General features: G+C 71.7%; 97 protein-coding genes, 3 tRNA genes, 4 pseudogenes and 1 riboswitch. Of the genes and pseudogenes, 47 read left to right on the forward strand and 57 right to left on the reverse strand.

Going from position 1 to position 115,343, the window contains the following annotated elements:
* Positions 1-269: 269 nt before the first annotated feature.
* Both ABD901_RS42060 and ABD901_RS42065 read right to left on the reverse strand, forming a co-directional pair.
* Positions 270-342: transfer RNA gene (locus ABD901_RS42060), tRNA-Arg, on the reverse strand.
* Positions 343-389: 47 nt separating this feature from the next.
* A tRNA-Ser gene (locus ABD901_RS42065) sits at positions 390-480 on the reverse strand.
* A 140-nt stretch (positions 481-620) separates the two neighbouring features.
* Between ABD901_RS42065 and ABD901_RS42070 the strand changes: the two genes are divergently transcribed.
* Positions 621-2,087, forward strand: a complete 1,467-nt coding sequence (locus tag ABD901_RS42070) for a hypothetical protein (protein WP_345136366.1) — start codon at positions 621-623, stop codon at positions 2,085-2,087.
* Between the two features lie 171 nt (positions 2,088-2,258).
* On the opposite strand, the gene ABD901_RS42075 is transcribed toward ABD901_RS42070, so the two are convergent.
* Together ABD901_RS42075 and ABD901_RS42080 are read right to left on the reverse strand one after the other, a co-directional pair.
* The gene (locus ABD901_RS42075) at positions 2,259-3,005 is read right to left on the reverse strand and encodes a CPBP family intramembrane glutamic endopeptidase (protein ID WP_345136368.1); all 747 of its coding nucleotides are present in this window, start codon (positions 3,003-3,005) and stop codon (positions 2,259-2,261) included.
* Positions 3,006-3,054: 49 nt separating this feature from the next.
* Complete coding sequence (locus ABD901_RS42080; protein ID WP_345136370.1) at positions 3,055-4,167, reverse strand: globin domain-containing protein; 1,113 nt, start codon at positions 4,165-4,167, stop codon at positions 3,055-3,057.
* A 204-nt stretch (positions 4,168-4,371) separates the two neighbouring features.
* Between ABD901_RS42080 and ABD901_RS42085 the strand changes: the two genes are divergently transcribed.
* Together ABD901_RS42085 and ABD901_RS42090 are read left to right on the forward strand one after the other, a co-directional pair.
* A complete protein-coding gene (locus ABD901_RS42085) occupies positions 4,372-4,815 on the forward strand; it encodes a pyridoxamine 5'-phosphate oxidase family protein (protein WP_345136372.1) in 444 nt (147 codons plus the stop codon).
* Between the two features lie 244 nt (positions 4,816-5,059).
* Positions 5,060-5,650: a peptide deformylase gene (locus ABD901_RS42090; protein WP_345136374.1), complete on the forward strand. Its 591-nt coding sequence runs from the start codon at positions 5,060-5,062 to the stop codon at positions 5,648-5,650.
* Here the strand turns inward: ABD901_RS42090 and ABD901_RS42095 are convergent.
* Positions 5,570-6,283 (reverse strand): HAD family hydrolase, encoded by a 714-nt coding sequence (locus ABD901_RS42095; RefSeq protein ID WP_345136378.1) that lies wholly within the window; start codon positions 6,281-6,283, stop codon positions 5,570-5,572. The genes ABD901_RS42090 and ABD901_RS42095 overlap by 81 nt on opposite strands.
* 70 nt (positions 6,284-6,353) lie before the next feature.
* Positions 6,354-7,346: pseudogene (locus tag ABD901_RS42100) on the reverse strand (helix-turn-helix domain-containing protein); the annotation flags it as partial.
* A 359-nt stretch (positions 7,347-7,705) separates the two neighbouring features.
* Here ABD901_RS42100 and ABD901_RS42105 point away from each other — a divergent pair.
* The 4 genes from ABD901_RS42105 (at position 7,706) to ABD901_RS42120 (ending at position 11,064) form a co-directional block, all read left to right on the forward strand.
* Positions 7,706-8,491 (forward strand): hypothetical protein, encoded by a 786-nt coding sequence (locus tag ABD901_RS42105; protein WP_345136380.1) that lies wholly within the window; start codon positions 7,706-7,708, stop codon positions 8,489-8,491.
* A 46-nt stretch (positions 8,492-8,537) separates the two neighbouring features.
* The gene (locus ABD901_RS42110) at positions 8,538-9,416 is read left to right on the forward strand and encodes an MEDS domain-containing protein (protein WP_345136382.1); all 879 of its coding nucleotides are present in this window, start codon (positions 8,538-8,540) and stop codon (positions 9,414-9,416) included.
* Positions 9,407-10,330, forward strand: coding sequence for an anti-sigma factor RsbA family regulatory protein (locus ABD901_RS42115; protein WP_345136384.1), 924 nt, complete (start codon positions 9,407-9,409; stop codon positions 10,328-10,330). Before ABD901_RS42110 ends, ABD901_RS42115 begins: the two co-directional genes overlap by 10 nt.
* Before the next feature lie 209 nt (positions 10,331-10,539).
* The gene (locus ABD901_RS42120; protein WP_345136386.1) at positions 10,540-11,064 is read left to right on the forward strand and encodes an NUDIX domain-containing protein; all 525 of its coding nucleotides are present in this window, start codon (positions 10,540-10,542) and stop codon (positions 11,062-11,064) included.
* 242 nt (positions 11,065-11,306) lie between these two features.
* Here ABD901_RS42120 and ABD901_RS42125 read toward each other — a convergent pair whose 3' ends face one another.
* Positions 11,307-13,343, reverse strand: coding sequence for a carboxypeptidase regulatory-like domain-containing protein (locus tag ABD901_RS42125; RefSeq protein WP_345136388.1), 2,037 nt, complete (start codon positions 13,341-13,343; stop codon positions 11,307-11,309).
* A gap of 419 nt (positions 13,344-13,762) precedes the next feature.
* On the opposite strand from ABD901_RS42125, the gene ABD901_RS42130 reads away from it, so the two are divergent.
* From ABD901_RS42130 to amcA, 5 genes and pseudogenes are all read left to right on the forward strand, one after another.
* Positions 13,763-14,116 (forward strand): sterol carrier family protein, encoded by a 354-nt coding sequence (locus tag ABD901_RS42130; protein ID WP_345136390.1) that lies wholly within the window; start codon positions 13,763-13,765, stop codon positions 14,114-14,116.
* A 220-nt stretch (positions 14,117-14,336) separates the two neighbouring features.
* Complete coding sequence (purF, locus tag ABD901_RS42135) at positions 14,337-15,902, forward strand: amidophosphoribosyltransferase (protein WP_345136392.1); 1,566 nt, start codon at positions 14,337-14,339, stop codon at positions 15,900-15,902.
* Positions 15,903-15,960: 58 nt separating this feature from the next.
* Positions 15,961-17,115 carry a phosphoribosylformylglycinamidine cyclo-ligase gene (gene purM, locus ABD901_RS42140; protein ID WP_345136394.1) on the forward strand — a complete coding sequence of 385 codons (1,155 nt, stop codon included), beginning with the start codon at positions 15,961-15,963 and terminating at the stop codon, positions 17,113-17,115.
* A gap of 219 nt (positions 17,116-17,334) precedes the next feature.
* A pseudogene (amcB, locus tag ABD901_RS42145) lies at positions 17,335-18,436 on the forward strand (cyclophane-forming radical SAM peptide maturase AmcB); the annotation flags it as partial.
* A gap of 6 nt (positions 18,437-18,442) precedes the next feature.
* Positions 18,443-18,607, forward strand: a complete 165-nt coding sequence (amcA, locus tag ABD901_RS42150) for a multiple cyclophane-containing RiPP AmcA (protein WP_380139898.1) — start codon at positions 18,443-18,445, stop codon at positions 18,605-18,607.
* A gap of 259 nt (positions 18,608-18,866) precedes the next feature.
* Here amcA and ABD901_RS42155 read toward each other — a convergent pair whose 3' ends face one another.
* Positions 18,867-19,094, reverse strand: coding sequence for a DUF3073 domain-containing protein (locus ABD901_RS42155; protein ID WP_345136397.1), 228 nt, complete (start codon positions 19,092-19,094; stop codon positions 18,867-18,869).
* Positions 19,095-19,313: 219 nt separating this feature from the next.
* Positions 19,314-20,372, reverse strand: a complete 1,059-nt coding sequence (locus tag ABD901_RS42160; RefSeq protein WP_345136398.1) for a Glu/Leu/Phe/Val dehydrogenase dimerization domain-containing protein — start codon at positions 20,370-20,372, stop codon at positions 19,314-19,316.
* Between the two features lie 145 nt (positions 20,373-20,517).
* Here ABD901_RS42160 and ABD901_RS42165 point away from each other — a divergent pair, with 145 nt between their 5' ends.
* Positions 20,518-21,357 (forward strand): DUF8083 family protein, encoded by an 840-nt coding sequence (locus tag ABD901_RS42165; RefSeq protein WP_345136399.1) that lies wholly within the window; start codon positions 20,518-20,520, stop codon positions 21,355-21,357.
* An 892-nt stretch (positions 21,358-22,249) separates the two neighbouring features.
* A complete protein-coding gene (locus ABD901_RS42170) occupies positions 22,250-22,459 on the forward strand; it encodes a BldC family transcriptional regulator (protein WP_033365012.1) in 210 nt (69 codons plus the stop codon).
* A 164-nt stretch (positions 22,460-22,623) separates the two neighbouring features.
* Here the strand turns inward: ABD901_RS42170 and ABD901_RS42175 are convergent, their stop codons facing one another.
* Entirely contained in the window at positions 22,624-23,013 is a 390-nt protein-coding gene (locus ABD901_RS42175) for a PPOX class F420-dependent oxidoreductase (protein WP_345136401.1), read from the reverse strand.
* A 101-nt stretch (positions 23,014-23,114) separates the two neighbouring features.
* Here ABD901_RS42175 and ABD901_RS42180 point away from each other — a divergent pair, with 101 nt between their 5' ends.
* The gene (locus ABD901_RS42180; RefSeq protein WP_345136582.1) at positions 23,115-23,813 is read left to right on the forward strand and encodes a glycosyltransferase family 2 protein; all 699 of its coding nucleotides are present in this window, start codon (positions 23,115-23,117) and stop codon (positions 23,811-23,813) included.
* The gene (soxR, locus tag ABD901_RS42185) at positions 23,765-24,235 is read left to right on the forward strand and encodes a redox-sensitive transcriptional activator SoxR (protein ID WP_345136403.1); all 471 of its coding nucleotides are present in this window, start codon (positions 23,765-23,767) and stop codon (positions 24,233-24,235) included. The genes ABD901_RS42180 and soxR overlap by 49 nt, the downstream gene beginning before the upstream one ends.
* Here the strand turns inward: soxR and ABD901_RS42190 are convergent.
* Positions 24,222-25,184, reverse strand: coding sequence for an NAD(P)H-quinone oxidoreductase (locus tag ABD901_RS42190; protein WP_345136405.1), 963 nt, complete (start codon positions 25,182-25,184; stop codon positions 24,222-24,224). The two genes, soxR and ABD901_RS42190, sit on opposite strands and share 14 nt — an antisense overlap.
* A 148-nt stretch (positions 25,185-25,332) precedes the next feature.
* Between ABD901_RS42190 and ABD901_RS42195 the strand changes: the two genes are divergently transcribed.
* Positions 25,333-25,423, forward strand: a tRNA-Ser gene (locus ABD901_RS42195).
* A gap of 146 nt (positions 25,424-25,569) precedes the next feature.
* Here the strand turns inward: ABD901_RS42195 and ABD901_RS42200 are convergent.
* Entirely contained in the window at positions 25,570-25,914 is a 345-nt protein-coding gene (locus tag ABD901_RS42200) for a hypothetical protein (RefSeq protein WP_345136406.1), read from the reverse strand.
* 51 nt (positions 25,915-25,965) lie between these two features.
* Here ABD901_RS42200 and ABD901_RS42205 point away from each other — a divergent pair, with 51 nt between their 5' ends.
* Positions 25,966-26,769, forward strand: a complete 804-nt coding sequence (locus tag ABD901_RS42205) for a hypothetical protein (RefSeq protein WP_345136408.1) — start codon at positions 25,966-25,968, stop codon at positions 26,767-26,769.
* Here ABD901_RS42205 and ABD901_RS42210 read toward each other — a convergent pair.
* The 7 genes from ABD901_RS42210 to ABD901_RS42240 all read right to left on the reverse strand — a co-directional run bounded on the left by ABD901_RS42210 (position 26,756) and on the right by ABD901_RS42240 (position 35,373).
* Positions 26,756-27,514, reverse strand: coding sequence for a 2-phosphosulfolactate phosphatase (locus ABD901_RS42210; RefSeq protein ID WP_345136409.1), 759 nt, complete (start codon positions 27,512-27,514; stop codon positions 26,756-26,758). The two genes, ABD901_RS42205 and ABD901_RS42210, sit on opposite strands and share 14 nt — an antisense overlap.
* Positions 27,515-27,520: 6 nt before the next feature.
* A complete protein-coding gene (gene purL, locus ABD901_RS42215; RefSeq protein WP_345136410.1) occupies positions 27,521-29,938 on the reverse strand; it encodes a phosphoribosylformylglycinamidine synthase subunit PurL in 2,418 nt (805 codons plus the stop codon).
* On the reverse strand, positions 29,935-30,615 hold the full coding sequence (gene purQ / locus ABD901_RS42220; RefSeq protein ID WP_345136412.1) for a phosphoribosylformylglycinamidine synthase subunit PurQ: 681 nt from the start codon (positions 30,613-30,615) through the stop codon (positions 29,935-29,937). Before purQ ends, purL begins: the two co-directional genes overlap by 4 nt.
* On the reverse strand, positions 30,612-30,869 hold the full coding sequence (gene purS / locus ABD901_RS42225; RefSeq protein WP_345136414.1) for a phosphoribosylformylglycinamidine synthase subunit PurS: 258 nt from the start codon (positions 30,867-30,869) through the stop codon (positions 30,612-30,614). The genes purQ and purS overlap by 4 nt, the downstream gene beginning before the upstream one ends.
* Before the next feature lie 143 nt (positions 30,870-31,012).
* A complete protein-coding gene (purB, locus tag ABD901_RS42230; RefSeq protein ID WP_345136416.1) occupies positions 31,013-32,443 on the reverse strand; it encodes an adenylosuccinate lyase in 1,431 nt (476 codons plus the stop codon).
* A gap of 13 nt (positions 32,444-32,456) precedes the next feature.
* The gene (locus ABD901_RS42235; protein WP_345136417.1) at positions 32,457-34,046 is read right to left on the reverse strand and encodes a hypothetical protein; all 1,590 of its coding nucleotides are present in this window, start codon (positions 34,044-34,046) and stop codon (positions 32,457-32,459) included.
* A gap of 28 nt (positions 34,047-34,074) precedes the next feature.
* Positions 34,075-35,373, reverse strand: coding sequence for an acetyl-CoA C-acetyltransferase (locus ABD901_RS42240; protein WP_345136418.1), 1,299 nt, complete (start codon positions 35,371-35,373; stop codon positions 34,075-34,077).
* 91 nt (positions 35,374-35,464) lie between these two features.
* Here ABD901_RS42240 and ABD901_RS42245 point away from each other — a divergent pair, with 91 nt between their 5' ends.
* Positions 35,465-36,784 (forward strand): 3-oxoacyl-ACP reductase, encoded by a 1,320-nt coding sequence (locus ABD901_RS42245; RefSeq protein ID WP_345136427.1) that lies wholly within the window; start codon positions 35,465-35,467, stop codon positions 36,782-36,784.
* Positions 36,784-37,620, forward strand: coding sequence for a MaoC/PaaZ C-terminal domain-containing protein (locus tag ABD901_RS42250; protein ID WP_345136429.1), 837 nt, complete (start codon positions 36,784-36,786; stop codon positions 37,618-37,620). Before ABD901_RS42245 ends, ABD901_RS42250 begins: the two co-directional genes overlap by 1 nt.
* Positions 37,621-37,780: 160 nt before the next feature.
* Here ABD901_RS42250 and ABD901_RS42255 read toward each other — a convergent pair whose 3' ends face one another.
* On the reverse strand, positions 37,781-39,007 hold the full coding sequence (locus ABD901_RS42255; RefSeq protein ID WP_345136431.1) for an FAD-binding oxidoreductase: 1,227 nt from the start codon (positions 39,005-39,007) through the stop codon (positions 37,781-37,783).
* A gap of 182 nt (positions 39,008-39,189) precedes the next feature.
* Complete coding sequence (locus ABD901_RS42260; protein WP_345136437.1) at positions 39,190-40,182, reverse strand: dienelactone hydrolase family protein; 993 nt, start codon at positions 40,180-40,182, stop codon at positions 39,190-39,192.
* Positions 40,183-40,308: 126 nt separating this feature from the next.
* Between ABD901_RS42260 and ABD901_RS42265 the strand changes: the two genes are divergently transcribed.
* Positions 40,309-42,387: a S9 family peptidase gene (locus ABD901_RS42265; RefSeq protein ID WP_345136442.1), complete on the forward strand. Its 2,079-nt coding sequence runs from the start codon at positions 40,309-40,311 to the stop codon at positions 42,385-42,387.
* Positions 42,388-42,503: 116 nt separating this feature from the next.
* Here ABD901_RS42265 and ABD901_RS42270 read toward each other — a convergent pair whose 3' ends face one another.
* The 7 genes from ABD901_RS42270 to ABD901_RS42300 form a co-directional block, all read right to left on the reverse strand.
* Positions 42,504-43,460 (reverse strand): threonine ammonia-lyase, encoded by a 957-nt coding sequence (locus tag ABD901_RS42270; RefSeq protein ID WP_345136443.1) that lies wholly within the window; start codon positions 43,458-43,460, stop codon positions 42,504-42,506.
* An 86-nt stretch (positions 43,461-43,546) separates the two neighbouring features.
* Positions 43,547-44,533, reverse strand: a complete 987-nt coding sequence (locus ABD901_RS42275; RefSeq protein WP_345136455.1) for a TAXI family TRAP transporter solute-binding subunit — start codon at positions 44,531-44,533, stop codon at positions 43,547-43,549.
* A 23-nt stretch (positions 44,534-44,556) separates the two neighbouring features.
* The gene (locus ABD901_RS42280) at positions 44,557-44,967 is read right to left on the reverse strand and encodes a roadblock/LC7 domain-containing protein (RefSeq protein ID WP_345136457.1); all 411 of its coding nucleotides are present in this window, start codon (positions 44,965-44,967) and stop codon (positions 44,557-44,559) included.
* The gene (locus ABD901_RS42285; protein ID WP_345136460.1) at positions 44,967-47,609 is read right to left on the reverse strand and encodes a sensor histidine kinase; all 2,643 of its coding nucleotides are present in this window, start codon (positions 47,607-47,609) and stop codon (positions 44,967-44,969) included. Before ABD901_RS42285 ends, ABD901_RS42280 begins: the two co-directional genes overlap by 1 nt.
* A 625-nt stretch (positions 47,610-48,234) precedes the next feature.
* Positions 48,235-48,465 (reverse strand): hypothetical protein, encoded by a 231-nt coding sequence (locus tag ABD901_RS42290; protein ID WP_345136462.1) that lies wholly within the window; start codon positions 48,463-48,465, stop codon positions 48,235-48,237.
* Positions 48,466-48,495: 30 nt separating this feature from the next.
* Complete coding sequence (gene pulA, locus ABD901_RS42295; protein WP_345136464.1) at positions 48,496-54,243, reverse strand: pullulanase-type alpha-1,6-glucosidase; 5,748 nt, start codon at positions 54,241-54,243, stop codon at positions 48,496-48,498.
* A 104-nt stretch (positions 54,244-54,347) separates the two neighbouring features.
* The gene (locus ABD901_RS42300; RefSeq protein ID WP_345136467.1) at positions 54,348-54,797 is read right to left on the reverse strand and encodes a MarR family winged helix-turn-helix transcriptional regulator; all 450 of its coding nucleotides are present in this window, start codon (positions 54,795-54,797) and stop codon (positions 54,348-54,350) included.
* A gap of 102 nt (positions 54,798-54,899) precedes the next feature.
* On the opposite strand from ABD901_RS42300, the gene ABD901_RS42305 reads away from it, so the two are divergent.
* Together ABD901_RS42305 and ABD901_RS42310 are read left to right on the forward strand one after the other, a co-directional pair.
* Positions 54,900-55,241 (forward strand): PadR family transcriptional regulator, encoded by a 342-nt coding sequence (locus ABD901_RS42305; protein WP_345136470.1) that lies wholly within the window; start codon positions 54,900-54,902, stop codon positions 55,239-55,241.
* The gene (locus ABD901_RS42310) at positions 55,238-55,633 is read left to right on the forward strand and encodes an HAAS signaling domain-containing protein (protein ID WP_345136473.1); all 396 of its coding nucleotides are present in this window, start codon (positions 55,238-55,240) and stop codon (positions 55,631-55,633) included. The genes ABD901_RS42305 and ABD901_RS42310 overlap by 4 nt, the downstream gene beginning before the upstream one ends.
* Positions 55,634-55,986: 353 nt before the next feature.
* Here the strand turns inward: ABD901_RS42310 and ABD901_RS42315 are convergent, their stop codons facing one another.
* From ABD901_RS42315 to ABD901_RS42335, 5 genes are all read right to left on the reverse strand, one after another.
* Positions 55,987-57,543, reverse strand: coding sequence for an aldehyde dehydrogenase family protein (locus ABD901_RS42315; protein ID WP_345136479.1), 1,557 nt, complete (start codon positions 57,541-57,543; stop codon positions 55,987-55,989).
* A 60-nt stretch (positions 57,544-57,603) separates the two neighbouring features.
* Positions 57,604-58,035, reverse strand: a complete 432-nt coding sequence (locus tag ABD901_RS42320; RefSeq protein WP_345136481.1) for a T3SS (YopN, CesT) and YbjN peptide-binding chaperone 1 — start codon at positions 58,033-58,035, stop codon at positions 57,604-57,606.
* Between the two features lie 33 nt (positions 58,036-58,068).
* Positions 58,069-58,614 carry a hypothetical protein gene (locus ABD901_RS42325; protein WP_345136483.1) on the reverse strand — a complete coding sequence of 182 codons (546 nt, stop codon included), beginning with the start codon at positions 58,612-58,614 and terminating at the stop codon, positions 58,069-58,071.
* A gap of 418 nt (positions 58,615-59,032) precedes the next feature.
* A complete protein-coding gene (gene ggt / locus ABD901_RS42330) occupies positions 59,033-60,793 on the reverse strand; it encodes a gamma-glutamyltransferase (protein ID WP_380139893.1) in 1,761 nt (586 codons plus the stop codon).
* Positions 60,794-60,862: 69 nt separating this feature from the next.
* Positions 60,863-61,849 carry a GlxA family transcriptional regulator gene (locus tag ABD901_RS42335; protein WP_345136484.1) on the reverse strand — a complete coding sequence of 329 codons (987 nt, stop codon included), beginning with the start codon at positions 61,847-61,849 and terminating at the stop codon, positions 60,863-60,865.
* A 62-nt stretch (positions 61,850-61,911) separates the two neighbouring features.
* On the opposite strand from ABD901_RS42335, the gene ABD901_RS42340 reads away from it, so the two are divergent.
* Positions 61,912-63,195 (forward strand): MFS transporter, encoded by a 1,284-nt coding sequence (locus tag ABD901_RS42340; RefSeq protein ID WP_345136486.1) that lies wholly within the window; start codon positions 61,912-61,914, stop codon positions 63,193-63,195.
* Positions 63,196-63,353: 158 nt separating this feature from the next.
* Here the strand turns inward: ABD901_RS42340 and ABD901_RS42345 are convergent, their stop codons facing one another.
* The 3 genes from ABD901_RS42345 to ABD901_RS42355 form a co-directional block, all read right to left on the reverse strand.
* Complete coding sequence (locus ABD901_RS42345; RefSeq protein ID WP_345136488.1) at positions 63,354-65,381, reverse strand: glycosyl hydrolase family 28-related protein; 2,028 nt, start codon at positions 65,379-65,381, stop codon at positions 63,354-63,356.
* Between the two features lie 358 nt (positions 65,382-65,739).
* Entirely contained in the window at positions 65,740-67,854 is a 2,115-nt protein-coding gene (locus ABD901_RS42350) for a copper-translocating P-type ATPase (RefSeq protein WP_380137686.1), read from the reverse strand.
* 104 nt (positions 67,855-67,958) lie between these two features.
* On the reverse strand, positions 67,959-69,392 hold the full coding sequence (locus ABD901_RS42355) for an MFS transporter (protein WP_345136490.1): 1,434 nt from the start codon (positions 69,390-69,392) through the stop codon (positions 67,959-67,961).
* Between the two features lie 225 nt (positions 69,393-69,617).
* On the opposite strand from ABD901_RS42355, the gene ABD901_RS42360 reads away from it, so the two are divergent.
* The 3 genes from ABD901_RS42360 (at position 69,618) to ABD901_RS42370 (ending at position 72,290) form a co-directional block, all read left to right on the forward strand.
* Positions 69,618-69,989 carry a BlaI/MecI/CopY family transcriptional regulator gene (locus ABD901_RS42360; protein WP_345136492.1) on the forward strand — a complete coding sequence of 124 codons (372 nt, stop codon included), beginning with the start codon at positions 69,618-69,620 and terminating at the stop codon, positions 69,987-69,989.
* A complete protein-coding gene (locus tag ABD901_RS42365) occupies positions 69,986-70,945 on the forward strand; it encodes a M56 family metallopeptidase (protein ID WP_345136494.1) in 960 nt (319 codons plus the stop codon). Before ABD901_RS42360 ends, ABD901_RS42365 begins: the two co-directional genes overlap by 4 nt.
* A gap of 201 nt (positions 70,946-71,146) precedes the next feature.
* A riboswitch (cyclic di-AMP (ydaO/yuaA leader) is annotated at positions 71,147-71,279 on the forward strand.
* A gap of 12 nt (positions 71,280-71,291) precedes the next feature.
* On the forward strand, positions 71,292-72,290 hold the full coding sequence (locus tag ABD901_RS42370) for a C40 family peptidase (protein WP_345136496.1): 999 nt from the start codon (positions 71,292-71,294) through the stop codon (positions 72,288-72,290).
* Positions 72,291-72,298: 8 nt separating this feature from the next.
* On the opposite strand, the gene ABD901_RS42375 is transcribed toward ABD901_RS42370, so the two are convergent.
* From ABD901_RS42375 to ABD901_RS42385, 3 genes are all read right to left on the reverse strand, one after another.
* The gene (locus tag ABD901_RS42375; RefSeq protein ID WP_345136498.1) at positions 72,299-73,567 is read right to left on the reverse strand and encodes an adenosylmethionine--8-amino-7-oxononanoate transaminase; all 1,269 of its coding nucleotides are present in this window, start codon (positions 73,565-73,567) and stop codon (positions 72,299-72,301) included.
* Between the two features lie 31 nt (positions 73,568-73,598).
* The gene (locus ABD901_RS42380) at positions 73,599-74,006 is read right to left on the reverse strand and encodes a VOC family protein (RefSeq protein WP_345136500.1); all 408 of its coding nucleotides are present in this window, start codon (positions 74,004-74,006) and stop codon (positions 73,599-73,601) included.
* A gap of 74 nt (positions 74,007-74,080) precedes the next feature.
* Positions 74,081-75,058 (reverse strand): DUF5937 family protein, encoded by a 978-nt coding sequence (locus tag ABD901_RS42385; RefSeq protein ID WP_345136502.1) that lies wholly within the window; start codon positions 75,056-75,058, stop codon positions 74,081-74,083.
* Between the two features lie 67 nt (positions 75,059-75,125).
* Here ABD901_RS42385 and ABD901_RS42390 point away from each other — a divergent pair, with 67 nt between their 5' ends.
* The 4 genes from ABD901_RS42390 (at position 75,126) to ABD901_RS42405 (ending at position 79,180) form a co-directional block, all read left to right on the forward strand.
* The gene (locus ABD901_RS42390; protein ID WP_345136504.1) at positions 75,126-76,385 is read left to right on the forward strand and encodes an MFS transporter; all 1,260 of its coding nucleotides are present in this window, start codon (positions 75,126-75,128) and stop codon (positions 76,383-76,385) included.
* Between the two features lie 417 nt (positions 76,386-76,802).
* Positions 76,803-77,246 carry a GNAT family N-acetyltransferase gene (locus ABD901_RS42395; protein WP_345136506.1) on the forward strand — a complete coding sequence of 148 codons (444 nt, stop codon included), beginning with the start codon at positions 76,803-76,805 and terminating at the stop codon, positions 77,244-77,246.
* A gap of 49 nt (positions 77,247-77,295) precedes the next feature.
* On the forward strand, positions 77,296-77,940 hold the full coding sequence (locus tag ABD901_RS42400) for a LysE family translocator (protein ID WP_345136508.1): 645 nt from the start codon (positions 77,296-77,298) through the stop codon (positions 77,938-77,940).
* Positions 77,941-77,956: 16 nt separating this feature from the next.
* Entirely contained in the window at positions 77,957-79,180 is a 1,224-nt protein-coding gene (locus ABD901_RS42405; protein WP_345136510.1) for an RNA polymerase sigma factor, read from the forward strand.
* Between the two features lie 130 nt (positions 79,181-79,310).
* On the opposite strand, the gene ABD901_RS42410 is transcribed toward ABD901_RS42405, so the two are convergent.
* Positions 79,311-79,814 carry a winged helix-turn-helix transcriptional regulator gene (locus tag ABD901_RS42410; RefSeq protein WP_345136512.1) on the reverse strand — a complete coding sequence of 168 codons (504 nt, stop codon included), beginning with the start codon at positions 79,812-79,814 and terminating at the stop codon, positions 79,311-79,313.
* Between the two features lie 95 nt (positions 79,815-79,909).
* Between ABD901_RS42410 and ABD901_RS42415 the strand changes: the two genes are divergently transcribed.
* Positions 79,910-80,485, forward strand: coding sequence for a dihydrofolate reductase family protein (locus ABD901_RS42415; protein ID WP_345136514.1), 576 nt, complete (start codon positions 79,910-79,912; stop codon positions 80,483-80,485).
* Complete coding sequence (locus ABD901_RS42420) at positions 80,479-81,267, forward strand: MBL fold metallo-hydrolase (RefSeq protein WP_345136516.1); 789 nt, start codon at positions 80,479-80,481, stop codon at positions 81,265-81,267. The genes ABD901_RS42415 and ABD901_RS42420 overlap by 7 nt, the downstream gene beginning before the upstream one ends.
* 37 nt (positions 81,268-81,304) lie before the next feature.
* On the opposite strand, the gene ABD901_RS42425 is transcribed toward ABD901_RS42420, so the two are convergent.
* From ABD901_RS42425 to ABD901_RS42455, 7 genes are all read right to left on the reverse strand, one after another.
* Positions 81,305-81,805, reverse strand: coding sequence for a GNAT family N-acetyltransferase (locus ABD901_RS42425; protein WP_345136518.1), 501 nt, complete (start codon positions 81,803-81,805; stop codon positions 81,305-81,307).
* Between the two features lie 70 nt (positions 81,806-81,875).
* A complete protein-coding gene (locus ABD901_RS42430; RefSeq protein ID WP_345136520.1) occupies positions 81,876-82,745 on the reverse strand; it encodes a hypothetical protein in 870 nt (289 codons plus the stop codon).
* A 311-nt stretch (positions 82,746-83,056) separates the two neighbouring features.
* Positions 83,057-83,992 (reverse strand): DUF4142 domain-containing protein, encoded by a 936-nt coding sequence (locus tag ABD901_RS42435; RefSeq protein WP_345136522.1) that lies wholly within the window; start codon positions 83,990-83,992, stop codon positions 83,057-83,059.
* The gene (locus ABD901_RS42440; RefSeq protein WP_345136524.1) at positions 83,992-84,666 is read right to left on the reverse strand and encodes a hypothetical protein; all 675 of its coding nucleotides are present in this window, start codon (positions 84,664-84,666) and stop codon (positions 83,992-83,994) included. The genes ABD901_RS42435 and ABD901_RS42440 overlap by 1 nt, the downstream gene beginning before the upstream one ends.
* A gap of 141 nt (positions 84,667-84,807) precedes the next feature.
* Positions 84,808-85,392: a sigma-70 family RNA polymerase sigma factor gene (locus ABD901_RS42445; protein ID WP_345136526.1), complete on the reverse strand. Its 585-nt coding sequence runs from the start codon at positions 85,390-85,392 to the stop codon at positions 84,808-84,810.
* 5 nt (positions 85,393-85,397) lie between these two features.
* Positions 85,398-86,906 carry a ferredoxin gene (locus ABD901_RS42450; RefSeq protein ID WP_345136528.1) on the reverse strand — a complete coding sequence of 503 codons (1,509 nt, stop codon included), beginning with the start codon at positions 86,904-86,906 and terminating at the stop codon, positions 85,398-85,400.
* A complete protein-coding gene (locus ABD901_RS42455) occupies positions 86,903-88,345 on the reverse strand; it encodes a ferric reductase-like transmembrane domain-containing protein (RefSeq protein ID WP_345136530.1) in 1,443 nt (480 codons plus the stop codon). The genes ABD901_RS42450 and ABD901_RS42455 overlap by 4 nt, the downstream gene beginning before the upstream one ends.
* A gap of 564 nt (positions 88,346-88,909) precedes the next feature.
* Between ABD901_RS42455 and ABD901_RS42460 the strand changes: the two genes are divergently transcribed.
* The gene (locus tag ABD901_RS42460; RefSeq protein ID WP_345136588.1) at positions 88,910-89,530 is read left to right on the forward strand and encodes a 4-hydroxy-tetrahydrodipicolinate reductase; all 621 of its coding nucleotides are present in this window, start codon (positions 88,910-88,912) and stop codon (positions 89,528-89,530) included.
* Between the two features lie 443 nt (positions 89,531-89,973).
* Positions 89,974-91,614, forward strand: a complete 1,641-nt coding sequence (locus tag ABD901_RS42465) for a purple acid phosphatase family protein (protein WP_345136531.1) — start codon at positions 89,974-89,976, stop codon at positions 91,612-91,614.
* A gap of 16 nt (positions 91,615-91,630) precedes the next feature.
* Here the strand turns inward: ABD901_RS42465 and ABD901_RS42470 are convergent, their stop codons facing one another.
* Both ABD901_RS42470 and ABD901_RS42475 read right to left on the reverse strand, forming a co-directional pair.
* A complete protein-coding gene (locus ABD901_RS42470) occupies positions 91,631-92,092 on the reverse strand; it encodes a MarR family winged helix-turn-helix transcriptional regulator (protein WP_345136534.1) in 462 nt (153 codons plus the stop codon).
* Positions 92,093-92,112: 20 nt separating this feature from the next.
* Positions 92,113-93,312, reverse strand: a complete 1,200-nt coding sequence (locus ABD901_RS42475) for an FAD-dependent monooxygenase (RefSeq protein ID WP_345136536.1) — start codon at positions 93,310-93,312, stop codon at positions 92,113-92,115.
* Positions 93,313-93,393: 81 nt separating this feature from the next.
* Between ABD901_RS42475 and ABD901_RS42480 the strand changes: the two genes are divergently transcribed.
* Genes ABD901_RS42480 through ABD901_RS42490 form a run of 3 tightly spaced genes read left to right on the forward strand, consistent with a single transcriptional unit; the run spans position 93,394 to position 97,206 of the window.
* Positions 93,394-93,933 (forward strand): TetR/AcrR family transcriptional regulator, encoded by a 540-nt coding sequence (locus tag ABD901_RS42480; RefSeq protein WP_345136538.1) that lies wholly within the window; start codon positions 93,394-93,396, stop codon positions 93,931-93,933.
* A 36-nt stretch (positions 93,934-93,969) separates the two neighbouring features.
* Complete coding sequence (gene gad / locus ABD901_RS42485) at positions 93,970-95,340, forward strand: glutamate decarboxylase (protein WP_345136540.1); 1,371 nt, start codon at positions 93,970-93,972, stop codon at positions 95,338-95,340.
* A gap of 15 nt (positions 95,341-95,355) precedes the next feature.
* Positions 95,356-97,206: a glycoside hydrolase family 15 protein gene (locus ABD901_RS42490; protein ID WP_345136542.1), complete on the forward strand. Its 1,851-nt coding sequence runs from the start codon at positions 95,356-95,358 to the stop codon at positions 97,204-97,206.
* A gap of 13 nt (positions 97,207-97,219) precedes the next feature.
* Here ABD901_RS42490 and ABD901_RS42495 read toward each other — a convergent pair whose 3' ends face one another.
* Positions 97,220-98,113, reverse strand: coding sequence for an expansin EXLX1 family cellulose-binding protein (locus tag ABD901_RS42495; protein ID WP_345136544.1), 894 nt, complete (start codon positions 98,111-98,113; stop codon positions 97,220-97,222).
* A 123-nt stretch (positions 98,114-98,236) separates the two neighbouring features.
* Between ABD901_RS42495 and ABD901_RS42500 the strand changes: the two are divergent.
* A pseudogene (locus ABD901_RS42500) lies at positions 98,237-99,046 on the forward strand (EI24 domain-containing protein); the annotation flags it as partial.
* A gap of 169 nt (positions 99,047-99,215) precedes the next feature.
* On the opposite strand, the gene ABD901_RS42505 reads toward ABD901_RS42500, so the two are convergent.
* The 5 genes from ABD901_RS42505 to ABD901_RS42525 form a co-directional block, all read right to left on the reverse strand.
* Complete coding sequence (locus ABD901_RS42505; RefSeq protein WP_345136546.1) at positions 99,216-101,120, reverse strand: acyltransferase family protein; 1,905 nt, start codon at positions 101,118-101,120, stop codon at positions 99,216-99,218.
* Positions 101,121-101,185: 65 nt separating this feature from the next.
* Positions 101,186-102,271 carry a calcium/proton exchanger gene (cax, locus tag ABD901_RS42510; protein ID WP_345136548.1) on the reverse strand — a complete coding sequence of 362 codons (1,086 nt, stop codon included), beginning with the start codon at positions 102,269-102,271 and terminating at the stop codon, positions 101,186-101,188.
* Between the two features lie 21 nt (positions 102,272-102,292).
* Positions 102,293-103,615 (reverse strand): reverse transcriptase family protein, encoded by a 1,323-nt coding sequence (locus tag ABD901_RS42515; protein ID WP_345136550.1) that lies wholly within the window; start codon positions 103,613-103,615, stop codon positions 102,293-102,295.
* 77 nt (positions 103,616-103,692) lie between these two features.
* Positions 103,693-105,018, reverse strand: a complete 1,326-nt coding sequence (locus tag ABD901_RS42520; RefSeq protein WP_345136552.1) for an NAD(P)/FAD-dependent oxidoreductase — start codon at positions 105,016-105,018, stop codon at positions 103,693-103,695.
* An 84-nt stretch (positions 105,019-105,102) separates the two neighbouring features.
* Positions 105,103-105,609 (reverse strand): mycothiol transferase, encoded by a 507-nt coding sequence (locus ABD901_RS42525; protein WP_345136554.1) that lies wholly within the window; start codon positions 105,607-105,609, stop codon positions 105,103-105,105.
* A 116-nt stretch (positions 105,610-105,725) separates the two neighbouring features.
* Here ABD901_RS42525 and ABD901_RS42530 point away from each other — a divergent pair, with 116 nt between their 5' ends.
* The 3 genes from ABD901_RS42530 to ABD901_RS42540 all read left to right on the forward strand — a co-directional run bounded on the left by ABD901_RS42530 (position 105,726) and on the right by ABD901_RS42540 (position 107,800).
* The gene (locus ABD901_RS42530; RefSeq protein WP_345136556.1) at positions 105,726-106,013 is read left to right on the forward strand and encodes an antibiotic biosynthesis monooxygenase family protein; all 288 of its coding nucleotides are present in this window, start codon (positions 105,726-105,728) and stop codon (positions 106,011-106,013) included.
* A 29-nt stretch (positions 106,014-106,042) separates the two neighbouring features.
* Positions 106,043-106,285, forward strand: a complete 243-nt coding sequence (locus ABD901_RS42535; RefSeq protein WP_345136559.1) for a GyrI-like domain-containing protein — start codon at positions 106,043-106,045, stop codon at positions 106,283-106,285.
* Positions 106,286-106,456: 171 nt separating this feature from the next.
* Positions 106,457-107,800, forward strand: coding sequence for a S53 family peptidase (locus tag ABD901_RS42540; protein ID WP_345136562.1), 1,344 nt, complete (start codon positions 106,457-106,459; stop codon positions 107,798-107,800).
* A 59-nt stretch (positions 107,801-107,859) separates the two neighbouring features.
* Here ABD901_RS42540 and ABD901_RS42545 read toward each other — a convergent pair whose 3' ends face one another.
* Positions 107,860-108,636, reverse strand: a complete 777-nt coding sequence (locus ABD901_RS42545; protein WP_345136565.1) for an LPXTG cell wall anchor domain-containing protein — start codon at positions 108,634-108,636, stop codon at positions 107,860-107,862.
* A 424-nt stretch (positions 108,637-109,060) separates the two neighbouring features.
* Between ABD901_RS42545 and ABD901_RS42550 the strand changes: the two are divergent.
* The 5 genes and pseudogenes from ABD901_RS42550 to ABD901_RS42570 all read left to right on the forward strand — a co-directional run.
* Positions 109,061-109,273, forward strand: a pseudogene (locus ABD901_RS42550) (SDR family oxidoreductase); the annotation flags it as partial.
* 26 nt (positions 109,274-109,299) lie between these two features.
* Positions 109,300-110,154, forward strand: coding sequence for a DUF427 domain-containing protein (locus ABD901_RS42555; protein WP_345136567.1), 855 nt, complete (start codon positions 109,300-109,302; stop codon positions 110,152-110,154).
* Positions 110,154-111,836: an MOSC domain-containing protein gene (locus ABD901_RS42560; RefSeq protein WP_345136569.1), complete on the forward strand. Its 1,683-nt coding sequence runs from the start codon at positions 110,154-110,156 to the stop codon at positions 111,834-111,836. Before ABD901_RS42555 ends, ABD901_RS42560 begins: the two co-directional genes overlap by 1 nt.
* Before the next feature lie 36 nt (positions 111,837-111,872).
* Entirely contained in the window at positions 111,873-112,616 is a 744-nt protein-coding gene (locus ABD901_RS42565) for a TIGR03619 family F420-dependent LLM class oxidoreductase (protein ID WP_345136572.1), read from the forward strand.
* A gap of 61 nt (positions 112,617-112,677) precedes the next feature.
* Entirely contained in the window at positions 112,678-112,836 is a 159-nt protein-coding gene (locus tag ABD901_RS42570) for a hypothetical protein (RefSeq protein WP_345136574.1), read from the forward strand.
* Positions 112,837-113,035: 199 nt separating this feature from the next.
* On the opposite strand, the gene ABD901_RS42575 is transcribed toward ABD901_RS42570, so the two are convergent.
* On the reverse strand, positions 113,036-115,063 hold the full coding sequence (locus ABD901_RS42575; protein WP_345136576.1) for a choice-of-anchor D domain-containing protein: 2,028 nt from the start codon (positions 115,061-115,063) through the stop codon (positions 113,036-113,038).
* Between the last annotated feature and the right edge of the window lie 280 nt (positions 115,064-115,343).

Genomic DNA, 115,343 nt, shown 5'->3' on the forward strand with positions numbered 1-115,343 from the left:
CAGAAGCGGGTCCCGGACTGCACCAAGGCCCGCGAGGTGCTCGGCTTCGAGGCGACCACGTCGCTGGAGGAGATGCTCGACGAGGTCATCCCGTGGGTGACCGAGGCGGTCAAGGAAGGCCGGCTCTAACCCGAACGGTTGCCGAGCGCCCCGCCTCACGGTGGGGCGCTCGATGGTCGAGGCCACTTCGTGGAAATCGCGGCATGGTGCGGCAGAAGCAATCAAGGCCGTGACCCGCATATCTGCTGGTCACGGCCTTGATTTTGAAGCGCGCCCGAAGGGACTCGAACCCCTAACCTTCTGATCCGTAGTCAGATGCTCTATCCGTTGAGCTACGGGCGCTCGGTTTGCTCGGCCTAGTGTACACACCAGGTTTCGCAGGTCTTGCGCGGAGGCTCCGGGATTCGAACCCGGGATGGGCTTTAAGACCCAAACCGCATTAGCAGTGCGGCGCCATAGACCGAACTAGGCGAAGCCTCCAGCAGTCCCCGTCACCGAAGACCGCCGTACGAGGATACAGTCAGCCCGCGCCGGCCAGCAAAGCGGGTGCGTTGTCCGGGGCTGGCCTGCAAGAGTGCGGCGCGGGGCGCGTTCGGCCGCGGACCATTACGCTCGTGCAGATGGGAGAGGACGCGACCCCGGCGGGGCGTCGGAAAGAGACAAAAAGCACAAAGCCGGATACGGTACCGCCAGAGGCGCCCGCCCGGGCCAAAGCTCTCGGCGACACGGCGCTTCGGTTCGAGCCGCCGCCGCAGGAAGCTTCCGGCGATGAGACGAGCGTCACTCCGCCACGGCCGTGGGTGCCCGCGCCCATCACGCCCTTTGGGCCGGCACAGCCCACTGTCGCGTCGACGCCCTTCCGGGCGAGGGCGCCCGAGCAGCGTCCTTCCGTGAACGACCAGCCACCCGCTGTCGCGTCAGCCCCGGTGGAGCCCGAACCGCCTCGGGAGGTGCCCGCCGAGAAGGCGGCTCCGGTGAAGAAGGCGGCCGCCGCCAAGAAGGCCGCGCCGGCCAAGAAGACCGCGGCCGCGAAGAAGGTCGCACCGGCCGCCGCTGCACTCCCGCCGCAGCCGGAGCCGGAGCCCGTGGTCGCGGCGCCCGTCAAGGTCGAGGCCGAGGCTGAGGCCAAGCCGGCGAAGAAGGCGGCCGCGAAGAAGGTCGCCGCGAAGAAGGCCACCAAGGCGACGAAAGCCACGAAAGCGACGCCGGCGAGCGAGCCCGCACCCAAGCCCGAACCGGAGCCGGTCGCAGCGCCCGAGGCGGTCGCCGAAACCCAGCCGGAACCGGAGCCGACCCCGGCGTCCGAGCCCGAGCCGGTCGTCGCATCCGAGGAAAACACCGAACCCGAAGGGACCATCGAGCCCAAGGCGCACGACGAAGCCGAGGAGCGGGTCGACAGCGCGAATGTTTCAGATGGCGCGGAAGCGCCTGAAACCGACGAAGCTGAGCAAAGTGCCGCTGTCGGGGTAGTCCGCCTTAGGTCGGGTGCGTTCGATCCGGCCTATTTGCCCGAGATGCTGGCGTTGGCGGCAGTTGAGAAGCTTGGGGCGGCGGCGCGGCGGCGTGTTTCGTGGTACCAGGTCACCTATCCGGAGGCGGACGGTGACGCCGTGTCGCGGGCCATCACCCGCGAGTTCGTGCGGCGGGCGCGCCGGCAAGGGTTCGCGGCCGGGCTGGCCGGGACCGCGGGGATCATCGTCGAGGCCGCCGGGGTCGCCTGGCTGCAGGCCCAGCTCGTGCTGCACCTGGCCGCCGCGTACGGGCACAATCCCGAGGACGGCCGGCGCGCCGCCGAACTGCTCGTGTTGCAGCGCGTCCACGGCACCGTCGAGACGGCCGAGGCCGCCGTGCGAGCCGCCGACCGCGCCGGAGCCGGGCGGCGGGCCAACTCGCGGATGGGGGCCTCGCGCATGACGGCGCCGCTGGCCCGGGTGGTCGGCGCGGGCATCGTGCGGGCCGCCGCGGCGCGGGCCGCGCGGCGCGTCGTGCCCGGGGCAGGCGCGCTCATCGGGTCCGTCAGCGCGGGCCGCAGCACCGAGCTGCTCGCCGCTCGGGCCGTGCGCTACTACCGCGGCGCGCGACGCTGATAACGAGACTCCGTCGCCTGCTCAACTTCCAGTTCATGGCATAGCCGGTCATTTGACGCCCGTCGGGGGATAAATCCGACAAGTCGTGGCGCGCCAGCGCCCGACTTGTCGAAAAAACCCGAAGCCGCTGAGGTTGCAGAAGCACGGTTAGGGCGATTGCTCCGAATTGTTCTAATTTAAGAAACTGAGATGATCCTTGAGCAGGGCGTATCCGACGAAGGAGACGATGTCGAGGATCGAGTGCGCGACGATGAGCGGCATGACGCGGCGGGTGCGCTGGAAGAAGTAGCCGAACACCACGCCCATCACGAAGTTGCCGATGAACCCGCCGAAGCCCTGGTACAGGTGGTAGGACCCGCGGATGACGGCGCTGGTGGCGATCGCCGGCCACATGCCCCAGTTGAGGTCGCGCAGCCGGGTCAGCAGGTAGCCGATCATGACGACTTCCTCGAGCACACCGTTCTCGATGGCCGCGAGGATCAGCACCGGCACCGACCACCAGTGCTCGCCGAGCGCCTCGGGCACGATCTTCGCGCTGATGCCGAGGTGCTGGGCCGCCCAGACGAGGCCGAGGCCGGGCAGGCCGATGAGCGCGGCGAGGGCGCCGCCCCGCCACAGGTCGCCAACGGGGCGCCGGAAGTCCACACCGATGTCGTGCGGCTCGGGATCACGGCGCAGCAGGTGTACCGCAAGGAGCGCGGGGATGAGCGGGCTCAGGATGTAGTACAGCTGGTACAGCAGGTCGAGCCAGGGCCGGTCGGCTACCACGGTCGGGTTGAGCGTCGCGGTCTGCTGCGACAACGGCGCAATGTAGGTGAGCCGGTCGACGATCCTGATGATCGAGTAGACCGCCGAGGCGCCCAACGAGACGCCGAGCACGAGCAGAACCTCGGAACGCACGGCCCGCCTGTCGATCACGGCGCCAGAGTACTGGGGAAAACTGCGTGCGCGGGTGGGCCGCCCGCGCTCAGCTGTCACCGAAGGCGTCGTACTTGATCCGGATGGCCGGAACCTGGAGCTCGACGAGGGTGCGCAGCGTCGAGCGGACCATCGTCGGGGAGCCGGAGACGAAGAAGTCGTGGTCGCGCCACGGGCCGTAGCGGGCCACGATGTCCGAGATGTTGCCGTGTTCGCCGGGGAAGTCGGGGTCCTCGCTGGTGGCCGCGACCACCGACAGCCACGGGTAGCGCGCGGCCAGCCGGTCGAGGCAGGCCAGGTCGTAGAGGTCGTCGCGGTCCCGCGCACCGAAGAAGACGTGCACCCAGCGGGTGCGGTTGGCCAGCGTCATCTCCTCGATGAGCGCCTTGATCGGGGCGAGGCCCGTGCCGCCGGCGACGCACACGATGTCACGCGTCGAGCGGCGGTCCAGCGTCATCTGGCCCATCGGGGAGCCGATGCGGATCATGTCGCCCGGCCGCACGCGGCGGACCAGGGCCGAGGAGACCCAGCCCGCGCCGACCGCGCGGACGTGGAAGTCGAGGGAGCCGTCCTTGCGGGGCGCGTTGGCGACCGAGTAGGCGCGCCACAGCCGCGGCTGGTACCTGGTCTCCACGCTGACGTACTGGCCGGCGCGGTACTCCAGCGGATGCATCGGCCGGCAGGTGATCACGGCGATGTCCCGGCTGCGCCGCTCGTGGTAGAGCACCTCGGCGTGCCAGTAGGGCGGGTTGGACGAGTCGGCGTCGGCGCCGGCGATCATCCGCTCGGCGATCACCCGGTAGGCGTCGCGCCAGGCCTGGTCGAACTCGAGCGTCCACTGGTCCGCGGCGAACACGCGCAGCGCCTCCAGCAGCGCGCCGCCGACGACGTCGTAATGCTCGGGCTGCACGTGGAACTTGCGGTGGTCGCGGCCGAGCGACTGCAGGTACTCCGCGAACCGGTCCGGGTCGTCGACCGTCTGCACGGCCGTGACGATGGCGCCGAGCAGGCGGGATCGCTGGACGTCCATCTGCACCGGAAACAGCTCCCGAAGCTGCGGGTTGTTGAGGAACACGCGCGCGTAGAAGTACTTGGCGAGCTTGTCCTGCTGTTCCTCGACGAGCGTCCAACTCTCCTTCAGTAATCGCGACAGATTGCTCATCGGTGCCCTTCGCGCTCAACGTAGGTGCCGTCCGCGAATCAGGGTCGCGACCTGCGAAGACCACGCATCGCACCGACTGTGCGACGAGACGTGTGCGGCGGCCACCGAACGGTGGATGTCGCACCGGCTGTCCGGCCACCCCCGCCGCCGGGATGCCACCGTGAGCACAGGATTCGCAGCATCCGGAGGTGGACGGTGCCAACCGTGTCGGAACGCGAGGTTCTCGCCGCGCTGGACGAACGCATGCAGACCCTCGTCCGCCGCCAGGAGATGATGTTCGTCGCCACCGGCGAGCCGGACGACGGACACGACTGCACGTTCGTCACCGGCGGGCCGGGCTTCGTCCGCGTGCTCGGCGCCGACCGGCTGGCCTGGCCGGAGTTCGACGACGCGAGCCTGTCCGACGCCATCAACGAGATTCGCCACGACCCGCGCATCAGCCTGCTGTTCGTCGACTTCGCGCGCGCCGCGGTCGGCCTGCACGTGGGCGGCCGGGCGATGGTGCTCGACGACGACGCGATGCGCCGGGCGTGCCACCGGCTCAACCTCGACCCGGCGCTCGACCTCGTCGCCGAGCGCCGCCCGGATCGCTGGATCACCGTTTACGTCGAGCAGGCGTACCTGTCCGCGGCGGGCGAGCTCGACTGACCTAAACGCACCATAAGACGTAAAGAATCGAACGCATTCATTCACGTTCAACGAGACCTAAAGGGGTTCACACCCGGCTCACCGCCACTCACACTGGGTGGATGGCGCAGAGCCGGGCCGACGCATTTCCATCCTCGCACCGTACGATTCTTCGCGCCGCGGCCCCGCCAGGCCGCGGCCTTTTGCGCGTTCGGCTCGCGCCCATTCACGTGGCGAATCAGCAACCCGCCCTGGAGGAGCAGCGATGACCAGCGACGTGGCCAACGAGAGCAAGACGGTGCCCGAGCGGGGCCTGCGCGCCCGCCGGGCGAGCGAGGTGATGGCGGCGCTCGGCATCGTGCAGTTGGGCGACCCGATCCTCACCGCCGCCGCCCGCCCCTTCGTCCTGCCGCAGGAGCGCGACGAGGCCCTGCGCATCCTGGACCGGCTCAGCGCGATCGCGGATCGGGTCGAGCGGGTGCACAACTTCGCCGGCGGCGTCATGGGCCTGGCCGCGCCGCAGATCGGCGAGCCGCGCTCGATCGCGATCTTCCGGGAGGGCGGCTCGCCCCAGCTCGTGCTCATCAACCCGCAGGTGATCGAGGTCGGGCCGGTCGGCCGGCAGGACTGGGAGGAGCGGACCGAGGGCTGCCTGAGCTTCTTCGACTTCCGCTGCGCGCTGCGCCGGCCGCGCACCGCGGTGATCAGCTACCACACCCCGGCCGGCGACGAGGCGATCGTGACGGTCGACCGCGGGCGGCTGGCGGGCGACGTCCTACACGAGGTGGACCACCTCGGTGGCGTGCTGTGCGTCGACCACGTCGAGCCGGGCGCGCCCTCCGTTTCGCGCGCCTAGCGCGCGGCGGATCTCGCCGACGCCGACCACCGCCAGAGACGGCGCCCAGCGGTGCGCGAGGTCGGAGCGCACGATCGGCGCGACGTTGAGCACCGCGCAGCCGGCGGCGTGCGCGCTCGCAACGCCGAGCGCCGAGTCCTCGACGGCCACGCAGTCGGCCGGGCGCAGACGCAGGGCCGCGACCGCGGCGCTGTAGGGCGCCGGGTGGGGCTTGGGCCGGTGCCCGTCGTCGCCGCAGATCACCGCGTCGAACGCGCCCGGTCCGGCCTCGGCCAGCACGTATCCGACGAGCTCGCGGTAGGTCGAGGTGACCAGCGCCGTGCGCAGCCCGGCGGCGCGGACCTCGGCCAGCAGCTCCCGGGCGCCCGGCAGCCAGTGCACGCCGCGGGCGTAGGCCCGCCGGACCCGGCGCTGCACGGACGCCACGTCGGCGGCGACGTCGTGGCCGGTCCAGCCGAAGTGCCGGTGGATGCGATGCATCGCGAGCGTCGCATCGAGGCCGCTCAGGGAGCGCAGCAGCTCGTCGGTGACCTCGCGGCGGCGCGAGCGCACGAGGGCGGCGTTGGCCGCGCCCCAGATGGGCTCGCTGTCGATCAGCGTGCCGTCAAGGTCGAACAGGACCGCAACCGCCACGCGGGCCATCGTAGCGACGGCCCGCGGGCGGTTCTCACGCGGACAGTTGGTGCCCGACGCCGGGTGCGTACGAGGGTCCGGCCCAGTCGTCCTCCGGCTCCTCGACGGCGCCTTCCGGCCGGCTGCCGCGGAAGCGCCACTCCAGCCGGTAGTAGTCGTGCAGCGTTGCCGCCTCGGTGTGCCAGGAGAAGACCGCGCGGCCGTCCTCCGACAGCTCCTGCGTGATCGGGGTGCGCAGCGGCACCTCCTCCGCCGAGAGCGACGTCTGCACGCCCCAGACCACCGGGCGCATCCGGGCCGGGAACTCGACCTCGACGGTGAGGTGCCGGGTGGGCAGGCGGATCGCCCGCTCGAACCAGTTGCCCCACTTGTCGATGCCGATGTGCCAGGAGTACGCGATGGTGGTCCGCTGCCCCGGGTAGAGCGGGAACCGGCCCTGCGCGTTCTCGAAGAGCAGCCAGAGCTCCTTGAGCGTGTCCCGGTCGGTCTTGGCCCGCCACTCCATCGGCTCGCCGGCGCACGAGGCCACCAGCGACAGCTCGTCGAGCGAGAGCGGGTGGTCGTGGTGGTGGCGGTTGGAGCGCGCCGGGTCGTCCGGGTAGCGGTCGACCGAGATCCGCACGAGGTACCGCGTGATCGGCTCCGTGCCGGCGTTGTAGAGCGCACGGCGGACCGTGCACCGGTACTTGCCGTCGACGTACGACAGCCGGGCGGTCTCCCGCTCGACCACCAGCCCCGTTCCGGGCGGCAGCCACTGGTCCGGCACCGGCGGGTCGCGACCCGGCACGCCGACCCGGCTACGTGCGGTCGCGCGCAGCTCGTCGTACTCCTTGTACCGCTGCCAGACCGCGCCGCCACTCTGCAGGATCGCCTCGGCGCGGCGCGCGAAGTCCTCGGTCGGGCGGTGCCGCCCGGCCTCGACGTGGCTGACGTAGGAGGCGTCGAAACCCATGGCCGCGGCCAGCTGCTTCTTGGACATGCCGCGCTCAACGCGCCACCGCGCGAACTCTGCGACGAACGTCTCCGACGCCCGCTGCACGGGAGAAGGGTCGCTCGTGGTCATGTCCGGTCCAGCCCTACAGGGAGACGGCCCCTGTCCGGTTAGTGTCCACGAGTCCGGCTGTCGACCAGGTCTGCCGGACAGATTCCTGACAAAATGGTTGACAACACCGCCCCATCGGTCTTGATCAACCTCTTTTGGTCACCACCCGCCTCCGACGCGGTGACACTACGTTACGACACCGGGGCCGCCGATGCCCGACAGCAGTAGGGTGGTTAGCCTTACCTAATAGCTGTATCGTGGGCGCTTGGCATGCACATCTGGGGGTACGCAACGGTGGTGAGCACCAGTCGCGCGCACACGACGGGCACCGCGCCGCGGTGCCGTCGAGCCGTGCCTCCGGCCCGCATCGGCGACCCAACGTGACCGCCCTGATCAGCCGAGAGGGCGTCGAGCCCCTCGCGCCGGTGGTCAAGACGCTCGACGCGCTGCAGAACCGGCACGGTAAGGATGCACTCCAGGGACTGGTGCCCGGTCTCGTCGGCCCGGCGGGCGCCGCCGGCTGGCGGCCCGCCGCCGACCTGGACGTCGACGACCTGCTCGAGACCGCAGCCCGGCGCTGGAGCGCGCAGCCGCACGCCGCGGCCGCGCTCGCGTGGAAGTGCTACTCCTACTGGCTCGCCCTGCCGGCGGTGCTCGGCTTCGCCGCGTCCCGTCGTGTACCGCTGATGACGCCCGACCACGTGCTGGTGCGCTACGGCGACCGGCAGCCGTTCCTCACCCTGGGCCTGCGCGCCCCGGTCACGGCGGTGCTGGCCACCGACCCGATCGTCGCCACCGACGCGCCGGGCCTGCTCATCGTCGAGGACGAGGCCGAGCTGCTCGGCGTGCTGCGCCGCTCGCTCGTCGACGCCCACCTGGACCCGCTGCTGGAGGAGTTCCGCAAGCGGGCCCGCATCGGCCGGCGCACGCTGTGGGGCTCGGTCGCCTCCGGCGTGGCCTACGGCCTGTCCCGCGCCGCCGACTCGCTGCCCGGCCCGACGATCCAGATCGCCGAACGGCTGCTGGCCGCGCTCCGCGCCGAGGACCTGGTCGACCTGACGGAGCGCCCGGGCGGCGGCGTGGACATCCAGCGCCGCACCTGCTGCCTGGCCTTCACGCTGCCGACGCCGAAGGTCTGCACGACCTGCTGCATCCGGTCGCACTGACGGGGTCGTGTTTCGCGCCCTGCGCGTTGTGGGTACACGACGTAGGTTGAAGCACATCAGTGATCCAATCTCCACGACGCACGCCGGTCGCATCCGCGCGGGCGACCATCTCTGCCTGCCGTTCGCCAGCGAGGCCGAGCAGCGGGAGGTCGTCTCGGCCTACATCGCCGACGGGCTGCGCCGTGGCGAGCGCGTGCTGTACTTCGCCGATCGGACCCGCCCGGACGCCATCGACGCCTGGCTCGGCCCGCGCGGCGTCGACGGCGCGCTCGCGATCGCCCGCGGCCAGCTCGACGTGCGCCCGGCCGGCGACGGCGCGTTCGACCCGGCCGATGTCGTCGTGGGCATCCGCGACGCCGTGCGCGACGCGCGGGCGGCCGGCTTTCAGGGCCTGCGGCTGACCGGGGAGATGAGCTGGGCGCTGCGCGGCGAGCCCGGCACCGTGCGGCTGCACCAATACGAGTCCGGTGTCGCCTCGACCGTCGTGGACTCGGGCGACCTGGCCGCCGTGTGCCAGTACGACGAGCGACTCTTCGCCCGCGCCGAGCTGCCCGCCCTGCTGGCCCGCCACGCCGGCGTGGTGCGCATCGACCCGCTGCACGACGACCGGCGGCTGCGCATCGTGCCTACCTACTCCCCGCGCGGCCTGCGCATCGGCGGGGTGGTCGACGACGCGACCTCCGCACCGCTCGCCGCCGCGCTCGCGCAGGCCGCCGGCTGGCCGGCCGCGGATCCGCGCCTCGTGCTCGACCTCGCCGAGCTCGACTTCATCGACGTGGCCGGCATCCGGGCGCTCGTGCGCTTCGCCGAGTCCCTCGCGCCCGGGCGCCGCGTCGTGGTCCATCGCATGCCCGCCACGATGCGGCGGGTCCTGACGCTCGTGGACTGGCCGCTCGAGGCATCGGACGAGCCGCCGTGTCCCTGACTCACCAGGCCCTGCTGTTCGACTCGCCGGCGGCGTTCCTCTCGGCCGCGGTGCCGTTCGTGCGCGAGGGGCTGGACCGCGGCGACAGCGTCCTCGCCGTCACCTCCGCCGAGAACGAGGAGCTGCTGCGGGCAAGCCTGGACGGCGAGGTCGAGCGGGTCACGTTCCTGCCCGCCGCCCGCTGGTTCGAATCCCCCGGCCGCACGCTCGACGCGCACCACCGCCGCATCGACTCGCTGCCGGGCTCGACCGGCATCCTGCGCGTACTCGGCGAGCCGGTCTGGGCCGGGCTCGACCCGCTGGAGACCACCGAGTGGGGCCGCTACGAGTCGGTGATGAACGTCGCGCTCGCCGACGCCCCGGCGTGGCTCATGTGCGGGTACGACCGGCGCGCCCTGCCCGAGGCCATCGTCGACGACGCCCTGCGCACCCACCCCACGCTCGCGGTCGGCGCCGGCAGCGAGACCAGCGGCGCGTACGCCGACCCGGTCCACTACTACGCCGAGCGCAACGTCGCGCTGCTGCCGCGCCCCGGTGCCGGCGTCGAGTGGCTCCCCGATTTCGTGGACATGGCGCCGGTACGCCAGTTCGTCGCCGACCACGCCGTGCGCCTCGGCGTGCCGCCCGGCCGCCTCGACGACTTCACGCTGGCGGTCAACGAGATCGCCACCAACGCGGTGCGCCACGGCGCCGGGCGCGGCGAGGTCCGGATGTGGGCCACCGACCGGCGCGTGATCTGCGAGGTCTCCGACACGGGCACCGCCACGGACGGTTTCCTGGGATTCCTGCGCTCCGATCCGAGCGCCGGACAGGGCCACGGGCTGTGGATCGCCCGACAGATCTGCGACCTGCTGGAAATGCACACCGGCGGGCCGGGCACCACGGTTCGGCTGCACATCCGCCGGTACGCCTGAATTGCTGCCGCGAATTGGCGGTCGACGGCGACACCGCGCCTGACCCGTCGCCCCGCCTTTCGCTCGTGGCCATCCACGGCACACGGGGATGAATTCGCTTTTGCATCCCCCCGTTCACTTCTTCATTTCACCTTTGCACCGCGCATTGTGCGGACAGCATCAGCGGACGGATGGACGGGGCGGCGGCCCGGGTAGTTGGATCCGTTGCGATGAGCGACTTCAGCGCGGACTTCGAACTGGACGGCGAGCCGGAGCGCGAGTTCCACCCCGGCGTGGCCAAGCGGATGGCGCACAAGACGGTGGCGGCGGGCGCGTTGATCCGCGACCCGGACGGCCGGTTCCTCTTCGTGGTGCCGAACTACAAGCCGTTCCTGGACATCCCGGGCGGCATCGTCGAGCCCGGCGAGCCACCGTCGGCCGCCTGCGCGCGGGAGGTCGGCGAGGAGATCGGCCTGGACCGCCCGGTCGGCAGGCTGCTGCTGGTGGACTGGACCCCCGGCCGCGGGCCGTGGAGCGACCAGGTGCAGTTCGTCTTCGACGGCGGCGTGCTCGAGCCCGCCGCCGTCATCCGCCCGGCCGCCGACGAGCTGACCGGCTTCCGCTGGGCGACGCTCGAGGAGGCGCGGGCAGATCTGCGGGCCTCGGTCTTCCGCCGGCTCTCCCTTGCCTCGACGGCGATCGCCACCGGCCGGCTGTTGCACGCCGAATACGGGCACCTACTCAGCGGCGCATGATCCTTCCGAGGACCACGGAGGTTCGGCTCTGCACGAAGACTGAAGCCGAGAGAGGGGCGGCCCAGGCGGGCCGCCCCTCTCTTCGTCTTTCTTGGCTTCGCCGTGTCAGTCGTCGAGCCGGTTGAACGGGCGACGGTTGCCGCCGCGCTGGCGGCGACCGTCGGCTGCCGCCAGCTGGCGGGCGTCGTCATAGCCGCCGCCGGCGGCGGCCGGGCAGTAGGCCGTGGCCGCCGCGCGCCGGATCAGTCGTCGAGCCAGTCCAGCGAGCGACGGTTGCCGCCGCCGCGCTGGCGGGCGTCGTCGTAGTCGGCACCACCGCCGCCGCCGGACGGGCCGTAGCCGCCGCGCTGGTCGTAGTCGCCGCCGGCGCCGTTGTAGCCGTTGCCGGCCCGCGGGGGCTCGGGGGCCCGCTCGTAACCGTCGCGCTCGTAGCCGGCGGCCGGCTCGTAACCGCCGCGGGGCTCGTAGCCGCCTCGGCCGGCGTAAGGGCCGTCGTAGTCGCCGCCGCCGCCGTTGTAGGCGCCCTGGCCGCCGCCACCGCCGGCCTGGCCGTAGCCGCTGCCGGCGCTGGGGCCCTGGCCGTAGTCGTCGCCGTAGCCGCCGCCGGCCTGCGCGCTCGGGCCGTAGCCGCCGCGCTGGTCGTAGCCGCCGCCCGCCGGCGGGCCGTCGTTGTAACCGCCGCCGGGGCCGTAGCCGCCGCCCGCGGACGGGCCGTCGCCGTAACCGCCGCCCGCTGAGGGGCCGTCGTAGCCGTTGCCGCCGCCGTAACCGCCACCGCCCTGGCCGCCGGGGCCGTAACCGCCGCCCGCCGAAGGACCGTCATAGCCGTTCGCGCCGTAGCCGCCGCCCGAGGACGGGCCGTTGCCGCCGTAGCCGCCGCGCTCGCCGTAGCCGGCGCCGCCGGGGCCGGCCTGGCCGCCGTAACCGCCGCCTGCCGAAGGGCCGTCGTAGCCGTTGCCGCCGCCGCCGTAACCGCCACCGCCGCCGGGGGCGCCGCCCTGGCCGCCGGGGCCGTAGCCGCCGCCCGCCGAAGGGCCGTCGTAGCCGTTGCCGCCGCCGTAGCCGTTTGCGCCGCCGCCGTAGTTGCCGCCGCCGGTGCCGGGCTCGTAACGCTGGGTCGAGTCGGCGTAGCCGCCGCCACCGCCCCCGCCGTTGTTGTAGTCCGGGCCGTACGGGTCGACCGCGGGGCGCGACGACGGGCCGTAACCCGCACCGCCCGCGCCGCCGGCCGGGCCGCCGGCGCCGCCGTAGCCGCCGCTGGCCATGCCGGCGCGGTCGTTGTAGCCGCCGGCCGACGGGTAGCCGCCCTGGCCGGGCAGGGGCGCGCCATACGGGTCCGGCGGCACGTCGTCGAACCCGCGGCCGGGCCGCACGATCGCGGTCGCGTCGTTGGCGTTGCCGCGGCTGACCATCGTCGGTGCGGGGCCCATGGCGCCGACCATCGTCGGGTCGGCCTGCGGGCGGTAGCCCGGGCGCGCCTGGTTGGGGCCGCCACGGCGCGGCGCCGGGTCGTCGTCGTCGTCGTCATCGTCGTCGCCGCGACGGCGCAGCAGCAGGACGATCGCCACGATGCCGAAGCCGACCAGCAGCACGCCGAGCGCGATCAGGATCCAGGAGACCCCGCCGCCACCGCTGTCGTTCGCGGCGTTGGTGGTCTGGCCGGCGTTGGGGTCGACGCCGCCGGTGGACGGGTTACCGCTCGTGAGGTCACCGACGCTGGGCACCGGCGGTGCCGACTGCGACTCCTCGAGGAGGGGCAGGCCGACCTTGTTGACGTTCACGGACCTGCCGGCGACGCCGGTCACTTCCTTGGACGAGTTCTGGTAGCCGGTCGCGCCGGCGGTGATCGTCAGGGTGCCCGGCGCGATCGGCGCCGACTCGCTGCCGGTGAACTTGAAGTTGCCGGTGTCGCCGGTCGTCAGCTGCCGGCCCTTGCCTGCGCCGTCCTCGAGCACGACGGTCGCGCCCTTGATGCCCTTGCCGGTCGTCGAGTCGGTGATCTGGCCGGTGACCTCGGTGACGGTCGTCGCCGCCTGGGTCGTCGGCGCCGCGTTCGGGCCCTTGAGGTTGACGAAGAACTTGGTGGTGCCCGCGCCGGTGGCCTGGACGGAGCCCTCGAGGTTGGAGAGGTTCTGCCCGGGCTGCAGGCCGCTGGGGCTCTTCGCCACGATCTGGAATGTGATCTTGACCGGGTCGGTCAGCACGTCCGCGGTGCAGTCCACCTGGGTGCCGCCGCCGTTGCCGCAGTTGACGCCATTCGGAATGCCAGATGGCGTCACCGTGATATTGCCATTCGCGGACGGCACTGTCACAGTGACTTTTACGTTTGGTGCGGGTCCGTTGCTCAGCGTGACCGTCAGCGCCTTGGTGTCGCCCGCCGACATGTCGAACTGCGTGCTGGACAACGACATATCGGCGGCGAACGCCGGCGTGGATATGCCGAGCAGAGCGCCCAAGGCCACAACGGCAACGGTCCCTGCCCTGAGCAGCAGGGCTCGTCGGTGCGCAGTCACGTCCACACCCCTCCGGATCTTGACTTTCACCCGAGCGTCGCTGCCGAGCATGTCCGTCTATGGTCCAACATACGAGCGAGACTCGCCTTGCATGGTGCGCCGCAGCAAACTATGCCCTGTCACGAGGGGTCGGCGAAACCCGCGATGTGTTGCGAGGGGGCCGAGGGCGGTCGTATCGTCCCGATATGTCCACTCCGCACCGATATTCCGACACGGTGCAAACCGTCCTTGATGCACTGGATGGCGGAGCCGATCCGGACCGTCCCGCGCTGCGCGACGCCGTCCGGGAACTCCTCGCCGACCTGCGGACACGCGCACCCGGACGTTCGGTGGAGGTGCGAGTTCCCCCGTACGGCGCGATTCAGTGCATCGAAGGACCGAGGCATACGAGAGGTACGCCACCAAACGTGGTCGAGACCGACCCGACCACCTGGATCGAGATCGCCACGGGTCGGAAATCGTGGCATGAAGCCGTCACCGCCGGGAAGATCAGAGCGAGCGGGGTTCGGGCGGATTTATCGGCCTATCTACCCTTGTGACCATGCAGCGCGTGCGGCAGACTGCTCACGAATCGCACGCGAAATGTGGCTCTGCGTTATGCCCGAAACCTCGCGTACACTGTTTCCGCGACGGCGACCCTGCATGACGAGGCGTCGAACGCCAGCCGGCCGAAACCACCTCTCCGGCCCGCGTCCACGTTGAAGCCATCTTCCAGCCACCTCACAAGCCATCCGGCAACTGCGACGACAGGAGCGGCACGTGCCCCGAGGCGATGGCCGGTTGAGCCACGAGCTCGACCCCCAACGTCCAGGTCCACAGGACAAGTGCGGAGTGTTCGGCGTCTGGGCGCCGGGCGAAGAGGTCGCGAAGATGACCTACTACGGGCTGTATGCACTGCAGCACCGTGGTCAGGAAGCGGCCGGCATCGCAGTGTCCGACGGATCCGGTGTGGTGGTCTACAAGGACCTCGGCCTGGTGTCGCAGGTCTTCGACGAGCCGACGCTCGCGAGCCTGCGCGGCCACATCGCGATCGGCCACGCGCGCTACTCGACCACCGGCGGCTCCACCTGGGAGAACGCGCAGCCGACGCTGCGCTCGACCCGGGCCGGGGACGACCGGGCGGGCACCACGATCGCTCTCGCGCACAACGGCAACCTGGTCAACACCGCTGAGCTGGCCCGCCGCGTCGCCGAGCTGCCCGAGATGGAGCCCGCCGCGATCAACTCCACGAACGACACCGCGCTGGTGACGGCCCTGCTCGCCGCGCGCCCCGACCTCTCGGTCGAGGCCGCCGCGCTCGAGGTGCTGCCGACCCTGCGCGGCGCGTTCAGCTTCGTCTTCATGGACGAGGACACCCTCTACGCGGCGCGCGACGTCAACGGCGTGCGCCCGCTCGTGCTCGGCCGCCTCGAGCGCGGCTGGGTCGTGGCGAGCGAGACCGCGGCGCTGGACATCGTCGGCGCCAGCGTGGTCCGGGAGATCGAGCCCGGCGAGCTCATTGCGATCGACGAGCACGGGCTGCGCTCCAGCCGGTTCGGCACGCCCGAGCCGAAGGGGTGCCTGTTCGAGTACGTCTACCTGGCCCGCCCCGACACCACCATCTCGGGGCGCAACGTCCACGCCGCCCGCGTCGCCATCGGGCGCACCCTGGCCCGCGAGCACCCGGTCGACGCCGACCTGGTCATCCCGGTGCCGGAGTCGGGCACCCCGGCCGCGATCGGCTACGCGACCGAGTCCGGCATCCCGTTCGGGCACGGCCTGATCAAGAACGCCTACGTCGGGCGCACCTTCATCCAGCCGTCCCAGACCATCCGTCAGCTGGGCATCCGGCTCAAGCTCAACCCGCTGCGCGACAACGTGCGCGGCAAGCGGCTCATCGTCGTCGACGACTCCATCGTGCGCGGCAACACCCAGCGCGCGATCGTGCGCATGCTGCGCGAGGCCGGCGCGATCGAGGTGCACGTGCGGATCTCCTCGCCGCCGGTGAAGTGGCCGTGCTTCTACGGCATCGACTTCGCCACGCGCGCGGAGCTGCTGGCCAACGGGCTCGACCTGGAGGGCATCCGGCGCTCGATCGGCGCCGACTCCCTCGGGTACGTCTCGCTGGCCGGCCTGGTCGCGGCGACCGAGCAGCCCGCGTCGCGGCTGTGCAGCGCGTGCTTCGACGGGCAGTACCCGATCGAGCTACCGGCCGACAATGTGATCGGCAAGCACGTTCTGGAAGGTGTCGCGCGCGCCGCGGGGGCCGCGCCGAACACGGCCGAGGGTGGCGCGCTCAACGTCGCCCCCAGCCCCGGCGGTTCCGGCGCACTGCTGCGCCCGTGACCGACCACCCGAGACATACAGCGGTGCCCGCCGCCGCGAGGCAATCAAAGGGGAGAAAGTGACGCACGTGGATGAGCGCGCCGAGAAGGCCGGCGAGACCGGCCAGGGCAGCACCCCCGAGCGGCAGCTGTGGACCGCCGGCAACGGCCGGGGTCGCCGCAAGACCGTGACCTACGCGGACGCGGGTGTTTCGATCCACGCCGGCGAGCAGGCCGTCGAACTGCTGCGCAAGAAGGTGCACCGGACCCACCGGCCTGAGGTCATGGGCGACATCGGCGGGTTCGCCGGGCTGTTCCGGCTCGACCTCAAGAAGTACAAGAGCCCGATCCTCGCCTCCTCGACCGACGGCGTGGGCACGAAGCTCGCCATCGCGCAGGCCATGGGCATCCACGACACGGTCGGCATCGACCTGGTCGCCATGGTCGTCGACGACCTGGTCGCGTGCGGCGCCGAGCCGCTGTTCCTGCTCGACTACATCGCCTGCGGCGAGGTCGTGCCGGACCGGGTCGCCGAGATCGGCGCCGGCATCGCCGACGGGTGCCGCTACGCCGGCTGCGCGCTGCTGGGCGGCGAGACCGCCGAGCACCCGGGCGTGATGCGCCCCGACGAGTACGACATCTCCGGCACCGGCGTCGGCGTCGTGGAGGAGGACGCGATCCTCGGCCGCGACAAGGTCGAGGTCGGTGACGTGGTCATCGCGCTGCGCTCCACCGGCCTGCACTCCAACGGCTACTCGCTCGTCCGCCACGTGCTGCTCGGCGCCGGGCGGATGCGCCTGGACAGCGTCATCGACGAGTTCGGCAAGCAGCGCACGCTCGGCGAGGAGCTGCTCACCCCGACCCGGATCTACGCGAAGGACTGCCTCGACCTGCTCAAGGAGGCCGACATCCACGCGTTCGCCCACGTCACCGGCGGCGGCATCCCGGGCAACCTGGTCCGCGTGCTGCCCGAGCACGTCGACGCGGTCGTCGACCGCGCGACCTGGCGCCCGCAGCCGATCTTCGAGCTCGTGCACACCAAGGGGCGCATCGAGGACTCGGAGATGGAGAGCACCTTCAACATGGGCATCGGCATGCTGACCGTGGTCTCCGCCGAGGACGCCGACCGCACGCTGGCCTTCCTGGCCGGCCGCGGCCTGGACGCCTGGCAGGTGGGCGAGATCATCGAGGGCACCGGCACGGTGCAGATGGTCGGCTCGCACACCCGCGGCTGAGGTCGGCGGCGCAACGACGTTGACGGGGGCGGCGACCGGTGGCAACCGGTGCCGCCCCCGAACGCGTCTGTACTCAGAGCACGCTGTCGGAATACGCGGGTACGGAGAAAAGCCCGCGTATCCCATCAACCGGGGCTTACCGCGACGCAGGGTTGGACCTAGGCTGAAGCGACACGTCCCTACACCCAAAAGGAGGATGGGGCGGTGTCGTGGAGCGGCATGCGGGGCATCTCGCCCAACCCCGGCTATGTCGTGCTGCAGCCCACGACGTTGTGCAACCTTGACTGCACGTATTGTTACCTTCCCTTTCGGGCGCGCAACGACCGCATGAGCCCCGCCGTGGCCGCGGCCGTCGCCGCCTCGGTCAACCCCTGGGCGGCGGCCGACGAGCGCTTCTCGGTCGTCTGGCACGGCGGTGAGCCCCTCGCGGCCGGCCGGGCCGCCCTCGCCGAGCTGATGGCGCCGTTCGAGGGCGTCGAGCACCATGTGCAGACCAACGCCACCCTGATCGACGACGCCTGGTGCGAGTTCTTCGCCGAGCGCGCAGTCCGGGTGAGCGTGAGCGTCGACGGCCCGGAGGACCTCAACGGGGAGCGGGTGAACCGGGCGGGGGCTTCGGCGTACAGCCAGATCATGCACGGCATCGAAGCGCTACAGCGCCACGGCGTGCCCTTCTCGGCACTCTGCGTGGTGTCCCAGCCCCGGCCGGGGCTGGCGGCCCGGCTGTACGAGTACTTCCTCGGCCTCGGCTGCGACGTCCTCGGGATCAACATCGAGGAGCAGGAGGGCGTCAACGCCCGCGCCAACGACTTCGCCGACGACGCCGTGCGGACGTTCTGGGCGGAACTGGTGGCCGCGTGGCGGCTCGACCCGCGCATCCACGTGCGCGAGATCGAGTGGACGCTGCGGTACGTCGGGGCGGTGCTCGCCGGCACGGCCGACGGCATCCTCCCGGCCGCGCTCGACCCGATCCCGACCATCGCCGCGGACGGGCGGGTGTTCCTGCTCTCCCCGGAGCTCGCCGGGTTCACCGACGCGCGCTACGGCGACTTCTCCTCCGGCAACGTCCTGCACACCCCGCTCTCGACGATCCTGGCCGGCGCGGCCGGCTCGGCCGCCTGGGTGCCGGAGTACCTGCGGGGCGTCGAGGCGTGCCGCACCAGCTGCCCGTACTTCGGGTTCTGCGGCGGCGCGCACGCGGCAAACCGCTACTTCGAGCACGGCAGGTTCGACGGCACCGAGACGAACCACTGCCGGAACAGCAAGATTCGCCTTCTGGAGGGAGTACTGGACCATGCCGGAGCACGCTGACCCGGTCACGGAGCGGGTGCACGAGACCGCGCAAGGTCTTCGTGTATTGCTCGAGGAGGCTGCCGCGGCAAGGGCCGCCCGCGCGGAGGCGAGCGGACAGGACGGCACGAGCGCCGTCTGCGCCTGGAACCACTTCGAGAACATCCCGACGTTCTACAACTGGAACAACCGTCCCCGTTGAGGGTTGCTCCGCCCGTTGTAGCGGCCGCCCGGTCCGCGTCGGTTCGTCAGTAGCGAACCGTCTCGGATCGGGCCACGGCCATTGCCCGTTGTTCAGGCAGGCCTCAATCGCCCCGGGACGTGTGGGAACGTCCCGGGGCGATGGCTACGCCGAGACACCCGCATGGCCCGCCGTCGAGAGAACGGCATCCGTGCGGGTGCTGTGGACACGACTCGGGCACGTGGATGTCCACGTGCCCGTGAGCCGGGTTGACCGATGGTCAACGACCCCGTGAGCGCCAATCACTGTCGCTAGAGGGGTCGTCGTTATCGTCGTCCTCGTCGTCAGCCTCGTCGTCGACTCCGTCATACTCGGCGTAGTCGTCGCGTGACTTAGGGCTGCCCGCCGCGAGCTCTCGTTGCAACGCTTCGAGGTCGGTGTTAGGCGAGTGATATTTCAACTCCCTGGCCACCCTAGTCTGCTTGGCCTTCGCACGGCCGCGCCCCATGGCTCGACCCCCTCGCACAGAATTACGGGGCAGCCATTACCGGCAGGCCCCGACAACGTCAGGCATCTCTCGTGGCTCTTACGGTACATGTCGCGGGCACCTTTCGGCATCTCGCCCCTACCGACCATTTCGGTGGCGTTGCTTACCCGACCGGACCGGTCGGGTAAGCACCACCGTCGTCAGCAGGTCGTCACGCCCGCGTGGAGCCCCCGTGCATGTCTACACCAAGATGGTACGTAGCCGACCCACCTCGGCCATCCGCCGTTCGGCGAGGCGATCCGCGGCGAGCGCCGGCGGGACGCCCTCGGCGTCCGCGACCTGCAGAATCTGCTTGGTGGTGTCGTAGATCCGCCCCGCACGGTCCTTCGCGCGGGCGAAGTTGAAGCCCTCGATCTCGTCGGCCACCTGGATGACCCCGCCCGAGTTGACCACGTAGTCGGGCGCATAGAGCACATCGCGCTCGGCCAGGAGCTTCTCGATGCCGGGGTGAGCCAGCTGGTTGTTGGCCGCGCCCGCGACGATCTTGGCCTGCAGGACCGGGACCGTCTCGTCGTTGAGCGCACCGCCCAGCGCGCAGGGTGCGTAGACGTCGATCGCCGCGGCGACGAGCTCCTCGTTGCTGTCGACGAGGTCGACCTGGGGGTAGTTCATGCTGGCCCAGTCACGGGCGCGCTCGGAGACGTCGGTGGCGACCACGGACGCGCCGTCCTCGAGCAGGTGGCGGGTCAGGTGCTTGCCGACCTTGCCGAGGCCCGCGATGCCGACCCGGCGCCCGGCGAGCGACGGGGTGCCCCAGCGGTGCTCGGCCGCGGCCCGCATGCCCTGGAAAACGCCGTAGGCGGTCAGCACCGACGAGTCGCCGGCGCCGCCGTGCGACTCGGAGCGGCCGGTGACGTACCGCGTCTCCTTGGCCACGATGTCCATGTCCTGCACGTAGGTGCCGACGTCGCAGGCGGTGTAGTAACGACCGCCGAGCGACTGCACGAAGCGGCCGTAGGCGCGCAGGAGCGGCTCGCTCTTGTCCTTGTCCGGGTCGCCCCAGATGACCGCCTTGCCGCCGCCGAGGTCGAGGCCGGCGAGCGCGTTCTTGTAGGCCATGCCGCGCGACAGCTCGAGCACGTCGTGCAGCGCCTCCTCCTCGGAGGCATAGGGGTAGAAGCGCGTGCCGCCGAGCGAGGGCCCGAGGGCCGTCGAGTACACGGCGATGATGGCCCGCAGGCCGGACTGCGGATCGTGACAGAACACGACCTGTTCGTGATTGGTGCTGAAGACACCCATCGATGCTCCCGGAGGCGTAAGCCGGCCCGTCCTCGTGAGACGGCGCCGTACGTGGAGTGCGGTGATCTGACCCTAACGCCGACACGTCGCAAGAGGGTCGACGCCGCCTTCGCGTCGCGCGCCGGTTTCGTGCGACGATCGGGCCGTGCCGTCGCTCTTCGCGTCATACCTTCGGGTGTACGAGCCGCTGGCCGCCTTCGACCGGGACGACCAGTTGTACTGGCGCCGCTACGTCAAGGAGGGCCGCGCGGTGGCGCTCTCGGACGGCCCCGGCCGCCAGCGCACCGCCGTGCTCGAGGCCCTCGGCGCGGGCTGGACCCGCCTGCCGGCCCTGCCCGACGAGGCCTATGTCCTGGAGGCCGACGACACGCTGCTCGTCTGCCCGTGGAACCTGCGCATCCGGGTCGCCGAGGCGGCACTGACGGCGCGCGACGGCGTTCCCAGCGTGATTGCCGACGCGTTTGTACCCCCGGTGCTCGCCGGCCTGGCCCAGACCATCGTCGACGACTGGCGCAGCGGCGACCACGTGCTGGAAAGAGGCCTGCCGCGCGTGCACGAGCAGGTGGCAACCTGGGGTGTGCCGCTTCGCTGGTTCGTCTTCGTCGATCTGGAGGAGCGCGAGCTGTCGCTCCGGGCCGGCCGCCGGGTCCTGCGCTACCGCACGGAGATCTCGAAGGCCCGCCGGCGGGCGCACCGCGCCTATGCGGTCCTGCGGCGGGCGATAGGGGACGCGCCGATCACGGTGGCCGTGGAGGAGACGGCGCGGTGGCTGGAGGAGTTCCACTCGCGGTCGATCGTGGAGCTCGACTACGGCGGGCTGGTCAACCTCATGTCGGACGATGCGCTCGCCACCGACGACTCGCCCGGGTTGGTCGCGACGGGGCTGTCGAACGTCGCCCGCGGGGATGCGGACGCGGCTACCGAGGTCTACGAGCGGCTCGTCGACCGGTGGCGGGATGTGCAGTTGCTGGAGCGGTGCAACTGAGCCCGTCGGGTGGTTCGGTCGGATAAGTCGGGCGCTGGCGCGCCACGACTTATCCGACATTTCGTATTTTTGTGGGTTGCGCGGGGATCGTGCGAGTTCGCAGTATGTGCGTTCGCCGCGGGGTTGGTGCTACGCACTGGGGCCGGCGTCGGCACGAGTAGGCAGGGGTCGCGCGCGATTTGCCGCCCAGGACGAGGCCCGCATTCGACACTCCCCCGGAGGGGCGAGGCCCGTATTGACATGCCCCCCGAGGGCGAGGGGCACAAAGTCGCGCCCGCGGACCGACAAAACGCGTCCGGAAAGACGGCCGTGCTCGAGAGATAGGAGTCGGCGCCGTCGAACGGGGTCGCCATTGAGGGCGTACCCGAAAGAGCCGGAATCGGCGATACCCGAGGCGAAAGTTTCTCGACGTTCGGGTTGATCGCGGCCGGAGGCCGTGTGCCCTTGGCACCGCGGAGGTGGCAGGGAGGCGCGCCAGCGCCGACCGGTGTCTGGTGGGAACAACGGTCGCAAGTTGAACGGACCCGAGCCATGAAAATGATGAAGCTAAATGCCCGGTTCGTCACCCACCCGATCGGGCGTCACCCTCCGCAACCGACTCACACCCGAAGGGTGTCCGTTATGCCTAAATGGGCTAGGTTTGTGATCTACCCGTCACCCCGGAGGGTGAGCTAGATTCGTGGTTGACCACTCACCCTCCGTCGTTATCGGTCACCTTTTATCCCATTTTGCACCGTCAAAATGGGAAAATTCACTTATTCATCATCCGTCCATACAGGGACCTTCAGCCGTTCGGCCCATGTCGGACATCGGGGACTAGCCGGACCATAGGAAACGCGTCGGCCGGCGGGACCCCGTCCGACGTTCCTGGGTACCTGTGGAGGAGTGACCGATGCCATCTCGCACGCATGAGCCTGAGCCGTTGCTAACGCCGGCTGAGGTCGCGTCGATGTTCCGCGTCGACCCGAAGACCGTCACCCGTTGGGCGAAGGCGGGCAAGCTGAGCGCTATTCGCACGCTCGGCGGTCACCGACGCTACCGTGAGTCCGAGGTGCGGGCCCTGCTCCAGGGCCAAATTCCCCAGCAACGACAGGGCGACTGACGCCGACAGTACCCCGCGTCACCCTCCTGCGCCAAACGACAAGCTTCTTTCCGCAACGCGCTCGGATCGTCACCCCCCGGTGATCCGAGCGCGTTGCTTTGTTTGGGGTTTGGGGAATCCGTAGCTTTGTTTGTGGATCCGTAGCTTTGTTTGGGGGAAACTGTTCACACCAACGTGATGCGAATGCCGATCGTGGCGTCGGCGCCGCGGCGACGGACGCTCGCCCAGACGAACAGGCGGCCCCTCAGGCCGTACTTCTTCTTGATCAGCTCGCGGGCCTCAACGCCGCCCTCCGGGCCGAGCAGGGTCGCGATTGCGGGGACCGGATCGGCCTTCGGGCGGCCGCGAACCGTGCAGGGCGCGACGGTGATCGCGCCGTCGCGGCGGATCCGCTTGACCTTGCCGGAATCACCCACGGTCCACACCATCAACGCCTCGCCGTCGCGCGCGGCCCAAACAGGCGTGGGTACGGGCGTTCCGTCCCGGCGAAATGTGGTCACCAGGAGATACTGTTCGTCGCCCAGTTGTTCCAGCGTTGCGGGAGTGTTCGTCATACGACACACCGTACGAGCAGCACAACCCCCGACGGGGCCATCACACGCCCGGGATACGGGGAGCTAATCTGATGGTCCAGCCGAAACCCCCGGAGATCATGATGAAGCTGTCGATCCTGATGCCGGTCTACAACGAGGAAGAACGCGTCGCCGACGCCGTGAAGCAGGCGCTCGACGTGAACTACCCGACGGAGATCGAGCTCGTGATCGTCGACGACGGCAGCCGTGACCGCACGGCCGAGATTCTCGGCGGGCTGCACGACGACCGGCTTCGCGTGGTCATCCACCCGCGCAACAAGGGCAAGGGTGCGGCGATCCGCACGGCGGTCGAGCACGCGACCGGGGACTACATGGTCATCCTGGACGCCGACCTCGAGTACGACCCGCAGGACATCCCGACGCTGCTCGAGCCGGTGCTGGACGGCCGAGCCACGGTGGTCTACGGCAACCGCACGTTCGGCAGCCACAGCTCGTTCTCGTTCTGGTACGTCATGGGCAACAAGGCCGTCACGACCGCGGCCAACATGCTGTTCAACTGCTACCTGGGCGACCTCGAGACCTGCTTCAAGCTCATGCCGATCTCGCTGTACCGTTCGCTGCAGGTGCGCTCGGCGGGCTTCGGCATGGAGGCCGAGGTGACCGGCAAGCTGCTGCGCAACCGCCACCGGCCGTACGAGGTGCCGATCTCCTACCGGGCACGGACCCGCGAAGAGGGCAAGAAGATCACGTGGAAGGACGGCGTCGAGGCGCTGTGGATTCTGTCCCGCGAACGCGTCCGCAAGCCGAGACGTCCCGTCTGACCATCGGCGAGCTTTCGGCGCGCAGCGGGGTCGCCCCTTCGGCGCTGCGTTTCTACGAGAAGCTCGGCCTGATCCGATCCACGCGTACCGGCGGCAATCAGCGCCGCTACGACCGCACCGAGCTGCGCCGGGTCGCCTTCATCCGCATCTCCGCGCAGGTCGGCGTACCGCTGGAAACCATCAAGGAGGCACTCGCCTCCCTGCCGGCCAACCGCACGCCCACCAAGGCGGACTGGGCCCGGCTCTCCGCCGGCTGGCGCAGCCACCTCGACGAGCAGATCGAGCTGCTCGAGCGCCTCCGCGACACCCTCACGGGATGCATCGGCTGCGGCTGCCTGTCGCTCAAGACCTGCGGGCTCGTCAACACCGACGACCGCCTGGCCACCAAGGGCCCCGGCCCGGTCATCCTCACCCGGCCGTAGTGGTCAGCAGGATCTTCCCGAAGTGCTCGTTGGACTCCAGTAGCCGGTGCGCCCCCGCGGCGTCCGCCATCGAGAAGCGCGCATGCGTCACCGGCCTGACTTTGCCCTCCTCGAGCAGCGGCCAGACCTCCTCGCGCACCCCGCGTACGATCGCCGCCTTCTCCGCCGCCGACCGGGCTCGCAGCGTCGTGCCAGCGACCAGGGCCCGCTTCATCAGCAGCTGCCCCATGTCCAGCTCGCCGCGCCGCCCGCCCTGCAGGCCGATGACCACCAGTCGCCCGCCGGCGTTGAGCGCGTCGATGTTCTGCGCCAGATAGGAGCCGCCCATGATGTCGAGAATGACGTCGGCGTGGGTCGTCTCGCTGAAGTCTTCCGACGCGTAGTCGATGACCCGGTCCGCGCCGAGCTCGATCAGCCGTTCCCGCTTGGCGGCGCGCGCTGTTGCAACGACGGTCGCGCCCAAGGCCTTGCCCAGTTGTACCGCGAACGTGCCGATGCCGCTGCCGCCGCCGTGCACCAGCAGCGTCTCCCCCGGCTTGAGCCGCGCGAGGTCCACCACGTTGGAGAAGACGGTCGCCGCGACCTCGGGCAGTCCGGCCGCGTCCACCAGGTCGACGCCCTTCGGGACCGGCAGCAGCTGACCGACGGGGGCGACGGCGAGCTCTGCGTACCCGCCACCGCCGAGCAGCGCGCAGACCTCCTGCCCGACGTGCCAGCCGTGCACACCTTCCCCCAGCGCCTTGATGCGCCCGGAGACCTCGAGTCCTGGGTACGGCGGCGCGTCGATCGGCGGCGGATAGTGTCCCTGCCGCTGCAGCGCGTCGGCCCGGTTCACCCCGGCCGCCACCACCTCGATCAGCACCTGGCCGGCGCCGGCGCTCGGCTCCGGCACCTCGGTCCACTGCAGCGCCTCGGGTCCACCTGGCTGCTCGATCGTGATCGCACGCACGGGTCCATCATCGCCCGTCCCGGAATGGTCGCCACGACCGGTGGTCCCAGCGGTGCTTCCCGCTTGCCGGCGACCCCCGAACGTGCTCACTCACGTGGGTGACGAGCCCAGCGCCGAGGTCATCTGGCACACTTAGCGTCGTTCCTCAGGAGGGCTCGCCTAGTGGCCGATGGCGCCGGTCTTGAAAACCGGTGAGGCGTTCCGCGTCTCCGTGGGTTCGAATCCCACGCCCTCCGCCAAAGACCTCTCCGAACGCCCGCCGGGAAGCGGGCACCGCGAGGTCGCCCGGCATTTTGTCTCCGCGATCATGAAAAGGCGGCCCGTGGAAGGGTCGAAAACGCATGATCGAGCGCATCCCGTGGATGCGTGGCAGGCCCGAAACGGGTTAGCGCTTGCGGCGGCGGAGGCGGCGGGACATTCCGGTGCGACGTAAGGGCCGCTGGCGTGGAAGTCCGCGTGGCTCGTCCTCGGCCTCGTCGCGGCCGTCCGAAGCGCGACCCGCCGACGACCGGTAGCCCCACTGGCCGGCGAACCAGGCGCGCATCCACCGTGCCCGCGAATGTGGGCGCGTCAGCCAGATGTACGCGATGCCCGCGCAGGTCAGGGTGCCGCCGACCACGGCCATGATCCAGGCGTCCGGGGTGTGCAAGCCGAATCCCGCCACGAACAGCGCCGGGCCCACGGAGGTGAGCAGGATGACCAGGCGTGGGGAGAAGGGGACGCGGGGCATGGGCGTACCGTAGCGGCCCCGCGCAAATCCCTGAGGCATCAAAATGGGTCCATGGACGATGCGGGGGAAGGGCTCGAGGTCGAGGAGATCGACTCGGCGATTCAGCGGGTCGTGGCCCGGCGGAAGATGTTCTTCGCCGCACCCATCATCGGAGCCTGCGTCGCATTCGTGGTGCTGGTTTGGGACATGGTGCGGCAGAATCTCCCGGAAAACGTCGTTCAGCACTGGCCGTGGCGGCTGCAGCTGCTCGACTTCGAAGCCGTTGCCACCATTTTCACGGTGCTCGTGGTGGCGCTGCTGACGCGCATGCAGTACGCGGAGACCGTTCGGCCGATGCTCGGGTGGACGCTGATGCCGCCGCCGGCCGGGTTTGAGATACCGCTGCCCATTGAGCGGGAAGGGCTGTTGGTGATTGACGTCTTCAACGGCGGGCACGGAGTGGCGGTGGTCGACTCGTTGGAGTACAGGATTGCGTTCGCCGATCAGCAGGGGCACAGCGGGTGGATCACGCACAGCCGGTTGCACCTGCTTCTCGAGGAGCGCGGGCACCGGCACAACAGCTCATTCCACTTCGCCTACGTACGTCCCGGGTTTCCGTTGCAGCCGGGGCGCTCACTGCAGGATCGGCACCTGTTTCTTGCGCTGCTGACGCAGGACACCCTCAAGGCGTTTCGCATCCTCGACATCCGGATTCGGGTCCGCGATCAGGTCGGGGACCTGCATGAGCGGGTGCTGCCGTGCCGCGCGGTGTTCACGCAGGATCTCGCGCCCTCGACGGGTGCGCGGCGGCCGGCGAAGGTGCCGGCGCCGCGAGCCTCGCTGTTGAGCACGCTGCTCAGCGTCAGGCGGCGGTGAAGGAGACGCCGTCGGTCATGACCGGGACGGTGTGGGAGACGCCGGACTGCACCGCAATGCGGACGTCCTCGGCGAAGCCGCGCTGGATCAGCTCCTGGCCGCTCACGCACCGGCGGACGGCCGCCGCCACGTTGCGGACCGCGGCCAGGGCAGCCAGGGACACGGCGGCCTCGACCGACAGTGGGGCGCCGAGCATTGACAGGCCGTCCAGTACCGCGGCTGCGCCCAGCAGGTCCTCCACGCACGGGCGGAGGGTGCCGTCGGGCCAGAGCTCGCCCGCCGCCACGACGCCGACGGCGCTGGTGGGGGTGCCGTGGCCGTGGTTGTGGAGCCAGCGGGCGACGGCGGGGGCGTTGCGCAGGCAGGCGGCGACCACGGGGACGCCCGTTGAGGCGGCGGCCGAGCAGATGGTGGCGCCGTTCGGGGAAGGCAGGACGAGCTGGTCGACCAGCGGAGCCGACTGCAGGGTGGCCGGGGAGAGGCTCCACGGCTGGTCCGCGCTCACCTGGCGCCGGCCGACCGCCACGGCGGCGCCGAGGCGGTTGGCGTAGGCGCGGGCCTGGTCGCTCCACGGGAACGGGTGCACGCGGATGCCGCGGCCCACCGCGACGTCGACGGCGGTCGAGAACGACAGCACGTCGACGACCACCAGGACCGAGCAGACGCGGGACAGTTCCGCCGCGCCTGCTGGGCCCCAGTCGAATCGAGCGCCGGAGCCGGGCTGGCTGTAGACGCCCTCTCCCACGGGTGATCAGGCTTCGGAGTCGTCTAGCGGGGCGTGCGGAACCTCCGGGGCGTCCACCGGCTCGAAGAAGGTCGACTGAGAACCCTGAGAACCGGACGGTTCGTCCAGATCAACCCGGGGCTCGTTCGGGGTCAGGTACGCCGGGGCCTCCGTCGAGACCTCGCCGAACAGCGACGGCAGCGTGCCGGTCCAGGCCGAGCGGAGCTCGTCGAGCGAGATCGTGAACTGGCCGCGGACGTCCAGCGCGCGGCTGCGGCCGTCGACCGAGCCGATCACCGTCACCGGGAGGCCGTGCTGGGCGCAGAGGGCGGTGAACGCCTTCTCGTGGCCCCGCGGGACGGACACCAAGGCTCGGGCCGTGGACTCCGAGAAGAGGGCCACGAACGCGTTCATGTCCTCCGGCAGGGTGATGTTGGCGCCGCAGTCGTAGCGCAGCGTCGCCTCGACCAGGGCCTGCGCCAGGCCGCCGTCGGAGAGGTCGTGGGCCGAGGAGAGGTGGCCGCGCTCGCCGGCCTCGGTCAGGACCGACGCCAGGATGCGCTCGCGGGTCAGGTTGACCCGCGGGGGGAGGCCGCCCAGGTGCTCGTGGGTGACCCAGGCCCATTCCGAACCCGACAGCTCGTCGGAGGTCTCGCCGAGCAGCATGATCAGGTCGCTGTCGCCGCCGAAGCCCATGGGGACCCGGCTGCCGACGTTGGCCATGATGCCCAGGACGCCGACGACCGGGGTCGGGTGGATCGCCTGCGGGCCGGTCTGGTTGTAGAAGCTGACGTTGCCGCCGGTGACCGGAATGCCGAGCTCCGCGCAGCCGTCGGCCAGGCCGCGGACGGCCTCGGCGAACTGCCACATGACCTGCGGGTCCTCGGGGGAGCCGAAGTTGAGGCAGTTGGTGACGGCCAGCGGGGTGGCGCCGGCGGTGGCCACGTTGCGGTAGGCCTCGGCCAGAGCGAGCTTGGCGCCGTTGTACGGGTCCAGGCGGGCGTAGCGGGCGTTGCCGTCCACGGAGAGGGCGACGCCGAGGCCGGTCTGCTCGTCGATGCGCACGACGCCGGAGTTCTCCGGCTGGGCCAGGATGGTGTTGCCCTGGACGTAGCGGTCGTACTGCTCGGTGACCCAGCTCTTGTCGCACAGGTTCGGGCTGGCCGCGAGGCGCAGGACCGTCTCGCGCAGCTCGACGCCGGAGCGCGGGCGGGGCAGGGTCTCGGCGCGGTCGGCCTGCAGCAGGATCAGGTCGGCCGGCTCGCGCATCGGGCGGGCGTACACCGGGCCGTCGTCGGCCAGCGAGCCCGGCGGCACGTCCACGACGACCTCGCCGTGCCAGCTGATGACCAGGCGGGCGGTGTCGGTGACGCGGCCGATGGCGGTGGCGATGACGCCCCAGCGCTCGGCGACGCCCAGGACCTCCTCGAGCTTCTCCGGGTCGACGATGAGCAGCATGCGCTCCTGCGACTCGCTGGCCAGGACCTCCTGCGGGTCCATCGAGGCCTCGCGCAGCGGCACCAGGTTGAGGTTGACGTCCATGCCGGTGCCGGCGGCGGCGCTGGTCTCGGTGAGCGCGCAGGTCAGGCCCGCGCCGCCGAGGTCCTGGACGCCGACGATGAGGTCCCGCTCGTACAGCTCGAGGCAGCTCTCGATGAGCAGCTTCTCGATGAACGGGTCGCCGACCTGCACCGACGGGCGGCGGGCCGGGCCGTCGCTGTCGAAGGTCGCGCTGGCCAGGACGGAGACGCCGCCGATGCCGTCGCGGCCGGTCTTGGCGCCGAGGAGGACGACCACGTTGCCGGGGCCGTGCGCCTCCTTGTTCTGCAGGCGGTTGACCGGCAGGACGCCGACGCAGAGCGCGTTGACGAGCGGGTTGCCCTGGTAGCACGGGTCGAAGACGACCTCGCCGCCGATGTTGGGCAGGCCGAGGCAGTTGCCGTAGCCGCCGACGCCGGCGACGACGCCGGGCAGGACGCGCTTGGTGTCCTCGTGGTCGGCGGCGCCGAAGCGCAGCGGGTCCATGACGGCGACCGGGCGGGCGCCCATGGCGAGGATGTCGCGGACGATGCCGCCGACGCCGGTCGCGGCGCCCTGGTAGGGCTCGACGAAGCTCGGGTGGTTGTGCGACTCCACCTTGAACGTGACGGCGATCTCGTCGGAGATCCGGATCACGCCCGCGTTCTCGCCGATGCCGGCGAGCATGAGGTCGGACTTGGGCGCCTTCTCGCTGAACTGGCGCAGGTGGACCTTGCTGCTCTTGTACGAGCAGTGCTCGCTCCACATGATCGAGTACATGGCCAGCTCCGACGTGGTCGGACGGCGGCCCAGGATCTGGCGGATCCGCTGGTACTCGTCCTCGCGCAGGCCCAGCTCCTCGTAGGGCTGCTCCTCGTCGGGCGTCTTGGCGGCCTGCTCGACGGTGTCGAAAGTCCCCTCGGTCATACACGCGCTCCAAGATGTGCGAGCACGGACGTGAAGATGCCCAGGCCGTCGATGGACGGGCCGGTGAGCACCTCGACGGCATGCTCCGGGTGGGGCATGATCCCGACGACGTTGCCAGCTGCGTTGCTGATCGCCGCGATGTCGTGCAGCGAACCGTTCGGGTTTCCGCGGATGTACCGCGCGACGACCCGGCCCTCGGCCTCGAGCTCGTCGAGCGTCCGGGCGTCGGCCATGTAGCAGCCTTCGCCGTTCTTGACCGGGATCACGACCTCCTGCCGCGGCGAGAAGCCGACGGTCCAGGCGGTGGCGTTGTTCTCGATGCGCAGGCCCTGGTCGCGGTTGCGGAAGTGCAGGTGCTGGTTGCGGGTGAGCGCACCGGGGAGCAGGTGGGCCTCGCAGAGCACCTGGAAGCCGTTGCAGATGCCGAGGACCGGCAGCCCGTCGCCGGCCGCCCGCACGATGGACTCCATGACGGCGGAGAACCGGGCGATGGCGCCGGCGCGCAGGTAGTCACCGTAGGAGAAGCCACCGGGCAGGATGACGGCGTCGACGCCGTAGAGCTCTGCGTCGGCGTGCCACAGCGGGATGGCGGCGGCTCCGGCGAGGTGCACGGCCCGGGCAGCGTCGCGGTCGTCGAGCGAACCGGGGAACGTGACGACACCAATGCGGGCGGTCACTGCTCCTCGACCTCCGGCCGCTCCTCGATCCGCATGGTGAAGTCCTCGATCACCGGGTTGGCAAGCAGCTTGTCGGCAATCTCGCGGGCCCGCTCGAGGTCGGCGGCGCCCTCGAACTCGATCTCGATGCGCTTGCCGATGCGCACCGACGCGACGTCGACCACGCCGAGGCGCGGCAGCGCGTTCGCGACGGCCTGACCCTGCGGGTCCAGGATCTCCGGTTTGAGCATGACGTCCACCACGACGCGGGCCACGGGGCACTCCTGACGTTAGTCGGGCGCTCGAGGGCGAGCGACACGAGCCTACCGGGCGGGGCAACGCCGCAGTTCACCGGCGTTGCCCGAGTTACATCGCCCGACACGCATCTTAGCGGTACCCGCCGGAACCAAGATCGGCGTCAGAGGATGGGCGGCGGGACGTACGCGCCGGCCTGCGGATGCGCCGCGACGACGGCGGCGATCTCCTCCACCACCGCCGTGACCTGCGACGATGCGGCCCCGACAAAGGCCGAGGGATCCGCGACCAGCGCATCCACCTCCGGCTGGGACAGCTTCAGGCGCTCGTCGGCGGCCAGCCGCTGCAGGAGGTCGTTGTCCTGGATGCCCTTTTCGCGCATGGCGAGCGCCACGGCGATGGCGTGCCCCTTGATCGCTTCGTGAGCATCCTCACGGCCGACGCCGCGCCCGACGGCGGCGACGAGCACCCGGGTGGTGGCCAGGAACGGCAGGTAGCGGTCCAGCTCGCGGGCGACGACCGCCGGGTATGCCCCGAACTCGTCCAGAACGGTGAGGAATGTGGCGAACAGCCCGTCGACGGCGAAGAACGCGTCCGGCAGCGCCACCCGGCGCACGACCGAGCACGACACGTCGCCCTCGTTCCACTGGTCGCCGGCGAGCTCGCCGACCATGGACAGGTAGCCGCGCACGACCACGGCGAGGCCGTTGACCCGCTCGCAGGAGCGCGTGTTCATCTTGTGCGGCATCGCCGAGGAGCCCACCTGACCGGGCTTGAACCCCTCGGTGGCCAGCTCGTAGCCGGCCATGAGGCGGATGGTGGTGGCCAGGCTCGACGGGCCGGCGACGGCCTGGGCCAGGGCGGAGACCACGTCGAAGTCCAGCGAGCGGGGGTACACCTGGCCGACGCTCGTCAGCACCCGCCGGAAGCCCAGGTGCTCGGCGACGCGCCGCTCCAGCTCCGCGACCTTCTCCGCGTCTCCCCCGAAGAGGTCGAGCTGGTCGGCGGAGGTGCCGACCGGGCCCTTGATCCCGCGCAGCGGATAGCGCTCGAGGAGGTTTTCGATCCGGCGGTACCCCACGAGCAGCTCCTCGGCGGCGCTGGCGAACCGCTTGCCGAGGGTGGTGGCCTGCGCCGGGACGTTGTGCGAGCGCCCGACCATCACGAGGTCCTCGTGCTGCTTCGCGCGCGCGGCCAGCCGGGCGAGCGCGGCCACCATCCGATCCCGCACGAGCTCCAGCGACAGGCGGATCTGCAGCTGCTCGACGTTCTCGGTGAGGTCGCGCGAGGTCATCCCCTTGTGGATCTGCTCGTGCCCGGCCAGCTCCGAGAACTCCTCGATGCGGGCCTTCACGTCGTGGCGGGTGATCCGCTCCCGCTCGGCGATCGAGACGAGGTCGACGTCGTCGACGACCCGCTCGTAGGCCTCCACGACCCCGTCGGGCACCGCCACGCCGAGGTCGCGCTGTGCCTTGAGCACCGCCAGCCACAGCCGCCGCTCGAGGCGCACCTTCTCCTCGGGCGACCAGATGGCCACCAGCTCGGGCGAGGCGTAGCGGGCGGCGAGCACGTCGGGAATGCGGGTCTTGGTCACGTTCCCATTGTGCCTAGGTGCGGGGCGGGTGGTCGCGCTCGGGGAGCCCGGCGTGCAGCGCGACACGGTCGAGGTACAGCAGCTGCGCCGCGACCCCCGCGAGCAGCAGCAGGATGATGATCGGGATGGGCAGGAGCTGGTCGTAGCCGGCGTGGTGCTGATCGAGGTACTGCCTCGCCTGCGCCACCACGTACTGCGCGGTCGGGTGGTCGCCCGTGGAGGTGATCAGGGGCCAGACGAGGTCCTGGGCCTGCACCACCCACGTGGCGAGGTACACCAGGCCGAGCATCGGCAGCACGGGCAGGACGATCGACCACCACGAGGCCGGCCGGTTCTCCTGCAGCAGCGTCTCGCGCCGTACCGCCTGCCCGCGGAAGAACAGCGCGAGAAGGAGCAACGCCGGGATCGTCAGGCGGGACGGCGGCACGAGGGCCAGGAAGGAGTCGAGGCGCCCGGCGGTGCTGCCCGCCGCGTAGGCCCGGATGGCCAGCGGCGCGCTGCCGACGAACAGGAAGAGCCCGAACGGCGCCAGCAGCCACTCGCTGTGCCGGCCGAGCGGGCGCAGGCCGCTGATGCCGAAGGCGGCCACCGCCGCGAGCGTGACGCCGACAACCGTGGAGATCAGGGGCGGGATCCACGTGTTCACGAACGTGCCGGGCGCCCCCTGCGGGGAGCCACCTGCGAGGTTGCTCAGCCACGGCCAGAGCCCGGCGGCGGTGATCACGAGGAACACGACCAGGAGGACGCCGCCGACGGCCAGCGCCACGGTGCGCGACCCGGGCCGCGGGACGCCGGCTCCGGCCTCGGTCACCTGCAGGCGAAGGCCGGTCAGGATCACGAGCAGCGTGGCGAGCAGGCCGAGCACCATCAGCGGTACCAGCACGACGGTGGAGATGGCGGCGCCGACGTTGAAGTTGAAGGTCCGGAAGGTGACGTCGAAGGCCTGTTGCTCCGGAGTGACACCTTGGCCGGCCGGGAACTGGAACACCCAGGCGAAGGTGAACTCCTGCAGCGCGACGGCGAAGACCGCCAGGAACGCCAGGCCCCCGACGATGAGCACGCCGGGCCAGGGGCTGCGGCGGGTGCGCAGCGCGGCCAGGTAGGCGAGCGCGGCGACGGCGGCGAACGCGCCGAAGGTGCCCAGCCAGTACCCCCAATGCTGCGAGCGCTGCGCGAACCAGGCCGCCATCGCGATGCCGAACGGTGAGAACAGGGCCAGCGGGAGCACGAGCGCGCCGCGGGTGGTCCAGCGCGCCGCCCGCCCGGCCCGGTGCGCCGCCCACGCCAGCGCGGGCGCGAGCAACAGCACGACCAGCAGCGGTACGACGGCCAGGCCGAGCGCATACGCCAGCGCACCGCCCAGCCCGTCGTCGAACGCCTTCCCGTAGTTGTCGAAGCCCACCGACTCGCCGGCGGAGTCCCGTCCGGTGACCATGCGGATGCCGGAGAAGCGCTCGAACGACGTGCGGATGGTCCAGATCGCCGGCTCGACGTAGCTGGTGACCAGCACGACCAGGGCGGGCAGCGGTAGCAGCAGGCCGAGGACCACCTGCCAGGCGGGGCGCGGCGATGCCGGGCGCAGCATCGTGGGCTGGACGGTCATGTCCCCAAGATATTGGCCGGAGCCGCGCTCAGCGCGACAAGACGGCGGTCACCCCCTGGCCGCCGGCGGCGCAGATGGAGATTAACCCGCGCCCGGAGCCGCGCTCGGCCAGCAGCTTCGCGAGCGTCGCCACGATCCGCCCGCCGGTCGCGGCGAACGGGTGGCCGGCGGCCAGCGACGAGCCGTTGACGTTGAGCCGGTCGCGGTCGATGGCGCCGAGCGGCTCGGACAGGCCGAGGCGCTCCTTGCAGAACGCCGGGTCCTGCCAGGCCTTGAGCGTGGCGAGCACCTGCGAGGCGAACGCCTCGTGGATCTCGTAGAGGTCGAAGTCGCCCAGGGCGAGGCCCTGCCGGGCGAGCATGCGGGGCACCGCATACGCCGGGGCCATGAGCAGCCCGTCTGCGCCGTGCACGAAGTCCACCGCGGCCGTCTCGCCCGTCTCGAAGTACGCCAGGATCGGCAGGCTGCGCGCCTTGGCCCACGCCTCGGAGGCGAGCAGCACCACGGCCGCTCCGTCCGTCAGGGGCGTGGAGTTGCCGGCGGTCATCGTCGCCTCGGGGCCGCGCCCGTAGACCGGCCGGAGCTTGGCGAGCCGCTCCAGCGACGTGTCCGGGCGCAGGTTCTCGTCGCGGGACAGCCCGAGGTACGGCGTGACGAGATCGTCGAAGAAACCCCGCTCGTAGGCGGCGGCCAGCCGCTGGTGCGAGGCGAGGGCGAGCGCGTCCTGCTCCTCGCGGCCGATGCCGAACTCGAGGGCGGTGATCGCGGCCGACTCGCCCATGGACAGGCCGGTGCGCGGCTCCGAATTGCGGGGAATATCCGGCTTGAGCTGGGTAGGCCGGAATTTGCTCACCGCGCGGAGGCGAGCGCCGAGCGAGCGGGCCCGATTGAGCTCCATCATGATCCGCCGGGCGTCCTCGTTCACCCCGAGGGGCGCATCGGAGGTGGTGTCCACGCCGCCGGCGATGCCCGCCTCGATCTGGCCGAGGGCGATCTTGTTGGCAACGAGAATCACCGCCTCGAGGCCTGTTCCGCAGGCCTGCTGCACGTCGTAGGCGGGGGTGCGCGGGTCGAGACGGGAACCGAGCACGGACTCACGCGTCAGGTTGAAGTCGCGGCTGTGTTTGAGCACCGCACCGGCGGCGACCTCGCCGAGCCGCTCCCCCGCGAGGCCGTAGCGCGCCACGAGTCCGTCTATGGCGGCGGTCAGCATGTCCTGGTTTGATGCAGTGGCGTAGGCGCTGCCCGAGCGCGCAAAGGGGATGCGGTTTCCGCCGACGACTGCGACCCGGACGGGGGTTTCCGAGCGGGCTTTCGAGGGGGCCATCGGAGTCTCCTTCTCGACGCGACTGGGCGTGCTGGCGTTACCCTACTCGCGAGTAGGTTAGCGCGTTTGTAGTGACTGGGGAGGCACCGCAATGACCGACCGCTACGCCACCTTCGCCCACTCGGGCGCGGGAAGATTCCTCGTCAGACGCCTTGGCCTACCGGATCCGCCGAAGCTTCGACGGTACGAGAAGGGCGCCGAGTTCGGGCCGGTCGCCCTCGGTGGGGACGGGCGGCTGGCCGAACCGACGCGCCAGATCCTCGACAAGCTCCCGATCAGCCTGTCCACCGGCGCCGAGGACCGTTGCGCGGCGCTGATCTTCGACGCGAGCGGCATCACCGGCAGTGAAGGGCTGGGCTCGCTCTACGAGTACTTTCACCCGATAGTTCGCTCGCTGCTCCCCTCCGGCCGGCTCGTGGTGCTGGGCAGCCCGCCGGAGATGTGCACGAGCGCCCGCGAGGCGACCGCACAGCGCGCGCTCGAGGGGTTCGTGCGCTCCATGGGCAAGGAGGTCGGCCGCGGCTCGACCGCCCAGCTCGTCTACGTCGCGCCAGGCGCCGAGGAGGCCACCGAGTCGACGCTGCGGTTCCTGCTGTCTGGGCGCTCGGCGTACGTCTCGGGCCAGGTCGTGCGCATCGGCCCGGCCGCCGTCGACGTCCCGGACGACTGGGACCAGCCGCTGGTCGGCAAGACCGCGATCGTCACCGGCGCCGCCCGCGGCATCGGCGCGGCGATCGCCCGCGTGCTCGCCCGCGAGGGCGCGCACGTGGTCTGCCTTGACGTCCCCGCCGCCGGCGAGGAGCTCGCCGAGGTCGCCAACGAGGTCAAGGGCACCGCGCTGCAGCTCGACCTGACCGCCGAGGACGCGCCGCGCCGGCTCGCCGACTTCATCGCGACCCGGCACGTGCACGCCGACGTGTTCGTGCACAACGCCGGCATCACCCGGGACAAGACCCTCGGCCGCATGGACGAGGGCCAGTGGAGCTCGGTGCTCGACGTGAACCTGTGCAGCCAGGAGCGGATCAACGACGTGCTGCTCGCCGAGAACCTGCTCGGCGGCAACGGCCGGATCGTGTCGGTCTCCTCGGTCTCCGGCATCGCCGGCAACCGCGGCCAGACCAACTACGCCACCTCCAAGGCGGGCGTGATCGGCCTGGTGCAGGCCACCGCCGGCGCGGTCGCCGAGCATGGGCTCACCATCAACGCGGTGGCGCCCGGGTTCATCGAGACGACGATGACCGCGGCGATGCCGATGTTCGTGCGCGAGGGCGGCCGGCGGCTCAACAGCATGTCGCAGGGCGGGCTGCCGGTGGACGTGGCCGAGACGATCGCCTGGCTGGCCCACCCCGCCTCGGGCGGCGTCAACGGCAACGTCATCCGGGTCTGCGGGCAGAGCCTGCTGGGGGCGTAATGGCGATCACCGTGCTCGAGCGGCCGCCGCGGCTCGGGCCGCTCTACCGCGCCGCCGCGCTGCGCCGCTCCACCGGCTCGACGCTGCCGGACCGCGAGCTGCGGCTGGAGGGCGTGCGGGTCGACCTGGCGCACCTGGCGGAGTACGACCGGGTGTGCGGCTTCCGGCTGTCCGACGAGCTACCGGCGACCTACCCGCACGTGCTCGCGTTCCCGCTGGCCATGGCCCTGATGACGGCCGACGACTTCCCGTTTCCGCTGCTCGGGCTCGTGCACGTGGCCAACCGGATCGACGTGTGCCGGCCGCTGCACTCGGGCGAGACGTTCGCGCTCTCGGTGCGGGCCGAGGGGCTGCGCCCGCACGAGCGCGGCACCCAGCTCGACGTGGTCGCGACCGCGGAGTCCGGCGGCGAGGTGGTGTGGAAGGACCGCTCGACGTACCTGCGCAAGACCGGAAAGTCCGCGAAGTCCGACAAGTCGGATAGAGGCGAGCCGCCACCTGCGACCGCGGTCTGGCGCGTTCCGAGGCGCACCGGCACGGACTACGCGGCCGTCTCGGGCGACCGCAACCCCATCCACACCAGCCGCATCCTGGCGAGGGCGTTCGGCTTCCCGAAGACGATCGCGCACGGCATGTGGACCAAGGCCCGCTGCCTCGCCGCGCTCGAGGGCCGCCTCCCCGACGCCTATGGCGTCGACGTCGCCTTCAAGCTGCCGATCCTCCTGCCCGCCACCGTCGGTTTCGAGGCGCAACCACACAAAACCTGGCGTTTCGCGGTACACGATCGAAGGACCGGCAAGCCCCACCTTGCCGGCGCGATCATTGAGGCCGACTAGAGCCTGTCCTGCCGATCATGTCGAGCCGAGACGAGGTCCAGATTTCGTCTGCGTGCGGCCCGCGGAAGCCAGGCTACCGGTGCTGTAACCGGGCTTTCGCGGGACGTGCGCAGGCGGAATCTGGGCCCGGCGCAGGCAGGCATGATCGGCAGGACAGGGCCTAGGAGGGGTCGGGCATGCGGCCCGGCGACAGGCGGTCCTCGGGGTCGAGGGCGAGCTTGATCCGTGCCGCGTCCGAGGACATCGGCTCCGGGCCGTGCGTCTCGACCAGTTCCCGCAGGTCCAGCGGTGCGCGCAGCAGGGTGCAGCCACCGCCGCCGCGCGCCAGCAGGACCGTGCGGGCGGCGGTGAGCATGCCGTCGAGCCGCTCGGGCGAGACGGTGTCGGGCAGGGCAACGTGCGCTACGCCGAGCCCGACCGAGCCGCGCACCGGCACGGGCATGCCGGCGGCGTCGCGCAGCGCGTAGACGACCGCGAACAGCTCGCTGGGCCGGCCCCAGACCTTCAGGGCCACGTCGTCGGCGTCGAACGGATACCGCCCCCACCAGGCGGGCGGCAGCTGCTCGACCGTGGCGGCGCCGCCGAGCAGCTTCGCGGCGGTCTCGGCGCGCTGCAGCGCGACCGCCCGCTCGCCCTCGAAGAGCGCGGCGAGCTCGGCCGGGCGCCCGCGGGCCACGCCGGGCAGGTCGGCCTCGATCGCCACCGGGTCCAGCGGCGAGGCGACGAGGGCCTCGGTGAGCTGCTGCACCTCGCGCGGGGTGGTCACCGGCCGGGTCACCCAGGCCCGCGCCGCCGGCAGCGGCTCGAGCCGCAGGGTCGCCTCGGTGATCACGCCGAGCGTGCCGTAGGAGCCGCAGGCGTGCCGGGCCAGGTCGAAGCCGTCGACGCTGCGCTCCAGGCTGCCCTCGTCCAGTGCGACCTGCACGCCGGTGACCAGGTCGCGGGGCGCGCCGAAGCGGTGGCGCAGCGGGCCGGCCTCGTTGGTGGCCAGCACGCCGCCGAGCGTCGCGGCCGGCGAGCCGACGTCCAGCGGCAGGCGGCAGTTCTCCTTGAGCAGGTGCGCCCGCAGGGCCCGCATCGAGGTGCCGGCCGCGACGGTCGCGGTCATCGCGGCGGGCGAGAAGTCGAGCACCCCGGCGATCCGGCCGAGGTCGAGCAGCAGGTCCGCGTGTGTCGGGGGCGGTCCCCAGTCGAGCTTCGTCCCGGCGCCCGAGGGGACGACGGACAGGCCCTCGGCGGCGGCGAACCGCAGCACCTCGGCCACCTCGGCCGCGCCGCCCGGCGCGACCACCCAGCCGACCGGCACCCCGTCGACCGTGTCAGCCGGGCCCGCCTCCCACACGTTCTCCGGCCCGCACGCCTCGGCTAACGCCTCGATCACCGTCACCGCAACTCCCGCTTCCCTGATCACCAGCCGGCACCGTTGGACCGGCGGACACCGTTGCCGTGGGGAAGATCGGTCGAAGGGAATCGCGGTAGCCGGGGGCAGGACGACATGATCCCGGCTTTCCCAAAGACGCGCTCAATTACGTCGGACTTCGAACATGCGTTCGAGAGCCTATTCGCTCCTTACGACAGCCGCAAGACCTGCTTGAGGAACGCGGACCGGTCGGCGGTCGCGGCGGGGAAGGCGGCCAGGTCATGGCCCGTGTCGTAGTCCTTGCGCTGCTTCGACCCGGCGACGGCGGCGGTCAGCTCCGCGCGCTCGGCCTCGGGCACGACCGCGTCGGTCTTGCCGAACTGCAGCAGGACGGAGCGCTTGCCGCCGGCGGCGACGTAGGGCGCGGCGTCGAAGCGGCTCAGCGAGTCGAGGTACGCGTGCCAGTCCTGCGGCACCTTCTGCTTGACCATCCAGCGGGAGAAGCGGCTCGTGCCGCTGGCCAGCACCGCGCCGGTGATGCGGGTCTCGAGCCCGAGCAGCACGGCGCCGAGGGCCGCGCCCGAGTGGTGCCCGACGTAGCCGACCCGCGAGCCGTCGCAGTCGGTGCGCCGGATGAGCAGGTCGAAGGCGCGCCGCTGGGCGAGCACCGCCGCGGCCATCATCTTGGCGTCGGCCGACGGGTCGCCGGTGGGCTTGACCGGCACGGAGGCGATCATGACGAGCGCCTTCATCCGGGCGATCGCGGTGGCCTCGTCGAGCAGCTTGTCGCGGTTGCCGTCGGGGCCGGTGGCGAGGACTATCGCGGGCATGCGCAGCGTGTCGCCCGGAATGTCGGCGCTGACCACATACGCCGGGATCTCGTCGTTGCCGCGGGTGTCGGAGTAGGTGATGTCCTCGAGGATGACCCCGTCGCCGCTGCGCCTGTCGGTGAGCTGCGCGTTCAGCGTTGAGCTCTTGTCGTAGTTGTAGAGCTTCTTGAGCTCCGCGATCGGCACGGGGGCCGGGACGTACCCCGAGGGATCGAACGTCGAACCGGCCGGCTCACCCGTCGACGACGCGGAACCGCGCCCCGACGGGTCACTCCCCGCCCCTGGTGTCGACGTCGACCCCTCGGAGCACGCCTGGACCAGCATTGCTGCCAGCCCGGTCACCCCGATGTGCAACACCCCACGACGCCGCACCGGCATCCCTCCGTGGTCTCGCCCGAACTTCGAGACCATGACGGTAACCGGCGTCGCTCTCTCCTGATGGACAGACCACCGAGCGACGCGCGTGGTTGCGTCTTGAAGCAGGTAACGTTTGGTCGTGTGACAACCGAACAGCCGCCCACCGCGAAGCGGGTCCCGCACGAGCGGGTCCACCACGGCGACACCGTGGCCGACGAGTATTTCTGGCTCCAGAACAGGGACGATCCGGACACGGTTGCCTACCTGGAGGCCGAGAACGCGTTCACCACCGCGGCCACCGCCCACCTCGAGGGGCTGCGCGAGACACTGTTCGGTGAGATCAAGAGCCGCACCAAGGAGACCGATCTCTCGGTGCCGACCCGCAAGGGCGGCTACTGGTACTACACCCGCACCGAGGCCGGCAAGCAGTACGGCATCCACTGCCGGGTCGTGGCGGCCGCCGGCCAGGCGGCGCCGCCGGAGATCGGCGACGGCACCCCGCTGCCCGGCGAGGAGATCCTGCTCGACGGCAACGCGCTGGCGGGCGACTCGGAGTTCTTCGCCCTCGGCACGTTCGACCTCAGCGTCGACGGGCACCTGCTCGCGTACAGCACGGACTTCTCCGGCGACGAGCGCTTCACGCTGCGGATCAAGGACCTGCGCACGGGCGAGGACCTGCCCGACGTCATCGAGGACGCCTTCTACGGCTCGGCGTGGTCGGCCGACGGCTCGACGCTGTTCTACGTCACCATCGACGAGGCCTGGCGCCCCTACCGCGTGTGGCGCCACGCGATCGGCACGCCGGCCGCCGACGACGTGATCGTGCACGAGGAGGCCGACGAGCGCTTCTGGGTCGGCGTCGAGCTCACCCGCTCCGAGCGCTTCCTGCTCATCGACATCAACAGCAAGCTCACCAGCGAGGTGCTGGTCATCCCGGCCGACTCGCCGGCCACCACGCCGGTGCCGATCGCGCCGCGCCGGCAGGGCCTGGAGTACTCGGTCGAGCACCACGGCCACCGGTTCCTGATCCTGCACAACGACGGTGCCGAGGACTTCGCCCTGGCGTACACGTCGGTGGACGCCCCCGGCGACTGGATCACGCTTATCGAGCACCAGCCGGGCACCCGGCTGCTGCAGGTCGACGCGTTCTCCGGGCACCTGGTCGTGTCGCTGCGCCGCGACGGGCTCACCGGCATCCGGGTAGTGCCGTTACACGGTGCGGCGCCCTACGACATCGCCTTCCCCGAGCCGCTGTACTCGGTCGGGCCGGAGGCCAACCTGGAGTACGACACCACCTCGTTCCGGCTGCACTACGTGTCGATGGTGACGCCCGACTCGGTGTACGACTGCAACCTGGACAGCGGCGAGCTGACCCTGCGCAAGCAGAAGCCGGTGCTCGGCGACTTCGACGCGTCCCGCTACGAGCAGCACCGCGAGTGGGCCATCGCCGACGACGGCACCCGGGTGCCGATCTCGGTCGTGGCCAAGGCCGGCACGCCCCGGGACGGCTCGGCGCCGGCGGTCCTGTACGGCTACGGCTCGTACGAGTCGTCGATGGACCCCTGGTTCTCCATCGCGCGGCTGTCGCTGCTGGACCGCGGCGTGGTCTTCGCGATCGCGCACATCCGCGGCGGCGGCGAGATGGGCCGGCGCTGGTACGACGAGGGCAAGGTGCTGTCGAAGAAGAACACCTTCACCGACTTCATCGCCTGCGCCGACCACCTGGTCAAGGCCGGCTGGAGCGCGCCGGAGCGGCTGGTGGCCCGGGGCGGCTCGGCCGGCGGCCTGCTGATGGGCGCGGTGGCCAACCTGGCGCCGGCCGCGTTCGGCGGGATCGTCGCGCAGGTGCCGTTCGTGGACGCGCTCAACACGATCCTCGACCCGTCGCTGCCGCTGACCGTCACCGAGTGGGAGGAGTGGGGCAACCCGCTCGAGGACCCCGAGGTGTACGCGTACATGAAGTCGTACACCCCCTATGAGAACCTCACCGCCGCGCCGTACCCGGCGATCCTCGCGGTGACCAGCCTCAATGACACGCGGGTGCTCTTCCACGAGCCGGCCAAATGGGTGGCCCGGCTGCGCGCCCTGTCGCCCTCGACGGACGTGCTGCTCAAGACGGAGATGGGCGCCGGGCACGGCGGGCCGAGCGGGCGCTACGACGCATGGCGCGAGGAGGCCTTCATCACGGCCTGGGTGCTCGACAAGGTCGGGCGGGCCTGACGCAGCCTGACTTATCCACAGGCTGTGGGTAATGCCTGTGTGAACAGGCGCCATTACTGCCCGAGTTATCCACAGCCTCGCGGCTCGTTGTCCACAGCCACCTGTGGACAACGGGTTCAGGCAAACAGGCGGGCGGCCAGCTCGGGCGCGATGTTGCCGCCGCTGATCACCGCGACCGTGCGCCCGGCGGGCAGCTCGTCGCGGCGGTGCAGCACGGCGGCGGTGGCCACGGCGCCGCTGGGCTCGACGATCAGGCGGGCCCGGCGGGCCAGCGTGCGGACGGTGTCGAGGATCTCCGCCTCGCTCACCGTCACGATCGCGTCAAGGTAGCTGGACAGGTGGGCCAGCGTGAGCTCCGACAGCGAGGTGCGCAGCCCGTCGGCGACGGTGCTGAGCATCCGCTCCTCGGGCCAGACCCGCACCACGCCGGCGGCGAGGCTCTCGGCGGCGTCGGCGGCGACCGCCGGCTCGACGCCGATCACCGCGACGTGCGGCGCGAGCGACTTGATCGCCGTGGCGACGCCGGAGGACAGCCCGCCGCCGCCGACCGGCACCACGACCACGTCGACGCTGGAGAGGTCCTCGAAGATCTCCAGGCCGACCGTGCCCTGGCCGGCGATGATGTCCGGGTGGTCGTACGGCGGGATGAGCGTCAGGCCCCGCTCGGCCACCAGCCGGTTCGCGACGACCTCGCGCTGCGACTGGGGAACGAGGATCACCTCGGCGCCGTAGCCACGGGTCGCGTCGATCTTCAGCGGCGTGGACACGTCGGGCATGACGACGGTGACCGGCACGCCCAGCGCCCGGCCCGCGTAGGCCAGGGCCTGGCCGTGGTTGCCCGACGAGTGGGTCACCACGCCCGCGCGGCGGCGCTCCAGGTCAAGGCGGTGCAGCGCGTTGGTCGCGCCGCGCAGCTTGAACGCCCCGATCGGCTGGAGGCTCTCGGGCTTGAGCCACAGCTCCTCCGCCCACGGGCTCGGCAGCAGCGGCGTGCGCACCACGAGACCGGACACGCGGGCCGCGGCGTCCCGGATGTCGTCCAGTTGAACGAGGTTCTGCTGTGTCGCGGTCACGTCGCCCATCCTGACATCACCATCCCGGACTCACCCTCGTCGCAGCAGGGGAATGAGAGATCCATAACGCCGCGGCCGGGCCCGCGCTAGCCGCTGCTGTAGAAGCGGGCCGCGCCGGGGTGCAGCGGTATGGGATCGGTCTGCGGCGCCGTGCCCTTGTCGAAGTTGCCGCCCTCCGGATGGACCTTGGCGAGGTCCTTCTGGTAGTCGAACAGCACCTTCGTCAGCTCGTAGGCCAGATCGTCGGGCATGTCGGGCGACACGACGATGAAGTTGCCGATGACGATCGTGTCGATGTCGCCGGGGGTGTTGTACGTCGCCTTGGGGATCTTGGCGCCGCTGTAGACGGGGCCGTAGCGGTACGTCAACGGCTGCAGCAGCGACGAGAGCGGCAGGAACTGGTATGCGCCCGGCGACCCGGTCCCCAGCAGGTCGGCGATGCCCGGGGTGGGCAGGCCGCCGGTGAAGAAGAAGGCGTCCGTGGTGCCCGCCTGCATGCCCTTCGTGGTCTCCGGCAGCGACAGGCGCTGCCGCACGATGTCGGTGTCGGGGTTGAGCCCGCCGGCGAAGAGGATCCGCCCGGCGACGACGTCGACGCCGGAGCCGGCCGAGCCGGTGGAGACCCGCTTGCCGCGCAGGTCGGAGAACTTGGTGATGTGTGCCGATGCGCGCACGACGAGGTGGACATAGCTCTTGTACACCCGCGCCAGCGCCACCACCTTCTGCGGCTTGCCGTCGAAGGTGCCCTTGCCGGTGTAGGCGTCGGCGGCCGTGTCGGCCAGCGTCAGCGCGATGTCCATGTCGCCGGTGGCGATCCGCTGGATGTTCTCGCCGGACGCGCCGGTCGCCTCGGCGCGGGCCTCATAGCCGGTGACGTGCTTGGTGATCAGGTCGGCGTAGCCGCCGCCGATCGCGTAGTACACGCCGCTGGTGTTGCCGGTGGCGATGAAGAGCCGGCCGCCGTGCCAGAGCCCGGCGCCCGGGCGCTGCGCCAGGCTGGAGCAGGCGGCGAGCAGGAGCGCCGCCGCCAGCACCAGTGCCAGATTCCGGATCTTCGTGCGTTGGGGTGTCAACCGGGCCTTCCCACCTGAGCAACTCACCTGGACAAAGCGTCGCGCGGGAGCGGGTCCAGCGCGTCGGCGACGCGGTGGACCAGCATGGCCGTCTCGTAGCCGACCTGGCCCAGGTCGCAGCCGGGCGCGGCGAGGACGCCGAGCAGCGCCCGGTCGCCCACGGACATGACGATCATGACGCCGCCGTCCATGTCGACGATGGTCTGTCGCACGTGGCCGGCCTGCATGACGCGGGCGGCGCCGAACACCAGGCTCGCCAGGCCGCTGATCACGGCTGCGAGGTGGTCGGCCTGGTCGATCGGCAGGTCCGCGGAGCAGGCCAGACGCAGCCCGTCGCCGGAGACGGTGATGGCGTGCGCCACGTCTGGCACCTGCCGAGCAAAGCTCGCCATCAGCCAGTCGAGCTGTCCGGCGCCGTGCGTTTGCTGAGACATCATGAATCCTTTTGTCCTGGGGCTGTGCTGTTGGAACGTCGTGCAGCGGCCGAGACGCCCTCGGCGAATGCGGACAGCCGCGACCGGATCTGCTCCGGGTCGACCGGTGCGCCGCGAGGTGCTTCGGCGCGGGGTTCGGTGGTTTCCGGTGCGAGCTGCGCACCGGGACGACGGCGAGGAAGATGTTCTTGCTCCGACATCGAGCCACCTCCGGCACTGGACGGGCCCCCGGGCCGCGGCGGCCACGTGCCGGGGGAGCCCCAGGTGGTTTGTGCGCCGTATGACGGCGGCGCGGGCCGTTCGGCCGGCAGCGAGGCAGGTGCGGGGGCGGGTGCTACCCGGGCTACGCCGCGCGGCGGGGTGTTGCCGCCCGCGTAGGCCACCTGAGGCGCGGGCGGCGGGGTCCAGCCGCCGCTCGCGATGCTGCCGGCGGCGCCTGTGGGGCTGACGCCGGTGTTGCTGAGGTACGGACGGAACCAGGGCGCGGCGCCGGCGGGTGTGGCCGCGACGGACGCGGCTACCGGCTGGTGCTCCGGCTCGGGACGGCGTTGTTGCGGTACCTGTGGCGGTGGCGCGGCGGCGAGCGGCTGGTTGCGGCCGATCGGCGCGCCGACGGTGGACGGGACCTGCACCGGTCGCGCGGCCGGTGCCTGCACGGCCGGGACCGCCCCGGCGTCGGTGCCGCGGCCCGCGGGCAGGGCGCTGACGTGCTCGAGCAGCCGGTGCGGCAGCAGGACGTACGCGATGGTGCCGCCGCCCGTGGTCTGCAGCTGCACCCGGACGCCGTGGCGTGCGGCGAGGTGGGAGACCACGTGCAGGCCCATCGTGCCGGCCGCGGCACTGCTCAGCGTGCTCGGCACGGCCAGCCGCGAGTTGATCTCGGCGAGACGGGCCGGGACGATGCCGATGCCCCGGTCGTGCACCCGGATCATGGCGCCCTCCGGGGTCGGCCGGGCGTCGACCTGCACCGGCTCGGTCGGCGGCGAGAAGGCCGTGGCGTTCTCCAGCAGCTCAGCGAGCAGGTGGACGAGGTCGCCGACGACCGGGCCGACGATGGCCAGGTCGGCGGGCTGGAACTCGACCCGGGCGTACTCCTCGATCTCCGACGCGGCCGCGGTGATGACGGCGCCGAGCCCGACGGCCGTGGTCTGCGGGCGGCCGGGCTCGCCGCCGGAGAGGACCAACAGGTTCTCCCCGTTGCGGCGCAGGCGGGCGGCGAGGTGGTCCAGGGCGAACAGGCGGGCCAGTGCGTCCGGGTCGGTCTCGTCGCGCTCGAACTCGTCGAGCAGCCGCAGCTGGCGGGTGATGAGCGTGCGGATGCGCCGGGCCAGCACCTCGGCCATGCGCGCGACGTCGACGCGCAGCTCGGCCTGCTCACCGGCCAGGCGCAGCGCGGTGCGGTGCACCGTGCCGAACGCCTCGGCCACCTGGCCGACCTCGTCGTTGACCGCGGCGATGTCGCGTGTGACCTCGGCTGCGGTCTGGCCGCTGTCCATGACCGACGGCGCGAGCGCGGCCGTGCCGGCGGTGACGGAGCCGATCGCGTCGGGCAGGTCGCGGCGGGCCACCTGCAGGGCGGCGCCGCGCAGCAGGTTGAGCCGGCGGGCCGTGCGCACCGCGAGGACGATGGCGATCGCGAGGGCGGCGAGGCCCAGCAGGGCGGTGCCGAGCCCGGTGGTCCAGGCGAGCCGGGACGCGTTGACGGCGATCTGGTCCGAGCGGGTGGCGAGCGCGTTGGCGATCTCGACGGTGACGATGTTGACCCGGCGGATCACGCCGCTCTGCGCCACGAACCAGGCGTCGGGGTCGACGCGCAGGCTGGAGGAGTCGCGCTCGGCGTTGCGGGCGGAGGCGCTCAGGCTGTCGGCGGTGTCGATGTCGGTGCCGTGCAGCTCCTCCTGGTACCGCGACAGCTGCGCCGGCGTCGCCACCCGGCGGAACTCCGCCTCGCGCTGCGCACGGGCGCCCTGGACCTGCGAGAGGCTGCCGAGGTCGCCCGGCTGCAGGTTGCCCCGGCCGAAGACGGTGCGCAGCAGGTCGCGCTCGACGGCCGAGTAGTGCTCCATCGCGGCCATCGCGGCCAGCGCTCGGGCCGTCTTCTGCAGCTCGGTGTCCTGGATCTGGCCGGGCACGGCGTCGGCGACGGAGAGCAGGGCGTCGGCGAGGCCGCCGTAGACGATGTCGGTGACGATCACCATCGTCGCGGTGCCGTTGTCCAGCGACTGGCGGGTGAAGTGCAGCTGGCCGTAGTTGCTGCCGGCGACCCGGACGGGCGTGGCCAGCGCCGGCGCCGCGTCGACCGCATCGGCGGCGTCGGCGAAGAACCGGGATGCGGCCTCGTCGGTGCGGGCGCGCTGCGCGGCGACGAGCGAGAAGCCGGACTTGCCGCCGCGCTGCTGCAGGGCTGCGGTCTCGGCGAGCTCGCGCTCGAGCTCGTTGACGAAGAGCGCGGCGCTGCCGGCGGTCTCCGACAGCGTGCGGGCGTGTCCGGCGTCGCGCGCGGCGGCGACGGAGGTGGCCGTCTGGACCGAGCCGAGGACGACGAGGCCGACCATCGCGACGACGATCGGCGCGAGCAGCTGGGCGCGGACCGAGCGCAGCCGGCTCGGGCGCGGGCCGCCGCCGCGGCGGTGCCCGGCCACAGACGTGTCGGTGCCCGCGCTGCGGCGCGTCTGGCCGCCCGAGGCGGCGCCGTGACGCGGCACTGGGGAGCGGGAGGGGCCGCTGCCTGCCACCGCCTGGCCTCCTAAAGGTAGCGGCTCCGTAGCGGAGCGTGCTGAAGAGAGCGCTCCAACGCAGGGACGTCAAAGTCGGATCCACTACGGAACACGATCAGGCACGCTACTCGAAGAGGTCGGATCCCTAAAGAGTCCTTAGCCGAACGGCCGATGCGTTCTCACTGTGCGTGATCTAGGCGTCGCGCAAAGGACCAGACGGCCGCCACAATGATCACCAAAGCCACGCCGAGGCCTTCTCCCAGCGCCGCGCCGCTTGTCGGATCGCCAGCAGGCGACGGGGACGGTAACACCCGGCCGCCGACGCGGAGGACGCCGGCCGGCCGGACGGCTCCCCCGGCGTCGCGACCGGCGGAATCATGGCCGGGCCGCTCGGCTCGACAGTAAGGCCGGCCAGCGTCGGCGACGGCCCGAACGGCTCGAGTATGGGTGGCGGACCGGGCAGCGGCGGCCCCGGTGGGGCGCCGGACCGGTGAGTCCGAGCGCGCCGCCGGGACCGCCTCGAGCCTTTGCACTCGATTAAGTCGGAGGATTAAAGGCGGCTTTGGCGGCCGTCGATGGCCTTGGCCCGGACCGGTTGAGGTTCCGGGAGGTTCTGGACGAACCGGCCGAACAGCACGGCCGAGATGACCACGCAGACGGCCAGCACCGTTGCCGCGGTCAGGGCGGCGCGCGAGGTCGCCACCCAGCCGGCGTCGGCGAGCAGGACGAGCAGCCACATTGCGGCCGTCGCCTTCAGGACGCGGTTGCGGTATCGACTCATGACGAGGTGGATACCCCCGCTTTCATGGATTTATGCGGCCTGCACGAACACCGCCACGGTGCGCGCGGGGACGGTGAACGATCCGTGAGTGGCGTCGAACGTGGACTGCCGGGCCACCGGGTCCGCCGAGGCGGCCTGGATCGGGTGCAGGGCCACCTGCGCACCCCGGTACGCCGGCAGCGTCTGCGTCGTCGCCGTGGCGCCCGCGTTGAACACGACCACCACCGAGCGCCAGTGCCCGTCCAGCCCGCGCGCGTCGAGCACCATCGTGATGACGCCCGGCGTGGCCTGCGTGCCCGAGAGCGGGAAGCTCAGGCGCTGCTGGACCTGCGCCGCCGTGCTCAGCGAGAACACCGGCGAGCTCGACCGGATCCGCGTGAGCTCCTGGAAGCGGGCCGACGCGAGGCCGACCGCCGCGCAGTCCGGCACGAGGGCCGGATCGGCCAGCAGCGGCTGCGCGTACTGCCACTTGTCCTGGTTGTCCGCGGCCGGCGGCAGCCCGGCGCCGAAGCCGTTGCCGTCGGCGCAGTCCCAGCGGATCTGGTTGAACCAGTCGCCGGAGTTGAACGAGTTGCGGTCCAGCGACTTGGAGCGCAGCATGTCCGAGCCCGCGGTGACGAACCCGGTGCCCTGCCCGAGCACGGTCGTGGACAGCGCCAGGACCTGCAGCCGGGCGCGTTGCTCCGCGCTCGTGCCGGCGGGCAGCTTGTACGCCATCGCGTCGTACAGGATCTCGTTGTCGTGCGCGTCGACGTACGTGATCGCCTCGCTCGGCGAGCGCGTGTACCCGGCCGGCGAGCCGTTGTAGTCGACCTGCGCGCCGGTGACCCGGTGCCCGTTGGAGTCGGTGAACTCGTAGGCGGCCAGGTTGCCCGACAGACCCACCTGGATCAGGTCCTGGTAGTGCAACAGGCGGGCGCGCTGCTCGGCGGCGGTGCCGTTGACCGGGTCGCCGTTGGGGTCGGTGTACAGCCCGGTGGCGAAGCCCTGGATGCGCGGGTTGCCGTCGAAGGGCCCGCCGCCGCGGACGGCGTCGCGGAGCCGGTCGTTGAACGTGCCGACGCCGGTGCCGGCCATGTTGGCCTGGGTCGCCTGCACGAACCGGGCGTTGTCGGCGACCTCGCCGAAGTTCCAGCCCTCGCCGTACAACAGGATCTTCTTGCCGTCGACACCGTCCTTGGCCACCGTGAGCTGGTCCAGGGCGGCCCGCACGGCGAGGATGTTGGCCTTCGGGTGGTGCCCCATCAGGTCGAACCGGAAGCCGTCGACCTTGTACTGCTTGGCCCACTGCACGATCGAGTCGACCACGAGCTTGCCCATCATCGCGTTCTCGGGCGCGGTGTTGGCGCAGCACGTGGAGTTGGCGACCGTGCCGTCGTCCAGCAGCCGCTGGTAGTAGCCCGGCACGATCTGGTCGAGCACGGAGTACTGGTCGGTGCCGGCCGCCGTGGTGTGGTTGTAGACCACGTCCATCACCACGCGCAGGCCCGCGTTGTTGAGCCCGGCGACCATCTGGCGGAACTGCGTGATCCGCGGGGTGCCCTGCGGGTCGGTCGCATACGAGCCCTCGGGCGCGTTGTAGTGGAACGGGTCGTAGCCCCAGTTGTAGCCGTCGCGGTCGGCGACCTGCGCGATGCAGGCCTGCTGCTGCGGCGAGTCCGGCGGCAGCGCGGCCAGGTCGCACGGCGGCTGCGCCTGGTCGCCGCGCACCTCGGGGATCGTCGAGATGTCGAAGACCGGCAGCAGGTGCACGTACGACGTGCCGGCCTTGGCCAGGTCCCGCAGGTGCTGCATGCCGGCCGAGCCGGACTGCGTGAACGCCAGGTAGGTGCCGCGCTGCTCGGCCGGCACCGTGGCGTCGGCCATGGAGAAGTCGCGCACCGACAGCTCCTGGATCTGCGGGCGCGCCGGGGCCGGCGGCTTGCGCAGGTCGGACCAGCCGCCCGGGCGCAGGGCCGGATCGGCGAGGTCGACGATCTGGCTGTGCGTGCCGTTGGCCGACAGCGACACCGAGTACGGGTCGGTGACGCTGGCCGTGACGACCGACTTGGTGCTCGGCTGGAAGGCCGTGACGCGGAACTTGTAGTACTGGCCCTTCCACGACTTGTCGCCGGTCACGCTCCAGACGCCGGTGCGCTCGTCGCGGGCCATCGCCACCACGGCCGGGCTCTTGCTCGGGTCCTGGTACAGCTCCAGGCTCAGGTTCTGCGCGGTCGGCGCCCAGACCTTGATCGTCGGGCGCTGCCCGTCGAACGTCGGGCCGAGCTTCACGCTCAGCGCGCCGCCGTAGAGGTCGTCGAGCGCGCCGGCCAGCTGCACGCCGGTCGCCTCGGTGACCTGCCCGGCCGCGTCCCGCTCGACGGCCACGACCTGGCCGCGCAGGGCCGCGGTCAGCGCCGGGCGATCCCCGTCCACGCGGAAGGTCTGGTACGCCCACAAGTGCGGGAACCTGGCCCGCTGCGCCTCGGTGAGGTTGCCCGGCACCGCGCTCATCGCGAGCTTGGTGGCGTTGCCGACGAGCTGGCCGTCGACGACCTTCAGCCCGCCGGCCGGCGCGGACCACAGCTCGTAGCTGTGCCCGTCGGTCGGACCGGCGCGCCACGCCACCGTGTTGCGGTCGATCCAGACCGCCTTCTCCTTGTCGACATCGGTGTCGGGTGTGCCCTGCGCTGGCATCGGCAACAGATACTTCTCCTGCCCGGACAGAATCCACACCTCGTGCCCGACGTTGACCAGGTCGAGCCCCTGGTCGGCCGGCAGGTCCTTGGTGTCGCCCTTGTGGACGATGTAGTTGAGCAGCGTCGCGTTGTCGGCGAGCGGCACGGTGAACTTCACGCCGAACGCGTCGGCGCCCGACGGCATGAGCGGGCTGCCCCACTCGGTCCCGGTCGCGGCGCCGGTCCACACGTGCAGGCCCCAGCCGTCGTAGTCGCCGGCCGGGCGGCGGTAGTGCAGCACGGCGGTGTGCTCGGCCGCGGCGCGGTTGGGGTACACGGTCGCCTCGGTCGAACGGATCCACGCCTCGCCCTGCGTACTGGGCAGCACGGACTGGTCCGGGCCGGGGTCCTTGACGTCGCCCTTGTGCACGATGAAGTTCACCGGCTTAGTCGGGTCGCTCACCGGCACGTGCCAGTACGCGCCGTAGGCGTCGACGCCGTCCGGCGGGCGCGGGTTCGCCCAGTCGGTCCCGGTGCCGGGTGCCAGGCCGTCGCCCCACAGATGCAGCCCCCACCCGGAGTAGTCACCGTCGGGCCGTCCATAGTGGACGGCGACGCTGCCGGTGGCGGCCGCCTGGGAGGTGTAGATGGTCGCATCTCCTTGCTTGAGCCAGATCTCCGGATGCTTCGTCGGGTCGAGCGAACGGTCGGCGGCGACGTCCTTGACGCCGTTCGCGTCGACCACCAGGAAGCCCATGTTGGTGGCCCCCGGCTTCAGCTTGACCCACGCGAAGCGCCCGTACGAGTCCTCTCCGGCAAACGGGGCGCCGTTCGGCCAGGTCATCGCGTCCTGGATGTCGCCCCACGCGTACAGGCTCCAGCCGGTGTAGTCGCCGGCCGGTCGCTGGTAGTGCACGAGCGCATAGTCCGCGGACGCGGCGCTCGGCGGCGTGCCGACCTTCGTCTCGATCTTCGCTTCGGCGGTACGGCCGGACCCGTCGCGAACCACGGCCTTGTACTCGAGCTTCGTGCCGGCCGCGAGCCCGTTGAGGTCGTGGTAGGCGGCGAACGGGGCGGCGCGGTCGGTGCCGAGCAGCTTCCACGGCCCGCCGGCGACGCGGGCGGCGTACGTGACGGTGGACAGCGGGTCGCCGGTGACGTTCGCCCTGACCTCGGCCGGCGTGGTCGGCGCCGGGTCGACCTGCAGCGAGATCGTCGGACGGACGCTCGAGCGCGGGATCGCTCCGCGCGCCTTGAACACGACCGTGCTCAGCGCCGGGATCGTCACCTGCAGCGAGCCGTCGCCGGCAGTCGCGGCGATGGGGCCGGCCGTCGGGTACAGCTGGTCGAACGTGGTCGTCGCCATGGCCGTCTGGATCGTGACCGTCTTGGCGCCCGTGCCGTTGTTGCTCGCGACCACGTACTCGACGCGCTGATCCGGGTCGATGCGCGAGAACGCGAAGACGTTCTGGTCGGCGTACCGCGTGATCTGGATGCCCTGGCGCAGCGCCGGGTTCTGCTGGCGCAGCTTCGCCAGGCTCGCGATCGTGCGATAGATCGGATGATTGACGTCGTAGTTGGCGACGGCGTGCGTGCTGTCCGTGCCGAGCAGGTCGTCGTCGAGGTAGTCGGCGGTCTTGCTGGCGAACATGTCCTGCCGGGCGTCCTTGTCGCCGCCGGGGCCGGTGTAGCCCTGCTCGTCGCCGTAGTACACGACCGGCTGCCCGCGGGTCAGGAACATCAGCTCGTGGCCGAGCTCGTCGCGGCGCAGGTGGGTGCTCGGATCGGTGCCGCCGTTGGCGACGAAGTAGCCGATGCGGCCCATGTCGTGGTTGCCCAGGAACGTGGGCAGGCCCTGTGCGCTGGTGCCGGCCGACGTGTACAGGTCGTCCTGCGCGTACATGTCGGCCAGCTCCTGGCCGGAGCCGCCGCGCGCCACGAAGTCCGACGCCGCCTGCTGGAACGGGAAGTCCAGCGTTGCGGGCAGCCGCCCTTGCCGCACGTACGTCGAGTCGAAGGCCGGGTTGGCGTCGTAGACCTCGCCGAACATGAAGAAGTCGGGCTTGCCGGCCTTGTCCGCGGCGGCCTCGACGCCCTGCGTGAACTGCGGCCAGAACTGCATGTCGACGTGCTTGGCGGTGTCGATGCGGTACCCGTCGATCCCGCTGTCCTTGACCCAGTCCGAGTAGATCTTGGTCATGCCCTGCACGACCTCGGGCCGCTCGGTCCAAAGGTCGTCGAGGCCGAAGAAGTCGCCGTACTCCGCGTTCTCGCCGCTGAACGTCGAGTCGCCCCGGTTGTGGTACATCGTCGGGTCGTTGAGCCACGCCGGCTTCTTGACCGTCTTGTCGGCCTCGCTCGGGAACACCGGGGTGTAGGGGAACGACGAGGCGTCGACCTGCGGGAAGCCGTGCGTGCCGTCGGCGTAGTTGCGGTCGTCGAACTTGTTGCCGTTGAGGTCCTTGTACGGGTAGTCGGTCTTGCTCCGGTACGAGTACTGGTTCTGCGCGTTGCGGATGACGTCCGCGGTGTGGTTCGTGATGACGTCGAGGTAGATCTTGATGCCCCGGTCGTGCGCCTTCTTGGTGAGGACCTTCAGGTCGTCCTTCGTCCCGAAGTGCGGGTCGATCTGCGTGAAGTCGGTGATCCAGTACCCGTGGTAGCCCGCCGAGATGTCGGCCCCGCTGCCCTGCACCGGCCGGTTCTTGAACACCGGCGCCAGCCAGATCGCCGTGGTGCCCAGCCCCTGGATGTAGTCGAGCTTGTTGATGACGCCCTTGAGGTCGCCGCCGTGGTAGAACCCCTTGTCGGTGGGGTCGTAGCCGGTGCTCAGCCGGTCGCCGGACAGCCCGCCGGCGTTGTTGGCCGGGTCACCGTCGGCGAAGCGGTCGGCGAGCACGAAGTAGAACTGCTCGGCGCGCTGCTGCGGCTGCGGCCGGTCCAGCAGGCTCGCGACCGACGGCTCGCCGGCCCACTCCGGCACGCCCTGCACGATCGACGTCGGCCGCTGCGGCACGTCGGGCATCCGTGGGGTGTCTCCCGGCACCGCGGCGATCATGGCCAGGGCGGTAAGTGCGCCTAACGCGATCTTGGTCGACGTGATGGTACTGACGGCAGGCATGGCGGAGCCTTCCTCGAGGACAGCGAGGTCTCTGGCGAGGTGGGCACCGTATCGACCGGCAAAGATCCTTACAAGGCTTGACTTCTGGGTTTTCGAGGTTCCGTCTAGGTCTTGAGGGTTTCGCTGATCGCCTCGCTGATCTGGCGCAACTGCACCATCTGCTCCGGCGTCAGCGGGTCGAACAGGTGGGTGCGCACCGTCTCCACGTGCCCCGGCGCGGCCGCGGCCAGCGCCGCGAACCCGTCGTCGGTCAGGTCGGCGAACTGCCCGCGCTTGTCGTCGTCGCAGTCACGCCGCCGCACCCACCCGCGGCCCTCGAGCTTGGTCACCGCATGGGACAGCCGGCTGCGCGATGACCGGGTCTGGAGAGCGAGCTCGCTCATGCGCAGCGACCTGCCTTCCGACTCCGACAGCACGACGAGAATCTCGTAGTACGCGTGCGGCATCCCGGCGTCGTGCTGCAGCTCGCGATCGAGCCGGTCGATCAGCAGTGTGGTCGCGCTGTAGAAGGCGCGCCAGGCGGCCTGCTCTTCATCGTCGAGCCAGCGGGTCATGGCATTTATTTTTGCACGGTCAGAAAAGTGTCCCGTGCCTCTTGGACGCCGACGCGCGCTCCCGCCTTCCACTACCTTGCGGCGCAAGGTACCCTGTGAGGCATGGAAGCACCCGGCTCGCTGTCGACGGCCCTGCGCCGCGGCACGTTGGAGTTCTGCGTGCTCGCCCTGATGGAGGACGGCGAGCAATACGGTGTGGAGCTGGTCCGCCGCCTGGGCTCCGAGCGCACCCTGACCACGAGCGAGGGCACCCTGTATCCGTTGCTCGCCCGCCTCCGCCGAGCGGGCTGGGTGGAGACAACGTGGCGCGAGTCCCCGAGCGGCCCCCCACGGCGCTACTACGCCCTGACCCGCCAGGGCACCGTGGCACTGCGCCACTTCCGCGAGGAATGGACCGATTTCCGCGACACCGTTGACCGAATTGTCGGAACGAGGCCCGCATGAACACCTACGATGACCTGGTCAGCGACTACTTGCGCGCCGTCGAGCAGGCCATGGCCGGCGTCCCCGCCAACCGGCGCGCCGAACTGCTCGCCGACCTGAGCGAGCACATCGCCGCCAAGCGCGCGGAGCTGTCCCCCGACCGCGAGACCGAGGTCGAGGTCCGCTCGATCCTCGAGCTCCTGGGCGACCCGGAGGACCTGGCCGCCGAGGCCCGCCTGGACGCCGCCGCGGACGCCGCGGACGCCGGGCCACCACCCGCCCCGATCCTGATCGAGCCCAAGAAGCGCTCGGCCGCGGTCCTGTGGGTAGTGATCACGATGGCCGCGGTGGCCACGCTGTGCGGCTTGACCGCCCTACTGGGCATCCTGAGCCTGGCCTTGTTCCGCGCCTGACCAGCAAGCCGCGTGCCCCAGGCCGTCAGCAGCGTTTTCTCTCCACGATCATGGAAAACCGGCCCACCGGAGGGTCGAAACCGCATGATCGTGGAGACAAAAACGCCGGCCGACCTCAACTAGCGCGTGTTCGTCGACGGCGGAACCACGCTTACCGTGTTGGACCTGCGCTCATGCCGCCACGGACCACCGCGACCGCGGGCCGCAGCCCCCGCGGACCAGCCGCCACCCAGCGCACCGCCGACCGACCAGCGACGGACCGGCCGCGAACCCGGCGGGCGCCGGCGGGCGCGGGCGGGCGCGGCTGGACCCGGCGGGCGGGGCGGAGCGGCGGCGGACCTCGCCGGCTGGGGTTAGGGCGCCAGGCGGAAGTCCAGGTCGGGAGTGATCGTCAGGGTGTCCATCTGGGCGCGCTGCAAGCGGCCCGAATAGTCCCAGTTCATCGACTGCCACCGCGTGAACTGGTCCAGGACCCAGACGCCGGACTGGCGGCTGCCGTTGCCGGAGCGGCCGTTGCCGCCGAACGGGAGGTGGGCCTCGGCGCCCGAGGTCGAGTTGTTGATGCTCACCATGCCGGCCCGCGTGCCGCGGCGGAACGTGAAGGCCTTGCGCGGGTCGGTGGTGTAGATGGCGGCCGACAGGCCGTAGCCGGGGGCGTCGGCCAGCGCGATGGCCTCGTCCAGGGTCGCGTAGGTGGTGACGCCGACCAGGGGGCCGAAGGTCTCCTGCTGGAAGATCTTGTCCTCGGGGCGCACGCCGTGGACGAGCACCGGGTGGTAGAAGAGGCCGGCCGCCGGGTCGCCGACGAAGCCGTCGCGCGGGTTGGCCGCCGTGATCCGGCCGGTGCCCGTCGAGCCGGAGACGCGGTGGTGGTCCTCGATCCAGTCGAGGTAGGCCTCGTACCGCTCGGCGAAGCGCTCGCTCATCAACGGGCCGTACAGCACCGACGGGTCGCTCGGGTCGCCGACCGCCGCGCCGCGCACCGCGGACTCCAGGCGGGTGGTGAACTCGGGCAGGACGCTGTCGTGGACGATCAGGGTGCCGAGGGAGGTGCAGCGCTGACCCGCCGTGCCGAAGCCGGCGAACAGGGCGCCGTGCACCGCCAGGTCGAGGTCGGCGTCCTCGGTGATCACCATCGGGTTCTTGCCGCCGAGCTCGAGGCAGGCGCTCTGCAGGTGGCGGCCGGCCAGCTCGCCGATGCGCGCGCCGACCTCCGAGGAGCCGGTGAAGCCGATCTTGTCGATCAGCTGCTCGCGCAGGGCGGCCTCCAGGCCCGCATACGTCGTGGGGCCGTCGGCGTGCACCACGTCGAAGACGCCGTCGGGCACGCCGGCCCGGCGGATCAGCTCGGCGAAGGCGTCGGCGCACGCGGCCGAGTACTCCGCGGGCTTCCACACCACCGCGTTGCCGCACAGCAGGGCGGGCACCAGATACCAGCTCGGGACGGCCACGGGGAAGTTGCCGGCGGTCACGATGGCCGCGACCCCCACCGGCACCCGGAACGTGAACAGCTGCTTGTCGGGCATCTCGCTCGGCACGGTCTGTCCGTAGAGCCGGCGGCCCTCGCCGAGGAAGAAGTCGCAGGTGTCGACGATCTCCTGGACCTCGCCGCGCGCCTCGGTCAGGGTCTTGCCGACCTCGCGGGTCACGAGGGCGGCCAAGGCCTCGAAGTTGGCCTCCACCAGCCGGCCGAGGTTGGACACGACCCGGCCGCGCACCGGAGCGGGCACGTCGGCCCAGGCGCGCTGCGCCTCGCGGGCGGAGCGGCAGGCGGCGACGAACGTGTCGGCGTCGGCGAGCGCGACCTCGGCCACGATGTCGTCGAGCCGGGACGGGTTGAGCGAGGGAACACGGTGGTCGGAGGCGGCGATCGGCCGGCCGCCGACGGTGGAGACGATGAGGCGGGTCATGGGTTCATCTTGGCGCGGGGGTACGACAGTTCGCTCGCGGGTTGGCCTACCTACCGCCGGCTAGGGCAGCTCTGCGGGGTCGAAGGCGAGCTGGCCGCCGAACTGGTCGCGCAGCCGCTCGTCGTAGTAGTCCGCCGTGTCGGACACCCAGTCGCACGCATTGCTCAGCTCGATCGGGTCGAGCGTCGAGGCCAGCAGCTCGACGGCGGCGAACACGCAGTCGTCGCGCCAGAAGAGCCGCACGAAGTTGAGCCGCCCGTTGAGCTCGTTGAGCTCGGCCAGCAGCTCCGGGGACCGGTCGAGCCGGCGCAGCAGCGGCGAGAAGACCCGCACCAGCGGCGGCTCGTTCGCCAGCAGCCGCAGGTACAGCACCGCGGTGCCACTGCGGATCGCCACCGGCGCAGCGACCAGGTCGGTGGGCACCTCCTGGCCGCCGAGATAGTCGGTGAGCAGCCGATGCACCTTCGCCTCTAAGGCGTCGTCTATCGACACGCGTTCACGATACCGGGGGCGTGCACGCCGCCCTCAGCCGCTCTTGCCCGGCCTGCCCGGCGGCAGGAAGCCGCGCCGCCGCGCCTCCTTCACCCAGCGGTGCGCCGTGCTCACCGGCACCCCGTGCTCGTCGGCGAGGTCGCAGGCGGGCCGGGGCGAGGCCTGCGCATACGTGAGATACACGTCGGCGACGTGTCGATAGAACACGTCGGGCCGCCCCCGCGGCCGCGCCGGCCCGGCCGCCGGACGCGTGACGGCGAGCGCGGGCTCGGTCATCTCCCACCCGACGTCCTCGGCGACGGGAGCCGCCACCGGCCGTGGCCGGGTGCTCAGCACGTGCGCGGTGCCGCGAGCGGCCTCCCCGGCGGTCAACTGCGCGTTGGCGGCGGCCTCGATGCGCCCGACGGGGATGGCCCGCAGCAGCTCCGCGCTGGGCGTGCCCTCGATCCGCAGCCCCGTCAGCACCAGACGCCCGCCCGGCCCGACGCCGATGCGCACCAGCACGGTCCCGGCCAGCGGCGGCTCGTCCTGGCGCCATTCGTACCAGTCCCCGTCGACTGGAAAGAGGCGGCCCCGCACGCGGCAAGGCTAGACCACATTTCCTCAAATCAACAATTGCGCCAACCTAGACGTCTAGATACGCTGATTTGGACCCACCAGCCACAGGGCGTTCGGGACCGGGGGGTCGGTCGCGTGCTTGCACGCAGCCGGATAGGCCGGTGGCACCGTCCGCATCGATTACGGGGGAACGGGGCGATGCGGACGGTGGTCGCCGAGCGGACCGTGTACAGGCGCGTTCCGCTCGGCGGCGTCGTCGCAGAGCCGCGGTCGCGGGGTCTCGCCGGGCCCCGCGGCCGCTTCGCCGCCGAGCGCGCCTGACGACTGGGGGAGGAAGGGGCGCGCCGACGGCGACCGGCACGGCGTGCTGCGGGGGCCACGCCGTGCCGGGGCCGAGCGGCCGTGCCCGAGATGCCCGCGAACCCCCGGTCACAACACGTCAGTGCACCGTTCCCGCCGAACCGCTGCCGCGGCGGACCGGTTCGGCACAGGCCAGCAGGCGCCCGTGCGGCAGGAACTCGATCGCCGTCGCCGCGCCTATCTCCGCCATCGGCGTGAACGTGTGATGCAAGCCCGCCAAGGCCTGACCCTCCGCGGACGAGATGAACGCGGGCTCCGCCGTGACCGAAGCCGTGTTGCGCTGCGACGCCCGCGGTGCCGCCACCGCCTCGGGGAGCGTCATGCCCAGGTCCAGGCGGTTCACCAGGATCTGCAGGACCGTCGTGATGATGGTCGAGCCGCCGGGCGAGCCGACGGCCAGGAACGGGCGGCCGTGCTGCAGCACGATCGTCGGGGCCATCGAGCTGCGCGGGCGCTTACCGGGAGCCGGCAGGTTCGGGTCCGGCGCCGTGCCCTGCGTCGGGGTGAAGTTGAAGTCGGTCAGCTCGTTGTTCAGCAGGAAGCCGCGGCCCGGCACGACGATGCCGTTGCCGCCGATCTGCTCGATGGTCAGGGTGTACTCGACCACGTTGCCCCAGCGGTCGGCGACCGTCAGGTTGGTCGTGGACTGGCCCTTGTCGGGAGCTGCGCCGCCCGTCGCCGAGGAGCACGTCGCATAGTGGCCGTCCGGCACGCCGGGAAGCACCGGCTTGGACAGGGCCGCAGCCGGGTCGATCTGGCAGGCGCGCTCGCCGGCGAAGCCGTCCGTCAGCAGGGAATCCAGCACGGGGCGAGGGGTGCCGTCGCCGACGTACCGGTTGCGGTCCGCGAAAGCCAGGGCGCTGGCCTCGAGGTACCGATGGAGGGCCTGTGTCTTGTCCAGACCGCGCAGGTCGGAGCGTTCGAGGATGTTCAGGGCCTCGCCGACCGTCGAGCCGCCCGAGGACGGGGTGGCCATGCCGTAGACGTCGTAGCCGCGGTATGTCATGTGCGTCGGGGCCGGCGAGCGCACGTCGTAGGCGCGCAGGTCGGAGACGGTCATGCCGCCGGGGCGGATCTGGTACTGCCACGGCCGCGACGGACTCGCGGCCAGCGGCGGCCGCTGAACCGTCGTGACGATGTCGCGGCCGATCTCGCCGCCGTAGAAGGCGTCGATGCCGCGCCGGGCGACCAGGTCGTACGTCGCCGCCAGGTCGGGGTTGCGCATGGTGGTGCCGACCGCGGGCGGGGCCCCGCCCGGCAGGTACAGCTTCGCCGTCGGGTCGAACTGGGCGAACGCGGCGGCATTGTCGGAGACCTGCTGGTTGAAGGTGGCGTCCACGGTGAAGCCGTCGCGGGCGACCTTGGCCGCCGGGCCCAGGGCCGACGACAGCGGGCGGGTGCCCCAGCGGCGGGCGGCGGCGTCCCAGGTGGCCAGCGAGCCGGGCACGCCCGCGGACAGGCCGCTGACCCGAGCCTCCTGGAAGGCGTACGGCTGGCCCGTCGCGGGGTTGACGAACGCCGTCTCGCCCATCGAGCGCGGCGCGGTCTCCCGGCCGTCGAGCGTGGACACCCGGCCGGTGCGCGCGTCGTAGTACACGAAGAAGCCGCCGCCGCCGATGCCGGAGGAGAAGGGCTCGGTCACGCCCAGGGTGGCGGCCACGGCGAGCGCGGCGTCGACGGCGTTCCCGCCGTGGCGCAGCACCTCGAGGCCGGCCGCGGTGGCGGTCGGGTCGACGGAGGCGACCGCGCCGCCGTAGCCGGTCGCGGTCGCACCGGACGGCGGCGCAGAGGCACGCGCGCCGGTGCCCACCAGCAACGGGACGACCAGGAACGGAACCACCAGGACAAGTGGGATGAGCCTTCGCACGGGTACCTCCCAGAGGGATCGACGGCGATCGCTCCTCCCTGCCTACCCGCCGGCGGACTCGGGCACAACCCGGAACGTGCGGCGGTAGGCGCTGGGCGCGACGCCGATCGCGCTCTGCAGGTGCTGGCGCAACCCGGCGGCCGTGCCGAGACCGGAACGGCGGGCCACCACCTCGACCGGCAGATCGGTGCTCTCCAGCAGGGCACGGGCGTGGTCTACCCGCTGCTGCAGCAGCCACCGCGCCGGGCTCACCCCGGTCTCGTCACGGAAGCGCCGGGTGAAGGTGCGCACGCTCATCCTCGCGTGCCCGGCCAGGTCCTGCAGGGTCAGGGGCGCATCCAGCCGCTCGATCGCCCAGGTGCGGGTGGCGGCGAGCGAGGCGTCGCTCGGCCGGGAGACCGGGCGCTCGATGTACTGCGCCTGGCCGCCCTCCCGGAACGGCGGCACCACGCTGCGCCGCGCCGCCCGGTTGGCCACCTCGCTGCCGAAGTCGGTGCGCACCACGTGCAGGCACAGGTCGATGCCGGCGCCGACGCCCGCGCTGGTGAGCACGTCGCCGCCGTCGACGAACAGCACGTCCCGATCGAGCTTGACGTGCGGGAACAGCTCGCGGAACCGCTCGGCCCACCACCAGTGCGTGGTCGCCGGGCGGTCGTCGAGCAGGCCGGCGGCGGCCAGCACGAACGCGCCGGTGCAGATCGACATGACGCGGGCGCCGCGGGCGTGCGCGTTGCGCAGCGCCTCGGCCACCGCAGGGTCGAGGCCGCCGTTCTCGACCGGGTCGCCGTAGGAGATGCCGGACACGACGACGGTGTCGGCGCGCTCGGTCAACTCCAGGCCGTGGTCGGGGGTGACCAGGTAGCCGGCCGAGGCGCGCACCGGGCGCCCGCCGGGGCTGCAGACCCGCACGTCGTACTTGCGGTGGCCGTGCTCGTCGCGAGCCGTGCCGAAGATCTGCGTCGGCGTGCCGAGGTCGAACGAGACGACGCCCTCGAGGGCGACGACGGCGACCAGGTGCTGCTCGGTCATGGCCCAATTCTTGCGCACTATGGCTGTCGGGCCACTCGTCCCGAGGTACCGAATCGGATGCAATGATTCCTGTGAAACGACTCCACCCGGCCTGGCTGGTCGCCGCCGTCGCGTTCGTCGCCCTGGTCGGCGCCGCGGGCTTCCGCGCGACGCCGGGCGTGCTCATCCACCCCCTGCACGACGAGTTCGGGTGGTCGCTGGGGACCATCTCACTGGCCGTCTCGATCAACCTGCTGCTCTTCGGCCTCACCGCGCCGTTCGCCGCGGCGCTGATGGAGCGCCTCGGCATCCGCCGGGTGGTGGCCTACGCACTGCTGCTCGTCTCCGCCGGAAGCGGACTGACCGTCTTCATGCGCCACAGCTGGGAGCTCATCGCGACGTGGGGCGTCCTGGTCGGCCTCGGCACCGGCTCGATGGCGCTCGCGTTCGTCGCCACCGTGACCGGCCGCTGGTTCGTCAAGCGCCGCGGCCTGGTGACCGGCGTGCTGACCGCCGGCGGCGCCGCCGGCCAGCTGATCTTCCTGCCGCTGCTGGCCGTCCTGGTGGACGACCACGGCTGGCGCTCGGCCTCGCTGACAGTCGCCGGAGCGGCCCTGGCCGTGGTGCCGCTGGTGCTCTGGCGCCTGCGCGACCACCCGTTCGACCTGGGCGTGACCGCGTACGGCGCGGAGGGCGAGCCGGCACCGCCGCCGGCCCCGACGACGGGCGCCGCGAGGCGGGCGCTGGGCGCGCTGCGCATGGCGTCGAAGACCCCGGCGTTCTGGCTGCTCGCGGGCGGCTTCGCCATCTGCGGCGCGACCACCAACGGCCTGATCGGCACGCACTTCATCCCGGCCGCGCACGACCACGGCATGGCCGAGCCGACCGCGGCGTCGCTGCTCGCGCTCATCGGCCTGTTCGACATCGCCGGGACGATCGCGTCCGGCTGGCTGACCGACCGGATGGACAGCCGGGTCCTGCTGGGCTGGTACTACGCCCTGCGCGGCCTGTCCCTGTTGGTCCTGCCGGTCCTCTTCGCGGCCACGGTCCGCCCCAGCATGCTGGTGTTCATCCTGTTCTACGGCCTGGACTGGGTCGCGACGGTGCCGCCGACCGTGGCCCTGTGCCGCGAGTACTTCGGCGCGAGCGGCCCGGTCGTCTTCGGCTGGGTCTTCGCCAGCCACCAGTTCGGCGCCGCGATCGCCGCGACGGCCACCGGCGTCCTGCGCGACCGCCTCGGCAACTACGACCTGGCCTGGTACATCGCGGGCGGCCTGTCCATCTCCGCCGCGGCGCTGTCGCTGCTGCTGCTGCGCTCCCGCCGCCCGTCGCCGACCCACGCGCCCGCGGTTCCGGTAGCCGCTTAAAGATCCCATGGCTCGGGTCCGCGCAACTGACGACCGTTCTTCCCACGAGGAATCCCGGCGTCCGCGGTGCCAAGAACAAAAGTGCCAAGAACAAAGTGCCAAGAACAAAAAGACGCCCCCGCCGGTGAACACCGGCGGGGGCGACCCTTTTCAGAGCGTTACCACGGCTGAGGGGCCGGGGGCACGACGACCGGCGGGCGGTCGTCGCAGGTGATCGTGTTCGGCAGCTCCCACGACGCCATCCACGGACCCGTGGTGCCGCCGCCGTCGTTGCCGCCCAGGTCGGTCAGGGAGAACTCCGAGCCCGCCGGGGTGAAGTGGAACGAACCGCAGTTGTTCACGCCGACCGCGCCCACGTTGCGGGCGTCGACGTTCTCGAAGGTGGCCGAGCCCGCGACCCGGGCGCTGACGACCGAGGTGCCGGTGCCGTCGACCTTGATGTCCTTGAAGTGGACGTTGGTGATCGAGTACTGGTCCTTCACCGGGAAGTCGACGACCAGCATGATCGCGTTGTAGGTGTTGTCGAGGAAGTTGTCGCCGACGACCTGGACGTTCGCGTCGATGTTGCGCTCGAGCGCGTAGATCCAGATCGCGCCCAGGCCGATGTTCCAGTTGAGCTCGTAGGTCCCGGCCCGGACCGTGGTGTTGTTCGTGACGTTGATCGTGCCGGCGAACGGCTGGGCGCCGAAGCGGGTGCCCAGGTGCAGGCCGCTGCCCTCGCGGATCGGGTCGGCGACGAGGTTGCCGGACACCGTGATGTCCTTGCCGCCGTAGATCGCGATGCCGTTGGCCAGCGTCGGGGTCTGCACGGTGTTGTGGTCGAACGTGTTGTTCGCGTTCTGGGTCGTCTCCGCCCACATCGCCATCGCGTCGTCGCCCGTGTTGCGGAAGAAGCTGTTCGACACGCTCGAGTTGGTGACGCCGAGGTGGAAGTTGACGCCGTCGGCGATCTGGTCGACGACCGTGGTGTTGGTGACCTTGGTGTTGTTCATCGGGCCGTCGAACCACAGGCCCACCTTCGTGTGCTGGATGTACAGCCCATCGATGGTGGAGTCCGACATTGCACCGCCGATGCCGTTGACCTGGTCGGTGTCGATGCGCTCGCGCACGTCACCGATGATCGAGAAGCCCGACAGGTGGACGTTGCGGCTGCCGCCGTCCTGCGAGTACTTGCCGTAGAAGCCGACCCCGGTGTGGATCGACTTGTCGGGCAGGGGCTCGCTCAGGGCGACCTCGTGGCCCTTGATGATCGTGTACCAGGAGCCCGCGCCCTCGACCGTCACGTTGTCGACGACGATGTGGCGGTTGACCTGGTACGTGCCCGGCGGGATGTACACCTTGAGGTGCGTCCACTTCGCGAACGCGATCGCCATGTCGAACGCGTCGGCCGAGTCGCGCTTGCCGGTCGGGTCCGCGCCGAAGAACAGCACGTTGGACGCGACGAGGTTGACCTTGGGCGCGGCGACGAGCTGGGAGTCCAGCAGGTCGATCGCGGTCCAGGCGGCCTTGCTGCCGGCCGGGACCTGCAGCCGGATCTTGTCGCCCGCCTTGTACGTCTTGCCGAGCAGCAGGCGCTGCTCGTCGTAGAAGTGGAACGGGCGGAACGGCTTGCTGATCTGCGGCGTCGGCGTGGTGGCGGCCGGCACGCAGGCGCACTCGGTGATCCACCAGTCGGAGTGCAGCAGGTCGGCGTTGGGGTCGTTGGTGAACGGGTACTGGTTGTACAGCCAGGAGTACTGCGAGGTCAGCGTCATCGTCTGCTTGGACTTGCCGTTGACCGTGACGTCGAGCGGCGCGGTGATGCCGCCGCCGTTCGCAGCGTCCGGGATGCTGTACCGGACGTTGATCGCGTTCGCCGAGCTCGGCAGGGTGAACTCGACGTACTGCCCCGGCGTGAGCTTGACCGCCGACCGGCCGGACGCCTCGGCGGGCAACGTGTACGCCGTGCGATCCGGTCCGATGACCACCCCGTTGGTCTTGGCGTTCTCCGCCTCCTGCTCGGAGAAGCCGACGTTCGCGCCCCGGCCCGCGACGAGCGCGGGGTCCAGGGCGGCTCGCGTGACGACCGGCCCGGCCGCCGTCGCATACGCGGCGGTGCCTCCGGCGACGACGACCCCGAGTCCGACCAGGGCCGCGGTCGCCGCCGCGGACCACCGCGGTGGTGCTGCTGTGGTGCTCCGTGACATCGAATGACTCGTTTCTCTCGGGAGGGCGCACGCCGAGGACGCATCGAGGTGGGCGGACGTCGAGCGGGGCGATTGGGGTGTTGCACCTCGGACGCTCGAGGCGGGGGCGGACGCCGTGAGTGAGGTGACAGTAGGACCGCCGCACCCCCTTGCACAAGGTCTTGCGACTTAATTGCGTGACGCTGCCGCCTTCTTGCACGCCACGATGTCCTATTTATCTAAGCTTGCTGCGAGCCGCGACGCCCGGATCCCTACCGCCGTGCATCTGCGATCCGACCCCGGCGGGGACCGCCCGGCGACGACCGCGAATGCCCGCGGTGGTTGCCGGAACCACCGCGGGCCTCATGGGACAGAACAGCTAGTGCGGGTCGGGTGTGAGCCGGACGCGGCGCAGGAGTTGCGCGTTGGCGGCCACCACGATCGTGGAGGCGGACATGAGGATCGCGCCGATGGCGGGGCTGAGCGTGATGCCGGCCCAGGCGAGCACGCCGGCGGCGAGTGGGATGGCGATGACGTTGTATCCGGCGGCCCAGGCCAGGTTCTGGGTCATCTTGCGGTAGGAGGCGCGGGAGAGCCGGATGACGCCGGTGACGCCGCGAGGGTCCGATGAGGCGAGCACGACGCCGGCCGACTCGATGGCGACGTCGGTGCCGGCGCCGATGGCGATGCCGACGTCGGCGCGGGCCAGGGCGGGCGCGTCGTTGACGCCGTCGCCGACCATGGCCACGGTCAGGCCGCGGGCCTGCAGCTGGGCGACGGCCTGGTCCTTGTCGGCCGGCATGACCTCGGCGAACACCTCGTCCAGGCCGAGATCGGCGGCGACCGCCTCGGCGACCGGCCGGGCGTCACCGGTGATCATGACGATCTTCCGGATGCCCTGTGCACGGAGTTCGGCGATGGCCTGCCGGGCTTCCGGGCGCACCTCGTCCTCCAGCGCCATGGCACCGAGCACCTCGGCGCCGCCGTCGGTGAGCCGGAGCAGGTGCAGGACCGCGGCGCCGCGCCCGGACCACGCGGCAGTCTGCCGGGTGAGGTCGCCGGGCTCCTTCGCGCCGAGCTCGCGCAGGAGGGCGGGGCCGCCGACGGCGTAGCGGGTGCCGTCGATGGTGGCCTGCACGCCCCGCCCGGTCAGTGACCGGAAGTCGCCGGCCCGCACCAGGCTGCCCTGAGCGGCGGCGACGATCGCCTTGGCGAGGGGATGTTCGCTGTCGGCCTCGACCGCGGCGGCGAGGCGCAGGACCTCGTCCTCGCTGGTGCCGTGCGTGCCAGCGGTGCCGGTGACGACGTGAGCGCCGCGGGTGAGGGTGCCGGTCTTGTCGAACAGCACGGCGTCGACGGCGCGCATGCGTTCCAGGGCGAGGCGGTCCTTGACCAGGATGCCGGCCCGGGCCGAGACCGCGGTGGACAAGGCGATCACCAGCGGGATGGCCAGGCCGAGCGCGTGGGGGCAGGCGATGACCAGGACGGTGACGGTGCGGACCACGGACTGGTCGAGGTCACCGAGGGCCCACCAGATGACGAACGTGACGGCCGCCGCGGCGGTGGCGACGTAGAACAGCATCGCTGCGAACCGGTCCGCGAGGACCTGCGCCCGGCCGCTGGACTGCTGGGCCTGCGCGACGAGCCGGCCGATCCCGGCGAGGGCGGTGTCCTCGCCGACGGCGTCGATGCGCACCCGCAGCGCCGAGTCGGTGGCCACCGTCCCCGCCACTACCCGGTCCCCGACCGCGCGGCGGACGGGCCGGGACTCGCCGGTGATCATCGACTCGTCCAGCTCGGCCTCGCCGTCGACGACGCGGCCGTCGGCGGGCACACGGGCGCCCGAGCGCACCAGGACCACGTCGCCGACGCCCAGATCGGCCACCGCAACCGCCGTCACGGACCCGTCGGCGAGGACGCGTTCGGCCTCGTCGGGCAGCAGCGCGGCCAGAGCCGCCAGGGCGCCCTGCGCCTGGCCGATCGCCTTCATCTCCTGCCAGTGACCGAGCAGCATGATGGTGACCAGCGCGGCCAGCTCCCACCAGAAGTCGAGGTCGAACAGGCCGGCGCTGGTGGCCAGCGACGCCACGTAGGCGACGGTGATGGCCATGGAGATGAGCAGCATCATGCCGGGCGCCCGGTCGCGGACCTCCCGCACGCCGCCGACCAGGAACGGCCATCCGCCGTAGAGGAACACGACGGAGCCGAGGACCGGCCCCACCCACGTCACGCCGGGGAAATCGAGCCGGTACCCGAACCAGTCCATGACCATGTCGCTGGTCAGCACCACCGGCGCGGTCAGCGCGAGGCTCAGCCAGAACTTGCGCCGGAACATCTCCGGGTCGTGCCCGGCGTGCTTGTCGTGCCCTTGGTGCGCCGCGTGGCCCTGGTGCCCGCCGTGATGGCCCGCGTTCCCCGGCGGCGCCGTGGCGGCGCCGTGTTCATGGTGGTGGTGGCCGCCGTGGACGTGCATGTTGCTCGTCGTGTCGGACATGGCACTCTCCCTTCACCGCTCCGACGATACCCATATGGGGTATGGCGGCGGCGCTGATCACGTCGCACGCTCGCCACCACCATACCTATACCCCCTAGGGGTATCTAGTCCTGCGTGACGTAGGCAACGTCATCCGCCGGGACGGCGGGCGGCGCGCTCGCCGGGGTGCGCAGGGTCACCGCGGCGAGGACGGCACCGGCGGCGGCGAGCACGGCGGCGCCGGTGAAGGCGGCCGAGTAGCCGCCGGTGAGTGCGGTCAGGTCCCCGAGGCGGTCGGCGCCGGCCGCGGCGGCCACCGCGCTGATCGCGGCGAGGCCGAGCGCGGAGCCGACCTGGTAGCTGGTGTTGACGATGCCGGAGGCGAGGCCGCCCTCCTCGGGCCGGGCGGCGCCGATCGCGGTGCCGAGCGACGGGATGAACGCCAGGGACATGCCCAGCGCGGCGACGAGCGAGGCGGGCAGCACGTCGGCGAGGAAGGTGCCGGTCGGGCGGACGAACGCCAGCCAGCCCAGCCCGGCGGCGAGGACCGCGAGGCCGGCGACGACCATGGCCTTCGGACCGAACCGGGCCGTCGCCCGCGGCGCGATGCCGATCATGCCGGCCATGATGAGGACGGTCATCGGCAACAGCGCCGCGCCGCTGGCGAAGGCGCCGTAGCCCAGGACCTGCTGCAGGTACAGGTTCAGGTAGAACCACATCGGGATCCACGCCGCGCCGAGCAGCAGCTGCGCGACGTTCGCCGCGGCCAGCTGCGGTGCCCGGAAGATCGACAGCCGCACGAGCGGCTGGCGGCGATTGACCTGCACGGCGACGAACCCACCGAGCGCGGCGACCGCCCCGGCCAGCACCAGCCAGGTCTGCGCGGAACCCCACCCGGCCTCCGGCGCCCGGACGACCGCGAACACCGCGGCACCCAGCCCGGCGGTCGCCGTCAGCGCGCCGAGCAGGTCGAGCGAGCCGCGCCGGGCCTTGCCGCCCGGCATGACCGCGGGCACGGCGGCCAGGACGAGCACCGCGATCGGGATGTTGAGGTAGAACACCCACGGCCAGCTCGCGTACTCGGTGATGACGCCGCCGAGGAACACTCCGGCGGTGCCGCCGGCCGGTGCCGCCGCCCCGTACAAAGCGAGGGCCTTGGCCAGCTCCTTCGGTTCGGCGCCGAACAGCGTCATCAGCAGCGCCAGCGCGGCCGGTGCGATGAGCGCCGCGCCGGCGCCCTGCACCGCCCGTGCGGCCAGTTCCACCGCGACGCCTCCGGCGAGCCCGGCGGCGGCCGAGCCGGCCAGCAGGACCGCCCAGCCCAGGGCGAACATCCGGCGGGCCCCGTACAGGTCGGCGAGGCGGCCGCCGAGCAGCAGCAGCCCGCCGAACGCGACCACATAGGCGTTGAACACCCAGGACAGGTTCTGCGCCGAGAACCCCAGATCCTGCCGCATCCGCGGCAGCGCCACGCCGATGATCGACGTGTCCATGATGACCATGAACTGCGCCAGGGCGATGAGGCCGAGCGCCCACCATCGCCGCGATCCAGACGACATCACAACAGACTCCCAACTACCCCCAGGGGGTATCAGATTCGCGTGACGTCAGATATACCCCCAGGGGGTATCGAGGGTCAACCGGCCGGCCTGCCCGCAAGGGCGAGCGGGACCGCGCGAGGGCCGTCCGAGCAGGGCCTTTGTCCGGCCGGTGTGGTGTGCGTCGCGCCGTCGTAGCATCGGGGCGGCCGGTGCGGCGCCGGAAACTGGTCCGGGAGGGTGCGGGTGCAGGGGTTCGGGGAGCTGGAAGCGGCGGTGATGCGGCAGCTGTGGGCGGCGGGCGAGCCCGTCACGGTGCGGCAGGTGCACACCGCGCTCACACGGGAGCGCGACCTGGCGTACACCACGGTCCTCACGGTGATGGACAAGCTGCACCGCAAGGGCTGGCTGCGCCGGGAGCCCCGGGGCCGGGCGCACGTCTATCACGCGGTGACCACCCGCGAGGAGCACGGCGCCGGGCTCATGCGCGAAGCGCTGACCGACAGCGGCGACCGGGAGCAGACCCTGCTGCACTTCCTCGGCCAGATGACCCTGGATGAGGCCGCGGCGCTGCGGTCGGCGCTGAACACCTACGAGCGGAAGATCACCGGGTCGTGAGCACGATCCTGCTCGCCGCCTACGCCGCGGCGCTGGTGCTGGCGGGCGGGCCGAGGCTGGCCCGCGCCCGATGGGTGGCGCGGGCACCCGGGCTGGGCCTGTACGCGTGGCAGATGTGGTGCGCCGCGGTCGTGACCGGTGCGCTGCTGACTGGGATCACCGCGACGCTGCACTGGGACCACACCCACGACCTGGTGTGCCGGGCCTGGCGGGTGTGCCTGGACGCGCTGCTCGGCGCGCACGGCACCGCCGCGCAGGCCCTCGCCGTCGGCGGCGCCGGCCTGCTGGGCGTCCTGGCGGTCCGATTCGCGCTGGCCGGGTGGCGGCTGGCGCGGGCCGAGCGGCGGCAGCGGCGCCGGCTGCGCGGGCTGCTGTCGCTGACCGGCCGGGCGATGCCGGAGCTCGGCGCGACGGTCGTGCCCGCCGCGGAGCCCGCCGCATACCTGCTGCCCGGCGGCGGCGTCCGCGACGTCGTGTTCACCTCGGCGGCCGTGGACCACCTCACCGGCGAGGAACTGCACGCGGTCGCCGCACACGAGCGGGCACACGCCACCGGCCGGCACTACCGCCTCGTCCGCACGGCCCGGCTGCTGGACCGGGCGTTCCCGTGGGCGCCCTGCTTCGCCACCGCCGTGCGGCAGGTGCACCGGCTCGCCGAGCTGCGCGCCGACGACGTCGCCGTGCGCTCCAACCCGCCGATCGTGCTGGCCCGCGCCCTCGTCGCGCTCGCCGAGGCAAACGCCCGGCACACCGGCACCAGGGCGGGCGGGCCGGACGACGCGAGCGCGCTGCTCGGCGCCGACGGCGGGGACGCCACCGAACGGCTGCACCGGCTGCTGCACCGGCCCCGGCCGCTGCCCGCCGCGCTGACCCGCGCCGCCGCCGGCCTGTTCACCCTCCTGCCCCTGATGCCCGTCGCCATCGCGGCACTCCAACGCTCGCCGCTGGCGCCCTAGGCCGCCGCCGACAACGACTATGATCACCGGATTTCGCACCCGATCGCACCGACAAATGGCCGTCTAGCAGCACTTCTGTGCATTCCGGTCACTCGACAATCTCCTACGGTGCGTAGGAGATGGGTTGTGCCGAATGGGAGCGATGCGTAAGGTCAGCTCCGGCCGGGCTTCCGGAGCGCTGATCACCCTGGTCGGCGCCGGCGTCCGGCGCCGCCGAGTCGATGTCGAGCCGGGGACCCAACCGCAGCATCCGGGGTGTATCCGCGTTCCGCGGTAGGGCGACCTTCCCGCCCGAACCCGTCAGCTAACCCGGTAGGCGGTCGAGGGAAGAAGGAGCCTGCCGCACGTGCCGCCACGCCGCCCGCGCCGCGTCCTGACCACCAGCCTCCCCGCGCGCGCCATCGTCGCCGCGCTCACCGCGGTCGCGGTGCTGCTCGCCGGCACCGGGGCGGCCCAGGCCGCTCCGACCCCGGCGGAGCTGGAGGCCCAGATCGACCAGATGTGGAACCAGCTCGAGCCGACGATCGAGCAGTACAACCAGGTCCACACCCAGCTCAAGGACAACCAGGCCAAGGCCGCGGCCCTGCAGCAGCAACTGCAGCCGCTGGAGGCGCAGGTCGACGCCGCCATGGGCAAGATCAGCGACATCGCGGTCCGGCAGTACAAGACCGGCCGGGTCACCGCCATGCAGGTGGTCCTCGGCGGCGACGACCCGACCGACATGCTCGACCAGCTCGTGGTCATCAACGCGATCGCACGCAACGAACGCGCCCAGATCCAGAGCGTGGCCGCCGCCCGGGACAAGCTCGCCGGCGACAAGCAGACCCTGGACGCGCTCATCGCCCAGCAGGCGACCCAGGACGCCGACCTGGCGGCGAAGAAGACCCAGATCGAGGGCAAGCTCGCCGAGCTGCAGAAGCTGCGCCAGCAGGCGTACGGCAGCAGCGGCGCCACCGGCACCCTCAAACCCGTCGCCTGCCCGGTCGAGTACCTCGGCGGCCCCGGCGGCACCGCCGCGAAGAAGGCGTGCGAGCTCATCGGCAAGCCCTACATCTGGGGCGCCGCCGGCCCCAAGGGCTACGACTGCTCGGGGCTGACCATGGCCGCCTGGGCCGCCGCCGGGGTGACGCTGCGGCACTACACCAAGTGGCAGTGGGAGGACGCCAAACCGGTCGCCAAGGCCGACCTGCGCCCCGGCGACCTGGTGTTCTTCTACAGCGACCTGCACCACATGGGCATGTACGTCGGCGGCGGCTGGATGGTCCACGCCCCCACCACCGGCGACTATGTCCGCATGGCCAAGCTCGACGGCCGGCCGATCACCGGCTACCGCCGCCCCGGCTGACCCACGCCCTAGGCGACCTCGGCGGCGGCGAGCACCGCCGCGCAGATGCGCTCCAGGTCGTCGTCGGCGGTGATGTAGGGCGGCATCGTGTACACGAGGTCGCGGAAGGGCCGCAGCCAGACGCCGTGCTCGACGGCCGCCTTCGTGGCGGCGGCCATGTCGACGTCGTGGTCGAGCTGGACGACGCCGATGGCGCCGAGGACCCGCACGTCCAGCACGCCGGCGCGGCCGCGGGCCGGCGCCAGGCCGTGGATCAGGCCGGCCTCGATGCCGGTCACGGTGCCCGCCCAGTCGCCCGAGAGCAGCAGCTCGATCGAGGCGTTCGCGACCGCGGCCGCGAGCGGGTTGCCCATGAACGTCGGGCCGTGCGCCAGCACCGGGGTCTCGCCGCGGCTGATGCCCTGCGCCACCCGCGGGACGCACAGGGTGGCGCCCATGGAGAGGTACCCACCGGTGAGCGCCTTGCCGATGCACATCACGTCGGGCGTGACGCCCGCGTGATCGGCCGCGAACAGCGCGCCGGTGCGCCCGAAGCCGGTCGCGATCTCGTCGAAGACGAGCAGGACGTCGTGCTCGTCGGCGAGCTCGCGCAGGGCGTTGAGGTAGCGCGGGCTGTGGAAGCGCATGCCGCCGGCGCCCTGCACGACGGGCTCGACGATGATCCCGGCGACCTCGTCGCGGTGGCGGCGCAGCGTCTCGTCCAGCTCGGCGACGTACGCGGGGTCGTACTCGACCGGGGGCATGGGCACGAACAGCTGCTCGGGCAGCACGCCGCGCCAGAGGCTGTGCATCCCGCCGTCGGGGTCGGTCACCGACATGGGGTGGAAGGTGTCGCCGTGGTAGCCGCCGCGCCAGGTCAGCATCCGGCGCTTCGCGGGACGGCCCAGCGATCGGTGGTACTGCAGGCACATCTTGATCGCGACCTCGACCGACACCGACCCGGAGTCGCAGAAGAAGACGTGCCGCAGCGGGCCGGGCGTGATGTCGACGAGGGTCCTGGCGAGGCGCACGGCGGGCTCGTGCGTCAGGCCGCCGAACATGACGTGGCTCATGCGCCCGACCTGCTCGCGCACGGCGGCGTCGAGGGCCGGGTGGGCGTACCCGTGAATCGCCGCCCACCACGAGGACATCCCGTCGACGAGCTCCCCGCCGTCGGCCAGCCGCAGCCGCACGCCCGACGCCGACGAGACCACCAGCGGGCGCTGGGTCGCCGGCATCGGCGCGTACGGGTGCCAGACGTGCTCACGGTCGAGCGCGATCAGCTCGTCGGGGTCCATGGCCCGACGATATGCCGATCTCCGCCCGCCTTTAGGGCTGCGTGATGTTCACCATCCACTGGATGCCGAACTGGTCGGTGCAGGAGCCGAACTCGTCGCCCCACATCTGCTTCTCCAGCGGCATGGAGACCTTGCCGCTGCCGGACAGCTTGTCCCAGTAGCCGCGCAGTTCGATGCCGTCGTCGCCGCTCAGGCTGATCGTGATGTGGTCGCCGGGGGTCAGCGTCATGTTGGCCGGCGTGTCCGAGGCCATGATCGTGTAGCCGCTCGGCGTCTCCAGCTGGGCGTGCATGATCTGGTCGGCCATGCTCGAGTCGTCCGAGCCGAACTCTCCGAACGTGTTCATCCGCAGCTCCCCGCCGAACACGTTCCGGTAGAACTCCATCGCCTGCCGGGCGTTGCCGCGGAAGTTGATGTACGGGTTGAGCCTCGTGGTCACAGCAAACTCCCTTGGTCGTGTGACGTGCGCGATAGCCCGAGCCTAGTGCGCCGCAACGGCCCGTGAGGGAAGGTTCACTCGCCCGATGCGGCCAGCGCGTCGCCGAGCGGGGTGCGCCGGTAGAGCACCGAGCGGCCGGCTCGCGCCGAGCGGACGAGGCCGGCGCGGCGCAGCACCGCGAGGTGGTCGCCCACGGCGCCGACGGCCAGGCCGAGGCTCGCCGCCAGCTGCGTGGTGCTCGCCGGGCTGTCCAGCGCGAGCAGCAGCCGGGCGCGGGAGCGGCCGACCAGCTCGGCCAGCGCACCGCCGCCGGTCGGGGGCTCCCACAGCGCGGCGACCCCGCGCGCCGGGTAGACCAGGGCCCGCCGCCACGGCGGGTCGAAGAACGCGCCGACGCCGGGCCAGATCAGCACCGACGGCACGAGCAGCAGGCCCGCGCCGTCGGACGGGACCGTCCGGGCGGCCGCGCCCGCGTCGCGCGGCGGGTCGAGCTCGAGGGCGCCGTCGTGCCAGCGCAGGTCGCGGTGCAGGCCGTCGAACGCGGCCGCCCAGCCGCCGGCGCCGAGGCGGCCGGCACGGTGCACCACGTCGGTCTCGCAGATCGCGCGCAGCTGGGGCCAGTCGGGTGCCAGCAGGGCCGACCAGGCCTGCTCCAGGGCCGTGGCCAGCCGTTCGACGACGTCGGCGGCGGACAGCACTCGATGTACCGAATCCGGAACCCTGGGGCCCTGGGCCAGGGCCCGCGCGATCTCCCGGCGGGCCACGGGCAGCGGCGTCGCCCGGACGGCCTCGAGGTCCGCCGCGATGCTCTGCTGCATCCCCAGCGGCGGCGGGCCGACGAAGTCGGCGCCGTACCGGGCGGTGTGCAGCGCCACGACCGCCTCGACGTCGGTCTCGGCCCGCAGCCGCTCGTACGCCGGGCGCAGCCGCGCGAACGGGCCGAGCGGCGACAGGCCCGCAAGGCGACGCAGCAGGCTGCCGAGCTCGAAGAGCGGCGACACCCCGAAGCGCGTGTGCAAAAGGTCGGCGGCGTCGACCTCCAGCCGGAGCATGCCCTCGACCTTACGTCGAGGGACGAAACCCTAACCCCGGATGTGGTACCTCCCTGAGCCTGACGACATGACCACGTACACGTCGGTGCTGCGCGACGGCCAGTTCCGGGTCCTCTTCGGCACCCGCACGCTGAGCATCCTCGCGGACACGCTGCGGATCGTCGCGCTCTCGCTGCTGGTGTACGCCGCGACCGACTCGCCCGCGCTGGCCGCGCTCGCCTACGGCATCGGCTTCCTGCCGCAGCTGCTCGGCGCGGGCCTCTTCGGCGCCCTCGCGGACCGGGTCCGGCCCCGGCGGCTGATCGCACTCGGCTACCTCGCCGAGGCGGCCGCCGCGCTCGCGCTCGCGATGGTGCCCCTGCCGGTGTGGGCCGCCCTGGCGCTGGTCGCCGCCGCGGCGCTGCTCACCCCCGTGTTCATGGGCGCGCAGAACGCCCTGATCGCGGAGGTGCTGCACGGCGAGGCCTACGTCCTGGGCCGCTCCCTGGCCAACATGGCCTCGTCCCTGGCCCAGCTCGCGGGCATGGCCGGCGCGGGGCTCGCGGTCGCCGCGCTCGGCGGGCGCCGGGCGATGCTGCTGGCCGCGCTCGGCCACGTCCTGGCCGCCGCCTGGACCCGCCTCGGCCTGGCCGACTCCCCCGTGGCGCCCGGCGCCGGCCGGCCGCGCGGCCTGGCCGCGGCGAGCTGGTCCGGCAACGTGGCGCTGCTGCGGGACCGGACCGTCCGGCGGCTGCTGCTGGTGCAGTGGCTGCCGCCGGCCTTCCTGACCGGCGCCGAGGCGCTCATGGTGCCCTACGCCGCCGGGCGCGGCTTCGCCATCGGCGTCGCCGGCTGGCTGCTGGCGGCGATCCCGGTCGGGATGACCGCCGGCAACCTCGTGGTGGGCCGCCTGATCGGCCCGGCGCTGCGCGAGCGGCTGGTGCCCGTTCTCATCGCGCTGATGGGCCTGCCGTGCCTGGCGTTCCTCGCGCCCGCGCCGTGGCCGCCGCTCGCCGGCGCGCTCATGGTCGCCGGCGCCGGGTTCGCCTTCGGCCTCGGCGTGCAGGAGGCCTTCCGCGACGCGCTGCCCGCTGAAGGTCGCGGGCAGGCGTTCGGGCTGCTCAGCACCGGCCTGATGACCGCGCAGGGCCTACTGCCCGCGCTGGCCGGCCTGCTCGCGGAGGCGCTCGCGCCCGGCGTCGTCATCGGCCTGCTGGGCGGGGCGACGCTGGTCGCCGCGGCGGGTGCGGCCCCAGGGTTTGTACGTCGACAGCACCGTCGAGAACAGCAGCAGCGAGCTGGAGACGGCCGGAGCGATGACCAGGTTGAGCCGCTGCTGCTCGGCTAGCGCGGCGCCCTGGTCGGCGGCGGCCGCCAGGTTGGGGTAGAGCGCGAACGTGACGAGCCCGAGCATCACGGTCACGATGCCGAGCTTGGTCGCCACCCACCACCACTTGACGAGCCCCCACGGGGTGCCGATCGCGTTGACCACGCCGACCAGCCAGACCACGAACGTCAGCGGGACGAAGAGCACCTCCCCGACCAGGGCCGCCGCCGGGTAGACGACCGCGCGGTCGGCGGCGCCGGTCAGCCCGGCGATGCCGAGCGTGAGCAGCACCAGGTCGGTGCCGAGCCACCCGACCGCGGTGGCCACGTGCAGCGTCAGGATCGCCTTGCGCCATCTCGGAGTGAACTTCACGCCCTCAGCCTGGCAAAATCGGCGGCCGTAGTCGTGGCACACAGGGCGTAACCCGGCCTACGCCGCATGTCGTACGTTGGGGCCGTGCAGCTGCGCCCCGCGACGGTCGACGACATCCCCGCCCTCCTCGAGTTCTGGCGAACCTCGGCCGAGGACACCAACCGGACCGGCGACGACACGGCGGCGGTCGCCGCGCTCATCGCCCGCGACCCCGACGCCCTGGTGCTCGCGGTCGAAGCAGGCGAGGGCGGCGAGGAGATCGTCGGCTCGCTCGTCGCCGGGTTCGACGGCTGGCGCTGCCACCTGTACCGCTTCGCGGTGCGCCCGGACCGGCGCCGCCGCGGCATCGGCAAGGCCCTGCTCGACGCGGCCGAGGAGCGCTTCCGGGCCTTCGGCGGCCGGCGCGCCGACGCCATGGTGCTCGAGGACAACACTCTGGCCCACCGCGCGTGGTCGGCCGGTGGCTATGCGTCCCAGCCGGAGTGGCGGCGCTGGGTCAAGGGCCTCTGAGCGCGGATTGGCCGTCGATCCCGGCCGCCGCATTGGGCAGGCTGGGGTCATGATCTCCGTCGGTGCGGTAGTCGGCGTAACACTCGTGGCGCTCGGGATGGTGCTCACGCCCGGGCCCAACATGATGTACCTCGTCTCGCGCAGCATCGCGCAGGGCCGCCGGGCCGGGTTCACGTCGCTGGGCGGGGTCGCGGCCGGGTTCCTGGTCTACCTCGCGCTCGCCGCCACCGGCCTCTCCGTCGTCTTCTCCGCCGTGCCCGCGCTCTACACGGCGGTGAAGCTGGCCGGCGCCGCCTACCTCGCGTGGCTCGCCTGGCAGGCCGTGCGCCCCGGCGGTGTGTCGGTGTTCGCCCCGGTCGAGCTGGAGCCGGACTCGAGCCGCCGCCTGTTCGGGATGGGGCTCATGACGAACCTGCTCAACCCGAAGGCGGCGATCATGTACGCGTCGCTGATCCCGCAGTTCGTCGACGTGCGCGCCGGGCACCTCGTCGCGCAGGCGTTCCTGCTCGGCGGCGTGCAGATCGGGGTCAGCCTGCTGGTGAACGCGGGCATCGTCGCCGCCGCCGGCGCGATCGCGGTCTTCCTCGCCAAGCGGCCGGCGTGGCTGCGCGTGCAGCGGTACGTCACCGGTTCCCTGCTCGGCCTCATCGCCGTGAAGCTGGCGACCGACAAGGCCAGGCCATCCGCCATCTGAGTGGGCTTTCGTGTAGATGTTGGGTGTGACCGTCGAGGACGAGCTGCGCGCGCTCGCGCCGCAGGTGCTGGGCATCCTGATCCGCCGGTACGGGCAGTTCGACGCCTGCGAGGACGCGATGCAGGAGGCGCTGCTGGCCGCCGCAATGCAGTGGCCGGCCGAGGGCGTGCCGGCCAACCCGCGCGGCTGGCTCATCACCGTCGCCGTGCGGCGCCTCACCGACCAGTTCCGCTCCGACGACGCCCGCCGCCGGCGCGAGCTCAGCGTGGCCGCGCTCGAACCGGAACCCTCCGACGAGGTGCCCGACCGCGACGACACGCTCACCCTGCTGTTCCTGTGCTGCCACCCGGCCCTGTCGGCCGCCTCCCAGCTGGCGCTGACCCTGCGCGCCGTCGGCGGCCTTACCACGGCCGAGATCGCGAGCGCGTTCCTCGTCCCCGAGGCCACGATGGCGCAGCGCATCAGCCGCGCCAAGGCGAAGATCAAGTCGGCCGGCGCCCGGTTCGCCCCGCCGCCGCCCGACGAGCGCCAGGCGCGCCTGGAGGTCGTGCTGCAGGTGTTGTACCTCATCTTCAACGAGGGCTACACGGCCTCCTCCGGCGCGGACCTGCAGCGCGGCGACCTGACCGCCGAGGCGATCCGCCTGACGCGGGAGGTGCACCGCCTGCTCCCCGACGACGGCGAGGTCACCGGCCTGCTCGCGCTCATGCTGCTCACCGACGCCCGCCGCCCGGCCCGCACCCGCGGCGGCGGCGCGCTGGTCCCCCTGGCCGAGCAGGACCGCGACCGCTGGCTGCGCCCGATGATCGACGAGGGCACGGAGCTCATCACGCGCACGCTGCCGGTCGGCCCGACCGGCCCGTACCAGCTCCAGGCCGCGATTGCCGCCGTGCACGACGAGGCGCCGCGCAACGAGGACACCGACTGGGCGCAGATCCTGGGCCTGTACCAGCTGCTGACCCGGATGGCGCCCAACCCGATGGTCACGCTCAACCACGCCGTGGCCCTGGCGATGGTCAAGGGCCCGCAGGCCGGCCTGGACCTGCTGGCCACGCTCGATGCCGACGACCGGATGGCGGCACACCATCGCCTGGCCGCTGTGCGCGCGCACCTGCTGGAGATGGCCGGCTCCCGCACGGAGGCCGCCGAGTGGTACTCCCTGGCGGCGCGCCGCACGACGAGCCTGCCGGAACAGCGTTACCTGGAGCAGAAGGCCGCCTCTGTGGCGCCCACCCCGTGACGCCCGACAGGCTGACGAACGGCTCGTGAAGGCCGACGATATGTCCGCCACTTCGTGACGGACATATCGGACTTATCATCATATTTAGGCGCGCGGCTGCATTTGGGTCAGTCAGGGCGGGGCCGTTCCGTCACCGTTGATCGACGCGTTCTTGCTCGGCGGCCGCGGCGTAGGCGGCGTCGAGGCGCTCGAACGGGCCCGGACCGTCGTGCGGCTTCGGCGGGGCGTCGAGGTGGCGGACGCGGAGTTCGTCCATGAGCTCCTCGATGAACGCCGGACCTTCATCGCGCATGAGCTGCTGCCGGCTCCGGAGCTCGCCGCTGCCGGGGCGCCAGTCGAGGCCCCAGTTGCCGAGGGCGTAGATGATCGGAAGAGTCTGGATTCCGGCTTCAGTGAGGCTGTAGCGAGCTCGCTGCCCCCGGAAGGCGGTGCCGCGGGTGAGGATCCCCGCCTCGACCAGCCGCACGAGGCGGTCGGCGAGGATGTTCGAAGCGATGCCCTCGATCGACCCGGTGAGCAGCGCCCGAAAGTAGCGGCGGTCGCCGAAGATGACGTCGCGCAGCACGATCAGCGACCAGCGATCTCCGAGCACCTCGACGGCGGCGTTGATCGGACACCCGGACCGTGGTTCCACGATTCCTCCTTGACAGGTACTTCGCCCTCAATATAGTGATTGCAGAACGCAACCACTATGGGGATGGGGCGAGGATGGGCCGCTTCGTTTATTGGATGAACGTGTCCCTCGACCTGCGTATCGAGCAAGTTCCCGGTGACAACGGGGCCGGCGAATGGCTGCGCATCGACGAGGAACTGCACCGCGAGTTCAACGCGCAGGCGCGGGCGCTCTCGCTCATGGTCCAGGGCCGGGTCGTCTACGAGGTGATGGAGGAGTACTGGCCACGGGCGCGCGAGGACGCGTCGCTGCCGGATGTCATGCATGAGTACGGCGACATCTGGACCACCAAGCCCAAGGTGCTGGTCTCCCGCACGCGCCGCAGCGCGGATCACAACACCCGGATCATCGGCGGAGACGACGCGATCGAGCAGCTCGCCGCCCTGCGGGCCGCGACCGAAGGCAGCATCGGTGTCGGCGGCGCGACGCTCGCGACGCAGCTGCTCCGGGCGGGGCTTCTCGACGAGTTGCTGCTCTTCACGCACCCGGCGATCCTCGGCTTCGGCAGGCCGCTGTTCGACGACTACGACGTGCCGATCGAGCTCGACCTGCTCGAGCAGCGATCGTTCGAGCAGGGCGTCACGATGCATCGCTACTCCATCCGGGATGCGAAGGAGGCAAGCTCGTGCTGAAGCAGGTCGCGGAGGGTGTCCTGGTCCACGAGAGCGAGTTCTGCCAGAGCAACGCCGTTGTCGTGCAGGGCCGGGATGGTGTCTTGCTCATCGACGCCGGGGTGCTGGGCGACGAACTGGCCTGCCTCGCGAAGGACCTGTCCGATTCCGGCCGGACCGTCGTGGTGGGCTTCTCGACGCATCCGCACTGGGATCACCTGCTGTGGCACCCCGGCCTCGGCGAGGCGCCCCGCTACGGCACGGCCCGCTGCGCGGACACTGTCAGGGATCGGCTGTCGAACGGGATCGATGCACGCCGGTTCGGCATTCCCGACGAGGTACCGCTGGACCTGCTCGGCCTCATCACCGGCCTGCCCGCGGATGCCGCGCGGATTCCGTGGGACGGCCCTGAGGTGCGGATCATCGAACATCGGGCGCATGCTTCGGGCCATGCGGCGCTGTTGATCGCGGAGCGCGGGGTTCTCGTCGCCGGCGACATGCTTTCGGATGTCCTCATCCCGATGCTCGATCTGCACGGCGCCGCCGACCCGATCGAGGACTACCTCGCCGCGCTGCGGCTGCTCGACGGCGTGGCAGCCGATGCCGATGTCGTCGTCCCCGGCCACGGGTCCATCGGCGGAGCCGATCAGGTACACGCACGGATCGACCGTGACCGGGCGTACGTGCTCGCCTTGCGCGACGGCCGCGACCCCATTGACCCGCGGGTCGGCCCGTCCGCCAAGCCCGGCTGGGAGTGGGTGGCCGACGTGCACGAAGGGCAACTCCAGCGCCTCGCCCAATGAAGCGTGATCGGGTCGCGTCGGGCTTCTGATGCCCCGGCTAGGGCTGGGGCACCAGGTCGCGCTGATACCAGGTGCCTGGCTTGCCGCCGATGTGCTCCGGGTCGGCCGGCCCGACGGGGACGAACCCGGCTTTGGTCAGCACCTTCTGGGACGCCGTATTCTGGCTGGTGGTGGCCGCCCGCAGCGTGCGCAGCCCGTGCTGGGCCGCCGCCAGCCGGCACAGCTCCCGGACGGTGGCGGTCGCCACGCCACGACCGGCGACATGCTGCGCGACCCGGTAGCCGAGGACCGCAGTGTGGTCTTCGATGTCGAACAGATTGAACCTGCCGAGTACCGAACCGTCCTCGGCGACGAGCACGTAGCAGGCTCGAATGCCGGCCTCCTGCTCGGCCAGCAAGGCGTTGTACAGGTCGGTGAACTGGTCGAAGAAGTCGTCGCCGCGGTCGGAGATCGAGGCCGCGAAGTAGGCGCGGTTCGCCAGCTCGAAGGCCAGGACCGCCGGGGCGTGACCGGCATCCAACCGCTTCAGCTCGGGCATCGCCCGACCTTACCCAGGTAATGCGCCGAGGCCCACCTGGTTTCCGCCAGCGGCCGATATGTGCGCTTCATCAGTGCGCGCGATACAGCGTGAGGTCGCGGTAGGCGCCCAGGATCGCGGCGGTGCGTTCGGCCAGGTCACGGGCGTGGTCGGGGGTGTCGAAGGCCGCGTCCGGTGCGAGCCGGCGCAGCGACTCGTCGGCGCGGCGGACCGCCTCGTAGGCGGTGTTCAGGGCCGCCTCGGCGCGCACGAAGGACGCGCAGCGGGCCGCGAGGTTGGTCAGGGTCTCGATGCGGCGGTCGATGTCGGCGCTCAGGGAGCGCCGGCCGGCGTCGACCCGCAGGAGCCGGTCGTCGAGCGTGGCCCGCACCGAGGCCTCCGCCGGCAGCGCGCCGAAGCGGGGGTCGTTGAGGGCGGCGAACTGCTCGCCGAGGTCGGCGTGGTCGCGCAGCAGGCCGGCGATGTTCCACAGCGCCGCGGTGACCTCGGCGCGCGGCGACGGGATCTGGACCAGGTCGGCGAGGAACGGCCAGGCGACCAGGATCGTGCGTGCGGCGTCGAACGCGCGGCGGAAGCGCCTCACCTCGGGGCGGGTGTCGAGCACGCGGTGGCGACCGGACCAGCGCTGCTCGAGCCGCGCCCGGGTCTGGTTGTGCCGCCGGGCCACGTAGAGCGCCGCCAGGATTCCGGCGGGCACGCCGAGCGCCGGGTGGATCAGCACCGAACCCGCGATGGTGCCGCCGGCGACGATGGCCATCAGGGCGCCGGTGTACAGCCGCACGGCCGTCATGTCGGGGGCGTCCGGGCTGCCAGCGGGCCCGGCGGTGCGCACGATGGCGACGACGCCGTCGTAATCGGCCCGCTCCTCCAGCCCCAACGGGTCGGGGTCGTCGCGCGAGACGATGCAGCGGCCGTTGTCGTCGAACTCGACGTACAGCACGCCGTCGATCCTAAGCGGCCCAGGCGACTCTCAGGTGACCGCGAAAAACGAGTGGGCGGGGCCGCGGACTGCGCCGCGGCCCCGGGCGGTTCGACTCACCGGCTGCCCCTGCTGAAGGCGACAGGGGTGTCCACCTCCTCTCATCCGGCGCGCCACCGGCGGGCGCTGGCGGGCTGCGGTCCCCTTTCGCGGTGCCGGCCCCTTCCCGGCCGGCGCCGCGAGCTCTTATGAGGTTGGGCTCGGCGCCGCCGAGGTGAGGGATCGCGCTGAGCGGCGCCGAGGCATCGGGATCCACCGTGGACGGATCTTCCTCAGTAGGCGGGGCTGCGCCGGGTGCCGCGAGTCCCGCGATAGATGCGGAACGCGGCGACGGCGCCGACGATCAGGGCCAGGCCGGCGACCGCCCAGACGGCGTCCGGGCGCCAGGCACCGGCCGGGGTGGCCTTGGTGGCGTTGGGAGCGGGCAGGCCCGGCGTGGGCAGCGCATTGAAGTTGACGTTGCCGATGCTCTCCAGCAGGGTCATGTGCTTCATCACGACGTTGACGGCGGTCTGCGCGAACGCGCGGACCAGGTCGTTGCGGGTGCCCGAGCGGATCGAGGACACCAGCGCGAAGACCTTGCCGTGCGCGGCGCGCAGCCGGTTGGCGAACGCGAGGTCGAAGTCCGCGCCCGTCTTGCTGCTGAACTCGTCGAGCCAGCCCTGCTGCTCGTCGCTGGGCTTGTCGGGCAGCGCCACGCCCAGCGTCGCGGAGACCTCGCGGACCTGCTGGTCCAGGCCGATGTGGTCGGCGGCGAGCTGCTTGCCGACCTCCTTGACGCGCTCGTCGGCGGCGCGGCCCTGCGCCATCTGGCCGGCCGGGCCCTCCCAGAGGCCGGCCTGGCGCACCTTCGTCAGGAACTCGCGGTCGGCCGGGCCGAGCGGGCCGGTCGCGGTGTTCATCCAGCCGGCCGGCAGGTCGGTGCCGGCCGGCGCCGCCGCGGTCGCGGCGACCTGGACCTGATTCTGCTGGGCGGTCGACCCGGCGCCGGGCGCGTAGCCGGTCGCCGGGCCGGTGTTCGCCGCGTTCGCTCCACCGTTCGCCGAGCCTCCCGGCAGGCCGGCCGCGCTGGACAGTGCCGAACGGAACGACGGCACCCCCAGGACCACGCCCAGGACGGCGGCGAGGATCACCCACCAGGGCAACATGCGGCGGCGTCGCGGCGCCCACTGGCGGGGGCCGGAGCCGTCGGGCTCGACGGGGTACATCAGTAGCCGCCGGCTCCGCCGTCGCCGTTCTGCGTCGCGGTGGGATCAGCGGCGGGAGCGGAGGCGGCCGGTGGTTCCACGGCCGTTGGCGCGGGCGTGGGCAGGCAGGTCAGGTTCTTCTTGCCGTCGGGCGCGACGACGAACCAGACTCCGCCGACGTTCTGGCCCTTCCAAGCGCCCGGCTTCGGGTCGCCGATGTAGCGGTACACGGGCCAGCCGGCCAGCGTGATCTGGCGCGTGCCGTCGGCGCGCTGCACGGTGCCGACGACCGACGCGTCGACGCCGCTGAGGTCGGGGTTGCCGTCGGTCAGCGCCGGCGGCCAGACCTGGGCGCACTTGTCGACGCAGTTGGTCTTCGGCGGCTTGGCCGTGTCCTTGTCGAACCGGTAGAGCACCCAGCCGTCCTGGTCGGTGACGACCTTGCCCATCTTGGGGATCGTCGCCCCCTTGAGCGCGGTGGTGAGTCGCACCGGTGCGGCGGAGCTCACCGGCGCGGCGCTCTCACCGAGAATGTCGGAAAGCGCCTGCGGCGGAGCCTGTTGCTGTGCTGCCGCCGCGTCGTAGCCGGCCGCGGCGTCGGCGCCGCCCTGCGGCGCGCACGCGGTCAGGCCGGCAAAAGCGGCGGCCGCCGCCGCGCAGCCCGCCACTGTGGCGGTGAGCCTCTTCGCTGCCACGTCTTCCTCCTCGGTCCGTTCGCATCGATCGAAGTTCGCCTCGATCTGCGTTCCGACATGTGGTACGGGCGTGAGGGGTGACGGAGACTGAAGGGATCCACAGTGGACAAATTCACAAAGATAGTTGGCCGAAACCTCGAACTATCTGGTGCCGCGATCCGTATCAGTCTTCGCATCCAGTGCGGCCCGCAGGGATCGCAGGGCGTAGTACACCCGTGACTTCGCGGTGCCCAGCGGCAGGCCGAGCAGCTCGGCGACTTCGTTGACGGTGCGGTCGCGCAGGTACGTCTCGACGATGATCTCGCGGTGCGCGCGGCTGAGGCTGCGCAGCGCGTCCATCACCACGAGGCTGGACAGCACCCGCTCGGTCTCGTCGCTCTGCGACAGCTCGGCCAGCCACACCTCGTCGAGGTCCTGGCCGTAGGTCTCGCCGGCCCGCGCGCTCGCGCTGCGATGCTCGTCGATCGCGATCCGCCGCGCCACCGTGAACAGCCACGGCCGCAGCGAGCCGACCGCGTCGTGGTCGAATCGGTCCGCGTTGCGCCAGGCCCGCAGCAGGGTCTCCTGCACGATGTCCTCCGCTCGCTGCCGGTCGCCGGCGGTGAGCCGGGAGACGAAGCGCAGCAGTGCGTCGGCGTGCTCGCGGTACAGGGCGCAGAGGAGCTCGTCGTCCGGGTCACGGGCCCCGGCGTTGTGGCGTCCTGCACGGCCGGTCGTCTCGATCATGGCGATCACCGTTTCGCTGCGGCCATGCGCAGGGCAAGGGCCGGGCACATGGCCACGGCCTGGGCGGCCACGGGTTCGAGCCGCACCGGCACCGGCGCATCGAGGAAGGCCGGATAGCCGTTGCCGTCCAGCCGGATGAGGTCGGGGGCGACATCGGCGCACAGGCCGTGCCCGTCGCAGCGGGACCAGTCGACGTGCAGCCTGCGCGTGCCGCCCTCTTCGCGGGTGGTGGGCACCGGCAGCACGCCGACGGTCGAGCGCCCGCAGTCGCCGGCCCGGGCGTGCCGGGTGAGATCGTCGGCGAAGACTTCCAGGGCTGAGGTCGCGAATCCAGCGGTACCGTCGGGATGGCTGCAAGCGCCACGGCCCTTGACGCCGGCCGCGGCCGCGCGCACGACGGCCGGGTCGCCGGTCCCCGACGCCAGGCCGTCGACGGCCCGGGCCAGGTCGGGCAGGCCGAGCCGGCACGGACCGCACTGCCCGGCCGACTCCGCCGCGAGGTAGCGCACCACGCGGGCGACCTCGCCGACGGGGCAGGTGTCCGGGCCGATCGGCAGGATGATGCCGGCGCCGAGGGCGCCGCCGACCGCGGCCATACCGCGCCGCGAGACCTCGGCCCGAGACGCCGTGGCCATGTCCAGCCAGCGGCCGTGGAAGCCGCCGGAGAGCACGGCCGGGCCGGCGGGCACGGCGCAGAGGTCGAGGACCTCGGCCAGCGGGGTGCCGGTCGGGCACTCGACGACGGCCGGGTGCCGGGCGCTGCCGGTGACGCTGAGCAGCACGGTGCCGGGCTCCTTCCCCTGCGGCTCGCCGACCTCGCGGTAGCGGCGCGGGCCGATCCGGGCGGCGATCGCCAGCTGCGCGAAGGTCTCGGCGTTGGACAGCAGCGTCGGCTGTCCGGCCACACCGCCCTCGCTCGCCCGGCGCTTGATGCCGGGCGGGATGTGCGGCAGGCCGTTGATGCCCTGCACCAGCGCGCCGCCCTCGCCGGAGATGAACCGGTGCGGCACCCGCACGACGCGGGCCGGCACCGGCAGGTCGCGCTCGGCGATAGCGGCCAGCAGCGACCGCTCGCCGATGCCGTCGTCGGCGACGCACAGCACGACCTCCACCGCACGCAGCGCCCAGGCCACCAGGGCTGCGCCGTCGAGGATCAGGTGCGGCGCCCGGGTCAGCAGGACCTTGTCCTTCCAGGCGGCCGGCTCGCCCTCGGTCGCGTTCACCACCACGAACGGCGCGAGCATGCGCCGCTCGACGGCGTCGGCGACGGCCTTCACCTTCTTGGCGAACGGGAAGCCGGCGCCACCGCGGCCGGTGAGGTTGACGTCGTCGGCCAGCTCGATGAGGGCGCGCTTGGACAGCGGGCCGATCGGGCCGTGCACCTGCTGGTGTGCGCGCAGGTCGAGCCGCTCGGCGTGGTCGAGGCCGGCGGTCAGCCGAGCCGGCCCGATCGACAGGACGGTCGGGACCCTGGTCGCCCCGCCGACGACGCTGCCGCGGGCGCGGGGGCTCATCGCGCCTCGCCCCGCAGGCGGGCCCAGTACTCGAGGTCGTCGTCGTCATCGTCACGGTGGCGACGGCCCCGGCCGCTCGAGGACTGGGCGCGACGGGTGCGACGCTCCTCCTCCTCTTGGCGGCGCAGCTCGCGGCGGGTGTCGAGGTTGACCAGCGTCGGAGTGTCGTCGTCGGCGTAGCGGTCGGCCTCGGCGGCCGCGGCGACCTTGGTGCGGCGCGCAGCGAACCGGTCGCGAAGGGTCAGGCCCGTCGTCTCGTCGCGGTACTCGGCCGCGGGTCCGGGCTCCACATAGGACGGTTCGGCTCGGGCCGGCTCGGGCTCGGGGTAGGTGGCGTAGGGGTCGTAGTCGTCGTAGACGGGCGTCGCCACGCCGCGAAACGTCGGGGCCGGCTCGGGCTCGGGCTCCGGCTCGTAGTACTCCGACGCGTAGGGGTTGGGCTCGTACGAGTGCTTGGGGGCCGACGCCGGGGCCGGGGCCGGGGGCTCGTACGGCTCCGGTTCGTCGTACGTCACCGGGTCGTCGTACGTCACCGGGTCGTCGTAGACCACCGCGGTCACCGGCACGGCGCTCACCGGCACCGCGGTCACCGGGGCAGCCTCGGCAACCTTCTCGCGGCGGTAGTCCGCGCGCAGGTCGGCAGCCTTCTCGCGGCGGTAGTCCGCGCGCAGGTCGGCGCCGCCCTCTTCGGCGGACCACAGCTGCTCGGCGGAGGCGGCGTCCCAGCGGAACCGGCTGCCGGAGCGGGACGAGCGCGGGGCCCGCCGCTCGTATCCGGCCGGCTCGATCCGCCCCACCGGCGCGATCTCGGTGGTGGTGCGGCCGGCGGTCACCTGCTGCCGGCGCCGGCTGCGCTCGGCGGACAGGCGCAGGCCGAGTGCGACGGTGGTCAGGAACCCCAGCACCAGGTAGCTCGCGGTCACCCACACGGCCGGCGGGCGCCCGGCGTTGAGCCCGTGCCACAGCGAAACCGGCCACGACAGGTAGGCCGCGGCGTGCAGCGGGCGCCACAGCCACGGGCGGCCGTTCTGCGCGAAGCGGGAGCGCACCATGCCGCTCCACATGACCAGGATCATGAGGTACGCCGCCACGGAGCCGGCACCGACGGTGAACGGCGCCGTGGTGAAGGGCACGAGCGCGCCGAAGAGGCCGACCCGCCCGACCACGAGCTCGGTGCCGATGTGCAGGCCGAGGCAGGAGATCGCGACGATGCCCAGCGTGCGGTGCACGGACTGCACCCACACGCGATGGCGCGCGACGAGGACGATGCGATCGGTGGCGATGAGGCCGACGATCACCGTGAGGGTCAGCGACACGAGGGTGAAGACACCGCAGTAGAAGACCAGGAAACCGAAGACCTGGGTCAGGGTTTCGCGCCCGCCACCGGTGAGCACGCCGAGGAGCATCAGCGCAGCGAGGGCGACGAGCCCGACGTTCACCGCGGAGGGCGGTCCGCTTCTGGAGGATCGACCGCGGCTTGAGGGAACCCCGCCGGAACCCGGCGGGTGCGGCTGAACCATTGCAGTTCCTCTATCCTGTGCGGTGATTCCCGGCTATTTCCACCTACCGGCAAAACCCACCTTGGCAGGGTGTCAGTAAGCGGTCAATTTAAGTTTCATCGAGCGGTTCCATCGCCTCGGGACAAGATCAGGCAGCCGTTCTTCAAGTCTCTTTAACTCCTTTTATGGATCGACGGACCCCGTGCAGGGCGCCATCTGGCGCGCTCACCGGGGAAATTTGCCCGTTTTGTCCGGCCAGCCCCGTGTCCCCGGGACATATCGAGGGATGCCGTCGTCGATTGACTTCTCACCGTAACCTGAATGGTTTCGTGAAGCTGTTCTTAAGTGCCCGTTAGGGCTTCTTTCGGATCGGCCGTTGATCATGTTGTTCGGACCCGCACAATCGGTGCACCGAGGCACTCGGCGGACTCGTACACATGTTCGTCCACAGCCTGTGGATAGAACATGTGTACGGAGGGGCGCGGCGGCTACGTTGGGCCCGTGATGAACGTGGGCGTGCTCGGCGCGCGCGGCCGGGTCGGCCGGCTGGTGTGCGAGGCGGTCGAGGCCGCGGCGGACCTGGACCTCGTCGACGCCGAGGACCCGAGCGCGGCCGTGGTCGTGGACTTCACCCGCCACGACGTGGTGATGGGCAACCTGCGCAGGTGCATCGAGCGGGGCGTGCACGTGGTCGTCGGCACGTCGGGCTTCGACCGGGCGCGGCTGGACGAGGTCGCGTCCTGGCTCGCCGACCGGCCCGGCCAGGGCGTGGTCATCGCGCCGAGCTTCGCGCTCGGCGCCGTGCTCATGATGGAGTTCGCCGCGCGGGCCGCGCGCTACTACCCGTCTGCCGAGATCGTGGAGATGCACCACGCGCAGAAGCTCGACGCGCCCAGCGGCACCGCGCTGCGCACCGCCGACCTGGTCCGCGACCCGCGCGTGCACTCGGTGCGGGCCAATGGGCTGCTCGCGCACCAGGAGGTGCTCTTCGGCGGCGACGGCGAGCGGCTCACGCTGCGGCACGACTCGATCGACCGCTCGTCCTTCATCCCGGGCGTGCTGCTGGCGATCCGGGCCATCCCGGCGCGCCCCGGCCTGACGGTCGGCCTCGGGCGCCTCATCTGATGCAATAGCCCGCCGCAGCGGCCCGAGCGGAACACCAACGTCGCAAAGCCCGAAAGGTCCGGCGACGGCCGGCCGCCCGAGTGGCCGGACAGCAACAGCCACCGCGGCGCCCGGCACGCCCGGGCCGAGCAGAAGCACGGCGTCCGGGCCGAGCAGGAGCACGGCGTCCGGGCCGAGCAGGCGGCACCACATGACCGCCCGCCGAGCAGCGCGAGGGCGAGGAGCACGCCTGCGCGCCCAGCAGCACGGCCGGCGCCGCGGGCGAAGGTCTGCGTCGGCTCGTCCACAGGCGCGCGCATCCCCGGAATGGCGGGAGATTCACTTGGGCCGGGAAATGTCTCATGGATAGCGACGGTTTCCGCCGTACAATTCGCAATTGTTTTCGGCGATTGTTCATGTAGCAATAAATAAAATCGGCTATCCATCGGGCGCAGACTGCGGGCATGGAAATTCCTCGCATGGGGCTGCCCGACCACCTCGCCGCCCGGCTGAGCATGGCGGAGCAGCACGAGTTGCTGCGCAAGAAGATCCGTATGTCGCGCCGCGGCATGCTCGTCGCCGGGGCCGCGGGCGCCGGCGCGGTCGCCGCGGCGGGAATCGCCGGACCGGCGTTCGCGAACAATACCGCCGAATTCTGGCAGCAGCCCGACCGGCTGCCCGGGCACCTCGTGGTGCCGTTCGCGCGGCACCTGGCCTACGGCGCCAATCCCCGCTCGCAGGTGAGCGTCGGCTGGCAGGTGCCGTCGCTGGTGACGCGGCCATTCCTGCGTTACGGCGACTCCCCGTGGAACCTCGGCCACAAGGTCCCGGCCGAGATCCGCGCGCTGCACTCCGAGGTGCCCGGCGCCATCGCCCCCGTGGACCAGTACTACGTGCATGCCGCGCTCAACGGCCTGCAGCCCGGCAAGACGTACTTCTACGCGGTCGGCCACGACGGCTACGACCCCACCGACCTGTCGACCTTCGGCCGCGTCGACTCGTTCACCACGGCGCCGTCGCGCCGGCGGATTGCCGCCCCCTTCACCTTCACCGCCTTCGGCGACCAGGGCGTGAGCTACCACGCGCTGAGCAACGACGGCATCATCGCCCAGCAGAACCCGGCCTTCCATCTGCACGCCGGCGACATCGCCTACGGCGACTCCAGCGGCGCCGGCAAGCCGGTCAGCTCCGACGGCTCAAACGGCACCGACGTCTACGACCCGCGCATCTGGGACCAGTTCCTCGCACAGACCGAGTCGATCGCGGCCTCGGTGCCGTGGATGGTCGCCACCGGCAATCACGACATGGAGGCGCTGTACTCGCCCAACGGCTACGGCGGCGACATCGCGCGGTTCGACTTCCCCGGCAACGGCCCGCAACACTGCCCGAGCGTGTACTCCTACATCTTCGGCAACGTCGCGGTGATCTCGCTCGACGCCAACGACGTCTCCTACGAGATCCCGGCGAACCTCGGCTACAGCGGCGGCTCGCAGACCAAGTGGCTCGAGGACCGGCTCAAGTTCCTGCGCCAGCAGCCCGACGTGGACTTCGTCGTCGTGTTCTTCCACCACTGCGCGTACTCGACGACGAACCAGCACGCGTCCGAGGGCGGCGTGCGCACGCAGTGGGTGCCGCTGTTCGACAAGTACCAGGTGGACCTGGTCGTCAACGGGCACAACCACATCTACGAGCGGGCCGACGCGCTCAAGGGCGGTGTGTCCAAGCAGACCCCGATCGGCGCGACGACCCACCCGGAGCGGGACGGCACGACGTACGTCACCGCGGGCGCGGCCGGGCGCTCGCTGTACAGCTTCCCGGTCCCCGACTCCTACGCCGGGCACGTCAACGACCTCGACTCGGTGCCCAGCTACGTGTGGGCGAACGGCACGGTGAAGGTCACCGAGACCGTCACCTGGTCGCGGGTGCGCTACACCGGCTACTCGTTCCTCGCCGTCGACGTGCAGCCCGCCGCCGAGGGGCGCAAGACCACCCTCACGCTGCGCGCGCTGACCGAGGCCGGGCAGGAGATCGACCGCGTGGTCATCGAGCGCACCGCCGGCGGCGACGGCCGCAAGCGGGCGGCGCTGGACGAGAACCAGGCCTGAGCCCGGCGGCGGGCCGCTAGCGGATCTCCTCCCGCTGGCGGCTCGCCACCCGGCGCAGCACGTCCTTGAAGGTCGCGTAGGCCGGCGCGCCGACCGCCTCGGCGTGGCCGCGCTCGATGTCGGCGAGGATCGCGTCCGAGCGACGCATCTCGTCCAGGCCGCGCTCGGTCGGCACGACGAGCTTGGCCCGCCGGTCCTGCGGGTCGGGCCGGCGCTGCACGTAGCCGAGCGCCTCGAGCTCGTCGACGAGCGTGCCGATGACCTGCTTGTGCTGGCCGGACTGGAACGCGAGCTCGGTGGCCCGGCTGCCCTCGGCGTCGAGGTAGGCCAGCACCGCGCCGTGGCGGGGCCGCAGGTCGGGGTGCCCCTGCTCGGCGAGCCGGCGGAAGAGCTCCTTCTGCAGCGCGAAGAGCACCTGCGCGGACAGCACGCCGAGGTCGGGGTCGGCCCGCTTGCGGGCACTGCGCGAGATAGTCACCGATCACGACTATAGGTCGGTCAGGCGGCCACCGGCACCGGGCGCAGCCGCACGCCGTCGAGCATCGCGGCGGGGCCGCCGCCGAAGGACGTGAGCCGGCGCCGCAGCGGCTCGGGCAGCCTCGGCAGCACGCGGCCGGCCTGGGTCATCGCCCACAGCTGGAAGCGGCCGCGGGGGATCAGCGTGTCGAGCACCGACGGGCCGATGGGCCGGCTGGCCGCGACCGGCGCCGCCATCGCCGCCTCGTAGGCCGGGAACGCCACGGCGGGGTCGCCGCCGGCCGCCGCGAGCTCGGTGGCCAGCACGTAGGCGCCGACGACGGCGAGGCTGGTGCCGCCGCCGACCGCCGGGCCGGGGCCGTATCCCGCGTCGCCGACCAAGGTCACGGGGCCGCGCGACCACGAGTCGAGCCGGATCTGGCTGATCGAGTCGAAGTAGAAGTCGTCCGCGGTGTCGAGGTGCCCCATCAGCCGCGGTACCTCCCAGCCGAGGCCGTCGACCATGGCACGCAGCAGCCGTCGCTGCGCGGCGGCGTCCCGGTAGTCGTGGTCGCGCTCGGTGCTGCGGGCCAGGACCACCACCCGGGCCCGGTCCGGGTTCTTGGTCGGGTAGACGGCTACCCCTCTGTCGATGCCGTAATACATCTGCACGACGCCGTCCAGGCCGAGGAAGTCGGGGATGGAGAAGACCGACAAGTAGGCGCCGAGGAACTGGCGGTACCGCCGCTCGTCGCCGAAGACCAGCCGCCGCACGCCGGAGTGCAGGCCGTCGGCGCCGACGACGAGGTCGAAGCGCTCCCGGGTGCCGTCGGCGAAGGTGACGTCGCCGCCGTCCAGCGCCGCGATCGTGGTGCCGAAGCGGTACTCGACGTCGCCGGCCGTCGCCTCGTGCACGATCCGCGCCAGGTCGCCCCGGTAGATCTCGATGTGCCGGTCGGAGATGCCGGCGAGCAGCTCCGCGCCGTGGATGGTGATCGTGCGCCGCCCCGGCCGGATCAGCGACATCATGTCGGTCACGGTGCGCTCGGCCCGCACCGTCGCGCCGAGCCCCATCCGGTCGATGACCTCGACCGCCGGCCCGAGCAGGTCCACCGCCTGCCCGCCGTCGCCGGTGCGCAGCGACTCGGTCCGCTCCACGACCGTGACCCGGAACCCGGCCCGGCGCAGCCAATACGCCAGCACCGGCCCGGCGATGCTCGCACCTGAGATGAGCACGTGCATGTCGAACCTCCCCCTCGCAGGTTTACTTACCTACCGGACGGTAAATCCTTACCGCCCGGTAAGTCAACTACTATCGGAGGCGTGCCGAGACCGAGGACGAGCGAGACCGCCGAGCGCATCCGCGCCGCGGCGCTGGAGCTGATCGCCGAGAAGGGCGTGCAGCAGGCGAGCCTGCGCGAGATCGCCGAGCGCGTCGGCATCACCAAGCCCGCGCTGTACTACCACTTCGCCTCCCGCGAGGAACTGCTGCGCGGCCTGGTCCAGCCGCTCGTCGACGACGTGGAGGAGCTCCTGGCCCGGCTGGAGTCGGCACCGTCACACGACGCCCGGGAGATGCTCGGGGCGTATTTCGACGTGACGTACCGCCACCGGGCCATCACCAAGATGGTCATGCAGGACCCGAGCGTGCTGGCCCACCTCGACCTGGCCGCCGCGGTGGACGGCTGGCGGCGGCGGCTGCAGGCGCTGCTCTTCGGGCCGGCGCCGACGCTCGCGCAGCAGACCCGCGCCACGGTGGCGGTCGGCGGGCTGGGCGACTGCACGGTGATGTTCACCGACGCGCCGTTCGACGAGCTGCGCCGGGCGACTCTCGACGCGGCCTGCGCCACGCTCGGTCGCTGACCGTTTGGTGTGAGGGGCCGGGGGTAGCGCCGGGGGATGATCGACCGATCCCCGGAGCTGTCGGTGAACCCGGTCTTCACCCGGGAGCCCCTGCGCATACCTCGCGACCAGCTGCCCGATGACGAGCTGGACCCGCCGGTGGCGTACCAGATCGTGCACGACGAGCTGCTGCTGGACGGCAACCCGAGGCTCAACCTGGCGAGCTTCGTCACGACGTGGATGGAGCCGGAGGCCGGGCGGCTGATGGCCGAGAGCATCGACAAGAACCTCATCGACCGCGACGAGTACCCGCGCACCGCCGACCTGGAGCGCCGCTGCGTGCGCATGCTGGCCGGCCTCTGGCACGCGCCCGACTACCGGGCCGCGCCGGGCGTGTCGACGGCCGGCTCGAGCGAGGCGTGCATGCTCGGCGGCCTGGCGCTCAAGCGGCGCTGGCAGCAAGCCCGGCGCGCCGCCGGGCAACCGGCGGACCGCCCGAACATCGTCATGGGCATCAACACCCAGATCTGCTGGGAGAAGTTCGCCGACTACTGGGACGTCGAGCCGCGGACGGTGCCGATGGAGGGCGACCGGTTCCACCTCGGTGCGGCCGAGGCCGCGGCGCGCTGCGACGAGAACACGATCGGCGTCGTGGCGGTGCTGGGCTCGACGTTCGACGGCAGCTACGAGCCGGTGGCCGAGATCTGCGCCGCGCTGGACGAGCTGCAGCGGCGCACCGGCTGGGACGTCCCGGTGCACATCGACGGCGCCTCCGGTGCCATGGTCGCGCCGTTCTGCGACCCGGAGCTCGAGTGGGACTTCCGGCTGGACCGGGTCGCCTCGATCAACGTCTCGGGGCACAAGTACGGGCTCGTGTACCCCGGGCTGGGCTGGGTCGTCTGGCGCGACGAGGCCGCGCTCCCCGACGACCTGGTGTTCCGGGTCAACTACCTCGGCGGGGAGCTGCCGACGTTCACGCTGACGTTCTCCCGGCCGGCCGCGCAGGTGGTGGCGCAGTACTACAACTTCCTGCGGCTCGGCTTCAGCGGGTACCGGCGGGTGCAGCGCTACGGCCGCGAGGTCGCCATGCTGCTGGGCGAGCGGATGAACGGCCTCGGGCCGTTCCGCCTGATCACCAACGGCTCCCAGCTGCCCGTGGTGGCCGTGGCCCTTCGCGAGGACGTGCTCAACTACTCGGTCTTCGACGTCTCCATCGCGCTGCGCACGGCCGGCTGGATCGTCCCGGCGTACACCTTCCCGGAGCACCGCACCGACCTCGCGGCGCTGCGCGTGGTGGTGCGCAGCGGGTTCACACACGACCTGGCCGACCTGTTCATGGCCGACCTGCGCGGCGTGCTGCATCGGCTGGAGCAGCAGACGGCGCCGGCGCGCGGGCCCGAGGTCGCCTCGTTCGCACACGGCATCTGAGGGGAGGCGGCGCTCGTGACCGCGCTCTCGCCGTTCCCGCCCATTGAGTCGTACGGGTTCCTGTCCGACTGCGAGACCACCGCGCTCATCGCGCCGAGCGGCAACGTGGAGTGGCTCTGCCTGCCCCGGCTCGACTCGCCCAGCGTCTTCGGCGCGCTGCTGGACCGCGGCGCCGGCGGCTTCCGGCTGGGCCCCTCGGACCTGCGGGTGCCGGCGGCGCGGCGGTACCTGCCGGGCACGATGGTGCTGGAGACCAGCTGGGGCACCACGACCGGCTGGATCGTCGTGCTCGACGTGCTGCTCATGGGGCCCTGGCACCACGACATCGAACGCTCCGGCACGCACCGGCGGGCGCCGACCGACTACGACGCGCAGCACGTGCTGCTGCGCACGGTCCGCTGTGTCAGCGGGGAGGTCCAGCTCACCCTCGACTGCGAGCCGGTCTTCGACTACGGGCGGCGGCCGGGGCGGTGGGAGTACCGCGGGCCGGGGTACCACCAGGGCCGCTGCCGGGCCGACGGCGAGGGCGTCGAGCTGAGCCTCACGACCGACCTGCGGCTGGGGTTCGAGGGCAGCAAGGCCATCGCCCGCACCCTGCTGCGCGACGGCGACGCCCGCTTCTGCGCCCTGTCGTGGACCGAGCACGAGCCGCCGTACGACATCGCCGAGGCGGAGGCGCGCCTGGTCTGGACCGCACACCACTGGCAGCACTGGCTCGCCCGCGGCCGCTTCCCCGACCACCCGTTCCGCGCCGAGCTCGAGCGCAGCGCGCTCACCCTGAAGGGGCTCTCGTTCGCGCCGACCGGCGCGCTGGCCGCGGCCGCGACGACCTCACTGCCGGAGACGCCCGGCGGCGAGCGCAACTGGGACTACCGGTACTGCTGGATCCGCGACTCCACCTTCGCCTTGTGGAGCCTGTACGAGCTCGGGCTGGACTGGGAGGCCGACGACTTCCGCCGGTTCATCACCGAGATCGCCAGCCAGTACGTCGACCTGCAGGTCATGTACGGCATGGGCGGCGAGCGCGACCTGGGCGAGCGGACGCTGGAGCACCTCTACGGCTACGAAGGCGCCCGCCCGGTGCGGGTCGGCAACGACGCCTTCACCCACCGCCAGCACGACGTGTGGGGCACGATGCTGGACTCGGTCTGGCTGCACACCAAGCACCGGGACCGCCTCGAGGAGCGCATGTGGCCGGCGCTGGTGCACCAGGTGGAGACGGCGGCCAAGTTCTGGCGCGAGCCGGACCGCGGCATCTGGGAGGTGCGCGGCGAGCCGCGGCACTTCACCTCGTCGAAGGTCATGTGCTGGGTGGCGCTCGATCGGGGCGCCCGCCTGGCGCAGCTGCGCGACGACACGGAGCTCGCGGAGCGCTGGCGGAGCCTGGCCGTGCAGATCCGCGAGGACGTGCTGGCGCACGGCGTCGACGACCGCGGCGTCTTCACCCAGCACTACGACACCAACGCGCTGGACGCCTCGGTGCTGCTCATCCCGCTGGTCGGCTTCCTGCCGGCGGACGACGAGCGCGTGCGCGCGACCGTGCTCGCCATCGAGTCCGAGCTCACGGTCGACGAGCTGGTGCTGCGGTACCGCACCGAGGAGACCGACGACGGCGTCAGCGGCACCGAGGGCACGTTCACGGTCTGCTCGTTCTGGTTGGTCTCGGCGCTGGTCGAGATCGGCGAGCTGGACCGGGCCCGCCGGCTGTGCGCGAAGCTGTTGTCCATGGCCGGCCCGCTCGGGCTCTACGCCGAGGAGATCGACGTGCACAGCGGCCGGCACCTGGGCAACTTCCCGCAGGCGCTCACCCACCTGGCGCTCATCAACGCCGTCTTCCGCGTCATCGACGCCGAGCAGGGCCGCTGAGCGCGGGGCGGGCTCAGCAGTGCTTGGCGGCGGCCGGCGCGCCGGACGCGGGCGCCGTCGTGGCGAGATCCAGCGGCGCGAACGAGCCCTCGCCGGCCGCGGCGAGCGACGCGGCGGCCGGCGGCGGCTCTGAGCCGGCCGCGGACGAGCGGCTCGGTCCGGTGGTCTTCGGCGCGACCGTGCCGGCGCCCGTCGCGCCCGGGCGCTGGACCGCGCCCGGCGTCAGCGTGATGCCGCTCAGCGTGGTACGCCGGCCCGCCGTGTCGGTGACCCGCATCGTGAACGGCCCGTTGCCGGCGCCGCTCTCGGCGATCCAGTAGTTGTAGTCGGTGCGGCCGAGCGCCTTCCACGCGCCGCCGGACTGCAGCTCGGCGCTCGCCAGCGGGTTGCCCGTGTTGTCGAAGCGCAGCGCCAGCCAGTACCGCGACGAGCCCTCCTTGACCCGCACCGTCACCGGCCCCGGCACCGACGGGCTGGTCACCTGGCTGTAGGTGACCTTGATGATCCCGGCGCTCACCTCGCCGATGCGCGCGAACGCCTGCTTCGACAGGTCGATGTGCCCGGCGGCGCACTCGGGGCAGCGGTCGGTGACCTTGACCCGCACGGTCCCCTTCGGGCCTTTCACGTCGAGGTACCCCCCGCAGGCGGCCCCCGCCTTGTACTCCGCGTTGCCCAGCGCCACGACCAGCGGCTCCGACACCTTGTCGAACGAGCAGTTGCCGCCGCCGTCGGCCGCGTAGTACGTGGCCTGCCCCGTCGTCGCCGCAACCGCCGCGCACGCCGCGCCGGACGCCTGCGCGACGAGCGCAACGGTCGCCGCGCCGGCCACGACCACGCCGGCCGCGGCGATCACCCAGGTCCGCCGGGCCCGCCACCAGGGCTCGCCCGCCACGCTGTGCTCAGCCACGGCGGCATCGTAACGGCGGCGGGCGGGACACACCCGCGGCGAAAGCAAACCTTAAAAGTCGACGAGACGCCCATCGATCCATAAGCTCAGGCGGTCGCCGCGTCGATCTGGGGGTACCGTCGCATGCAGCCGCAGCCGCCCGCGCCACGACGACCGCCTTACGCCCGGCTCGCCGACGTCGGCCGATCGCCCCAGGCGGCGCAGGTCGCCCGCTTCGCCGGCACCGCCGGGCGGCAGGGCGTGCAGGCGGCGCGCGCCGTCGGCTCGAGCGTCTCCCGCTTCTTCTCCGGCGCCGGGTTCGTCTTCCGCGGCACCGCCCTCTTCGTCACGACCCCTCGCCTGTGGCCGCTGGTGGCCGTCCCGGTCCTGCTGACCGGCCTGGCGCTGTTCGGCCTGCACGAGGCGACGGGCGCGCTGGTCGACCGGCTGACCGCCTGGCTGCTCGGGCTCGTGGACTTCCTGCCGCACTGGGTGCTGTGGATCCTCGACCAGGTGCTCTGGATCGCCGCGGCCATGCTGTTCCACACGGCGATCACCGCCCTCACGGTCCCGCTCACCATGCTGTTCGGAGCGGCGTTCTTCCCGTTCATCACCCGCGCGGTGATCCGGCGCAGCGGTGGCCCGGAGGTGGCGGCGCCGCGTTGGTACCGCTCCGCCGCCGTCTGCCTGCGCCAGACCCTCATCGTGACCGCGGTGCTGAACCTGGGCTGGCTGGTCACGATCCCGCTGCTGTGGATCCCGGGCGTGAACCTGGCCGTCGCCCTCGCCGCCGGCCTGGTCTTCAACGGCTTCCTCGTCGGCCTGCTCACCCTGGCCGTGCCGCTGCACCACCACGGCGTGCGCGGCGCGGGCGAGCAGCTGCGGTTCGCCTGGCAGAACCTGGCCTCCACGCTGGGCTTCGGCATGATGAGCCTCCTTGCCCTGATGCTGCCGGTGCTCCTCCTACGCCTGGTGACGCTGCTGCCGATCACCCCGATCTTCGCGATGCCGGGCGTCGTGCTCTACCTGCTGACGGCCCCGTCGGTGCTGGTCGGCGCGGTCCTGTTGCACGGCCGCATGATCGCACCGGCCGCGGCCTTCGCCCCGGGCGGCTTCCGGCCGGTCACGACCCACGGGCCAGGGATGCCAGCTGCGCCGACAGCCATGGTGCGACAACTTCCCGGACACCTTCCGGGGTCAGGTGCAGGCCATCGCTACGGACCCTTACCCCCGCCACCGTCCAGGTGAAGGCGCCCGCGGGGCACAGCACCCGGTTCAGGTCCAGCACTGCCGGGTGCGACGGGTGGGTCGAGGCCACCGCGGACAGCAGGCGGTTCCAGGCGTCCACGCGGGCGGGGTCGTCCTCGGGCCACAGGCCGCCGTCGGGGCGCTCGGCGCGGTGCGTGTACGGGGCCGTGAGCAGGACCGGGCGGGCGCCGTGGGACGACAGGGCGTCCAGCGCCGCGCGGAGTTGGCCGCTCAGGTACGCGTCGTAGTCGGGCTCGCCGACGTGGGTCCAGCGGTTCTCGAGGCGGCGGTCCATCAGCTCCCAGCGGTCCAGCAGGACCACCGCCAGGTCGGGGTCGGTGCGGTCCACCGAGGAGGACCAGCGCTGGCGCCAGGTCGAGCAGTACGGGTAGGGCTCGTGCAGGTCGCCGGCGTAGCGCAGGTCCGGTAGCGGTGCGATGCCGCAGCCCTGGACGGCCTCGTTGGCGAGGTCGAAGCGGGGGTCGCCGGGCCAGTACGCGCCCAGGGTCCACGCCACCGAGTCGCCCATGACCATCACGCGCGGCGGGCCGGGGCGGCGGCCGGGGCGGGCCGTCGGGGCCGAGGCGGGCGCGGACGAGGACGACGCGGCCGAGGGCTGGAAGGCGGCGGGGAGCACTGGTGGTACCACATCCGGTTTGGCAAGGGGCGACAACGCGAGCGCGATCGCGGCGACCGCGGCGGCGGTCAGGGCGGTCAGCGGGATCCGCGGGCGGATGCCGCGGCGGATCGGGCGCTCGAGCAGCGCGTAGCTCAACGCCGCCGCGCACAGGGTGGCCGCCACACGCAGGGCGAAGAGGGCGGGGCCCTGCAGGCCGGTGCGCGCGGCGTCGAGGACGGCGAAGAGGGGCCAGTGCCAGAGATAGCCGCCGTAGGAGATCTTGCCGACGGCGGTCAGGGGGCGCACCGCGAGCGTCCGCGCGCCGATCGAGCCCGGGACCACGGACACCGCGGCCAGGACCGCCGCGGCCGCGACGGCCGGGACGAGCAGGCCGCCGCGCAGCAGCCACGGCTGGTGGCCGGTGGCGAAGCGGCAGCACGCGGCGAAGGCGATCGCGCCGGCCAGGCCCGCCGCCCGCACTCCGCGGGGGCGGCGGGACAGCGCGGGCAGCGCGGCGGCCAGGGCGCAGCCGACCAGCAGGGCGCCGGCGCGAGTGTCGGTGCCGAAGTACACCCGATCGGTGCGGGCCGGGTCGTAGAGCAGGGCCGCCGCCACCGCCGAAGCCGCGGCGCCGGCGAGCGAGACGGCGGCGATCGCGACCCTGGGGCGGGCGGCGCGCAGCGCCAGGAGCAGCAGCAGCGGCCAGATCAGGTAGAACTGCTCCTCGATCGCGAGCGACCAGGTGTGCTGCAGCGGTGAGGCGTCGGCGGTACGGGTGAAGTAGTCGCCGCCGCCGCGCAGGATCATGCGCCAGTTGGCCCAGTACGTCAGGGCGGCGATGCCGTCCGCGCGCAAAGCCGGCGGGTCCTGTGCGGGCAGCAGCCAGCGCGCGGTGCCGACGGTGACGGCGACGACGAGCACCAGCGCCGGCAGCAGGCGGCGGGCCCGGCGCAGCCAGAACGCGCCGAGGTCGGCCCGGCCGGCCGCCTCGACCTCGGCGAGCAGCAGGCACGTGATCAGAAAGCCGGACAGGACGAAGAACAGGTCCACCCCGAGGAAGCCGCCGGGCAGGACGCTCGGCAGCCCGTGCACGACGAGCACGGCGCCGAGCGCGACCGCCCGCAGGCCATCCAGGGACGGCTGGTACCGCAGCGACACCACGCGGGGCGGCTTCCCGGCGGCGGCCTCACGAAACCGGGGCTAGCCCTTCCGACCTCGAAAGGCGTTTACCCCCACCAGAAGACCGACGCGATGATCACGTAGAGGGCCACGAGTGTCGCGCCCTCGAGCCAGGTCGACTCGCCGTCGAAGACGATGAAGGCGACCGCGATCACCGTGATGGCCACGGCCATGATGAGCATCGGGGCGAAGACCAGGGTCAGCGTGCTCGCGGTGAGCAGGCTCAGCAGGACCAGCGCCGGTGCCAGCACGAGCGCGATCTGCAGCGGGCTGTTGATGACGACGCTGAGGGCGTAGTCGGCCTGGCCCTTGAACGCGAGCTTGATGCCGATGACGTTCTCGATCGCGTTGCCGGCGATGGCGACGATCACGAGGCCGGCGAAGGCCTGCGAGATGCCGAGGGCGTCGATCGCGGGCTCCAGGGCATAGACGAACCAGTCCGAGACCAGCGCCGCGCAGAGGCTGGCGACCGCGAGCAGGCCGACGGCGACCCAGACCGGCCAGCGCGGCGCCTCCATGTGCACGTCGTTCGCCGCCGCGGCCGAGCGCTTCAGGCTCGCCGGCAGCGACAGCGCGAAGACCAGCAGGAGGACGATCGCGACGAAGATCGACAGCGACTTCTCGTGCGGCTCGGCCGGGGTGTGTACGTAGGAGGCGAGGCTCGGCAGCACCAGGGCGCCGGTGGCGAGCACCATCAGCACCATCGTGGTGCGCGCCCGCTCGGAGTTGAACTTCTGGGTGCCGTGCTTGAGGCCGCCGGCGACGAAGGCCAGGCCGAGCACCAGCAGGATGTTCGACAGGATCGAGCCGATGATCGCGGACTGCACGACCGAGACCAGGCCGGCCTTGAGCGCGAAGAAGCCGATGAACAGCTCGGGCAGGTTGCCCAGCGCGCCCTGCAGCACGCCGGTCGCGCCCGGCCCGAAGCGGTCGCCGAGCTGCTCGACGCTGCGCCCGACCAGCGAGGCGAGGGCGGCGACCGCGGCGCCGGCGACCACGAACGCGAGCACCGACGGCACGTTTGCGAAGCGGGTCACCGCCGCCATCCCGACGGCGACGGCGCAGATGCCGAAGACCATGAAGTCGGAGCGGATGAAGGTGCGCGCTGGCGCGGGGGCGGCGTCCACAGTCACGTCGTCGAATATGACAGACGATCACAACTCTGTCGCGAGCGCCGCCATGTACAGTTCCCGCAGTTTGGCGGCCCGCGCCGGGCGGCCCCGCCCGACCCAGGCGATCCGGCCGGCGAGGTGCGCGGCGAAGTCCGCACGGCCGTCCCGGTTCGCCGCCTCGAGCCCATCGCGGGCGGCGGCGTGCAGGATCGCGCGGAGCCGGTCGTACTCCTCGCGGGGCGCCGCCGGCCCGTCGTTGACGACCAGCCCGGCGAGGCGCTGCCGGTCACCGCGGCCCCGCACCCGGGTCTTGGCCGGGTTGATCCGGAACCCCTCCGCGACCGCGACCCGCTCGACCAGCCGTATCAGCCGGCGGGCGGCGCCGAGGTTGAGGTCGCCGGAGAACGCCAGGTCGTCGGCGTATCGGGTGTAGACGGCGCCGAAGGCGTCCGCGACGCCGTCGAGGCGCCGGTCGAGCCGGAACGTGCACAGGTTGGCGATCGCCGGCGAGCTCGGCGCGCCCTGCGGCAGGTGCGGCGCGCGCAGTGCGAACGCGTCCGGGTGGCCCCGCAGCACGTCGGCCGGCGTGCTGGTGGTGCACAGTGCGGCGAGGGCGTGCGCGACGGGCTCGGGATAGCCCATCGCGCGGAACAGGCCGTACACCCGGGAAACCGAGACGCTCGTGAAGAACGCCGCAAGGTCCAGCCGGACGACGACCGGCCGCCCGGCGTGCGGCGCGGCGAACGTGAAGGGCGAGCGGCCCGGGACGAAGCCGTGCGCGGCCGGGTGGACGGGCACGCGCCCGAGCAGGCCGTCCAGCAGCGTGCGCTGCAGGGCGCGCAGGCGCGGCTTCGGCGCCTCGATGAGCCGGTGCGGGCGCCACTCGTACCGGTAGTGGCGCAGCGCCTCGGTCGTGGTCTTGCGGTTGATCTCGCGGCGGTCGGCGAACCAGTCGAGCCGGTCGCCGTCGACGCCGAGGAACTCCGCGAGCGCGGCCAGGTCGTCCAGGTGCGGGGTGTCCCAGCGCAGCCGCACCACGCGGGTCGGCACCGCGCGGCGCACGACGATCCGATTGGGCACGAACGGCGGCAGGACGGCCTCGAGGAAGCCGGCGAGCTCGCGCGGGCGGTCGGCGGGCGGGTCGCGGTAGGCGCCCAGCACGCGGGTGACCAGCGGCCCCATCCAGCGCGGGCGGCGCCCGAGGGCCTCGAAACCGGCCGCGAGCAGCGCCGGGCGCCCCCAGTCCGCGGCCAGGAACGCCAGGGCCAGGGCGCGCGCGGCAGCGCGCCCCGACGTTGCCCGGTCGTGCCTGCCCTGGCTCGCGCGAAGCGCGGAAGCGGGCCGGCGGTGCGCTGCGGTGCTCAACTCTGCGTCCCCGGGGTTGCCCCGGAGCGATCACGGCGAGCCGTGACCAGCTCGGGACGCGCTGCCACGCCGCCACCTTACGGCAGGCGGTGCTGGTACTCCTGCAGCGCGCGCCGCGCGTACACCTGCTGGAACGTGGCGACCCGCTCCGAGCGCCCGCGACCGATGAAGCTCACGAACCAGTGCATCACGGCGGTGACCCGGTTCTTGAAGCCGACGAGGTACAGCAGGTGCACCACCAGCCACAGCAGCCAGCCGATCAGCCCGGCGAAGCGGAACCGCCCGACGCTCGCCACGGCGGAGAAGCGCGAGATGGTCGCGAGGCTGCCCTTGTCGAAGTACTTGAACGGCTGCCCGGTCGGCTGCCCCGCCAGCCGCTTGCGGATCTGCCCGGCGGCGTGCCGGCCGCTCTGGATCGCCACCTGGGCCACGCCCGGCAGCTGGTCGAGCGACATCATGTCGCCGACGGCGTAGATCTCCGGGTGGCCGGGCACGGTGGTGTCCGGGTTGACCTTGAGCCGCCCGGCCCGGTCGACCTCGGCCCCGGTCGCCTCGGCGAGCTGCCGGGACAGCGTCGGCGCGGCCACGCCGGCCGCCCAGATCTTCGTCGCCGACTCGATGCGCCGGCGCCCGCCGGCGGCCTCCACCTCGATGCCGGTGTCGTCGACGTCGACGACCTTGGTGTTGAGCTCCACCTCGACGCCGAGGCGGTGCAGCTGGCGCAGCGCCTGGGTGGAGAGGTGGTCGCCGAACGTCGACAGCACGGTGGGCAGCGCGTCGATCAGGATGATGCGGGACTGCCGGGGATCGATGCTGTGGTACTGCCCGGGCAGGTGCCGGTGCGCAAGCTCGGCGATCTGCCCGGCCATCTCCACGCCGGTCGGCCCGGCGCCGACCACGACGAACGTCAGCAGCCGCTCGATCGCGGCCGGGTCGGTCTCGATCTCGGCGAGCTCGAACGCGCTGAAGATCCGCCCGCGCAGCTCGAGCGCGTCGTCGATGCTCTTCATGCCGGGCGCGAACTCGGCGAAGTTGTCGTTGCCGAAGTACGACTGGGAGGCGCCGGCGGCCACGATCAGCGAGTCGTACTCGACCTCGTAGCTGATCCCGGGCGCGACGGCGGTGACCTTCCGCGCGTCGGGGTCGATTCGCGTCACGGTGCCGAGCAGCGTCCGGGCGTTGCGCTGGCGCTTGAGCACCTCACGGATGGGCGGCGCGATCTCGCCCTCCGACAGGATGCCGGTCGCCACCTGGTACAGCAGCGGCTGGAACAGGTGGTACGCCGTGCCGTTGATCAGGGTCACGTCGACCGGCGCGTTCTTGAGTGCCTTGGTCGCGAACAGCCCCCCGAACCCGGCGCCGACAATGACGACCCGGTGCCGCTGCTCCGCACGCTCGTCCATGTGCATCTCCCGATGGGGCAGTGGATCGTGCACTACAAGTACACCACTGTGACAGCTGCGCGCCGGTGTGTCCTGCGCGACTCGTCAGGGCAGGATTCCGCGCACGTAGGCGGCCTGCCCGACGTGCTGGGTGTCGTCGTCGAGCACGCTCACCAGCCGCACGCCGAGCGACACCGGCGGGTCCCACCGCTCGTCGACGATGCGGCTCAGGTCCGCGGGCGTGAGCCGGGCGATGAACGCCCGCGTGCGGGCGTAGACGTCGTCGAAGTACTCCAGCAGCACCTCCGGCGACTCGGGCCGCACCGCGGCCACCTGCTCCGGGGTGTGCCCGTAGCCGGTGTCGGACGCCTGCGCCTTCAGGCCACAGCCCTTGGCGTAGGCCCCGGTCACCCACAGCTGCTCCGCACCGTCGAGCAGCTCGGTCACGTGGTCGTCCTGCACCCGCGTGAGGTGCCAGACCAGCCAGCCGATCGAGTTCGCGCCGGGCCGGGGCGCCCAGTGCAGCTGTTCGGCGGTGAGCCCCTGGACGGCGCCGCGCACCAGGTCGGGCAGCCGCCCGTAGCCCTCGACCAGCAGTTCGTTCACCTGCATGTCCCATCCCCCATCTCGATCGTCTCGTAGCTCCTACCCGTCGTTCCCGAACGGTACCGGCAATGATTTAGTCACCGAACTTGATCGTCACTGATCCTGACTATACGTTTTGAGGCATGACTGCGATCGTTGAACTCACGCGGGTGCGGGTCGCACCCGAGCACACCGAGGCCTTCCTCGCCGCCCGCCCGGGCATGCTCGCCGACTTCGAGGCCGACCGGGCGGGCTTCCTCGGCGCCCGGCTCGTGCGGCTGCCGGGCGGCGAGTGGCTCGACATCGTCGACTGGCGCTCGGCCGAGGACCGGGCCGCGTCGCGCGAGAAGGGCGCCAACCGGCCCGGCATCGCCGCGTTCTTCGCGACCATCGACGAGGTGATATCCGCCGAGGACGGCGAGGCGGCGTGATTGTCTGTAGCGCATGGATTACCCCGAGCGTGGAGATCGGCGTCGAGCTGCCGGGCCCGCTCACCGGCCGAGTCGTCGCCTCACACCTGCCGTCCGGGCGGGCGGCCACGACCACCCACCGCGGGCCCTACTCGGAGCTCGGCGCGGCGCACGACGCCGTCCACGCCTGGTGCGCCGCCAACGGCGAGCGCATCTCCCGGGTCCGCTGGGAGGTCTACGGCCCGGACGAGCCCGTGCCGTGGGTGCGGGTGAGCTGGCTGCTGGACCACTAGACATCGTCACGTGACGGTGGCGGGATTATTCCGGGCCGATGCGGCTTTTGGAAGGCTATAAATATTGAGAAAGGGTTACGACGAGGGTTCCGGCTGATGCATGAGGGCGGCCGGCCCGCTGCGATGAGCGTGTCTTGTTGGCCTGCACGAAGCTTGCCGAAAAAGGTGCCAATGAAGCTCATCTCGCTCGTCGTCGCCACCGCCGTGACCACTACGGTGGCCGGCCTGGCCGCAGTGGCGGTCGTCGCGCCCGCGAACCGGCCCGCGTTCAAGCTCCGCCCGGCCGTCGCCGGGCACGTCCAGAAGGTCTCCCGGACGGCGCCGCTGTCCACGTCGGACTGCCTCGCGCAGATCGGCATCCACTGCTACTCGCCGCTGCAGTACCGCACGGCGTACAACCTCAACCCGCTGTACGCCCGCGGCATCACGGGCAAGGGCCGCACCATCGTCATCGTGGACTCGTTCGGCTCGCCGACGATCCAGCACGACCTCGAGGTGTTCGACGCCCAGTTCGGCCTGCCGAACACGACCGTCCAGGTGGTCAAGGCCGGCAACGTCCCGCCGTTCGACCCGGCGAACGCCGACCACGTCGGCTGGGCGCAGGAGACCACGCTCGACGTCGAGTACGCCCACGCGGTCGCGCCCGACGCCAAGATCGTGCTGGTGGAGACCCCGATCGCCGAGACCGAGGGCGTGACCGGCCTGCCGGAGATGATGAACGCCGAGAAGGCGCTCATCGACAAGGGCGTCGGCGACGTCATCTCGCAGAGCTTCGGCGCTACCGAGAACACGTTCCCGGGCTTCGACAAGGGCGACTTCTCGAGCCTGATGAAGCTGCGCTACGCCTACGCCGACGCCGCCCTGCACGGCGTCACGGTGCTGGCCGCCTCCGGCGACGCCGGCGCGACCGACTACCAGGAGAACGGCGAGGACCTGTACCCGTACGCCGTCAACTCCTGGCCGTCGTCGGACCCGCTGGTGACGTCGATCGGCGGCACGCAGCTCAACCTCGACGACTCCGGCAAGCGCGTCTCGCCCGACGTGGTCTGGAACGACGGCTTCGGCGCCGGCGGCGGTGGCGTGTCGCACGTGTTCCAGCGGCCGCTGTTCCAGGCCGGGGTCCGCTCGGTCGTCGGTAACCACCGGGGCACGCCCGACATCTCGATGAGCTCGGCCGTCGACGGCGGCGCGTGGGTGTACTACTCCTTCGTGGGCGCCGACTCGCCGTGGCACATCTTCGGCGGCACCAGCGAGGCGACGCCGATCTTCGCCGGCATCGTCGCGCTCGCCGACCAGCAGGCCGGGCGCCGCCTGGGCGACATCAACGCCGCGCTGTACCTGCTCGGCGCCGGCAGCACCCGCACGCACCTGCCGACCGGGCTGGTCGACGTGACCTCGGGCGACAACAGCTTCGAGGGCGTCGCCGGCGCGCCGGCCGGCCCCGGATACGACCTCAGCTCCGGCTGGGGCACGATCGACGCGAGCCGGTTCGTCCCGGCCCTCGCGCTGCTCTAGAAAACGCACAACGGCGCGGCCCAGAGCGGGCCGCGCCGTTGTGTTTGCTGTGCTGCGGATCAGGCGACGAACTTGACGTTGCGGCGGCGGCGGTACACCACGAACAGCACCGCACCGACGGCCACCATGGCGACGCCCGCGCCGATCATCAGGCCGGTGTTGTCACCGGTCACCGGCAGGGTCGGCCCACCGGACTGCGACGGGCTGGCCGCCGGCGTCGTCGGCTGGGTGGTCGGCGCCACGGCGGCGCACGCCCGGACCAGGTCGAAGGTGGTGTTCTCCAGCAGCGGGATGCTCACGGCGAAGCCGAAGACCAGGCCCCAGCCCTTCGGGGTCTTGATCCAGCCGCCGTCGTCGACCAGCTGGCCGGTGACGCCCGCCGGCGCCGGCTTGGTCGGCAGGTCGATGGGCGTGGCGGTCGACTTGGCGGTGAGCTGGTCGCTCTGCGCGGTCAGCGCCTTCTCGACCGTCAGCGGGTTCTCGTCGTCGCCGAGGTCGAACGTGAAGACGCCGTCCGCGTTGAGGATCAGCGGGAAGGCGTCGGCGTTCGGGTCGTCGATGGCACCGTTGATGTACACGAACACGTAGTTGAGGTCGGTGTAGCGGCCGTCGGGCTTGTTGAACAGCCAACCGTCCTTGTCCGCAACCGCGACACCGGTGTCGATGCCGGCGCAGCCCTTGTTCGGCGCGGTCGCGGCCCAGACACCCGTGTCCGGGATGTTCAGGAGGGCTCCGGGAGCCTCATCCGCGGCGTGGGCCGGCGTGCCGAGCCCGCCGATGAACAGAGCGGTGACGGTGGCCGCAGCGGCGGCCCGGGCGATCCCCCGAAGGTTCATGCAGTCCTCTTCGCTTGCGGCTTCCAATGACCCGGGGAATCTCTCAGCGAACTCTGAGGTTTGCAACGCACACTATTCGGACTTAATCGGCGCATAAGATTGCATGCGGTGCGGACGCACACATGCATTATGGCCGAACGGCCGATGCCGTCCGGGGGATACCGTCACCCCACGACATTGAGCCCGAACCATCCGTGACCGGTCAGCCGGCGTGAAAGAGCTGGCCGGCGGGCACCGAGGCCAGCGCCGGCAGCCACAGGAAGATGGCCGTCGGCAATCAGGCGCCATCGGGCGGCGAGCACGGCCGGCATTTGACCATGCGATCCGGGTCTGGGTCAGCCCCGGACTCGCGGCGCAGGCTTGATGACGAACGCCGCATCGAAACCGGAGGCCGCCATGACCGGGACACTGCAGGACCAGGGTCAACGCCGTCTCCCCCGGGGTGATTGACACCGGGGCCTGGGATGAGTTCGGCGAGGAGGGGAAGGCCAGCTACTTCGAGAACATGAGCGCTCGCAACCCGGCCGGCCGCATCGGTACCCCCGGCGAGATCGCCGACGGCGTCCTGTTCGCCATGACCAGCCGATTCCTGACCGGCACGACGCTGCACATAGACGGCGGCGAGCCGTTGACCTGACGATTCTTCTTTGTGTGGAGGACGCTATGGGACTGGCCTGGCAACAAGGCCCGCTCGCGCCCGGCGCCGTCGGCCACTTCCTGGTGGCCGAGCCGCTACCGGACCGGATGCTCTACGCGGAACCCTTGCGCCGCCGCATGCGCGTCCGGTTCGGCGGCGCCTGGATCGCCGAAAGCGAGGACGTGCTGCTGCTGCACGAGCCGGCGCGGTACCCGGTCGCCTACTTCCCGCTCGACGACGTCGCCGCCGGCGTGCTCGAGCCGGAGGAGCACGCCACCCGGCACCGCGATCTGGGCCCGACCTCCTGGTACACGGCACACACCGGCGACCGCAGCACCCCTCGGGCGGCCTGGCGCCACACCGACCCACCCGCACACGCCGCCGAGCTGCGCGACCGCATCGCCTTCGCCTGGCGCGCGATGGACGCGTTCTACGAGGAGGACGAGCGCATAGCCGGCCACGCCGCGGACGCCTACCACCGCATCGACATCCGCCGGAGCGCCCGGCGCCTGGTCGTCCGCGCCGCCGATCGGGTCGTGGCGGACACGAAGACCCCGCTGGTCCTCTACGAGTCGGGCTTCGCCCCGCGCTGGTACGTCCCGCGCGAGGACGTCGACGCCGACGCCATGACCCCCTCGGAAGGCCAGACGTTCTGCCCGTACAAGGGCCTGGCCAGCTACTACGACATCGGCCCCGTCCACCGCGCCGCGTGGTCCTACGAGGACGCGTGGCCCGAGGTCCGGCGCATCAGCGGCATGGTGTCCTTCGAGGCCGACAGGGTCGAGGTGTACATCGACGACGCCCGCCTCCACCCCGAGCCCGGCCAGAGCGTGGTATCGCACGGACTGGACCGGGACTTCAGCCCGGAGGCGGCCTACTGATGCCGACCCTGCTGTCCGTCAACGTCGGCTTGCCGAAGGACGTCCCGTGGCAGGGCCGCACCGTCTACACGGGCGTCTGGAAGCAACCGGTGGCGGGCCCGGCAATGGTGCGCCGCCTGAACATCGACGGCGACGGCCAGGGCGACCTGAACGGCCACGGCGGCGAGCAGCGGGCCGTGCTCGTGTACCAGATCCAGTCCCATCGCCACTGGGAACAGCATTTCGGCTGGCCGGAGCTGGCGCCCGGCAGCTTCGGCGAGAATCTGACCGTCGACGGCCTGCCGGACGACGAGGTCTGCATCGGCGACCGGTACCGGATCGGCTCGGCCGAGTTCGAGGTGACGCAGCCGAGGGTCACCTGCTACCGCGTCGGTCTGCGCCTTTCGGAGCCTGAGCTGCCCGCGCTGCTGGTGTCGCACCACCGCCCGGGCTTCTACATGCGCATCATCACGGAGGGCCTGGTTCGGGCCGGCGACGAGATCGTGCGGACGGCCGCCGGCCCAGGCTCGGTCACGGTGGCGGAGGCCGACGCGCTCCTCTACCTGCCGTCACGCCCCACGGCCCGCCTGCGCGTCGCCGCCGAGATCCCCGCCCTGAGCCCAGGTTGGCGCCAGTCCTTCGTCGATCTGCTCGCTTCGTCCGGTACCGCGGCCAAGCCCGCCTGGCCGGCCTTCCGCCCCCTGCTCGTAACATCCGTTACGCACGAGAACGCGTCGGTCACGTCGGTCCACCTGTCGTCTCCCGACGGCGACCCGCTGCCCGAGGCCCGCCCCGGCCAGTACCTGGCCCTTCGGGTCCCCGCGACGTCACCACCACTGCCGATCCGCAGCTACTCCCTGTCCTCTGCCCCGGGCGCCCCCGCGTACCGCATCACCGTGAAGCACGAGACCCACGGCTTGGTCAGCGGCTACCTGACCACGGATCTCCGCGCAGGCACGCTGCTGGAGGCCGCGGCCCCACGCGGCGAGTTCGTCCTGGAGGAGTCTTCGTCCCCGGTGCTGTTGCTGTCGGCCGGCATAGGCCTGACCCCGGTCCTGGCCATGCTGCACAGCCTGGCCGCCACGCAAAGCACTCGCGAGATCTGGTGGATACACGGCGCTCGCAGCCCGGCCGAACACCCCCTGGCCACCGAGTCCCACGCGTTGTTGTCGTCACTGCCGAACGCCCACGAGCACGTCTTCTACAGCGCCACGTCGGGCCGCCTGACCGCGTCCCGGTTGTCCGCACTGGGCGTCCCGTCCACGACTACGGCGTACATCTGCGGCCCGACACCTTTCATGTCCGACATGCGCAGCGCCCTGTCCGCCGCCGGCGTGCCGGACTCTCGGATTCGCACCGAACTGTTCGGCGCCCTTCCCTCGACCACTCCTGGCATTACCTCCACCGCCACCGGCCCGCCCCATCCGCCGCCCGGTCCGCCCGGCACCGGCCCGACGGTCACCTTCTCCCGGAGCGGCATCTCCGCCCGGTTCTCGCCGGCCTACCGGGGCATCCTGGACCTGGCGGACGCCTGCGACGTCCCGACGCGCTGGAGCTGCCGGACGGGCGTCTGCCATACGTGTAGTACGCCGCTGTTGTCGGGGTCGGTCGCGTACGCCCCGGATCCTCTGGAACCCCCACCTGCTGGTGAGGTCCTGACCTGCTGCTCCCACCCGGAGTCCGACGTGGTCCTGGACATGTAGCCCATTCAGGACGCCATTCCACCTGTTGGAGGACCCATGGAGCTCGGCCTCGCACTGCCCACCGCCGGGCCGCGGACCTCGCCGGAGACGATCGTCAAGGTCGCCAAGGAGGCCGAACGGCTCGGTTACAGCGCCTTGTGGACGTTTGAACGCCTGCTCCGCCCGGTCGACAAGGTCGTGCTGTGGACGGGGGGCGAACCCGACATGTTGCCGGAGTTCTACGGCTCGGTGTACGAGCCGCTGGAGACGCTGAGCTATGTCGCCGCCGTGACCGAGCGGATCAAGCTGGGCACCGCGATCCTGGTGGCGCCACTGCACGTGCCCGCGATGCTCGCCCGCCGGTTCGCCACCCTGGACCGGTTCAGCGGCGGCCGGGTCATCGCCGGTCTGGGGCAGGGCTGGCAGCACAACGAGTTCGAGGCGGCGAACGTGTCGAGCAGCCGCAAGGGCGCCCGCACGGAGGAGTTCATCACCGCGATGCGGGCCGCGTGGGGCCCGGACCCGGTCCGGCACGAAGGCGAGTTCTACCGGATCGCGCCGTCACAGGTGAGCCCCAAGCCGGTCCAGGCCCGCATTCCGGTGCTGCTGGCCGCGAATTCGCCGGCCGCCGTCAAGCGCGCCGGCCGGATCGCGGACGGCCTGATCCCGATCGCCTCCTCGGCGCAGGAACTGCGCGGCACGGTGTCCGCGCTCCATGACGCCGCCCGGGAGGCGGGCCGCGACCCGGCGGACCTCATGGTGGTCAACCAGGCGCCCTGGCCGGACCCCGGTCACCCGTGAGCCGATCGGGGACGGCCGTCCCTTCCTCGGCGGATCGCCCCGGCAGGTCGCCGAGGACCTCATGGCCGCCCGCGAGAGCGGTGTGACCCAGGTGTACCTCGCCGGCGGCCAGGGCATCGGGCTCGACGTGGGCCTTCAGGCCGCCGACGTGGACCAGTGGCTCGGGTTGCTCGGCGAGGTGATCGAGGCGGCCGACCGCCTCGGCGTCCTCGCGCCATGAGGATCAGCGGGCGCCGGCGCCCACCCGAGGGAGAATCGAGGTCCTTAGATGAAGTCGGCCGACCAAACAGCGCTTCGCGCGGGCCGTATGCGGCGAGGTCTCCGGTAGGCAGCTACCGGAGACCTCGTGCTTGCGGAGCTCATACGACGGCGGCACCGGGTTGCCCCGGTGCCGCCGTAGCCTCGTGGAATCTGCCGATCTACGGCAGTGTTTGGCGCTGCGGCGTGCCGGTCGAACCGGAATGCAGCGGACCCTGCCGGTCAAGGCTGCTGACCTGGCCCGGCAGGGCCGATCCGGGCGCGAACTCGAACGTGCCGGACACGTCGATGACGACGTCGACCTTCCATGCCGCGTTGAACACGTTGAACTTGTTGCCTGGGCCGACGGGCACGAAGGCGGCGTTGGGCCGGACCTCGTGCGGCGTCAGGTTCAGGTTGCTCACCGTCGGTTTGGTGTCGCCCGTCGCCCACAGGCTCAGGTACGTCGAGTTCGCCGGGTCGACCCCGGTCACGTTGGTCACCAGCGCGTACGTGTTGTCACCGGCCACCGCGGTCGGGGCGGTGACCGTCTTGGTGCCGGTGCCGGTGAACGTGCTCGCACCCAGCCCGTCCCGAGTGTCGACGATGCGCGTCGGGGTCAACGGGTGGAACCGCAGACCACCCGGGAGCTGACCGTCATCGTAGAAACCGAAGATGTCCACGACGATGTGCGTGTAGCCGCCGGAGTAGTTACCGACGCCGATCGACGGGTAGCCGCCACCGCCGCACTGAAAGCACCACGCAGTCGGAACGACCGCAAAGTTCGGCACCACCGAACCCGGCGTGAAGTTCAGCGTCGACGCGGTCGGTGGCGGACCAATGCCGTTCCACGCCGTCACAAACCCGCCCATGGTCGGGGTGACCGCGGTGATGTTCACCGCGAGGGCCCGGATGTGCGAGTCGACCGCCGAGCCGTAGCTGACCGGAATCCGCACGTACTCGGACGGAGCCAGTGCGCCGCCGAACGCCGAGTCACGGGTGTCGAGTACACGCTCCGGCAGGGTCGGCTGGTACTGCCCGCCGGCCCACTGGGTGTGGGTGTCGTCGTAGGCGTAGTAGTAGCCCAGCACGTCGGCGATGACGTGCACGTTGCCGGCGGCGTTGAAGATGTCGACCTGACCGTCGGTGCCGACCGGCACGGTGACCGCGTTGGCGCCCGTCCACCCCGCTGGGAAGTTCAGGTTCGACGCGGTCGGGCGGGTGATACCGGTCGGGTAGACGGTCAGGTAACCGGCCGAGGTCGGACCGGTCACCGTCATGTTCAACACGACCGCCGAGACCTTGCTCGACGGCACGCCACCGCGACCCGTCACCTGCAGGTACATCGTCTGGCCGCCGCCGAGCGGCGCCTTCGGCGCACCGTTGCCCTCCCGGGTGTCGAGCAGGCGGGACGGGATGACCGGCACGTAGGTGCCTTCGGCGTCGAGGCGCCCGCTCATGCCCAGGCCGATCGTTCGCTTCCCGAACGTGGTGTTGTCCGGCACCGTGAGGGTCGCGTCCTGGTCGCCGCCTGCGGTCGGCTGGCCCCTGACGCCGATCGTGCAGCTCTGCCCGTACTGGAGCGTGGCGTTGGTGCAGGTGTCGCCGGTGATCGTGTAAGCGTCCGGCACTGCCCCGCCGAGCGAGGCGGTACCGAGCTTGAGCGCCGAACTGCCCGACGACGTGATCGTCACTGTCTGAACCGGCGAGCTGTGCCCCACGTCAACCGTGCCGAAGCCGAGAAAGCTGGGCGTCCGAATGCCGTTTACGTAGGACTGATCCGAGTGCCAGCGGATCTCGCCGTTCGTGTCGTAGCAGTCCTGGTAGTAGCTGGCCGCGATCGAGGTGATGGCGTTGGTCGCTGCGTCGCGGGTCAAGGCGTGGATGGTCACCGAGCCCGACGAATCGCTGCAACCTACACCGTCGCCGAACACGTCCAGCGCGTAGTGTGTCGCGTCGCCCATCCTCGTCGTGGGGAACGTGCCGAGGCCGAGCGTCTTCCCCTGCGGCGCGGCCACCAAGGCATGGAACCAGTGTCCGGAGCCGGGCGTGGTGGCCGAGAAGTCGAAGCCCTCGGGGCCTCGCCCACCCAAGGCGATGGTGGCGTTGCCGGGATCGAAGCTGTAGTTCCAAACCGACCCGTTGATGGTGAAGGCGTCGTACGGAGCGGTTGGCGCGGCCGCGTTGGCCACACCAGGTAATGCCGTCACGGCAAGGGCCGTTGCTCCGACGATGGCGCCGAACTTGCACAAAAGGCGCACCTTGCTCCCCGTCGTCGTCGTTCATGTTGCCAGAGCGGCTAGAGGCTAGTGGTACCCATGATTGGATTCAATTGGCCGTTCGGTGGTCCAGTGGAGCCAGTCGGTCTTGACCGGGAGCGCGAGGGCCCAGGCCTGCTGTCCGGTGCATCACGGGTGGTTCATCGGCGAGCGAAACGGACGAGCCCGGTTCCGCGGTCGGCGACCGTGGAACCGGGCTTGTGCTGTTGTG

Source organism: Dactylosporangium darangshiense, from assembly GCF_039537565.1.
Taxonomy (GTDB): domain Bacteria; phylum Actinomycetota; class Actinomycetes; order Mycobacteriales; family Micromonosporaceae; genus Dactylosporangium; species Dactylosporangium darangshiense.

Bases quoted from the DNA above. Each gene is read 5' to 3' on its own strand.
- ABD901_RS42350 (WP_380137686.1), bottom strand. From the start codon at position 67,854: ATGTCCGACACGACGAGCAACATGCACGTCCACGGCGGCCACCACCAC.
- ABD901_RS42205 (WP_345136408.1), top strand. From the start codon at position 25,966: ATGGACGATGCGGGGGAAGGGCTCGAGGTCGAGGAGATCGACTCGGCG.
- ABD901_RS42425 (WP_345136518.1), bottom strand. From the start codon at position 81,805: ATGCCCGAGCTGAAGCGGTTGGATGCCGGTCACGCCCCGGCGGTCCTG.
- pulA (WP_345136464.1), bottom strand. From the start codon at position 54,243: ATGCCTGCCGTCAGTACCATCACGTCGACCAAGATCGCGTTAGGCGCA.
- ABD901_RS42170 (WP_033365012.1), top strand. From the start codon at position 22,250: ATGCCATCTCGCACGCATGAGCCTGAGCCGTTGCTAACGCCGGCTGAG.
- ABD901_RS42375 (WP_345136498.1), bottom strand. From the start codon at position 73,567: ATGGACCCCGACGAGCTGATCGCGCTCGACCGTGAGCACGTCTGGCAC.
- ABD901_RS42520 (WP_345136552.1), bottom strand. From the start codon at position 105,018: ATGGACGAGCGTGCGGAGCAGCGGCACCGGGTCGTCATTGTCGGCGCC.
- ABD901_RS42300 (WP_345136467.1), bottom strand. From the start codon at position 54,797: ATGACCCGCTGGCTCGACGATGAAGAGCAGGCCGCCTGGCGCGCCTTC.
- ABD901_RS42465 (WP_345136531.1), top strand. From the start codon at position 89,974: ATGGAAATTCCTCGCATGGGGCTGCCCGACCACCTCGCCGCCCGGCTG.
- ABD901_RS42200 (WP_345136406.1), bottom strand. From the start codon at position 25,914: ATGCCCCGCGTCCCCTTCTCCCCACGCCTGGTCATCCTGCTCACCTCC.
- ABD901_RS42305 (WP_345136470.1), top strand. From the start codon at position 54,900: ATGGAAGCACCCGGCTCGCTGTCGACGGCCCTGCGCCGCGGCACGTTG.
- ABD901_RS42250 (WP_345136429.1), top strand. From the start codon at position 36,784: ATGGCGATCACCGTGCTCGAGCGGCCGCCGCGGCTCGGGCCGCTCTAC.
- ABD901_RS42240 (WP_345136418.1), bottom strand. From the start codon at position 35,373: ATGGCCCCCTCGAAAGCCCGCTCGGAAACCCCCGTCCGGGTCGCAGTC.
- ABD901_RS42415 (WP_345136514.1), top strand. From the start codon at position 79,910: ATGAACGTGTCCCTCGACCTGCGTATCGAGCAAGTTCCCGGTGACAAC.
- ABD901_RS42460 (WP_345136588.1), top strand. From the start codon at position 88,910: ATGAACGTGGGCGTGCTCGGCGCGCGCGGCCGGGTCGGCCGGCTGGTG.
- ABD901_RS42435 (WP_345136522.1), bottom strand. From the start codon at position 83,992: ATGTACCCCGTCGAGCCCGACGGCTCCGGCCCCCGCCAGTGGGCGCCG.
- ABD901_RS42070 (WP_345136366.1), top strand. From the start codon at position 621: ATGGGAGAGGACGCGACCCCGGCGGGGCGTCGGAAAGAGACAAAAAGC.
- ABD901_RS42545 (WP_345136565.1), bottom strand. From the start codon at position 108,636: ATGAACCTTCGGGGGATCGCCCGGGCCGCCGCTGCGGCCACCGTCACC.
- ABD901_RS42445 (WP_345136526.1), bottom strand. From the start codon at position 85,392: ATGATCGAGACGACCGGCCGTGCAGGACGCCACAACGCCGGGGCCCGT.
- ABD901_RS42565 (WP_345136572.1), top strand. From the start codon at position 111,873: ATGGAGCTCGGCCTCGCACTGCCCACCGCCGGGCCGCGGACCTCGCCG.
- ABD901_RS42450 (WP_345136528.1), bottom strand. From the start codon at position 86,906: ATGAGCCCCCGCGCCCGCGGCAGCGTCGTCGGCGGGGCGACCAGGGTC.
- ABD901_RS42340 (WP_345136486.1), top strand. From the start codon at position 61,912: ATGATTCCTGTGAAACGACTCCACCCGGCCTGGCTGGTCGCCGCCGTC.
- ABD901_RS42130 (WP_345136390.1), top strand. From the start codon at position 13,763: ATGTCCACTCCGCACCGATATTCCGACACGGTGCAAACCGTCCTTGAT.
- ABD901_RS42175 (WP_345136401.1), bottom strand. From the start codon at position 23,013: ATGACGAACACTCCCGCAACGCTGGAACAACTGGGCGACGAACAGTAT.
- ABD901_RS42525 (WP_345136554.1), bottom strand. From the start codon at position 105,609: ATGCAGGTGAACGAACTGCTGGTCGAGGGCTACGGGCGGCTGCCCGAC.
- ABD901_RS42530 (WP_345136556.1), top strand. From the start codon at position 105,726: ATGACTGCGATCGTTGAACTCACGCGGGTGCGGGTCGCACCCGAGCAC.
- ABD901_RS42385 (WP_345136502.1), bottom strand. From the start codon at position 75,058: ATGCTCCGGCTGGAGGTCGACGCCGCCGACCTTTTGCACACGCGCTTC.
- ABD901_RS42395 (WP_345136506.1), top strand. From the start codon at position 76,803: ATGTCGTACGTTGGGGCCGTGCAGCTGCGCCCCGCGACGGTCGACGAC.
- gad (WP_345136540.1), top strand. From the start codon at position 93,970: ATGATCGACCGATCCCCGGAGCTGTCGGTGAACCCGGTCTTCACCCGG.
- ABD901_RS42345 (WP_345136488.1), bottom strand. From the start codon at position 65,381: ATGTCACGGAGCACCACAGCAGCACCACCGCGGTGGTCCGCGGCGGCG.
- ABD901_RS42280 (WP_345136457.1), bottom strand. From the start codon at position 44,967: ATGTCTCAGCAAACGCACGGCGCCGGACAGCTCGACTGGCTGATGGCG.
- ABD901_RS42475 (WP_345136536.1), bottom strand. From the start codon at position 93,312: ATGCACGTGCTCATCTCAGGTGCGAGCATCGCCGGGCCGGTGCTGGCG.
- ABD901_RS42080 (WP_345136370.1), bottom strand. From the start codon at position 4,167: ATGAGCAATCTGTCGCGATTACTGAAGGAGAGTTGGACGCTCGTCGAG.
- ABD901_RS42335 (WP_345136484.1), bottom strand. From the start codon at position 61,849: ATGACCGAGCAGCACCTGGTCGCCGTCGTCGCCCTCGAGGGCGTCGTC.
- ABD901_RS42570 (WP_345136574.1), top strand. From the start codon at position 112,678: ATGGCCGCCCGCGAGAGCGGTGTGACCCAGGTGTACCTCGCCGGCGGC.
- ABD901_RS42290 (WP_345136462.1), bottom strand. From the start codon at position 48,465: ATGAGTCGATACCGCAACCGCGTCCTGAAGGCGACGGCCGCAATGTGG.
- purL (WP_345136410.1), bottom strand. From the start codon at position 29,938: ATGACCGAGGGGACTTTCGACACCGTCGAGCAGGCCGCCAAGACGCCC.
- ABD901_RS42090 (WP_345136374.1), top strand. From the start codon at position 5,060: ATGACCAGCGACGTGGCCAACGAGAGCAAGACGGTGCCCGAGCGGGGC.
- ABD901_RS42155 (WP_345136397.1), bottom strand. From the start codon at position 19,094: ATGGGGCGCGGCCGTGCGAAGGCCAAGCAGACTAGGGTGGCCAGGGAG.
- ABD901_RS42120 (WP_345136386.1), top strand. From the start codon at position 10,540: ATGAGCGACTTCAGCGCGGACTTCGAACTGGACGGCGAGCCGGAGCGC.
- ABD901_RS42390 (WP_345136504.1), top strand. From the start codon at position 75,126: ATGACCACGTACACGTCGGTGCTGCGCGACGGCCAGTTCCGGGTCCTC.
- ABD901_RS42310 (WP_345136473.1), top strand. From the start codon at position 55,238: ATGAACACCTACGATGACCTGGTCAGCGACTACTTGCGCGCCGTCGAG.
- ABD901_RS42245 (WP_345136427.1), top strand. From the start codon at position 35,465: ATGACCGACCGCTACGCCACCTTCGCCCACTCGGGCGCGGGAAGATTC.
- ABD901_RS42355 (WP_345136490.1), bottom strand. From the start codon at position 69,392: ATGTCGTCTGGATCGCGGCGATGGTGGGCGCTCGGCCTCATCGCCCTG.
- ABD901_RS42235 (WP_345136417.1), bottom strand. From the start codon at position 34,046: ATGACCGTCCAGCCCACGATGCTGCGCCCGGCATCGCCGCGCCCCGCC.
- ABD901_RS42540 (WP_345136562.1), top strand. From the start codon at position 106,457: ATGAAGCTCATCTCGCTCGTCGTCGCCACCGCCGTGACCACTACGGTG.
- ABD901_RS42560 (WP_345136569.1), top strand. From the start codon at position 110,154: ATGCCGACCCTGCTGTCCGTCAACGTCGGCTTGCCGAAGGACGTCCCG.
- ABD901_RS42555 (WP_345136567.1), top strand. From the start codon at position 109,300: ATGGGACTGGCCTGGCAACAAGGCCCGCTCGCGCCCGGCGCCGTCGGC.
- ABD901_RS42400 (WP_345136508.1), top strand. From the start codon at position 77,296: ATGATCTCCGTCGGTGCGGTAGTCGGCGTAACACTCGTGGCGCTCGGG.
- ABD901_RS42180 (WP_345136582.1), top strand. From the start codon at position 23,115: ATGAAGCTGTCGATCCTGATGCCGGTCTACAACGAGGAAGAACGCGTC.
- ABD901_RS42160 (WP_345136398.1), bottom strand. From the start codon at position 20,372: ATGGGTGTCTTCAGCACCAATCACGAACAGGTCGTGTTCTGTCACGAT.
- ABD901_RS42405 (WP_345136510.1), top strand. From the start codon at position 77,957: ATGTTGGGTGTGACCGTCGAGGACGAGCTGCGCGCGCTCGCGCCGCAG.
- ABD901_RS42315 (WP_345136479.1), bottom strand. From the start codon at position 57,543: ATGACCCGCCTCATCGTCTCCACCGTCGGCGGCCGGCCGATCGCCGCC.